This is a genomic window from Aciduricibacillus chroicocephali, from assembly GCF_030762805.1.
In the GTDB taxonomy this organism is placed as follows: domain Bacteria; phylum Bacillota; class Bacilli; order Bacillales; family Amphibacillaceae; genus Aciduricibacillus; species Aciduricibacillus chroicocephali.
In genome coordinates, this window is record NZ_CP129113.1 from 400,686 (window position 1) to 505,000 (window position 104,315).

Annotated in this window: 108 protein-coding genes, 10 tRNA genes, 1 rRNA gene and 2 other annotated features (2 of these 121 cut by a window edge); of the genes, 74 read left to right on the plus strand and 45 right to left on the minus strand. The window is 43.0% G+C overall.

Annotated elements, in window-relative coordinates; genetic code table 11:
* The 8 genes in view from ilvB to ilvA are tightly spaced (at most 27 nt apart) and all read left to right on the plus strand, a layout consistent with a single transcriptional unit that may run on beyond the window.
* A protein-coding gene (ilvB, locus tag QR721_RS02120; RefSeq protein WP_431189528.1) for a biosynthetic-type acetolactate synthase large subunit crosses the window boundary here: on the plus strand, nt 1-270 show its 3' portion. 1,449 nt of this gene lie to the left of the window's left edge; only the last 270 of its 1,719 coding nucleotides appear in the window; its start codon lies beyond the left edge, outside the window; the stop codon is at nt 268-270.
* The gene (gene ilvN / locus QR721_RS02125; RefSeq protein WP_348028715.1) at nt 267-785 is read left to right on the plus strand and encodes an acetolactate synthase small subunit; all 519 of its coding nucleotides are present in this window, start codon (nt 267-269) and stop codon (nt 783-785) included. Before ilvB ends, ilvN begins: the two co-directional genes overlap by 4 nt.
* A 27-nt stretch (nt 786-812) precedes the next feature.
* Nucleotides 813-1,847: a ketol-acid reductoisomerase gene (gene ilvC / locus QR721_RS02130; RefSeq protein ID WP_348028717.1), complete on the plus strand. Its 1,035-nt coding sequence runs from the start codon at nt 813-815 to the stop codon at nt 1,845-1,847.
* Nucleotides 1,834-3,372, plus strand: a complete 1,539-nt coding sequence (locus QR721_RS02135) for a 2-isopropylmalate synthase (protein WP_348028719.1) — start codon at nt 1,834-1,836, stop codon at nt 3,370-3,372. Before ilvC ends, QR721_RS02135 begins: the two co-directional genes overlap by 14 nt.
* Nucleotides 3,373-3,394: 22 nt before the next feature.
* Nucleotides 3,395-4,474, plus strand: a complete 1,080-nt coding sequence (gene leuB, locus QR721_RS02140; RefSeq protein WP_348028721.1) for a 3-isopropylmalate dehydrogenase — start codon at nt 3,395-3,397, stop codon at nt 4,472-4,474.
* Between the two features lie 19 nt (nt 4,475-4,493).
* The gene (gene leuC / locus QR721_RS02145) at nt 4,494-5,903 is read left to right on the plus strand and encodes a 3-isopropylmalate dehydratase large subunit (RefSeq protein WP_348028723.1); all 1,410 of its coding nucleotides are present in this window, start codon (nt 4,494-4,496) and stop codon (nt 5,901-5,903) included.
* Nucleotides 5,904-5,916: 13 nt separating this feature from the next.
* Nucleotides 5,917-6,507, plus strand: a complete 591-nt coding sequence (gene leuD, locus QR721_RS02150; protein WP_348028727.1) for a 3-isopropylmalate dehydratase small subunit — start codon at nt 5,917-5,919, stop codon at nt 6,505-6,507.
* On the plus strand, nt 6,504-7,535 hold the full coding sequence (gene ilvA / locus QR721_RS02155) for a threonine ammonia-lyase (protein WP_348028730.1): 1,032 nt from the start codon (nt 6,504-6,506) through the stop codon (nt 7,533-7,535). The genes leuD and ilvA overlap by 4 nt, the downstream gene beginning before the upstream one ends.
* Before the next feature lie 449 nt (nt 7,536-7,984).
* Here the strand turns inward: ilvA and ltaS are convergent, their stop codons facing one another.
* The 3 genes from ltaS to QR721_RS02170 form a co-directional block, all read right to left on the minus strand.
* The gene (gene ltaS, locus QR721_RS02160) at nt 7,985-9,925 is read right to left on the minus strand and encodes a lipoteichoic acid synthase (RefSeq protein ID WP_348028732.1); all 1,941 of its coding nucleotides are present in this window, start codon (nt 9,923-9,925) and stop codon (nt 7,985-7,987) included.
* 217 nt (nt 9,926-10,142) lie between these two features.
* A complete protein-coding gene (locus tag QR721_RS02165; RefSeq protein WP_348028734.1) occupies nt 10,143-10,766 on the minus strand; it encodes a spore coat protein in 624 nt (207 codons plus the stop codon).
* A 79-nt stretch (nt 10,767-10,845) separates the two neighbouring features.
* On the minus strand, nt 10,846-11,244 hold the full coding sequence (locus QR721_RS02170; RefSeq protein WP_348028736.1) for a hypothetical protein: 399 nt from the start codon (nt 11,242-11,244) through the stop codon (nt 10,846-10,848).
* Nucleotides 11,245-11,438: 194 nt separating this feature from the next.
* On the opposite strand from QR721_RS02170, the gene ggt reads away from it, so the two are divergent.
* The 6 genes from ggt to QR721_RS02200 all read left to right on the plus strand — a co-directional run bounded on the left by ggt (nt 11,439) and on the right by QR721_RS02200 (nt 17,654).
* Nucleotides 11,439-13,079, plus strand: coding sequence for a gamma-glutamyltransferase (ggt, locus tag QR721_RS02175; RefSeq protein ID WP_348028738.1), 1,641 nt, complete (start codon nt 11,439-11,441; stop codon nt 13,077-13,079).
* A gap of 67 nt (nt 13,080-13,146) precedes the next feature.
* On the plus strand, nt 13,147-14,328 hold the full coding sequence (locus QR721_RS02180; RefSeq protein WP_348028740.1) for an oxalate decarboxylase family bicupin: 1,182 nt from the start codon (nt 13,147-13,149) through the stop codon (nt 14,326-14,328).
* Between the two features lie 195 nt (nt 14,329-14,523).
* Nucleotides 14,524-14,898, plus strand: a complete 375-nt coding sequence (locus QR721_RS02185) for a GntR family transcriptional regulator (RefSeq protein WP_348028745.1) — start codon at nt 14,524-14,526, stop codon at nt 14,896-14,898.
* Nucleotides 14,895-15,584, plus strand: a complete 690-nt coding sequence (locus QR721_RS02190) for an ABC transporter ATP-binding protein (protein ID WP_348028747.1) — start codon at nt 14,895-14,897, stop codon at nt 15,582-15,584. Before QR721_RS02185 ends, QR721_RS02190 begins: the two co-directional genes overlap by 4 nt.
* Entirely contained in the window at nt 15,581-16,402 is an 822-nt protein-coding gene (locus QR721_RS02195; RefSeq protein ID WP_348028749.1) for a hypothetical protein, read from the plus strand. Before QR721_RS02190 ends, QR721_RS02195 begins: the two co-directional genes overlap by 4 nt.
* Before the next feature lie 10 nt (nt 16,403-16,412).
* Nucleotides 16,413-17,654, plus strand: coding sequence for a hypothetical protein (locus QR721_RS02200; RefSeq protein ID WP_348028751.1), 1,242 nt, complete (start codon nt 16,413-16,415; stop codon nt 17,652-17,654).
* Between the two features lie 46 nt (nt 17,655-17,700).
* On the opposite strand, the gene QR721_RS02205 is transcribed toward QR721_RS02200, so the two are convergent.
* The 11 genes from QR721_RS02205 to QR721_RS02255 all read right to left on the minus strand — a co-directional run bounded on the left by QR721_RS02205 (nt 17,701) and on the right by QR721_RS02255 (nt 28,161).
* Nucleotides 17,701-18,036, minus strand: coding sequence for a thioredoxin family protein (locus QR721_RS02205; RefSeq protein WP_348028753.1), 336 nt, complete (start codon nt 18,034-18,036; stop codon nt 17,701-17,703).
* Between the two features lie 261 nt (nt 18,037-18,297).
* Nucleotides 18,298-19,269, minus strand: coding sequence for a lipoyl synthase (gene lipA / locus QR721_RS02210; RefSeq protein WP_348028755.1), 972 nt, complete (start codon nt 19,267-19,269; stop codon nt 18,298-18,300).
* Complete coding sequence (locus QR721_RS02215) at nt 19,262-20,107, minus strand: lipoate--protein ligase family protein (RefSeq protein WP_348028757.1); 846 nt, start codon at nt 20,105-20,107, stop codon at nt 19,262-19,264. The genes lipA and QR721_RS02215 overlap by 8 nt, the downstream gene beginning before the upstream one ends.
* Before the next feature lie 384 nt (nt 20,108-20,491).
* Nucleotides 20,492-21,289, minus strand: coding sequence for a tryptophan synthase subunit alpha (gene trpA / locus QR721_RS02220; RefSeq protein ID WP_348028759.1), 798 nt, complete (start codon nt 21,287-21,289; stop codon nt 20,492-20,494).
* Between the two features lies 1 nt (nt 21,290).
* Nucleotides 21,291-22,487, minus strand: coding sequence for a tryptophan synthase subunit beta (gene trpB / locus QR721_RS02225; RefSeq protein WP_348028761.1), 1,197 nt, complete (start codon nt 22,485-22,487; stop codon nt 21,291-21,293).
* Nucleotides 22,488-22,500: 13 nt separating this feature from the next.
* A complete protein-coding gene (locus QR721_RS02230) occupies nt 22,501-23,103 on the minus strand; it encodes a phosphoribosylanthranilate isomerase (RefSeq protein ID WP_348028763.1) in 603 nt (200 codons plus the stop codon).
* Complete coding sequence (trpC, locus tag QR721_RS02235; protein ID WP_348028765.1) at nt 23,094-23,885, minus strand: indole-3-glycerol phosphate synthase TrpC; 792 nt, start codon at nt 23,883-23,885, stop codon at nt 23,094-23,096. Before trpC ends, QR721_RS02230 begins: the two co-directional genes overlap by 10 nt.
* 19 nt (nt 23,886-23,904) lie before the next feature.
* Entirely contained in the window at nt 23,905-24,939 is a 1,035-nt protein-coding gene (gene trpD / locus QR721_RS02240) for an anthranilate phosphoribosyltransferase (protein ID WP_348028767.1), read from the minus strand.
* On the minus strand, nt 24,923-25,522 hold the full coding sequence (locus QR721_RS02245; RefSeq protein WP_348028769.1) for an anthranilate synthase component II: 600 nt from the start codon (nt 25,520-25,522) through the stop codon (nt 24,923-24,925). Before QR721_RS02245 ends, trpD begins: the two co-directional genes overlap by 17 nt.
* Nucleotides 25,506-26,891: an anthranilate synthase component I gene (gene trpE / locus QR721_RS02250; protein WP_348028771.1), complete on the minus strand. Its 1,386-nt coding sequence runs from the start codon at nt 26,889-26,891 to the stop codon at nt 25,506-25,508. Before trpE ends, QR721_RS02245 begins: the two co-directional genes overlap by 17 nt.
* A gap of 57 nt (nt 26,892-26,948) precedes the next feature.
* Nucleotides 26,949-27,205 (minus strand) — a binding site (T-box leader).
* Between the two features lie 43 nt (nt 27,206-27,248).
* Nucleotides 27,249-27,506 (minus strand) — a binding site (T-box leader).
* A gap of 97 nt (nt 27,507-27,603) precedes the next feature.
* Nucleotides 27,604-28,161, minus strand: coding sequence for a nitroreductase family protein (locus tag QR721_RS02255; protein ID WP_348028773.1), 558 nt, complete (start codon nt 28,159-28,161; stop codon nt 27,604-27,606).
* 202 nt (nt 28,162-28,363) lie between these two features.
* On the opposite strand from QR721_RS02255, the gene QR721_RS02260 reads away from it, so the two are divergent.
* The 3 genes from QR721_RS02260 to QR721_RS02270 all read left to right on the plus strand — a co-directional run bounded on the left by QR721_RS02260 (nt 28,364) and on the right by QR721_RS02270 (nt 30,954).
* Nucleotides 28,364-29,398 (plus strand): PTS sugar transporter subunit IIC, encoded by a 1,035-nt coding sequence (locus QR721_RS02260; protein ID WP_348028775.1) that lies wholly within the window; start codon nt 28,364-28,366, stop codon nt 29,396-29,398.
* Between the two features lie 85 nt (nt 29,399-29,483).
* Complete coding sequence (locus QR721_RS02265) at nt 29,484-30,248, plus strand: divergent polysaccharide deacetylase family protein (protein ID WP_348028777.1); 765 nt, start codon at nt 29,484-29,486, stop codon at nt 30,246-30,248.
* 172 nt (nt 30,249-30,420) lie between these two features.
* Nucleotides 30,421-30,954, plus strand: coding sequence for an HD domain-containing protein (locus tag QR721_RS02270; RefSeq protein WP_348029767.1), 534 nt, complete (start codon nt 30,421-30,423; stop codon nt 30,952-30,954).
* Nucleotides 30,955-30,974: 20 nt separating this feature from the next.
* Here QR721_RS02270 and QR721_RS02275 read toward each other — a convergent pair whose 3' ends face one another.
* The 4 genes from QR721_RS02275 to QR721_RS02290 all read right to left on the minus strand — a co-directional run bounded on the left by QR721_RS02275 (nt 30,975) and on the right by QR721_RS02290 (nt 35,175).
* Entirely contained in the window at nt 30,975-31,973 is a 999-nt protein-coding gene (locus QR721_RS02275) for a D-alanyl-D-alanine carboxypeptidase family protein (RefSeq protein ID WP_348028779.1), read from the minus strand.
* A 27-nt stretch (nt 31,974-32,000) separates the two neighbouring features.
* Nucleotides 32,001-33,233, minus strand: coding sequence for a peptidase T (pepT, locus tag QR721_RS02280; RefSeq protein ID WP_348028781.1), 1,233 nt, complete (start codon nt 33,231-33,233; stop codon nt 32,001-32,003).
* Between the two features lie 314 nt (nt 33,234-33,547).
* On the minus strand, nt 33,548-34,555 hold the full coding sequence (gene bioB, locus QR721_RS02285; protein WP_348028783.1) for a biotin synthase BioB: 1,008 nt from the start codon (nt 34,553-34,555) through the stop codon (nt 33,548-33,550).
* Between the two features lie 17 nt (nt 34,556-34,572).
* Nucleotides 34,573-35,175 carry a biotin transporter BioY gene (locus tag QR721_RS02290; protein ID WP_348028785.1) on the minus strand — a complete coding sequence of 201 codons (603 nt, stop codon included), beginning with the start codon at nt 35,173-35,175 and terminating at the stop codon, nt 34,573-34,575.
* 143 nt (nt 35,176-35,318) lie between these two features.
* On the opposite strand from QR721_RS02290, the gene QR721_RS02295 reads away from it, so the two are divergent.
* The 11 genes from QR721_RS02295 (at nt 35,319) to QR721_RS02345 (ending at nt 45,547) form a co-directional block, all read left to right on the plus strand.
* Nucleotides 35,319-36,161 (plus strand): aldo/keto reductase, encoded by an 843-nt coding sequence (locus QR721_RS02295; RefSeq protein WP_348028787.1) that lies wholly within the window; start codon nt 35,319-35,321, stop codon nt 36,159-36,161.
* Nucleotides 36,162-36,188: 27 nt separating this feature from the next.
* Nucleotides 36,189-37,253 (plus strand): type 2 isopentenyl-diphosphate Delta-isomerase, encoded by a 1,065-nt coding sequence (fni, locus tag QR721_RS02300; RefSeq protein WP_348028789.1) that lies wholly within the window; start codon nt 36,189-36,191, stop codon nt 37,251-37,253.
* A gap of 138 nt (nt 37,254-37,391) precedes the next feature.
* Nucleotides 37,392-38,375 (plus strand): response regulator transcription factor, encoded by a 984-nt coding sequence (locus QR721_RS02305; protein WP_348028791.1) that lies wholly within the window; start codon nt 37,392-37,394, stop codon nt 38,373-38,375.
* A gap of 164 nt (nt 38,376-38,539) precedes the next feature.
* Complete coding sequence (locus QR721_RS02310; RefSeq protein WP_348028793.1) at nt 38,540-39,391, plus strand: ABC transporter ATP-binding protein; 852 nt, start codon at nt 38,540-38,542, stop codon at nt 39,389-39,391.
* Nucleotides 39,388-40,083 (plus strand): ABC transporter permease family protein, encoded by a 696-nt coding sequence (locus QR721_RS02315; protein WP_348028795.1) that lies wholly within the window; start codon nt 39,388-39,390, stop codon nt 40,081-40,083. The genes QR721_RS02310 and QR721_RS02315 overlap by 4 nt, the downstream gene beginning before the upstream one ends.
* A 95-nt stretch (nt 40,084-40,178) precedes the next feature.
* A complete protein-coding gene (locus QR721_RS02320; RefSeq protein ID WP_348028797.1) occupies nt 40,179-40,631 on the plus strand; it encodes a DUF2188 domain-containing protein in 453 nt (150 codons plus the stop codon).
* Nucleotides 40,632-40,680: 49 nt separating this feature from the next.
* The gene (locus QR721_RS02325) at nt 40,681-41,544 is read left to right on the plus strand and encodes an MBL fold metallo-hydrolase (RefSeq protein ID WP_348028799.1); all 864 of its coding nucleotides are present in this window, start codon (nt 40,681-40,683) and stop codon (nt 41,542-41,544) included.
* A 217-nt stretch (nt 41,545-41,761) separates the two neighbouring features.
* Nucleotides 41,762-42,715, plus strand: coding sequence for an ABC transporter permease (locus QR721_RS02330; protein WP_348028801.1), 954 nt, complete (start codon nt 41,762-41,764; stop codon nt 42,713-42,715).
* Nucleotides 42,705-43,655 (plus strand): iron chelate uptake ABC transporter family permease subunit, encoded by a 951-nt coding sequence (locus QR721_RS02335; RefSeq protein ID WP_348028803.1) that lies wholly within the window; start codon nt 42,705-42,707, stop codon nt 43,653-43,655. The genes QR721_RS02330 and QR721_RS02335 overlap by 11 nt, the downstream gene beginning before the upstream one ends.
* Nucleotides 43,649-44,404 (plus strand): iron ABC transporter ATP-binding protein, encoded by a 756-nt coding sequence (locus tag QR721_RS02340; RefSeq protein ID WP_348028805.1) that lies wholly within the window; start codon nt 43,649-43,651, stop codon nt 44,402-44,404. Before QR721_RS02335 ends, QR721_RS02340 begins: the two co-directional genes overlap by 7 nt.
* Before the next feature lie 180 nt (nt 44,405-44,584).
* Complete coding sequence (locus QR721_RS02345; RefSeq protein ID WP_348028807.1) at nt 44,585-45,547, plus strand: siderophore ABC transporter substrate-binding protein; 963 nt, start codon at nt 44,585-44,587, stop codon at nt 45,545-45,547.
* A 65-nt stretch (nt 45,548-45,612) separates the two neighbouring features.
* Here QR721_RS02345 and QR721_RS02350 read toward each other — a convergent pair whose 3' ends face one another.
* The 12 genes from QR721_RS02350 to hisZ all read right to left on the minus strand — a co-directional run bounded on the left by QR721_RS02350 (nt 45,613) and on the right by hisZ (nt 55,019).
* On the minus strand, nt 45,613-46,470 hold the full coding sequence (locus QR721_RS02350) for a DUF4097 family beta strand repeat-containing protein (protein ID WP_348028809.1): 858 nt from the start codon (nt 46,468-46,470) through the stop codon (nt 45,613-45,615).
* Nucleotides 46,457-47,017 (minus strand): DUF1700 domain-containing protein, encoded by a 561-nt coding sequence (locus tag QR721_RS02355; RefSeq protein ID WP_348028811.1) that lies wholly within the window; start codon nt 47,015-47,017, stop codon nt 46,457-46,459. Before QR721_RS02355 ends, QR721_RS02350 begins: the two co-directional genes overlap by 14 nt.
* Entirely contained in the window at nt 47,004-47,333 is a 330-nt protein-coding gene (locus tag QR721_RS02360; RefSeq protein WP_348028813.1) for a PadR family transcriptional regulator, read from the minus strand. The genes QR721_RS02355 and QR721_RS02360 overlap by 14 nt, the downstream gene beginning before the upstream one ends.
* 147 nt (nt 47,334-47,480) lie before the next feature.
* Nucleotides 47,481-48,536 carry a histidinol-phosphate transaminase gene (gene hisC / locus QR721_RS02365; protein ID WP_348028815.1) on the minus strand — a complete coding sequence of 352 codons (1,056 nt, stop codon included), beginning with the start codon at nt 48,534-48,536 and terminating at the stop codon, nt 47,481-47,483.
* Nucleotides 48,529-49,170, minus strand: coding sequence for a bifunctional phosphoribosyl-AMP cyclohydrolase/phosphoribosyl-ATP diphosphatase HisIE (gene hisIE, locus QR721_RS02370; protein WP_348028817.1), 642 nt, complete (start codon nt 49,168-49,170; stop codon nt 48,529-48,531). Before hisIE ends, hisC begins: the two co-directional genes overlap by 8 nt.
* On the minus strand, nt 49,167-49,940 hold the full coding sequence (gene hisF, locus QR721_RS02375; RefSeq protein WP_348028819.1) for an imidazole glycerol phosphate synthase subunit HisF: 774 nt from the start codon (nt 49,938-49,940) through the stop codon (nt 49,167-49,169). The genes hisIE and hisF overlap by 4 nt, the downstream gene beginning before the upstream one ends.
* Nucleotides 49,937-50,650 carry a 1-(5-phosphoribosyl)-5-[(5-phosphoribosylamino)methylideneamino]imidazole-4-carboxamide isomerase gene (gene hisA / locus QR721_RS02380; RefSeq protein ID WP_348028821.1) on the minus strand — a complete coding sequence of 238 codons (714 nt, stop codon included), beginning with the start codon at nt 50,648-50,650 and terminating at the stop codon, nt 49,937-49,939. The genes hisF and hisA overlap by 4 nt, the downstream gene beginning before the upstream one ends.
* Nucleotides 50,647-51,252 (minus strand): imidazole glycerol phosphate synthase subunit HisH, encoded by a 606-nt coding sequence (gene hisH / locus QR721_RS02385; protein WP_348028823.1) that lies wholly within the window; start codon nt 51,250-51,252, stop codon nt 50,647-50,649. Before hisH ends, hisA begins: the two co-directional genes overlap by 4 nt.
* Nucleotides 51,253-51,274: 22 nt before the next feature.
* Nucleotides 51,275-51,862, minus strand: coding sequence for an imidazoleglycerol-phosphate dehydratase HisB (gene hisB, locus QR721_RS02390; RefSeq protein WP_348028825.1), 588 nt, complete (start codon nt 51,860-51,862; stop codon nt 51,275-51,277).
* Nucleotides 51,859-53,142 (minus strand): histidinol dehydrogenase, encoded by a 1,284-nt coding sequence (hisD, locus tag QR721_RS02395; protein WP_348028827.1) that lies wholly within the window; start codon nt 53,140-53,142, stop codon nt 51,859-51,861. The genes hisB and hisD overlap by 4 nt, the downstream gene beginning before the upstream one ends.
* A 5-nt stretch (nt 53,143-53,147) precedes the next feature.
* Nucleotides 53,148-53,777: an ATP phosphoribosyltransferase gene (gene hisG / locus QR721_RS02400; protein ID WP_348028829.1), complete on the minus strand. Its 630-nt coding sequence runs from the start codon at nt 53,775-53,777 to the stop codon at nt 53,148-53,150.
* A gap of 30 nt (nt 53,778-53,807) precedes the next feature.
* Complete coding sequence (gene hisZ, locus QR721_RS02405; RefSeq protein ID WP_348028832.1) at nt 53,808-55,019, minus strand: ATP phosphoribosyltransferase regulatory subunit; 1,212 nt, start codon at nt 55,017-55,019, stop codon at nt 53,808-53,810.
* A gap of 115 nt (nt 55,020-55,134) precedes the next feature.
* Between hisZ and QR721_RS02410 the strand changes: the two genes are divergently transcribed.
* The 3 genes from QR721_RS02410 to QR721_RS02420 all read left to right on the plus strand — a co-directional run bounded on the left by QR721_RS02410 (nt 55,135) and on the right by QR721_RS02420 (nt 58,211).
* On the plus strand, nt 55,135-55,932 hold the full coding sequence (locus QR721_RS02410; protein ID WP_348028834.1) for a histidinol-phosphatase HisJ family protein: 798 nt from the start codon (nt 55,135-55,137) through the stop codon (nt 55,930-55,932).
* A 394-nt stretch (nt 55,933-56,326) separates the two neighbouring features.
* Complete coding sequence (murB, locus tag QR721_RS02415; protein ID WP_348028836.1) at nt 56,327-57,235, plus strand: UDP-N-acetylmuramate dehydrogenase; 909 nt, start codon at nt 56,327-56,329, stop codon at nt 57,233-57,235.
* 97 nt (nt 57,236-57,332) lie between these two features.
* On the plus strand, nt 57,333-58,211 hold the full coding sequence (locus QR721_RS02420; protein ID WP_348028838.1) for an SH3 domain-containing protein: 879 nt from the start codon (nt 57,333-57,335) through the stop codon (nt 58,209-58,211).
* A gap of 39 nt (nt 58,212-58,250) precedes the next feature.
* Here the strand turns inward: QR721_RS02420 and QR721_RS02425 are convergent, their stop codons facing one another.
* The 6 genes from QR721_RS02425 to ehuB all read right to left on the minus strand — a co-directional run bounded on the left by QR721_RS02425 (nt 58,251) and on the right by ehuB (nt 66,322).
* Nucleotides 58,251-58,982, minus strand: coding sequence for a hypothetical protein (locus tag QR721_RS02425; RefSeq protein ID WP_348028840.1), 732 nt, complete (start codon nt 58,980-58,982; stop codon nt 58,251-58,253).
* On the minus strand, nt 58,975-62,811 hold the full coding sequence (locus tag QR721_RS02430) for an AAA domain-containing protein (RefSeq protein WP_348028842.1): 3,837 nt from the start codon (nt 62,809-62,811) through the stop codon (nt 58,975-58,977). The genes QR721_RS02425 and QR721_RS02430 overlap by 8 nt, the downstream gene beginning before the upstream one ends.
* A gap of 362 nt (nt 62,812-63,173) precedes the next feature.
* The gene (ehuA, locus tag QR721_RS02435) at nt 63,174-63,950 is read right to left on the minus strand and encodes an ectoine/hydroxyectoine ABC transporter ATP-binding protein EhuA (protein WP_348028844.1); all 777 of its coding nucleotides are present in this window, start codon (nt 63,948-63,950) and stop codon (nt 63,174-63,176) included.
* 31 nt (nt 63,951-63,981) lie between these two features.
* A complete protein-coding gene (gene ehuD / locus QR721_RS02440; protein ID WP_348028846.1) occupies nt 63,982-64,674 on the minus strand; it encodes an ectoine/hydroxyectoine ABC transporter permease subunit EhuD in 693 nt (230 codons plus the stop codon).
* Nucleotides 64,671-65,333, minus strand: a complete 663-nt coding sequence (locus tag QR721_RS02445) for an amino acid ABC transporter permease (RefSeq protein WP_348028848.1) — start codon at nt 65,331-65,333, stop codon at nt 64,671-64,673. The genes ehuD and QR721_RS02445 overlap by 4 nt, the downstream gene beginning before the upstream one ends.
* Before the next feature lie 104 nt (nt 65,334-65,437).
* Nucleotides 65,438-66,322, minus strand: coding sequence for an ectoine/hydroxyectoine ABC transporter substrate-binding protein EhuB (gene ehuB, locus QR721_RS02450; RefSeq protein WP_348028850.1), 885 nt, complete (start codon nt 66,320-66,322; stop codon nt 65,438-65,440).
* A 318-nt stretch (nt 66,323-66,640) separates the two neighbouring features.
* Between ehuB and ytzI the strand changes: the two genes are divergently transcribed.
* A complete protein-coding gene (ytzI, locus tag QR721_RS02455) occupies nt 66,641-66,784 on the plus strand; it encodes a YtzI protein (RefSeq protein WP_348028852.1) in 144 nt (47 codons plus the stop codon).
* Between the two features lie 39 nt (nt 66,785-66,823).
* Here ytzI and QR721_RS02460 read toward each other — a convergent pair whose 3' ends face one another.
* Nucleotides 66,824-67,384: a M15 family metallopeptidase gene (locus tag QR721_RS02460; RefSeq protein ID WP_348028854.1), complete on the minus strand. Its 561-nt coding sequence runs from the start codon at nt 67,382-67,384 to the stop codon at nt 66,824-66,826.
* 656 nt (nt 67,385-68,040) lie between these two features.
* On the opposite strand from QR721_RS02460, the gene proS reads away from it, so the two are divergent.
* Nucleotides 68,041-69,480, plus strand: coding sequence for a proline--tRNA ligase (gene proS, locus QR721_RS02465; RefSeq protein WP_348028856.1), 1,440 nt, complete (start codon nt 68,041-68,043; stop codon nt 69,478-69,480).
* Nucleotides 69,481-69,539: 59 nt separating this feature from the next.
* Here the strand turns inward: proS and QR721_RS02470 are convergent, their stop codons facing one another.
* The gene (locus QR721_RS02470; protein ID WP_348028858.1) at nt 69,540-70,013 is read right to left on the minus strand and encodes a glutathione peroxidase; all 474 of its coding nucleotides are present in this window, start codon (nt 70,011-70,013) and stop codon (nt 69,540-69,542) included.
* Nucleotides 70,014-70,123: 110 nt separating this feature from the next.
* Nucleotides 70,124-71,089: an oxygen-dependent tRNA uridine(34) hydroxylase TrhO gene (trhO, locus tag QR721_RS02475; protein ID WP_348028860.1), complete on the minus strand. Its 966-nt coding sequence runs from the start codon at nt 71,087-71,089 to the stop codon at nt 70,124-70,126.
* 285 nt (nt 71,090-71,374) lie between these two features.
* On the opposite strand from trhO, the gene QR721_RS02480 reads away from it, so the two are divergent.
* The 4 genes from QR721_RS02480 to QR721_RS02495 all read left to right on the plus strand — a co-directional run bounded on the left by QR721_RS02480 (nt 71,375) and on the right by QR721_RS02495 (nt 73,823).
* On the plus strand, nt 71,375-72,508 hold the full coding sequence (locus tag QR721_RS02480) for an NAD(P)/FAD-dependent oxidoreductase (RefSeq protein ID WP_348028862.1): 1,134 nt from the start codon (nt 71,375-71,377) through the stop codon (nt 72,506-72,508).
* Nucleotides 72,509-72,587: 79 nt separating this feature from the next.
* A complete protein-coding gene (locus QR721_RS02485) occupies nt 72,588-73,010 on the plus strand; it encodes a pyridoxamine 5'-phosphate oxidase family protein (protein WP_348028864.1) in 423 nt (140 codons plus the stop codon).
* A gap of 227 nt (nt 73,011-73,237) precedes the next feature.
* A complete protein-coding gene (locus tag QR721_RS02490; protein WP_348028866.1) occupies nt 73,238-73,435 on the plus strand; it encodes a cold shock domain-containing protein in 198 nt (65 codons plus the stop codon).
* Nucleotides 73,436-73,520: 85 nt separating this feature from the next.
* Nucleotides 73,521-73,823, plus strand: a complete 303-nt coding sequence (locus QR721_RS02495) for a hypothetical protein (protein ID WP_348028868.1) — start codon at nt 73,521-73,523, stop codon at nt 73,821-73,823.
* A 60-nt stretch (nt 73,824-73,883) separates the two neighbouring features.
* On the opposite strand, the gene QR721_RS02500 is transcribed toward QR721_RS02495, so the two are convergent.
* Entirely contained in the window at nt 73,884-74,762 is an 879-nt protein-coding gene (locus QR721_RS02500) for an NAD(P)-dependent oxidoreductase (protein WP_348028870.1), read from the minus strand.
* A gap of 92 nt (nt 74,763-74,854) precedes the next feature.
* Between QR721_RS02500 and QR721_RS02505 the strand changes: the two genes are divergently transcribed.
* The 4 genes from QR721_RS02505 (at nt 74,855) to QR721_RS02520 (ending at nt 78,892) form a co-directional block, all read left to right on the plus strand.
* Nucleotides 74,855-75,301, plus strand: a complete 447-nt coding sequence (locus tag QR721_RS02505; protein ID WP_348028871.1) for a GNAT family N-acetyltransferase — start codon at nt 74,855-74,857, stop codon at nt 75,299-75,301.
* Between the two features lie 64 nt (nt 75,302-75,365).
* The gene (locus QR721_RS02510) at nt 75,366-76,055 is read left to right on the plus strand and encodes a TraR/DksA C4-type zinc finger protein (RefSeq protein ID WP_348028873.1); all 690 of its coding nucleotides are present in this window, start codon (nt 75,366-75,368) and stop codon (nt 76,053-76,055) included.
* A gap of 155 nt (nt 76,056-76,210) precedes the next feature.
* Complete coding sequence (gene typA, locus QR721_RS02515; RefSeq protein WP_348028875.1) at nt 76,211-78,037, plus strand: translational GTPase TypA; 1,827 nt, start codon at nt 76,211-76,213, stop codon at nt 78,035-78,037.
* A gap of 129 nt (nt 78,038-78,166) precedes the next feature.
* Nucleotides 78,167-78,892 carry a YqcI/YcgG family protein gene (locus QR721_RS02520; RefSeq protein WP_348028877.1) on the plus strand — a complete coding sequence of 242 codons (726 nt, stop codon included), beginning with the start codon at nt 78,167-78,169 and terminating at the stop codon, nt 78,890-78,892.
* A 40-nt stretch (nt 78,893-78,932) separates the two neighbouring features.
* Here the strand turns inward: QR721_RS02520 and QR721_RS02525 are convergent, their stop codons facing one another.
* A complete protein-coding gene (locus tag QR721_RS02525) occupies nt 78,933-79,064 on the minus strand; it encodes a YfhE family protein (RefSeq protein ID WP_348028879.1) in 132 nt (43 codons plus the stop codon).
* Between the two features lie 125 nt (nt 79,065-79,189).
* On the opposite strand from QR721_RS02525, the gene QR721_RS02530 reads away from it, so the two are divergent.
* Nucleotides 79,190-80,494, plus strand: coding sequence for a DUF2254 domain-containing protein (locus tag QR721_RS02530; RefSeq protein ID WP_348028881.1), 1,305 nt, complete (start codon nt 79,190-79,192; stop codon nt 80,492-80,494).
* Nucleotides 80,495-80,622: 128 nt separating this feature from the next.
* Nucleotides 80,623-80,943: a thioredoxin family protein gene (locus QR721_RS02535; protein ID WP_348028883.1), complete on the plus strand. Its 321-nt coding sequence runs from the start codon at nt 80,623-80,625 to the stop codon at nt 80,941-80,943.
* 38 nt (nt 80,944-80,981) lie between these two features.
* Here the strand turns inward: QR721_RS02535 and QR721_RS02540 are convergent, their stop codons facing one another.
* Nucleotides 80,982-81,593, minus strand: coding sequence for a VOC family protein (locus QR721_RS02540; RefSeq protein WP_348028885.1), 612 nt, complete (start codon nt 81,591-81,593; stop codon nt 80,982-80,984).
* 150 nt (nt 81,594-81,743) lie between these two features.
* Here QR721_RS02540 and QR721_RS02545 point away from each other — a divergent pair, with 150 nt between their 5' ends.
* From QR721_RS02545 to QR721_RS02555, 3 genes are all read left to right on the plus strand, one after another.
* Nucleotides 81,744-82,034, plus strand: a complete 291-nt coding sequence (locus QR721_RS02545) for a glutaredoxin family protein (protein WP_348028887.1) — start codon at nt 81,744-81,746, stop codon at nt 82,032-82,034.
* 66 nt (nt 82,035-82,100) lie between these two features.
* Nucleotides 82,101-82,439: a YppG family protein gene (locus tag QR721_RS02550; protein ID WP_348028889.1), complete on the plus strand. Its 339-nt coding sequence runs from the start codon at nt 82,101-82,103 to the stop codon at nt 82,437-82,439.
* Between the two features lie 138 nt (nt 82,440-82,577).
* Nucleotides 82,578-83,267, plus strand: coding sequence for an alpha/beta hydrolase (locus QR721_RS02555; RefSeq protein WP_348028891.1), 690 nt, complete (start codon nt 82,578-82,580; stop codon nt 83,265-83,267).
* A 46-nt stretch (nt 83,268-83,313) separates the two neighbouring features.
* Here the strand turns inward: QR721_RS02555 and QR721_RS02560 are convergent, their stop codons facing one another.
* Nucleotides 83,314-84,216 carry a DMT family transporter gene (locus QR721_RS02560; RefSeq protein WP_348028893.1) on the minus strand — a complete coding sequence of 301 codons (903 nt, stop codon included), beginning with the start codon at nt 84,214-84,216 and terminating at the stop codon, nt 83,314-83,316.
* A 444-nt stretch (nt 84,217-84,660) separates the two neighbouring features.
* Between QR721_RS02560 and cshA the strand changes: the two genes are divergently transcribed.
* On the plus strand, nt 84,661-86,142 hold the full coding sequence (gene cshA, locus QR721_RS02565; protein ID WP_348028895.1) for a degradosome RNA helicase CshA: 1,482 nt from the start codon (nt 84,661-84,663) through the stop codon (nt 86,140-86,142).
* 60 nt (nt 86,143-86,202) lie between these two features.
* Here the strand turns inward: cshA and QR721_RS02570 are convergent, their stop codons facing one another.
* On the minus strand, nt 86,203-86,961 hold the full coding sequence (locus QR721_RS02570; protein ID WP_348028897.1) for a rhomboid family intramembrane serine protease: 759 nt from the start codon (nt 86,959-86,961) through the stop codon (nt 86,203-86,205).
* A 144-nt stretch (nt 86,962-87,105) separates the two neighbouring features.
* Here QR721_RS02570 and acpS point away from each other — a divergent pair, with 144 nt between their 5' ends.
* The 15 genes from acpS to QR721_RS02645 all read left to right on the plus strand — a co-directional run bounded on the left by acpS (nt 87,106) and on the right by QR721_RS02645 (nt 99,840).
* Nucleotides 87,106-87,468 carry a holo-ACP synthase gene (gene acpS, locus QR721_RS02575; protein WP_348028899.1) on the plus strand — a complete coding sequence of 121 codons (363 nt, stop codon included), beginning with the start codon at nt 87,106-87,108 and terminating at the stop codon, nt 87,466-87,468.
* A 62-nt stretch (nt 87,469-87,530) separates the two neighbouring features.
* On the plus strand, nt 87,531-89,027 hold the full coding sequence (locus tag QR721_RS02580) for an NAD(P)H-hydrate dehydratase (RefSeq protein WP_348028901.1): 1,497 nt from the start codon (nt 87,531-87,533) through the stop codon (nt 89,025-89,027).
* 116 nt (nt 89,028-89,143) lie between these two features.
* Nucleotides 89,144-90,157, plus strand: coding sequence for a LolA family protein (locus tag QR721_RS02585; protein ID WP_348028903.1), 1,014 nt, complete (start codon nt 89,144-89,146; stop codon nt 90,155-90,157).
* Nucleotides 90,158-90,299: 142 nt separating this feature from the next.
* Entirely contained in the window at nt 90,300-91,427 is a 1,128-nt protein-coding gene (gene alr / locus QR721_RS02590) for an alanine racemase (RefSeq protein ID WP_348028908.1), read from the plus strand.
* Nucleotides 91,428-91,592: 165 nt separating this feature from the next.
* A complete protein-coding gene (locus QR721_RS02595; RefSeq protein ID WP_348028910.1) occupies nt 91,593-91,877 on the plus strand; it encodes a CopG family ribbon-helix-helix protein in 285 nt (94 codons plus the stop codon).
* Nucleotides 91,878-91,881: 4 nt separating this feature from the next.
* Nucleotides 91,882-92,244, plus strand: a complete 363-nt coding sequence (locus tag QR721_RS02600; RefSeq protein ID WP_348028912.1) for a type II toxin-antitoxin system PemK/MazF family toxin — start codon at nt 91,882-91,884, stop codon at nt 92,242-92,244.
* 275 nt (nt 92,245-92,519) lie between these two features.
* Nucleotides 92,520-93,386, plus strand: coding sequence for an STAS domain-containing protein (locus tag QR721_RS02605; protein ID WP_348028914.1), 867 nt, complete (start codon nt 92,520-92,522; stop codon nt 93,384-93,386).
* 5 nt (nt 93,387-93,391) lie between these two features.
* Nucleotides 93,392-93,748: an STAS domain-containing protein gene (locus QR721_RS02610; protein WP_348028916.1), complete on the plus strand. Its 357-nt coding sequence runs from the start codon at nt 93,392-93,394 to the stop codon at nt 93,746-93,748.
* 3 nt (nt 93,749-93,751) lie between these two features.
* Nucleotides 93,752-94,153 (plus strand): anti-sigma regulatory factor, encoded by a 402-nt coding sequence (locus tag QR721_RS02615; protein ID WP_348028918.1) that lies wholly within the window; start codon nt 93,752-93,754, stop codon nt 94,151-94,153.
* A gap of 116 nt (nt 94,154-94,269) precedes the next feature.
* Nucleotides 94,270-95,283, plus strand: a complete 1,014-nt coding sequence (locus QR721_RS02620) for a PP2C family protein-serine/threonine phosphatase (protein WP_348028920.1) — start codon at nt 94,270-94,272, stop codon at nt 95,281-95,283.
* Nucleotides 95,284-95,395: 112 nt separating this feature from the next.
* Nucleotides 95,396-95,728, plus strand: coding sequence for an STAS domain-containing protein (locus QR721_RS02625; protein ID WP_348028922.1), 333 nt, complete (start codon nt 95,396-95,398; stop codon nt 95,726-95,728).
* Nucleotides 95,728-96,201, plus strand: coding sequence for an anti-sigma B factor RsbW (gene rsbW, locus QR721_RS02630; RefSeq protein ID WP_348028924.1), 474 nt, complete (start codon nt 95,728-95,730; stop codon nt 96,199-96,201). The genes QR721_RS02625 and rsbW overlap by 1 nt, the downstream gene beginning before the upstream one ends.
* Nucleotides 96,173-96,964, plus strand: a complete 792-nt coding sequence (gene sigB / locus QR721_RS02635; RefSeq protein WP_348028926.1) for an RNA polymerase sigma factor SigB — start codon at nt 96,173-96,175, stop codon at nt 96,962-96,964. Before rsbW ends, sigB begins: the two co-directional genes overlap by 29 nt.
* A gap of 5 nt (nt 96,965-96,969) precedes the next feature.
* Nucleotides 96,970-97,554, plus strand: a complete 585-nt coding sequence (locus tag QR721_RS02640) for a SpoIIE family protein phosphatase (RefSeq protein WP_348029768.1) — start codon at nt 96,970-96,972, stop codon at nt 97,552-97,554.
* Between the two features lie 108 nt (nt 97,555-97,662).
* The gene (locus QR721_RS02645; protein WP_431189511.1) at nt 97,663-99,840 is read left to right on the plus strand and encodes a Tex family protein; all 2,178 of its coding nucleotides are present in this window, start codon (nt 97,663-97,665) and stop codon (nt 99,838-99,840) included.
* A 125-nt stretch (nt 99,841-99,965) separates the two neighbouring features.
* On the opposite strand, the gene QR721_RS02650 is transcribed toward QR721_RS02645, so the two are convergent.
* The gene (locus QR721_RS02650) at nt 99,966-101,450 is read right to left on the minus strand and encodes a catalase (RefSeq protein ID WP_348028928.1); all 1,485 of its coding nucleotides are present in this window, start codon (nt 101,448-101,450) and stop codon (nt 99,966-99,968) included.
* 169 nt (nt 101,451-101,619) lie between these two features.
* Here QR721_RS02650 and QR721_RS02655 point away from each other — a divergent pair, with 169 nt between their 5' ends.
* The 12 genes from QR721_RS02655 to QR721_RS02710 all read left to right on the plus strand — a co-directional run.
* On the plus strand, nt 101,620-102,087 hold the full coding sequence (locus QR721_RS02655) for a SprT family protein (RefSeq protein ID WP_348028930.1): 468 nt from the start codon (nt 101,620-101,622) through the stop codon (nt 102,085-102,087).
* Nucleotides 102,088-102,423: 336 nt separating this feature from the next.
* Nucleotides 102,424-102,498 (plus strand) — tRNA-Asn (locus tag QR721_RS02660).
* A 3-nt stretch (nt 102,499-102,501) separates the two neighbouring features.
* Nucleotides 102,502-102,592, plus strand: a tRNA-Ser gene (locus tag QR721_RS02665).
* A gap of 9 nt (nt 102,593-102,601) precedes the next feature.
* Nucleotides 102,602-102,673, plus strand: a tRNA-Glu gene (locus QR721_RS02670).
* Between the two features lie 26 nt (nt 102,674-102,699).
* Nucleotides 102,700-102,776 (plus strand) — tRNA-Asp (locus QR721_RS02675).
* Between the two features lie 6 nt (nt 102,777-102,782).
* Nucleotides 102,783-102,857 (plus strand) — tRNA-Gln (locus tag QR721_RS02680).
* 45 nt (nt 102,858-102,902) lie between these two features.
* Nucleotides 102,903-102,986, plus strand: a tRNA-Leu gene (locus QR721_RS02685).
* A gap of 25 nt (nt 102,987-103,011) precedes the next feature.
* Nucleotides 103,012-103,085 (plus strand) — tRNA-Arg (locus QR721_RS02690).
* A gap of 8 nt (nt 103,086-103,093) precedes the next feature.
* Nucleotides 103,094-103,167, plus strand: a tRNA-Pro gene (locus QR721_RS02695).
* 16 nt (nt 103,168-103,183) lie between these two features.
* Nucleotides 103,184-103,257 (plus strand) — tRNA-Gly (locus tag QR721_RS02700).
* 14 nt (nt 103,258-103,271) lie between these two features.
* Nucleotides 103,272-103,345, plus strand: a tRNA-Ile gene (locus QR721_RS02705).
* A gap of 183 nt (nt 103,346-103,528) precedes the next feature.
* Nucleotides 103,529-104,315: ribosomal RNA gene (locus tag QR721_RS02710) — 16S ribosomal RNA — on the plus strand; it runs 776 nt beyond the window's last position.

Genomic DNA, 104,315 nt, shown 5'->3' on the forward strand with positions numbered 1-104,315 from the left:
GTTCGCCAATGGCAGGAAAGTTTCTATGATGAACGTTATTCAGAGTCCCTGCTCACTGTAAATCCCGACTTCGTCAAGCTTGCTGAGAGCTATGGAGTTCGCGGAGTAAGAGTAGAGAAGGAATCTGAAGTCCCTGCGCTCCTTGAAGATATCTTTGCTTATGATGGTCCGGTCGTCGTTGATGCTCGAGTTGTTCAAAAGGAATGTGTCTACCCTATGATCGCTCCAGGTAAGGGAATTCATGAAATGATTGGAGTGAAGCAGCCGTGAAGCGCATCATAACAGCTACTGTACAGGATCGTGCCGGTGTTCTGAACCGAATTACCGGCATGCTGTACAAGCGCCAATTCAACATTGAAAGCATTTCTGTTGGAAGTTCTGAAACTGAAGGCGTTTCTAAAATGACATTCGTCGTTGATGTCGGTGACCATCAGAAGCTGGAACAGCTGACGAAGCAGCTTAACAAACAAATTGATGTCCTAAAAGTTTCAGATATTACGGATAAAGCCATGGTTGCAAGAGAGTTGGCACTTGTCAAAGTGAACAGCAGCAGCCAGGCACGTACTGAAATTCAGGGAGTCATTGCTCCGTTCCGAGCTTCCGTCATTGATGTAAGCAAAGACAGCATGACAATTCAGATTACCGGGAAACCGGACAAGGTCGAAGCGATGATTACACTCCTCCGTCCTTATGGTATTAAAGAGCTTACGAGAACAGGTGTGACTGCTTTCTTGAGAGGACAGCAGCCTGGCAATGTTACTGAGATAAATTCTTTATCTATATAAAAAACACATTCTGAGAGGAAGATTAAAATGGCTAAATTGCTATATGAAAATGAAATCAACACGCAGGTATTGGAAGGTAAGAAAATTGCAGTAATCGGTTATGGTTCACAGGGTCACGCTCATTCATTGAACCTTCGTGAAAGTGGTTTTGATGTTGTCATCGGAAACCGTGAAGGAAAATCTTTCAATCAGGCAAAGGAAGATGGCTTTGCTGTTTATCCAGTTGCAGAAGCAGTTAAACAGGCAGATCTCGTTATGATTCTTCTTCCGGACGAGTTGCAGCAGTCTGTATTCGAAGAAAGCATCAGACCGAACCTTAAGGATGGAGCTGCACTTGCTTTCGCACACGGCTTTAACGTTCATTATGGACAAATCCAGCCACCATCAAACGTTGATGTGTTCCTTGCAGCACCAAAAGGACCAGGTCACCTTGTTCGCCGTACTTATCAGGAAGGCGCTGGCGTACCTGGACTTTATGGCATCTACCAGGACTACACTGGAAAAGCTCGTGAAATTGCACTTGCTTATACAGCTGGTATCGGTTCAGCTCGTGGCGGTGTACTCGAAACTTCATTCCAAGAAGAAACAGAAACAGATTTGTTCGGTGAGCAAGCAGTACTTTGCGGTGGCGCAACTGCTCTCGTAAAAGCAGGATTTGAAACATTGGTTGAAGCTGGATACCAGCCGGAACTTGCATATTTCGAGTGCTTGCATGAGCTTAAGCTGATCGTTGACTTGATGTATGAAGGCGGACTTGAGAACATGCGTTACTCAATCTCTGATACAGCTGAGTGGGGAGATTTCGTATCTGGTCCACGTGTTGTTAACGACGAAACAAAAGCTCGCATGAAAGAAGTGCTTAAAGATATTCAGACTGGTGAATTCGCAAAAGGCTGGATTCTTGAAAACCAGGCTAACCGTCCGAAGTACACAGCAATCAAGAATGCTGAGAACAACCACCTGATTGAAAAAGTCGGAAGGGAGCTCCGTTCACTAATGCCTTTTGTAAAGAACCCAATCCAATCTGAACAAAAGGACGTGAAGGTTAATGTCACGAATTAAGATCTTTGATACGACTTTGAGAGATGGAGAACAGTCTCCTGGAGTCAATTTGAACCAGCTTGAAAAGCTGGAAATCGCCAGACAGCTCGAACGTTTTGGAGCTGACCGGATTGAGGCGGGTTTTCCCGCCTCATCCAAAGGCGATTTCAATGCTGTTAAGGCAATTGCTGATACAGTAAGAGGAACTTCTGTAACAGGACTTGCACGTTCAGTCAAATCTGATATTGATACGTCCTGGGAAGCTTTGAAAGGTGCTGAAGAACCTTGCTTGCACGTGTTCATTGCCACTTCTCCAATCCATATGAAATACAAGCTTAAGAAGACGGCACAAGAAGTTGTCGATACTGCGGTAAGCATGGTTTCATATGCCAAGCAACGTTTTCCTCAAATAGAATGGTCAGCAGAGGATGCTTCACGCTCAGACCGTGAATTCCTTGCCTATATTATCGAGAAGGTAATTGATGCCGGAGCAACTGTCATCAATTTGCCGGACACTGTGGGCTATTCGACACCTCAGGAATTTGGCTCTCTATTCAAATATATTAAAGAGACGGTTCCGAATATTGATCGTGTTGATCTTTCATGCCACTGTCATAACGACCTTGGAATGGCTGTTGCCAACTCTCTTGCAGCAGTTGAGAATGGTGCTACACAGGTTGAGGGAACAATCAATGGAATAGGCGAGCGTGCGGGGAATGCTGCACTGGAAGAAGTTGCAGTAGCTCTCAAAATCCGGTCCGATTTCTACCCTTACGAAACTGGTATCAAACTCGATGAAATCAAACGCACGAGTGACCTCGTTTCCAAGCTTACAGGTATGTATGTTCAGGCCAACAAAGCAATCATTGGACGCAATGCATTTGCGCATGAATCCGGTATTCACCAGGATGGCGTGCTCAAACATGCAGAAACATACGAAATCATTACGCCGGCAATGGTCGGGGTAACATCGAATACACTTTTCCTTGGAAAGCATTCCGGACGCCATGCGTTCAAAGATAAGGTGAAGGACCTTGGCTATGATCTTTCTGAAGAAAAATTGAAGGAAGCGTTTGATCTATTCAAACAGCTTACAGATCGTAAAAAAGAAGTTACAGATGAGGATCTCTTCTCAATCCTTACAGAAGTTCAGACAGAAACAACAACTGTTGGAAAGTATAAACTTGAAGTATTCCAAGTTCATTACGACACAGAGAATACACCTTCAGCAACTGTCAGAATATGTGATCCGAATGGCGTTAGCCATGAAGCTACAGCTTCTGCGAAAGGCAGTGTTGAAGCAGTCTATCAGACGTTGGAGAATCTGATTTCTGAAGATGTCAAACTAGTAGACTACCAGTTGAACTCTGTTGGGAGAGGCAAGGATGCTCTAGCAGAATCCCATGTTCAGCTAATTGTTAACGATGAACAAGTAAATGGCAGGGGCTCTGCCCAGGATGTACTGGCAGCTTCAGCTAATGCTTATCTGAATGCTGTCAACCGTTATATCGTTCAACAAACAGCAAAGAAACAATCCGCCAAATAATATGAAAAAGGAGGGGAGTATAATGACAAAGAAAATTGTATTGCTCCCAGGAGATGGAATCGGTCGGGAAATTATGGGGTCGGCCAAAGCTGTACTGGAAACAGTCGCAGAAAAGTTCGGTCATGAGTTTGAATTTGAGACACATGCAATCGGAGGCGATGCTTACGACAGATTGGGTGAACCGCTGCCGGAAGAAACGGTCCAGGCCTGCGAAGGTGCGGACGCAATTCTGCTCGGTGCCGTCGGAGGACATAAATGGGACTCCCTTCCAAAACATTTGCGACCGGAACAAGGATTGCTTGGAATTCGTAAAAAACTTGGCCTGTTTGCCAATTTACGCCCGATTAAAGGATTCAAACCACTGCTCCATGCTTCACCTTTGAAAGAGGAAATCGTAGCAGGCAGTGATATTTTAATCATTAGGGAGCTGACTGGCGGTCTTTATTTCGGTAAACCGAGCGAACGCCGTGACAATGGCAACGTTGTTGTTGATACTCTGTATTATGAGCGTCACGAGATTGAACGCATCGTGGAACAGGCATTCAATTCCGCAATGCTTCGCAACAAGCATCTTGTTTCCGTTGATAAAGCAAATGTTCTTGAATCAAGCAGAATGTGGCGAGAGATTGTTGATGAGAAGAGCAAAGACTACCCAGAAGTGACTGTTGAGCATTTACTTGTTGATGCGGTAGCAATGAAGCTGATAACTGAACCGAAAAAATTCGATTGCATCGTTACAGAGAACCTCTTTGGTGACATCCTTAGTGATGAAGCATCAGTCCTCACTGGTTCATTGGGTATGCTTCCATCAGCTAGCTTGTCTGATAAAGTAGGCCTTTACGAGCCGGTACACGGATCAGCTCCTGACATAGCCGGTAAAGGAATTGCCAATCCAATGGGGATGATTCTCTCTGCGGCGATGATGCTGCGCTACTCTTTTGAACTTAAAGAAGAAGCGGAAGCTATTGAACAGGCAGTAAATGCTACTTTGGAACAGGGTTATCATACAGCAGACTTGCAGATTAAGGATGGCAAGAAAGTAGGAACAGAGGAAGTTACACAGGTGATTATTGATCAACTGAATGTAAAAATTACTTCATGAAAAGCGGAGGTGTCATGAAATGGTAAAACCAAAAACAGTCATTGAGAAGATTTGGGAAAAACATGTCGTGCATAAAGAAGGCGATCAGAATCTATTGTATATTGATTTGCATTTGGTTCATGAAGTGACGTCGCCGCAGGCTTTTGAAGGTTTGCGCCTGAATAATCGCAAAGTACGTCGTACAGATTTGACCTTTGCGACGATGGATCATAATGTGCCGACTTATAAGAGACATGAAGTAAGAGATGCGACATCAAAAAAACAGATGGATACATTGCAGCAAAACTGTCAGGAATTTGGTGTTTCTCTTGCTGATATGTACCATCCGGACCAGGGAATTGTACACGTAATCGGACCTGAGCTTGGATTGACACAACCGGGCAAAACAATTGTTTGTGGTGATAGTCATACTTCTACTCACGGTGCTTTCGGGGCTCTTGGTTTTGGGATTGGTACTTCCGAAGTGGAACATGTTTTGGCGACGCAGACTGTATGGCAAGGTACTCCAAAAACATTGAACTTGAAGGTTGTTGGTGATCTGCGCCCTGGTATTACGGCAAAAGATTTGATGCTAGCAATCATCGCTAAATTCGGTGTTGGTTTTGGAACAGGATATATTGTTGAATATACAGGAAAGGCAATCCATGATTTGCCGATGGAAGGCCGAATGACAATTTGTAATATGTCCATTGAAGCAGGTGCACGTGCGGGCTTGATTAGCCCGGATGAGACAACTGTGGAATTCCTTCGCGGACGCCGCCACGTTCCTCAAAAAACAGCTGACTTTGAAAAGGCAGCAGCTGAGTGGCTTTCCCTTGCCACTGATGAAGGGGCAGAATATGATGAGACTCTTGTCATTAATGCAGCAGAAGTTGAACCACAAGTTACATGGGGTACAAACCCGGCTATGTGTGTTCCCGTAAGTGGATGCACACCTCGTCTTGAGGATGTAAATTACGATCCAAACGTTAAACGTGCCTTGGAATATATGGGTCTTGAAGAAGGTCAGCCTATTGAGTCTATCGAAGTTGATCATATTTTCATTGGATCATGCACGAACTCACGTGTACGCGATTTGAGAAATGCAGCTGAAATTGTAAAGGGTAAGAAACTTCACTCAAACATCAAGAAGGCAATCGTTGTACCAGGCTCGTTCACAGTTAAGATGCAGGCTGAAAAAGAAGGACTTGACCAAATTTTCATCGATGCAGGTTTTGAATGGCGCAATTCTGGATGCAGTGCTTGCCTTGGAATGAATGATGACGTTATTCCGTCAGGCGGACGCTGTGCTTCCACTTCCAACCGTAACTTCGAAGGCAGACAGGGAAATGGAGCACGTACACACTTGGTTAGTCCAGAAATGGCTGCTGCAGCAGCAATTCATGGTCATTTCATCGATGTACGCCAGTTAACAGGCATTCTTAACTAAAGGAGGACCAGACATGGAAGCCATACAGAAACATGAGGGGCTTGTTTACCCACTTAATCGGACGAATATTGACACGGACCAGATCATCCCTAAGCAGTTTTTGAAACGGATTGAACGTACTGGGTTTGGGGAATTCGTTTTCTACAATTGGCGATTCGATGATGACGGTAATATCCGAGAAGACTTTGATATGAATCACGAGAAGTATAAAGGTGCTTCCGTTCTCATTACAGGTGAGAACTTTGGTTGCGGTTCTTCTCGTGAACACGCACCATGGGCATTGCTTGATTACGGATTTAAAGTAATCATCGCGCCAAGCTTTGCAGATATTTTCTATAATAATGCAATGAAGAACGGCATCATTCTTATCAAGATGGATGAAGGTTTCTTGAAAGACTGGATGGATCGCGCTGAAGAAGGTGAACTCCGTCTCTTCGTTGATTTGGAAAAACAGATCATTGTTGATGAATCTGAGAACAAACGCATTTCCTTTGATATTCCTGCTCACCATAAAGAAAAGCTTCTGAATGGCTGGGATGATATCGCAATTACCATGCAGCTAGATGATAAAATTGCTGCTTATGAAAAAGCGACCGGCAAATGATAAATACAACTGGAGCAACACTACTTGAGGAGCGTGAAACCATTGGGGATTGCCTGACTGGAGAAAAAGTCCATGTGGCATTGGAGCGTTTGACACCAATAGTGCACAGGACACCATTAATTACGTCGACTACTACAAATAACATAGTCGGCAAACATGTTTATTTTAAAATGGAAAATCAGCAAAAGACGGGTGCTTTTAAGTTCAGAGGCGCCAGCTTCAAGTTAATGCAGCTGACACCAGAGCAATTAAAAAGAGGCGTTATTACTGCTTCTGCGGGCAACCATGCTCAAGGTGTTGCACATGCAGCAGCAAAGCTCGGCGTAAATGCAACGATTTTTATGTCAGAGAGTACACCGATTGCTAAGATAGAAGCAACTCGTAACTATGGCGCAAATGTAGTCCTAACAGGGGAAACCTTCCAAGAAGCACTGGAAGCTTCATTGCAACGCCAGAAGGAAACAGGAGCTGTCTATGTCCATCCATTTGATGACTATGATATTATGGCCGGTCAAGGTACAATCGCGATGGAAATGCTAAAGCAGGAAGATCGCATTGATACAATTCTTGTTCCAATCGGTGGTGGCGGACTGATTAGCGGCATCGCTGTTGCAGCGAAGTATGTAAACCGGAACATTCGCATCATTGGTGTGCAATCAGCGAATGCGAATGCAATTTATAAAAGTTTTCATAGTAATATCGTCCAATCGACTGATACATGTCAGACGATTGCTGAAGGAATTGCTGTAAAAACACCGGGAACACTGACATTGCCTGTCATTCGCAAATATGTCGATGATATCATCACCGTAACAGATGAGGAGATTGCTTCTGCAATCCTTTATATGCTAGAACGGAACAAGACACTTATGGAAGGTGCGGGAGCCGCAACACTTGCTGCACTCTTTGCTTATAGCAAAGAGATCAAATCGCGCCATTGTGGATTGGTCGTAAGTGGTGGTAACATGGATATCGGAGCGATGCCGATGATCCAGCAACTCGCTCAGAAGAAAAACTTTCCCGCTTGATTAAAAGCAAAGAGAATATTGTATCAAATTTAAACAAGCATAATGGAGTTAAGATAAACTCCATTATGCTTGTTTTTTGGCTTTAAAGATAGAAGGGAGAGTGGTTGAGAATCTGGTTGTGTATTGCTCTGCATAAAGCCTGACAAGGCCCATGACTCATTATATGTCATTAACTCGTTATTCATTTATAAAAGGGATATATAAGACAAGCGGTGGCGCTAAGAGAAATCCATCTGGTAGGTCGCCAAGCAGGTATGTTTAATTTTAAGCTGATTCACAGAAATTCAAGGTTACGGCACTTCTTTCGAATATACTATAACCGTTTTGTTCGTTAATGGTTTCAACCTTAAAGTAGCAGGCACTCTCATACGTACAGGAAACTCTTGGATAAAAAAGAGCCGCAAGTCTAACATGTAATCGTTAGACTTGCGGCTCTTAAACTTTGTTTCTTATTCGCGATTCTCTACAGCCTGTTTCCCATAAATATATTTCGTATGGTCGATCGGTTTCCAATCGTTATTTGGCTTGTAGAAACGCAGCAAATCACCATAAAGTACTTTGTCTGAAAGATCAAGTTCATGGTGAGCTGTTTCTTTCATTTTAAGCATTTCTTCAGTCGGCTCACTGATTTTCTCGCCAGTTTGGTTGTCATAGAAGACATCTTTTACATAGCTGTATTTAGGCGTATAGAAGTTTCCATTACGCATTGGTACGAAGTCTTTATGGTCCTTGGAGAAGAGATCTGTACCGAATTGAATATAGTCTTTTGCTTTAATTCCTTGCAAGTGGAGCAATGTTGGTACTACGTCCATTTGTCCACTGTACTCATGTACAGTACCTTTGCCTTTAACACCAGGAACCTTAATCATGAGTGGTACACGCTGTAACTGAGCTTGTTTGAAGTTCGTAATTTCTTCTCCAAGAAGCTCTGACATTGCACGCTTATGATTGTCGGAGATGCCATAATGGTCACCGTACAACATAATAACTGAGTCATCATACAATCCGGCTTCTTTTAGATCTTTGAAGAACTGTTCTAACGATTCATCCATGTAACGTGCAGTCTGGAAGTAGCGGTCAACAGAAGGGTCGCCAGTTTCAGCCGGGTCAATTGTTGCTTCCTTCTCATCAATGAGATAAGGATGGTGGTTTGTCAAGGTGATCAAGTGAGAATAGAATGGTTTCTTCATTGACTTCAGTAAAGGAACGGATTCTTCGAAAAATGGCTTATCTTTCAAACCATAGTTGATTACCTTGTCTTCACTCATGTCATAGTAGGAAGAATCATAGAATTCGTCAATACCTAGACGTTTGTAGACTTCATCACGATTCCAGAATGATTTGTTGTCACCATGGAAGACGGCACTTGTGTAATTGCCTTTTTCATGAAGAATTGCAGGCAATGATTGGTACGTGTTATTACCTTTTGTTACAAAAGCTGCCCCTTGCGGAAGACCATAAAGCGAGTTATCCATAATGAATTCCGCATCAGCTGTTTTACCTTGCTCGGTTTGGTGGAAGAAGTTATCAAAGTATGTGAAATTCTGCTTTTTGTCATGAACAAGAGAGTTCAGGAACGGTGTTACTTCTTCACCATGGAGTTTGTAGTCGATCAGGAACGTTTGGAAGGACTCCAAATGAATCTTGATGATGTTTTTACCCTTAGCTTTCCCGAAGTATTCGGCGGTTGGTTCGGCGTACTTATTCTTTGTATAGTTTTCAACTTCAGTAATGTCGCTTGAATCGGCAAGAACACGCTGTGTTGAAGTTTTTAGGTTTTGAATGCCATCATAAATGGCAAAGTTATAAGCACCAAGATATTTCACGATATAGTTACGGTCGAAAGTTCTTTTAAGCAATTGCGGACGATCAATCTCAGCCAAGCTCAAGTTGACGGTAAAGGCGATAGCACCAGTTGTCAAGAGCAAGAGCGGCTTGCGGAACTGAACACGGTCTGGAGACCATGCTTTATGTGTGCGTACAAACAATGTAATTAAAATTACAAGGTCCAGCACATACAATAGATCGTGCCATTGAAGCAAGTCTGCGATACTGCCCCCAAGACTTCCGAAGTTGCTTGTCTGTGTCAATGTTGGCAATGTGATGAAATCGGAGTTGAACCGATAGAAGACAACGTTGGCATAGAGCAAGAAGCCCATGAACGCTTCGATGACAATAATCCAGATTCCCGCGCGTTTTCCTTTTGCAAAAAAGGCAAGGCCCAGGAAAATTAGCGCAGAACTCAGCGGGTTAAAGAATAGCAGAAATTGCTGCATGCCATTCTTAATGTCGAGATTAAACTCGAACAAATAGATGAAGTACGATTTAAGCCAAAGCAAAACGACTGCTACAGCAAAGAACCCCATCTTGGAAGAAAGCATTTTCTTCATGTTATTCACCTCGTTATATTACTAAAACAATTCGTACGCTAAGAACTGATTTTACCTAATTTCGTGAAGTTATGCAAGTAGTATAGGTAATAGTTGTAAAAATATGGCATGTACAATTTCTTTTATCAACAGGGACATAACATAAATCTATGCACGAGGTGGAAGGTTCATTCTAAAAAAACAGCTGCCGGTATTTTCTCCGGCAGCTGTTTTGTTTTTAATGAGTAGTTGTTTGAATCGGAGCGAAACCGCTCATCATGTTCTGCATGTCTTCATCCTTGAGTTGCGGAACTTGGTAATAGCCTTTTTTGTTGGAGTAGAGGAAGACTTCATAAGCTTCTTCAATAAGGTTCGGAACACTGTCTGCGAATACGCGTCGCATTACAGGGTTTGTCGCTTCTAGAGCAGCCATTGTACAGCATGAAGCAGCTGTTTTCAGGTTGCCAAGTACGAACCCAGCAATGCATTTATCGCTAATATCCTGTACAGAAGCAGCAGGAGGTTTCGGCTGTGCTGGTTTAGTGCCATAAATTGTCAAGTTATTTGTGCCTTGATCCATATTATATACCTGTGTGGATACGGATGGCTTCTGACCAGTTTTTAGTGTTTCAATCATCGTGTTGTACAATTGCGAGTTAAACGCTTTTTGGCGCTGCATGATCCCTTTCAATTCAGGGTCTTGTACATGCTGTTCATACATCAAGCACTGTTCTAAACCGCCTGCAATCGTTCTTATCGCTTCATGGGCATCAAACATCTCATGGCCTGCATGCATGAATTGGTTTGGAACTTGATGAGAAGTTGTCATGTTTTGCTGTTGGTTCTGGTTTTGGTTAAGCATATGGGCACATCCTCCTTGGAATTGTTCATCACTATTGTGGACAAAGGAAAGGTGAATATGCGATTTGTTTTGCTGGTAATTATTTTCTTATTTTATTTGAAGGCAAAAATACGACGATTGAGAAGAGAAGAAAACTTAGCAACATAATAGAACCGCCGACAATGAATATGACGGTTACAACCCCTTTTGTCATCTCAAAGGGATTTAAATAATACATCCACATGCCTGCAGTAAGTCCGATAGCACCTATGATGGCAGTTAAAGTATGTAGAAGTGCAAGAAAATTTGTCCTTGTGAAGAAAACTTTGTAGTAAACGGACCAAGCGAATAATGAAAGCCAGCCAACAACGAGTATATGAGCATGTATTGTTTTGAATTGGTAACCACCAGATCCAGCCATATGCGATCCAATGAACGCACCAATAAGCGCAAAAAGTGCAGAGAAACGGACTAAGTATAGAGAATAGCGATTTTCCATTATAATTCCTCCAATTATTTTATTTATATCGTATGTAAGATATATGAACAGAAGATGAATGATTTGTAACATATTTGAAATGGATTTATTCCGATTGGTAAAACTGGTTTTATTTTGATGGGAGCGGGAAGACACGAATAGTAGCTCGCTGCAAGATATTGAAAAAAATTACATCTATTTGGAGGGAGAATGGTATGGCAACAGAGCAAACTGGAAGCAGAAGACGTAACAAACCTGAAGACCCTAGGTACGGAAGCCCTTTCACCGCTCGAAAGGCTGCTGTCGCATCTCCTAACGGCATGGCGTCCATGGCCGGTTATAACGTTTTGCGAAAAGGAGGCAATGCAATAGATGCAATGGTTGCTGTCAATGCGGCGCTGGGTGTTGTATTTCCTCATATGACCGGAGCGGGTGGTGATGCATTCTGGCTTGTTTATGATGCAAAGACGAAAAAACGCTATGCCCTCAATGCGAGTGGGCACTCTGCAGCAAATGTGAGCGTAGATGATTACAAAGGACAAGACAGTATTGATTCAAGAGGAGCAAGAGCGGCTATAACTGTGCCAGGAGCAATAGATGGCTGGTGTCAGGCAAATAAGCGTTTTGGTAAGATTTCTCTTAAAGAATGCCTGGAGCCGGCGATTGAACTTGCTAATAAAGGCTTTCCAGTCAGTCGATCACTTGCTAAGTTCTCCGAAAACAGACTGAACTTGCTACGTCAATATGAAACAACTGCAGAAACGTTTCTAAAAGATGGCATTGCACCTTATATGGAAAACGAATTTATGAAAAATGAAAAGCTCGGAAAAACACTTGAAGACATTGCAAATGGTGGAAGGGATGCTTTTTATAAAGGTCCGATCGCTGATAAGATTTGCGAATTCCTAAAGAGTCAGGGAGGTTTTCTTGATAAGAAAGACTTTGAAAGTCATGAATCAAATTGGGTCGACCCTGTAGAAGTCGAATATAGAGGACGGACAGTGATTGCACCCCCACCAAACTCCGATGGAATGGCGACATTGCAAATACTCGGAATGCTTGAGAACTTCGATCCTTCAGATTGGAGCGACAATCAAGCCTCATTTATTGATATTTTTACTCGGGCTACTGATTTCGCATTTCAGGACCGTAATCATTACCTGGACGATCCGAAATTTAACACAGTACCTACGGATGAGTTGCTCAGTAAAGAGTATTTGGCACAACGGGCAAAAAGGATTGCTGATAAGACTGTAGGGGCTCCGGAAGTTGGAATGGCGAAAAAGGGGGACACGACATTCAGTTGTGCAGTCGATGAAGAAGGAAATGCTGTAGCGGTTATTCAGAGCCTTTATTGGGAATGGGGATCAGGCCTTGTTGCTGGTGACACTGGACTTCTTCTGCAAAATCGTGGAGCCTATTTTTCTTTGAATCCAGAAAGTCGTGATGAATTGAAGCCGAATAAGCGCCCAGCTCATACATTGACTTGTTCAATGGTGTTCAAGGATGACAAGCCTGAGCTCATTGTGGGAGCAATGGGCGGTGATGGCGAACCGCAGACTCAGGCAACAATCATTTCGCGTGTGGTTGATCAGGGATATAATGTACAGCTGGCAATGGACGAACCGCGCTGGCTTCTAGGCCGATCATGGGGTTCGCCTTATAAAGGATTAAGACTTGAAGGCAGGTACAGTGAAGAACTTGTCCAAGAACTTGAGAATCTTGGTCATATCAACGTTAGCCTTGTTGAAAATTACTCGGACCTCTGTGGTCACGCACAAGCAATCCAGATTTTTGATGACCGTCTTGAAGCTGCAGCAGATCCACGAGCAGGCGGCCTTGCTATTGGCTATTAAGTTTATACAGATAGGACTTGTGGAACGGGTTATTAGATTATTCATTTAATTGGGAGGAGATTAGTTCATGACAAATAGAGAAGATTTTAACCAACATGCAAAACCTCAACCAATTCGCGGTGATAAAGGAGCTACAATGCTTGGGCCTCGTAACCTGCAGCGTGAATTGCAAAACCCAGACATGATTATCCCCCCTGAGACAGATTCGGGGACGGTTACGAATCTGAAGTTCTCATTTGCGGATACACATGTACGTATTCAAGAAGGAGGCTGGTCACGTGAAGTTACACAGCGTGAACTTCCAGTCTCCGATACACTCGCTGCAGTTAATATGAGGCTGAAACCGGGCGGTATTCGTGAACTTCATTGGCATAAGGAAGCTGAATGGGCTTATATGCTTGAAGGACGGGCCCGTATTACAGCGATTGATGGACAAGGACGGAGTTTTATTGATGATGTGGAGAAAGGAGACCTATGGTACTTCCCTTCAGGTATCCCACATTCCATTGTTGGTCTGGAAGAAGGATGCGAGTTTGTACTGATTTTTGATGATGGACAGTTCTCTGAGAACAGTACATTCTCCATTGCGGATTGGATTGCTCATACACCAAAAGATGTTCTAGCAGACAACTTTGGAGTTTCAGAAAGTGCATTCGACAACATGCCGGATGGAGAACTTTATATGTTCCAAGGTAAAGTACCAGGATCCATTGACCAGGAGAAACCGAAAAATTTGAATGAACCAGTTCCGAATCCTTTCAGTTTCCGGTTGAAAGACATGGATCCGATTGAATCTCAGGGCGGAAAGGTTCGAATTGCAGACTCTACGAACTTTAAAGCTTCAAAAACAATTGCAGCTGCGCTTGTTGAGGTGGAGCCTGGAGGAATTCGTGAACTGCATTGGCACCCAAACCAGGCAGAGTGGCAATATTATATTTCAGGAAAAGCACGTATGAGTGTATTCGGAGCGGAAGGCCATGCACGTACATTTGATTATCAAGCTGGTGACGTCGGCTATGTACCATTTGCATTTGGCCACTATATCCAAAACACAGGCGATACGCCACTCGTATTCTTGGAAATGTTCAAAAGCGATCACTTTGAAGATATTTCACTTAACCAATGGATGTCTCAGACGCCACCTGAGTTCCTCAAAGAGCATTTGCATATTAGTGATGAATTCATTGAAAAAGCATTACATGCAGACAAACAGCCAATTGTTAATTTTAATAAAAAAGAAGAACAGTAATAGAAGAAACAGGACCACTGAAAAGTTGGTCCTGTTTTTTTACTGGAAAATATTGTTGACATACTATGTGTATTAAGCATACAATACACATAGAGATGTATCACCTTGTTAATACACTTAGTTAAGGCGTTTAGTTAAAAAAATTTGCCCTGAGTGTATTAACTGCTTGATACAAGAAAAGAAGGTGAGCAAATTTTGAAGATTGTTTTTAACAAACGGGATGCTGTCTATATCCAGGTAATCCGGCATTTTAAGCAACTCATTGCCAAGGGAGAACTCGGACCTGGTCAGCAAATTCCATCAAGACGGGAACTTGCCAATGATTTGAAAATCAACCCGAATACTGCACAGCGAGCTTACAAGGAAATGGAGGAGGAAGGATTGATATATACAGAGAGCAATCAACCGAGCCGAGTAACAAAGGATAAAGCGTTAATTGGTACATTGCGTAATGAAATCATTACAGAAGCAGTTCAAGCGTTCGTAAATTCAATGCAGGAAATCAATGTGCCGCTTAATGAGTGCGTAAAACTGATTCAATCGAATTATGAGGGAGGGGATGAACAATGATAGAAGTGCGTGACTTAAAGAAACGCTACGGATTCAAGAAAGTATTGAACGGTGTTTCTTTCACAGCCAAAAAGGGAGAAATCACTTGTCTAATCGGAATTAACGGTACAGGCAAGACGACGATCCTAAAGTCGATTATGAATCTGACTCCACTGCATAGCGGAGAGGTGCTTATCGATGGAGCAACTCTCAATAAACATAGTTATGAAAAAATTGCTTATATACCAGATGCGATTACGATGCTTCCTTCTATGCGGATTGCCGATGCAATGGAGTTCATGAGTGATTTCTATAAGAACTGGAATCAGGAGCGGGCTAATGAACTGCTTGGTTTTTTCAAATTAAAAGCAGAGGATCGGATTAGCCAGTTGTCAAAAGGAAATACGATGAAAGCGAACATGCTGCTCGGTCTGGCGATGGATGTGGATTATCTGCTGATGGATGAGCCATTTTCGGGGATTGATATTTTTAGCAGGGAACAAATTGCAAATGTCTTCACAAGTCATCTTGTAGAAGATCGAGGCGTCATTATTACGACACACGAGCTGAACGAAATCGAACACCTCATTGATAAGGCTGTTTTATTGGATGAAGGAAGAGTGATTAAGGAGTTCAATACAGAGGATATGCGTGAACAGGAAGGCATGTCTGTCGTTGATGTTATGCGGGAGGTGTACAATAAGTGATTAATTATATGAAACTTGTTCATTTTGAAGTGAAACGTTTTTGGAAGCTATATGCAGGACTTGCATTGCTAATCGTGCTGGGACAGTTGGCCATCGTATTCTTTGGGGCAAAACAGTATAAAAACATGCTGAAAAATACAGTGGTAGATACAATAGATGGGCGTACCGGCGGTGAAATTCCTTCTCTTAGTATTACGAATATAATAGACAGTCCGATTTTTCTACTGACTATAATGCTGGGAGCGGCTGTACTGATCATTTATATGTTCTTCATATGGTGTCGAGACTGGTTTGGAAAGAATACATTTGCATACAGGCTGCTTATGCTGCCTACGAATCGAATGAACTTATTCTTTGCGAAGGGGACTGCCATTTTCTTGTTTGTTTTTGGGCTTGTAGCAATGCAGGTAATACTGGTTATTATTGAGCAAGGGATTATTAATAGTATTGTTCCAAAGGATTTCATAGATGATTTAGGATTCATAAATAGTCTGAATCAATCCATGCTTGGAGTCCTAATTCCAGCAACGATAACAGGATTTTTAATAAACTACGGCCTTGGGCTCGTTGTGCTAATTACAGTTTTCACAGTAGTATTGCTTGAGCGGAGTTATAGAGTACGAGGCATTATTATGGCCGTTATATACTGCATTGCTACTGGGTTTATTATTTTGCTGCCATTGCTCATTCAGGATTGGTCCAGGAATTACTTCTATTCAGGAGAACTTCTTTTAATGGAGATTATCTTCTGTGCCTTGCTCGTTCTCTGCGGGTTGCTAATTAGCAGGTATCTGCTTAATAGGAAGATTACAGTATAGGAGGATACTCATGAAAAAATACTTTGGAACAATCAGTTTTATCATAGTGACAGTGCTCATACTTATTATATTTTATGCGAATACCACTAAAGCGGATCAAAATTTACCGAAATTTGTAATGAAGCAGATTGCTGGGGATACGGCGATGAACCCAAAAGCAGATGGTAGACTTTATTATGATTCCAGTTCAAGAATGGGAATGGACTGGAAATTCACTACTGATGCCAAAGGAACAAATTATGAGAAAGATGGCTTGCTATCGAATTCCTACGAAGATCCGCAGCTAATTAAGTGGCGTGAACAGAACTCTGAGTTCATGCGTCGCAAAGTCCATTCAAACCCGCAGAACTTCTATGAGGATGACAAAAGGATTGGTTATGTAGAGTACACATTTGGAGAATCGAGTGTAACAGTAGCTGTTCTTAATAAAAAGACCGGCAAAATCAATGAATTCGAAACCGGGATTATTGGTTTGAATAATAACTCAAACTTTTTCAATGTAGATTATGTTGGACTGTATGGAAATGAAATGAAAATTGTAGGTCGGGAAAATTACGCTGATGGCGGCGTTAATGACAAAGAAGTATTGCATTTGGTCACAATTAATCTTAAAGAGAAGAAAATGACGAATTCCAAGAAGCTGCTTGTTAATGATGACGATAAAATGGTTACAGAATATGCTTTTTCACAATCAGATGAGGTTGCCTCTCCTGACAACCCTTTAGTTATCTCAATTTCAAAAATGCTGTATAAGAATACAGAGCAATTGGAGAACGGGGAGAGTTCTTCTCCAATTGAAAAGGAACGCAAATATTATAAACTTGATGTGAAAACGAGCGAGCTGCAAGAAATCCAGTCTGCAATTTCAAAAGATAAAATGGATATCGGGTTAGTAAAAAACAACATCTTGTATGGACAGAAACGAGGAAAAGAAAAACTCGTTGTTCAGCCATATGATCTGAATAAGAAAAAAGATCTCAAGTCTATACATCTGGACATTCCTACTCAGTCTAATAATGATGAAAGTTTTCAGATGAAGGAAGAAAAGGGCAAGCTGCTATTTTTCACAAGTAGTGGCCAGATTAGTAAAGGAAGAGTCTATGAGGGTGTACAAACATACTTCCCTCAAGTCTTTGTTGTCGACGAGAAAAGCAGAAAGTTGGAATATGGAGGAACCCTCATACCGAAAGATTCTGAATCAATCGGTAAAAGTGGATTCCAGATCAATATCAATAATATTCATTTAAAATAGATTAGAAAGAACCTGCGCTCGTTTGGAAACGGAGCAGGTTCTTTTTTTATGCTTCATAGGCATCCAGAATACGGGAGATTTCTTGATTGAGCTCATCCAAATGTACAATACGTGCCTTGCGTATATACTCTTTTCTTTCAATAAACAATAGAAGTACCGGAACAGTGAAAACAGAAAAGCGTCCAGCAACCTCTTCTACATCGCTCGTGTCAATGTGGGCAAGCTTGATCTGCGGGTATTTGCCAAGCAGATTTTGTATTTGAGGCCAAAGCCCATGGCACACACTGCAGCCAGGACTGCTTATATATAGGAAGGAAAGCGGATTTTTGCTGATAAAAGCATCAATTTCCTCCATAGAATGCAGGTTTGTATATTCGTTCATCTTATAAAACCTCCTTGCTGTTATTCTACCCGAATGTTAAGCAAAGGAGACAGAGACATGCTTGCAGTATGATTGTTAACGATGATAGCAGCAGCTTTGTCCATTATCCAACTAATTGTAGTGATATCCGACCGTTTTCCGACTTTATTCTATTCATATTACGGAATTCTAATACATTTAATCTTGTTTCAAATTCGCGCCACTAGAAGCGAAAAAACCCCGCAAATCCTTTAAAGGACTTGCGGGGTTTTCTATTAAATATCAAGTAGTGCTTTGCAGCATATCAACAAGTGAGAAGTCGACTTCTTTTTGTTCCTGCTCCTCCATGCCTTTCATATACTTAATACGGCGTTGAGCAGAAGCAGCATTTACTTGTTCATCCGCATGGTATGACGAACGGACGAGTGGTCCTGCTTCACAATGTTTAAAGCCTTTCTGAAGGGCTATTTGCTTCAGTTCAGCGAATTCATCCGGGTGGTAGTATTTTTCCACGTTCAAATGTTTCTTTGTCGGCTGCAAGTACTGTCCGATTGCCATGATGTCGACATTATTCGCGAGAAGGTCATCCATAGTTTCTAGAATTTCTTCTTTTGTTTCACCCAAACCGAGCATCATGCTTGATTTCGTCGGTACATCCGGTGCGATTTCTTTAACGCGACGAAGCAATTCCAAAGAACGGTCGTACATGGCAATGGCACGAACACGCTTTGTCAGGCGACGAACAGTTTCGATGTTATGGTTGAAAATGTCCGGTTTGCCGCTCATCAGTGTGTGCAAACTCTGATAGTCACCTTTCATATCGGAAGGGAGGATTTCAACTGTAGTGCCAGGGTTCTTACGACGAATGGCGCGTACTGTCTCAGCAAATACAGAAGCTCCGCCATCAGCAAGATCGTCACGAGCAACAGATGTTACGACCGCGTGGCGCAATCCCATGATTTCGACAGAGTCAGCAACACGTTCTGGCTCTCCCCAATCGAGTTCGTTTGGCATGCCTGTTGCAACCGCACAGAAGCGGCAGCCACGTGTACAGACGCTACCAAGTATCATAAATGTTGCAGTCTGACGTTCAGACCAACATTCGTGTATGTTCGGGCAGCGTGCTTCCTCACATACTGTGTTCAGTTTCTTTTCCCGCATCAGCTTCTTGAGGCCTGTGAAGGATTTTGTCGTATTGATTTTTATTTTAAGCCATTCGGGCTTGCGTACGTATTCGTCTTTTTTATTAGCCATGGTGCACACGCTCCTTAAAACGTCTTAAGTTCCATTCGTCACTGCGGTATTTGGTATCGGCGAGTTCATGGACTTCCGCCCACTGTTCAGCCGAGAGAGTAAAAGGTTCCACTTCTATATTTAGGCCTTTCTTGAAGCCATCAAGAAAAGCGGCTTTCAGCATGTCATATGTATGCGGCTTTTGTGTAATCTGCTCGATACTGACGGCCTTATTGGAGAAATTGTTGCGCTGACGTTCTCTTGCTCGCTCTGTCTTGAACTTGAACAGATCGAAGAGCATGTCCTCGTCCATGGTGATTGGGATGGAGCCATGCTGCAGCAAAACGCCTTTCTTGCGTGTCTGGGCATTTCCAGAAATTTTCTTGCCATCAACAATCATTTCATAAACAGCTGTTTTCTCGAAGCAGACTGCAGTTTTGTCAAGCATTGCTTCACGTTCAGGGATGGCATAGTCAGCATTGATGCCGAGATTATGATATCCTTCCAGAACCCCTTTTGACAAAATGTAATAAGCCTTTTGAACGGACTGAGGGATATTTGGGTGATCCTCCGAAACGATAATACTGTATGTTAGTTCATCATCATGAAGTACCGCACTTCCTCCGGTCAATCGGCGGACAAACTCACAACCGTGTTTCGCAATACCATCAAAATCAATGGACTTCTCAGCTTTTTGAAATTGTCCGATTGAAAGACTCGGTTTCTCCCAACCATACAAACGCAATACAGGTGGAATAAAACCTTCGCTGTGCCAGTTGAGCAAAGACTCATCTATGGCCATGTTCGTCGCAGCATCAAGAATGCCGCTATCGAGATACTTCCATGTTTCGCGCACCAATGTCACCTCCATCAAACAAGCCGCGGATGCTCAATCCCCGGCCAGACAAGGGTTTTGAAGCTTTTAGCCCTCTAATAGATTGATAATAGCAACAATATTCTGTTAAGTAAAGATTCGATAATACCAGTGAATTCCAGATGTAGTAATAGTGTTTTATGACTAAAAATCACAACAGTAATAGTCAATAGTGATTGGATGTTTTGTAAAATTTTACAAAAGGAGAAGAGCTTGATTGTATTTGATGGTGGAAGCCTTGTAAACCGGGTCATTTTTCAGTATTACTCGTTTTTTCCTTATTCGACAAGAATCAGCATATAGGCTCACAAACATGAAGAATAAAAAAGACCCGGAGAAAATTTCCCCGGGTAATTTTTCTTTGTTCTATCAAACGGATGTTTCGCAGATCACGCTGTTCTGAATAAGCTGCTTGATTTCATCTTCTTTTTCTTCGTTAAAGAGGCGTACAATTGTGCTGCCTACAATTACGCCATCACAGAAGGAACCAAGATGTTTTGCCTGATCGGCATCTGATACACCGAAGCCTGCCAGAACAGGTACTGTGCTTATTTCTTTCAGTTCTTGCAAATAGTCTCCGATATTGCTGGCATGTTCTGCGCGAGCTCCAGTTGTGCCAGTAACAGAAACGGCATAAAGGAATCCTTCCGAGCGCTTTGCTAGTTCGGAAATACGCTCCTTAGTGCTTGTCATGGCAGCGAGGCGGACTAGCGCAATGCTGTTCCTTTTGCATGCTGGATGGACGAGTTGTTCTTCTTCCATTGGCAAATCAGGAATAATTATTCCGCTTACACCCGATGTTGCACATTCTTCAAAGAAAGCATCAATGCCATATTTGAAAATTGGATTGATGTAAGTCATGAAGATAATCGGGATTGGACTTTTTTCCTTGAATTGCTGCAAGGCATCAAAAACACTTTGAAGCTTAGTGCCATTGGCAAGGGAGCGGAGTCCCGCTTCCTGTATTGTCGGTCCATCAGCGACAGGATCGGAAAAAGGAATTCCAAGCTCTACTGCAGATGCGCCTGCTTCAGCAAGAAAGCGAATCCGGTTCTCGAGGTTGGAGACACCACCTTCGCCATCACCTGCCATAATATATGGGATAAATAGTTTCGTTCCGCGGTTCAAGGTATTGCGCAGGGCTTGTTCCAGTTCTTTGCTGCTCATCTTATTTACCCTCCAATCGTGCTTTTACTTGTTCAACATCTTTATCGCCGCGACCAGAGAGACAGACGACAATCGTTTCACCTTTTTTCATCTTTTTTGCAAGTTTAAGTGTAAAGGCCACTGCGTGAGAACTTTCAAGGGCAGGAATGATTCCTTCTGTTTGGGATAGGAGTTGGAAAGCTTCCAATGCTTCTTCGTCTGTAATTGAATCGTACTGCACACGTCCGATTTCCTGAAGATGACTATGTTCAGGTCCAATTCCAGGATAGTCAAGTCCTGCGGAAATGGATACAGCCTCTCTAATTTGACCATCGTCATCTTGAAGCAGACGAGTGAGTGTTCCGTGCAGAATACCGGTTTCACCTGCAACCAATGTAGCAGCATGTTCATTCGTCTCAATTCCATGACCGCCAGCTTCAACGCCGTATATTTTAACGGATGAATCATCTATAAATGGATAGAACATTCCGATTGCGTTGCTGCCTCCTCCAAGACAAGCGACGACAGCATCAGGAAGTTTGCCAGTTTGCTCAATGATCTGCTTCTTTGCCTCAGTACCAATAACAGCTTGCAATTCCCGGACAATGTAAGGGAAGGGATGCGGACCGGCAGCTGTACCAAGTATATAATGGGTGTCTTCAACATTACTCACCCAGTAGCGCATAGCTTCATTTACAGCGTCTTTCAATGTAGCACTGCCAGATGAGACGCCATGTACTTTGGCTCCGAGTAATTCCATACGGAAAACATTCAATTTCTGTCGGCGAATATCCTCATCGCCCATAAAGATGACACACTCAAGACCGAGCAATGCACATGCCGTAGCTGTTGCGACACCGTGCTGACCGGCACCAGTTTCAGCGACGACTTTCTTTTTGCCCATTCTCAAGGTGAGCAGTGCCTGGCCAAGCGCATTATTTATTTTGTGAGCGCCAGTATGATTTAAATCTTCACGTTTTAAATATATATCAGGTCCGCCTAGTTGTTCGGAAAGGTTTTTGGCGTGGAAGAGTGGGGTTTCACGACCGACATATTCTGCTAAATATTTATTGAGCTCCTCTTTAAAAGCAGGATCTGCTACGGCATCTTCGTATGCCTTCTCCAATTCGATCAACGCAGGCATAAGAAGTTCTGGAACGAACCTGCCGCCAAATGTGCCGTATCTTCCTGTCTTATCAGGGTTTGTATAAGTAGTCATGAATGTTCATCCTTTACTTTGTTTTTGCAGTTTTGATGAATTGGCGGATTTTATTCGAGTCTTTTACACCCGCTGTTTCAACACCGCTGGAAACGTCAACACCGATAGGAGAGAGGCGCTTAATCGCTTCTTGAACATTGTTGTGATCAAGACCTCCGGCAAGTATGATTTTATTCCGATCAATTGGCAAGTCTTTAGCGAGGTCCCAATCGAATACAGTTCCATTTCCTCCGCGTGCTCCACCTATTGGACTGTCAAGAATATAATAGTCCGCCGGATAATCCTGGATAGTTGGCAGAGTCTCCTCAGTTACAGGGAAAGCTTTGATGATTTTATAGGGTAGCGATTCAGCAATTGAGGTATCTTCATCACCGTGCAGCTGGATATAGTCAAGACCTGCCTCTTCAGCAATCGTGGACATCCGGCTTTTACTTTCATTTACAAAGACACCTACTGTTTGTACTGAATCGGGGAGTGTTGAGATGATTACTTTTGCACGCGCCGGCTCAATTTGCCGTTTACTAGGAGCGAATACAAAACCGAGCAGGTCGGCACCAGCTCCAACTGCTGCCTCTGCATGTTCAATTGTCTGAATGCCACAAATTTTTACGAGCATGATGAGTGGTCCTTTGTAAATGGTACCTGCAGTGTATGGAATGTTGTCTCCAGATCGTCTGCACGCATTAGTGTTTCACCTGCGAGTATGCAAGACGCACCAAGTTTCTCGACTGTAGCGACATCGGCACGTGTCTTGATCCCACTTTCGCTGATAAATATAATATCTTTACCAGCAGCAAGGGAGGCGAGTTTCCCCGTATTCTCCAAGTCTACTTCAAATGTTTTAAGATTCCGATTGTTGACGCCGACAATTTCGGGATTGAGCTTAAGAGCCCGCTCCATTTCTTCAGCATCATGAACCTCAACGAGCACTTCCAAGTCAAGGCTCTTCGCATGACTGTATAGACTGCTGAGCTTGTTGTCATCAAGGGCAGCGACGATGAGCAAGATGATGCTTGCGCCATTCGCGTATGCTTCATCTATTTGCAATTCATCAATCATGAAATCTTTGCAGAGTATTGGCAGTTCGACAGCGTCTGCTACAGCCTGCAAATCTTCCATTGACCCTTTAAAAAACTGTTCGTCTGTAAGGACAGAAATTGCAGATGCTCCAAGTCTTGCATACTCTTTCGCCTGAGCAACCGGATCGACATCGCCGTTAATCAACCCTTTGGAAGGGGAGGCACGTTTTATTTCCGAAATGATATTCATCTGTTTATCATTGAGTTGCTTCTTGAAAGAGCGAACGGGAATTTTTCTTTCTGCTGTGATGCCAAGCTCTTTCAGTGCAGCGACTTCGATTCTTTTCTGATCAATGATTTTATCAAGAATGGTGGACAATTTGCACGTTCCTTTCTATTCAGCCTTTAATTGCGGATGTTTCGGCGACTACTTTGCTTCTATCAACTAGACCTTGGAGGCGGGCTAATGCGCTGCCTTCCTGAATACTCTTGCGTGCGAGCTCAACGCCTTCTTTGATGGATTCCGCCGTACCGCTTGCGTAAAGACCAATCCCAGCGTTTAGCAAAACTGTATCAAGGTAAGGTCCTGGTTTTCCGTTCAGTACGTCAAGGAGGATCTGTGCATTTTCTGCTGCTGTACCACCTTTAATTGCTTCGTTGTCATAAACAGGAAGACCAACCTCGTCCGGGTGTAAAGTGAACGGTGTGATTTTTCCACCTTCGAGAAGTACAAGGTGATTCTCCCCAGCGAGGGATGCTTCGTCCATGAAGCCAGCTCCGTTGACGACAATGGCGCGACGGCGTCCGAGTTTGTTCAATGATTCGGCGAGTACTTCCAACATGTCCCTGCGATAGACTCCGAGGAGTTGAGTCTCCAACTCTACTGGATTTGTAAGTGGACCGATTAGATTCATAATTGTCGGAAGTCCAAGTTCCTTGCGTACTTTCATGAAGTGGGCGAGACGAGCGTGCACATGTGGTGCGAATAAGAAGACAATACCGTTCTCACGTAATGTCTCCTCAGCCTGCTCATCAGAGAAAGTAAGTGATACGCCAAGGTGTTCGAGGACGTCTGCGCTTCCAGTCTTGGATGAAACGCTGCGATTGCCATGCTTTGCGACAGGGACACCCGCGCCTGCAATTACGAACGCCGCTGTCGTACTAATATTGAAGCTATTCGACTGGTCGCCGCCTGTTCCGCAATTATCTATGACATTAGGTAAATATCCGGTCTTCAAAGTGGCTTTTTCACGGATAACTTCTACAAGTCCGGCGATTTCATCCGCTGTTTCACCTTTCATTTTCAGAGCAGTGAGAAAGGCGGAAATTTCTGTATCTGTCGTCTCCGGAGAGAAGCAGCGATTTGTTGCTGCAATCATCTCTTCAGTCGTCAAACTTTCGCCACGCATCAATTGATCAAGATACTGTCTCATTTTGCGACCCCTTTCTGATTTCGCCAAGGAAGTTGCTGATCATTCTTTTCCCTGTATCGGTGCCGATCGACTCCGGATGGAATTGGATTCCGTAAACAGGATAATCACGATATTGCATTGCCATAATCTCTTTGTCATCAAGTGCAGTCGCCATTACTTTGAATGAAAGTGGGAGGGAGATTTTATCAACGACATAAGAGTGATAGCGCATAACTTCAAGCGGTTGTTCCAAATAGCTGAAAGGACCGTGGCCATTATGAGTGATTGAAGACGTCTTGCCGTGTTTAATTGCACCTGCTTTGACTACTTTTCCGCCAAGTGCTTCACCAATAACCTGGTGCCCTAGGCAAATACCGAGAATCGGAGTTTCCTTGTGAAGCTTTGTCACGAGTTCATTACAGATACCTGCTTCTGAAGGAAGTCCAGGTCCAGGTGAGATGATAATTGCCTCAGGGGCAAGTTCCTTAATTTCCTGAACTGTTATTTCGTCATTTCTAACAACTCTTACTTCCTCGGCAAGTTCAGAAACATATTGGAAAATGTTATATGTGAATGAATCATAGTTATCAATTAACAAGATCAATCTTGCTCACCTCCATAAGTGATCGTGCTTTGTGAAGTGTCTCTTCGTATTCCTTCTGCGGTTGGGAATCAAAAACAATTCCTGCACCAGCCTGCAAGTATGCTGTTGCATCTTTGACGACGAGGGAGCGGATGGCAAGTGCCATGTTCAAGTCGCCATTAAATCCAATGTAGCCGATGCCGCCTGCGTAGACACCGCGTCGTTTGCTCTCAAGCTCATTAATGATCTGCATGGCGCGAATTTTTGGAGCTCCTGAAACAGTACCTGCTGGGAGGCAAGAAATAAGGGCATCAATGCTTGAGAAATCTTTTCTCAATTTGCCACTTACTTCGGATACAATGTGCATGACATGCTCATAACGTTCAATCTTCATATACGTCGGTACTTTTACAGAACCGATTTCACAAACGCGTCCAAGATCATTACGTCCAAGGTCAATCAGCATTTTGTGTTCGGCGATTTCTTTTTCATCGGCTAGAAGTTCTGCTTCAAGTCTTGCATCTTCTTGAGGATCCTTGCTGCGCGGTCTTGTGCCGGCGATCGGGTTTGTAATAATTTCGGATCCTTTCGTCTGAAGAAGACTTTCCGGTGACGCCCCTAGAACGAGATAGTCAGCGAAGTCGACATAGAACATGTACGGTGATGGGTTCGATCTGCGCAGCTTGCGATAGAAGGAGAAGGGTTCACCTTTGAACTCAGCTTGCAGCCGTTGCGAGAGAACAACTTGGAAAATGTCTCCCTGATGAATATATTCTTTCGCTTTCTCGACATTCGCTTTAAACAGTTCGGCACTGATTTCAGGAGTGAATTCTGTGCTTTCCAGATCACCTGTATGCTCAGGCTTTCGGTCGAGCATGCTTGCGAGCTCTTCTAGCCTGCTGTCGAGCTCGGCTTCATTTGAAGTGCCCGTATTGATTGCGACAAGGTGGACTGTTTCATCTTTATGATCGAAGATAAAAATGTTCTCATAGAGCATGAGGTGGACGTCCGGCATTTTTAGATCATCTGCAGGAACCTCACCTATATTTTCAAACTGTCTGATCTCGTCATAGCCGATATAACCGATTGCACCGCCGAAGAAGGGGAGAGGCAAGTCAATTTCAAGTGCTGGAAGGCGATCTTTCAATACTTCAAGGACATCCTTCTCAAACTCCTGAGAATCACCGGTTTTTAAGTTACGTACAATCGTCTGACCTCTATCACCAATCAGCTCTTCATATGGATTCGTTCCGATAAAAGAGAATTTTCCTTTTACCTCATGTGGAAGCGTACTTTCAAGCAAAAATTTCTTTTTGCCAGCTAGTCGTTGGAATATTCCGACAGGTGTCCATACATCGGCGTTCAGTTTCATGGTTTTATAGTTTGCCATATGATCAATCCTCCAATTTGAATATAAAAAAACCTCCATAGACAGGAATACCTGACTATGGAGGACGAGCAGAAGCCCGCGGTGCCACCTCGGTTGAAGGAGAAAATCCTTCCAACTTGATCAGATACGGGAATCTTTGGACAGATTCCGATATCTTTTTCCGGATAACGGGGGAAGGCCCGGATTTTCCTACTGTTAGGTTCAGAAAACCTCTCGCAAGTCCATTCACTGTATATCCGCTTGCCGGAATTCCACCATCACCGGCTCTCTGTAAAGCATCATGTGCAGTTACTACTCTTGCTCAACAAGTTCAGCTCATATTTAATTTCCGTAAAAATATACAAAAGGGCCCCTCATCCAAAGGACGAGGAACCCGTGGTGCCACCTTCATTGACTAAAAAACAGTCCGCTTGAACAACATGGAAGATAATCCATGCAGATCCCAGATAACGTTGGGACTGACGCTGGAGCCTACTGATGCACCTTTCTTAAGAAAGAGCTGTTCGGTCCGGAAGCTCGGAAGTCCATTCGTCCATGATTGCAACCGGTTCACACCAACCACCGGCTCTCTTCTATGCAAGAACATGAATTACTAATCTTCGTCAACGCTGTTATCTTAAGTTGTACATATCATAAAACAAGTTAGGAACATAAGTCAAGAGAATTTTCGGAATATACCGGAAAAACATTAAGATGCAGTTTTTAAAACAGATCATTCCCCGAATCGCTTGAATTTATCTCTTACTGGGAGACGTTCTCTTTCATCTTCGTTTTGATCAAAGTAGCCAAGATGGATGAAGCCGATAATTTTCTCGTCTTCACTTACTCCAAGAATGCTGCGGACCTGATCATTATAAATATGCGGATTCGTTTTCCAGCAAACACCGAGCTTCTCTTCCCAGGCAAGAAGGGAGAAGTTCTGAATCATACTTGCAACAGCTCCGAAGTTCTCGTCCCACTGTTTTTGCTTTTCTGGAGCTGCCATAATAATGACAAGAATTGCGTTCGGTTCATTTAAGTAGGCTTCGCGATTCTCCTGAATCTCCTCTGGATATGTGGACGCTATTTTTTTTGCAAATGTAGGCAGTTGATCAGCTCCGACATAAATGAAACGCCAAGGTTGTCGCATTCCATGCGTTGGAGCCCAGACGGCTTCTTCAAGCAGTGCAATGACAGTATCTTCTTTTACTTCTTTATTTGTATAACCGCCCTTGATAGATCGGCGTTCCCGAATGACTTTTTTCAATGCGGTTTTTTCACCTGTATTCATAATGTGGAAACCTCCATCAGTATATTTGATAATCATTCTCATTATATCTGAGTATGTAAGATCTGCAATATATCCAACCTTGAGTTTTTTAAAATAATAATTGCAAAAGGTGTAAAGACAGGTCAATATATATGTATAGTTATATGCGCTCTTAAAACCTATGCAGGGGGAACGCAACAATAGAACCGGAGGAGATGGCTACATGAAGAGTTTCTTGCATAAGAAGGGAATCTCGCTTTCACCACGTGAATATTTTATTACAGCGCTCAGCTATATGGCGCTTGGACTTTTTTCTTCTTTAATTATTGGACTGATTATCAAGACGGCGGGAGAACAGCTTGGTAAGGCGGGTGTCTCTGGTCTTGGTTTTATGGTGGAAATGGGCGCATTTGCAATGGATCCGAAAATTATGGGCGGGGCAATTGGCGTGGCAATTGCCTACGGGTTGAAAGCGCCGCCTTTGGTGCTGTTTTCGGCATTGTTTGCAGGTGCATTCGGTGCTGATCTTGGAGGACCGGCAGGCAGTTATGTAACTGCTGTTATTGCGACGGAAGTCGGGAAGTTGTTCTATCAGCTTACGCGTGTTGATATTATTGTCACACCGTTCATGACCATATTGGCTGGATTTTCGGTAGGGAAATTTATTGGGCCATATATTCATGCATTTATGACCGGCTTCGGCGATATCATCAACTGGTCTACTGAACAGCGACCATTTATTATGGGCATTCTTGTTGCAGTGCTCATGGGTTGGGCACTTACCGCTCCGATATCAAGCGCAGCGATTGCCCTTATGCTCGGTCTTGATGGAATTGCGGCAGGCGCTGCAGCAATTGGTTGTTCTGCGCAAATGATTGGATTTGCTATATCAAGTTGGCGAGAAAATGGCTTTGGCGGGTTCCTTGCACAAGGAGTCGGTACTTCAATGCTGCAGGTACCGAATATTTTGCGTCATCCTCTTATACTTATACCACCTACAGTAGCAGGAATTGTACTTGCCCCAATCGCTACTGTCTGGCTCGGTATGACGAATAATGCTTCTGGAGCTGGAATGGGTACAGCTGGATTCGTTGGGCAGATTATGGCTTTTGAATCAATGGGCTTTACTGTGCCTGTTCTTATGCAAGTGTTAATGTTGCATATCATTGCTCCTGCTGTCATCAGTCTAGCCGTTTCAGAGTTAATGCGTAAGAAGGGCTGGATTAAAGAAGGACAAATGAAGCTGAAGACGGAGTAGAGCGATTTTTCCATTATATAAAAGGCATTTTTCTCATTGTTTTTTCTAAACCTATCCATACATTCGATTGAATGGAGGGTCGCTGATGAGAGTCAAACTGTGTTTGCTGCTACTTATTTTGACTTTCCTTATGCCAGCATCAATATATGCTGAAGAGATTCAGAAGAAAAAGCTGGCCATCGTCATTGATGATTTCGGCAATAATATGAAAGGCACCGATGAAATTTTAGGACTGCCGGTTAATTTGACTATTGCTGTCATGCCTTTCATGCCGTCTACAAAAGAAGATGCTGAAAAGGCATATGATAATGGTCATGAGGTAATCGTCCACATGCCGATGGAGCCAAAGGCTGGAAAGCGAAGTTGGCTTGGCCCAGGGGCAATTACTTCAGACTTGAGTAATGCAGAAATCCGCAAACGGACAGAAGAGGCAATTCGCAATGTACCGCATGCTGTCGGAATGAACAATCATATGGGATCCAAGATTACTGAAGATGAACGAGCAATGCGAATCATATTAAATGTATGCAAGGAACAAGGACTGTATTATCTGGATAGTAAGACATCAGGAAAAAGTGTCATCGGCAAATTGGCAAATGAGATTGGTGTGCCGGTATTGGAGAATAATATATTCTTCGACGATATGTATACGATGAGCCATGTGACGAAGCAGGCTAACCTAGTTGCAAAAAATCTGCTTAATAATGAGCAGTTTATTGCAATCGGTCATGTCGGTGTCCCAGGGCCGACAACTTCCACAGTGTTGAAAAAGTACATTCCTGTCTATAAAGAACGAGCTAATATTGTTTCACTGTCAAAGTTAATTCCCGGGTTTGAATGGGTGGACTAAATATAAAGAGCACTTGCGCATTTTCTTGAATGTCCAAGTGCTTTTTCAAATGGTTTTATGACTCTTATATAGCCCTTGTTATCTTTCTGTAAATTGGGGAATTACGTATTGAAATTGCCTTATTCCGGTGGTATGATACATGGCAATACCTTGAAAGGGAGCTGATTTATTGATGAGAGAAGTAACCCTGGAACGTATTTTTACCAACCCAATTGTACAGAAGTATCTAAAGAGGTCGGGAATGGCTCATGCGGTCAAAGTGGCGAATTATGCTTATGATTATGCCGTGTCGCTTGGAGCAGATATTGATTTAGCAACTAAAGCAGCCCTATTGCACGATGTCGGACATTACACTTGGTATCGTGATGGTGTTTGGGACTATGATTTGTACCGTGAGAATGACATCCATGCAATCAAAGGTGCAGCCCGAGCACATAAACTCCTTATCCATCTTGGCGAGGACAGGCAGAAGGCGAAAGAAATCTCAGTTGCAGTGCTATTGCATACAGATTCCTATCTTCCAGAAGGGATGCTGGAGCTGACTCCACTGCAAAAGGCAGTAAAATTTGCTGATGAAGCGGATGAAGAGCAGGGTGGCAAACATCATTATAAACAGATGGACTATGAACAGGCACTATCAATGATCCGTCATTTGGATAATAAAATAGACAGAAACGCATATGCCGGCGAATCTCATTTGGCATGATGCGTCTCTGTCTTTTTTGTTTATTCTACAGCGCCGAGATATTCTTCTAGCGTTAGATTTTGATCATGTATCGTTTTGGCGGCAGTTTTGCCTATGTAGCGCAGATGCCAAGGTTCGTACTCATATTTTGTAATAGCTTCTTTTCCTTTAGGGTATCGGATTATAAAACCGTACTCATAGGCATGATCCTTCACCCATTTACCTTCTTTTGTTTCTCCAAAGTCCTGATCGAGGCGAAAATCAACTGCAGCACTTGTTACATCCATCGTAAGGCCAGTCTGATGCTCACTTTGTCCAGGACGTGCACTGACCTGATTCGCTTCTTTTTCGCCCATGGTTTTTACATTGTTGCCGAAGACTGCAACTTGACGCTCGTATGATCTGTAGCCAGACTGACCGAATAGTTCGACCCCATCTTTGTCAGCTGCTTTAAACATTTCTTCCAGCGCTTTCGCGGCGGGTTTCTGCATGTAGCGTTTCGGCAGATCTTCGGTGAATGGGAAGCGTACATTTGGCGCTACAAGGTTTTTAGGCTCATAGCCATCCGGAAGAGCGTGATTTTTGTTCACAAGAACATGCAAATCGGCAGGGTTATGGACAGTGATTGTTTTGTCTTCTGACTTTGAAATATTTTGAGAGAGTAGACCTTTGCCTGGCTTTACTTCAAAATTATCGTTAAGTGCTTTTTTGAGCCACTTTCTTGTTACAGAATCATATTCTCCTGTGGCTGCCATTTCGTCATTTTGTGTTTGAAAGTCTTTTACAGCTTGTTTCGTATTATCATCATATTTTCCTGTTTCTTCTATCTTATAGCCGATTTCGTGCAAGTCTTTTTGCAGCTGCTTTACCTGTTTGCTCTTGTCATTTGGGACAAGCTTTCTGTCAGGAGCAGCGAGTGTTGTTTTCATATTGTCTTTATCTGTATCATTTGTTGCTGGCGTACCCTGATCGGAGCAGGCTGTCATGCCTGCAGCAACGAGAGCGCCCAGTATAACGGAGCGGCTAATTCTCGTAATCATGCGTAATCCTCCCTTTGCCTAATAACGTTAGACTCTTGCGGCAAATCTCTTTGCAATCTCTATGATGACTTGTGAACTCTTTTCCATATCATCGGCTGAAGCGAATTCATATTTTCCATGGAAATTCTCGCCGCCAGTGAAAATATTTGGTGTCGGCAATCCCATGAAGCTAAGTTGGGAACCGTCAGTGCCACCCCGAATTGGTTCGATAATAGGTTTGATATTAAGGCTTTCCATTGATTCACGGGCGATATCAACAATGTACTTCACAGGTTCAATCTTTTCACCCATATTGTAGTATTGATCTGCCATATCAAGCTCTAGTATCTCTGAACCATATTTTGTTTTCAATTCATCTGTGAAGGTACGGATCAGCTCTTTTCTAGCTTCGAAGTTGGAGCGGTCATGATCGCGAATAATTAGATAGACCTTTGCTTCTTCAACATCGCCAGCAATTGAGATGAGATGGAAAAACCCTTCATAACCAGAAGTCATCTCTGGAACTTCATGTTCTGGAAGCTTTGAGACAAACTCAGCAGCGATGCGACCGGCATTGATCATTTTGCCTTTCGCAGTTCCAGGATGGACATTTTTTCCTCGTACAGTAAGTCGGGCGCCACAAGCATTGAAGCTTTCATACTGCAGCTCTCCAAGCGGGCCACCATCAATCGTATAAGCGAACTCGGCTCCAAAACGCTCAACATCAAATTTATGCGGACCGCGGCCAATTTCCTCGTCTGGAGTGAAAGCCACTCGGATTGTGCCGTGTTCAATTTCGGGATGGTTGGCCAAGTACTCCATTGCTGTCATGATCTCTGCAATGCCGGCCTTATTGTCGGCACCTAGCAGTGTAGTGCCATCCGTTGTAATGAGAGTGTGTCCTTTATAGTTGGTCAGCTCTGGGAAATCCTTGGTTGTCATTACAATTCCTTTTTCGGCGTTCAAGATGATATCTTCGCCACTATAGTTATCAATCCGTTGTGGATTAACGTTCTTGCCAGTAAAATCTGTAGCTGTATCTACATGGGCGAGAAAGCCGATAGTGGGTACATCTTTTTCAGTTGTAGCAGGCAGGGTTGCCATGACATATCCATTGCCATCCATTTCGGCATCGGTAAGGCCAATAGTTTTTAGTTCCTCAACGAGTATTCGGCCAAGTTCCAGCTGGCCAGGCGTAGTTGGTGTAATTGTTTTCTCTTCATTTGATTGTGTGTCCACTTTTGCATAGCGGATCAGTCTTTCTATTATGAGTTCTTTCAAGATGAACACTCCTTCTTTCTACTATTATATTCTAGCATAACCAAGTGTTCTGTTTGAAATAAGAAGCGGATTAAATATAAAGGTTAGAATGAGGAGGATAAGTTCATTTATTGAAGAAACAAGTTAGGAGAAGGGGTGGTTTTTATTAGAAAGAAGAGAAAGAAGGAAAGATTTATAGCTGGTCATAGATTTGGTTGTTGAGCTTTTTCTATTTCTCCCAAGGCTCTTGGTTCGCTTCATTTCAGGACTGTTCTCTTAACGAAAAGAAAGGCCATCACCTTATGTAAAGGGAATGGCCTAAATCTTAATGAAATTTAAACAAGTGCTTCTTCACGATCTTCTGCATTGTCATAGTCAATCTCGAAGCCCATATCTTCAAGCATTTCAATATCTTTGTTGCCTTCTTGACCACAAGTTGTCAAATAGTCACCAATGAAAATTGAATTAGCTGCATAAAGGCCAAGCGGCTGAAGGCTGCGCAAGTTCACTTCACGTCCGCCAGAGATACGGATTTCCTTTGTTGGATTCATGAAGCGGAAGAGGCATAGCACTTTCAGACAGTAGACTGGAGTCAACTCATTTGTACCTTCGAGCAATGTTCCATCCATAGCGTGAAGGAAGTTGACAGGAATGGAATCAGCATCAAGTTCACGCAAAGCTTGTCCCATATGATAAACATCCTGTTTTGTCTCTTTCATTCCGACAATCACACCTGAACAAGGAGAAATGCCTGCATCTTTTACTTTTTCAACTGTGGAAACGCGATCATCGTATGTATGGCTCGTCGTAATGTTTTCATGATGGTTTTTGGAAGTGTTTAGATTATGGTTGTAACGGTCAACCCCGGCTTCTTTCAGTTTCTCTGCTTGTCCAGGTTTCAAAATTCCAAGACAGGCGCATACACGCATGTTATCATACTCAGCTTTGATCTTTTTAACAGCTCCAGCCACCGTATCCAATTCACGGTTTGTCGGTCCACGTCCACTTGCTACAATGCAGTATGTGCCCGAGTTCATTTCATGGGCACGCTCAGCGCCAGCGAGGATTTGCTCTTCAGACATCATACGATACTTCTGAATAGGCACTTTAGCATCGATGGATTGGGCACAGTAGCCACAGTTTTCCGGGCAGAAACCCGTTTTTGTATTAATGATCATATTCAGCTTTACTTTGTTGCCGAAGTGTTTGCTGCGTACTTTGTATGCTGCATCTAGAAGGGAAAGTAATTCCGCATCAGGCGCATTAAGAACAGATAAAGCTTCTTCTTCCGTCAAATTATGTCCTGCAAGTGCTTTGTCAGCAAACTCATGCCAGTTAGTCATTAAAATCTCCTCCTGAATTAAGCGATATGGTTTCGGTTTATTGAGAGTTTATTCTTATTAAATAGTCCGTATTTCTGAAGCCTGTATGCAAAGATCCCAGCGAGTACAGAAAGTATAATATCTTTAGGAAGGGGAACTGCCATCCATGACCATAGTAATTTATAGGAAAGGCCAGCTGGCGCCTCAAACCAAGTCAAGTAGGCGAGATACATCCAATTAGTTCCGGCCAAATAGTTAATCGTCATTCCAGCGAGACTGGCTGCTATATAAGCGGGGATCCCTTTTGCCCGCTCAGCGATAGCGCCTGCTACATATGCTACAAGAATGAATGATAGAACGAAGCCGAACGTCGGTGCTAGAATGAATGCAGCACCACCTTTAAATTGAGCGAAAATAGGAGCTCCGGCCAAACCGAGCATCATATAAGCGAACATTGAGAATGCGCCGAGCTTTCTGCCAAGAACAAGTCCAGCCAATACTGCGAAGAAAGTCTGCAATGTAATGGGCACGCCACCGATGATGAGGAAGGGTGCAATTGATGTCAGATTTGCTCCGATTGCAGTAAGTGCGACAAAAAGACCACCTAGTGTTAAACTATAAGCATTAAAAGTTTTTTTCATGGACATGCCTCCTTTAATGTAAACCAATTAATTATTAGGTTAACATAAAAATAGATTAACATAACGTTCCAATATTTTGGAAGCGTTTTTTAGTAAATTTGTGTAAAAACGTGTTTTTTCGACTTAATGAAAGGATGAACAGGATGGAAATGATTACTTTGAACGACGGTAGAAAAATGCCGCAGCTCGGTCTAGGTGTTTTTAAAGTGAGCGATGAAGAGGTACATACAGCGGCCAGTCAAGCTTTGGAAAGCGGTTACCGCGCGTTCGACACAGCTGCTTATTATTGCAACGAGCAATCTCTAGGTGAAGTGCTTCGTGAGAGCGGAGTACCGAGAGATGAATTATTCATAACATCTAAGGTGTGGAATGGCGATCAGGGGTATGACAAAACGATCAAGGCATTTGAGCGGAGTTTGAGCAACCTTGGACTCGATTATATCGACTTGTATCTTGTTCACTGGCCATGTCCGGATTTCGATCTCTACGTTGAAACATACAAAGCTCTTGAAGAAATGCAACGTCAAGGAAAAGTGAAATCAATTGGTGTTTCGAATTTCCAAATCGAACATTTAGAGCGCCTAATGAAGGAATGTGATGTGAAGCCAGTTGTGAATCAGGTGGAATGTCATCCATATTTCCAACAGAAGGAATTAAAAGCTTTTTGCGAGAAACACGAAATTTTTGTTGAAGCATGGGCGCCGCTTATGCAAGGCGGTGAGGCTTTGCGAGATGAGACAATTCAAAAAATCGCTAAGACACATAGCAAGTCAGCAGCACAGATCATTTTGCGTTGGCACTTGCAGGAAGGTACGATTGTCATTCCAAAGTCTGTGACACCAGACCGCATTGAAGAAAATATCAATGTATTTGACTTTGAGTTGAGTGAAGATGAGATGAAGCAAATTGCGGCCCTTGATCGTGGAGAGCGCAAGGGTGCCAATCCAAATGATATGCATCGTACGGAAATTCCTGGTTTGAAATAAGAAAGAATGTCGGAGAGGGTGGCCCGCATGGAAGATGGGATCAATAAGCGGAAGACAGAGCATATAAGGCTCTGTCTGACTGATGAAGTGGAGGGTGTTGGTAAGACAACAGGGATGGAAGGTGTTGATTTCATTCATAATGCCCTTCCTGAAATTGACTTTGATCAGATTGAGACGGCACAGAAGTTTCTCGGAAAGAAGCTAAATGTACCTTTTCTCGTCAGCTCAATGACTGGTGGTTCTGAACTCGCTGGAGCAATTAACCGAAATTTAGCTGCGGCTGCTGAGAAACGAGGCTGGGCTGTTGCACTTGGTTCGACTCGTGCACTGCTTGAGAGTGATGCATATCATGGTTCCTTCCTAATCCGCGATATTGCACCGACTGTGCCAATCATTGCGAATCTCGGCGCTGTCCAGTTGAATTATGGGTATGGAGCGGATGAATGCCGTGAGATTGTCGAACGCACAGGGGCCGATTCTCTTGTACTTCATCTGAATAGCTTGCAAGAAGTCGTCCAGGATGGCGGTGACCTTAACTTCCGCGACCTTCTGCCAAAGATTGAAAAGCTCGTAACTGAGCTTGATGTTCCTGTTGGTGCCAAGGAAGTTGGGTTTGGGATTGATGGTGAGACGGCGCGACGCCTACATAATGTCGGAGTTTCCTATATAGATGTTGCAGGAGCTGGCGGTACGTCCTGGAGCCAAGTGGAGAAGCTCCGCTCTCAAGATCCGCTGCGGAGAGCTGCCGCAGAAGCATTCAACAGCTGGGGATTGCCTACAAAGGAATGCATCGTTTCGGTGAGAGACGAGCTTCCTAATATCCCGGTTATTGCAAGTGGCGGAATGAAGACAGGTCTTGATGCTGCCAAGGCAATCGCACTTGGAGCAGATATGACCGGTTTTGCTCGTCAGTTACTGCAAGCTGCGACGGAATCTCAGCTGGCAGCTGAAAAAATGATGGAGCAGCTTGAGTTCGAGATGAAGATGGCAATGTTCGGTATCGGGGCAAGCACAATTTCGGAGCTGCAGAACACAAACAGAATGACCATTGGCGGGAAATCGCTTATGAATAAAAACAGCAGAATCAATTGATTCTGCTGTTTTTTCGTTTCTTTGTGTAACAACAAATATAGTATGAGTTTTTACAACATGCTACAATATTACAGGAATTAGACAAGACGGGAACTTTTGGAGAATGTAATATCGGTTTGGGGAGAGGAGGGATTCATCTTGGAATTTAATACGATCGAAAATATAGATAAAGACAGTCAATTGCCTGCGTTTTCCCTTCAGTTGAATAAGGGTGAAACGGTTGCAATTTATAGCAATGCTGAAATGCAGGAACAGTTGCTTAAATTCATTAAAGGGAAAAGAAGTACTGCTGTTTTTGAAGATTGGGATGCATTATATGAACGGCTCACAGTTGCTCAGAACATTAAATTCTATCGTAAATGGTTTAAGTGTGAGTGGACATTCGAGGAGCTGCTCGTCCGTTTTCAGCTCCACCATTGCGCCAATAGGAGAATAGTAAAGTGCACTGCTTCTGAAAAACGCCGTGTCTCTTTCGCTAAATGTTGGATGGCGAAGGAGCAGCTTAACATTTTCACAGAACCAGTCCATGGAATGGATGTTGTGACGACAAATGTTTTAATGGAAATGCTTAGCTGGATTGTCGAGGAAGAGAGGTCAGCGATTGTTCTTGTTGCGAATATGGAACATGCCGTACTGTTATGTGAGAAAATACATCATTTAAAAAACAGCGGCCTTCATGAAGTGGAAATGGAGGAACCTGTAGAGGAGGAAATCGAGGCTCTCTCTGAAGCGTCAGCGACAACTGATCTTGAGAAAACAAGCTCAGCAAATCCTTACATAGCCGGACTGTATAAAATCCCCGCGAAGACAGGGGATAAAGTTATTTTGTTTGATCCAACTGAGATAGATTACATTGAATCTCAAGATGGAAGAGTACAACTTGTCCTGAATGATGAATATTTTATGATGGATTTGACTTTGGTTGAAGCTGAGAAGAAATTGAGCATGTATGGTTTCTATCGCTGTCATCGTTCCTATATCGTTAACTTGCAGAAAGTAAGAGAAATCATCACTTGGTCTAAAAATACATATTCATTGCGTCTTCACAATCGCCCTCAGTCGACTATTCCATTGTCACGGACGAAAGTACAGGAGATTCAGCAAATTTTCAACCTCAAATAAGTACAGTTCAGCGTATATCCTTGTTACCCAGCCTTTAAATGATGCTTTCCTGATGTGTCTATTGGTACATTTCGAGAGTTAAATGGTACAGTTCACTGAAAAATTACAGTACAGCATCACGTTCTGTCATATGATGGTGTCAGAACAAAGGAGGGGGATAAACATTGGAATCGATCATCCATGTGGAACAGATAAAAAAGAAATTTAAAAGTGAAACAGCAATTAAAGATGTGAGCTTTGAAGTTAAAAAAGGAGAAATCTTCGGTTTGCTTGGTCCGAGCGGAGCGGGTAAAACGACGATGATCAAGATTATGACTGGTGAACTTACTGCGACATCGGGCAGCTGCAAAGTGCTCGGAATGCAACAAAGCGAGTTCAGATCAGCACGTTTCAAATCACAGATCGGTATTCTTTCTGATAATAGTGCGTTGTATGAACGGATTACGGTACAGGATAATCTGAAGCTCTTTTGCAAGCTATACGGAGCACCTCTTTCAGCCATTGATGAAGTATTGGGGCTTGTTAATCTGAAAGGTGAAGAGAAGAAAACGATATCCAAACTTTCAAAAGGAATGAAGCAGCGTGTTCTATTAGCTAAAGCACTTATACATAAGCCTGCCCTGCTCTTCCTTGATGAACCAACATCTGCACTAGATCCGGGGAACACGGCCCATATTCATAAAGGACTACAAAAATTGAATGAGAGTGGAACGACCATTTTCCTCAATACGCATGACATGGAGGAAGCAGATAAGCTCTGTCATCGAGTGGCTTTCCTAAACGAAGGAGTTCTCCGGGAAATTGGAGAACCGAAAGAATTGCGATATAAATACTCATCTCACGCATTTCACATCGAGACATTTGGCGGGCAGAAGCTCGTTCTCGATCATAGCCCGGATAGTGCAGCTCGCATCGCGGAACTGATCAGTAACAATGAAGTGAAGGAAATGCATACTGATAATCCAACGTTGGGAGAAATCTTCCTAAAAGTGACAGGAAAGGAGCTCGTTAAATGAATATTTCCAGAATTGGAGCCATTTTTGAAAAAGACTTGAAAGATTTTTCGAAGAATATGATGCTCATCTTCATGCCCGTACTACCAATTCTTCTTGCTGCGATGTACAGCAGAATGGGCGGAGATGAAAAAATGCCGCTCGTCATGATTTATATTGTGCTTGGTACGGCGTTCGCTGGGGTGACTTATTGCTGCTTGGCATTTATGATGGCGGAGGAGAAAGAGAAAAATACATTGAGAGGTCTGGTCATTTCTCCGGCAACGATGCTTGATGTAGTCATTGGAAAGAGCTTAGTTGTTATTTTGCTTACTCTGATCTCGGTCATTGTTTCTCTATGGCTAATGGGATTTGAACAGTTCACTAATTTCCAGGCGATCGCTGGGCTTAGTGTTGCGCTTCTATTCTTTACGATGCTCGGTGCCGGAGTAGGTATGTTCGTTAAAAATGTCGCTTCAACGCAGATTTACTTGATGCCCGTACTATTTCTTTTTGGAATGACTCCATTAATTGATGGCTTGGGGCTCAGCAAGGGGAGCATTGTTCTGAAAATCCTCCATGCATTTCCCTTGCCGCAGCTTATGAAAATGAATGAGACTGGTTCATGGAAACATTTTGGAGTCGTTGCCTTTTGGCTAATTGCTTCCATAATTTTTGCAGCCATTTGTTTCGTCAAAAATCAAAAAGATGATTGAGAAGTATCCGCCTTCGTGAATGAAGGCGGATTTTTTGTTTGCATGGATGGCGAGCGGGAATGTAGAAGTAAAGAAGAAAACAGGAGGACAATGTAATGCCTTGGGATATGAATGACTATCCGGCCTCAATGAAAAATCTTGAGAAGCCGGTTAAAAAGAAAGCAATAAACATTGCAAATGCCATGCTTGATGAAGGCTATGAAGAAGGACGGGTAATCCCAATCGCAATTGAGCAAGCGAAGGAATGGAGTGAAAATCATTCCGTCAAAGAAGTGAAATCCTACGAAAAACATGGGAACCCGACGAAGCGCGATAAAGAACATGACAAATATGAAAGTCATCCGGAACGTATGGAAGAGTCGGAAGTTGTTGAGTCGCATAAGGATGGCTGGCAAGTTAAATCGGAAAAAGCAAAAAAGGCGAGCAATGTATACGGGAAGAAATCGGACGCAATAAGACGAGCAGAAGAGATTGCTGAGAATAAAGGGACTGAGCTGAAAGTGGAGGATGAAGACGGCAATGTCAATAAGAAGGAATCCTTTGATTGACTTCTTCTCATACTAAGCGTGAATGGAGAATTTGAAAGGAGTGGAGCAGATGGATCAGGAAATGCATCAGGGAAAAGATACTAAATTCATTCCAATGGCTGCAATTACAAGTGGTGACGGTCGGGAAGTAGCTCCAGATGTTTATTACTATACGGATCAGATGGTAAATATTATCTTCATCGGTGATCCGAACTCGGATAGATTTGTTCTTGTTGACGCTGGCTTACCAGGAGCAGCACCCGAAATTCGCAATGTAGTTACACATCGTTTTGGGCGGGATGCAGTTCCCGAAGCGATCATTCTGACCCATGGTCATTTTGATCATGTTGGAGGCATTGTAGAACTTGTAGAACAGTGGAAAGTACCTGTTTATGCACATGAACTTGAGCTTCCATATTTGACCGGAAAGAAGAGCTATCCAAAGCCGGACCCGACTGTAGAAGGCGGTATGCTTGCAACGATTTCGCCAATGTATCCTATTGAGCCAACTCAACTGGGAGACAATGTTCACGCATTACCACCCGATCACTCGGTTCCTGGACTTACAGGCTGGAAATGGATTCATACGCCTGGCCATGCACCAGGACACGTATCGCTTTTCCGTGAAAGTGACCGTATGCTTATCGCAGGAGATGCTTTTACGACTGTAAGGCAGGATTCTCTTCAAAAAGTGCTTATACAGAAAGAAGAAGTACATGGGCCTCCACGTTATTTGACTACAGACTGGCAAGCGTCATGGGATTCTGTAAGGAAATTGCAGGAGCTTCAACCTGAAACCGCAGTTACTGGTCATGGAGTTGCAATGACAGGTGAGAAACTTGAGAATGGATTGAAGGAACTGGCAGCTGAATTTGATAAATTAGCTATCCCCGATTATGGCAAATATGTGGACGACAAACAAAAGTATGAGTAATTGCTTTAAGCCTGAAACCCTTGTAGTAGAAGGGTTCAGGCTTTATTTTTTGTGTCGTAAATTTTCTGAACAATTTCCAGGAGGGCATTGATTCGCTATTTTTTGTGTGTTATACTCAATTTATCAAGTAAATGATAATGAATCTCATTCTTATTTAGAGTGGTTTGCTGATGAGAATCATTATAAACAATAAAAATACTCGGAAAAGGATTCATTCATGAAACTACGTTATCTTGTTGTAGCACTCATCATCTTTTCCGTGGTATCCATCTTCCTGGGCGTTTCGGATATTTCCATTCTAGATGTATTCCATCTGAATGCGGATCAGAGAAAAGTTCTGATAATTAGCCGATTGCCAAGACTTGCGAGCATTCTAATTGCGGGCATGAGCATGAGTATCTGCGGTTTGATCATGCAGCAGCTGAGCCGGAATAAATTCGTATCTCCGACAACAGCAGGTACGCTTGATTCAGCTAAGCTGGGCATTCTCGTTTCAATGATGATTTTCACATCGGCAAGTCCGATTCAGAAAATGGCTTTCTCATTTTTGTTTGCGCTTGCAGGTACGTTTGCTTTCATGAAGATTCTGGACCACGTCAAATTTAAAGATGCCGTATTCATTCCGCTCGTCGGATTGATGTTCGGTAATATTATTGGATCAATTTCTTCTTTTATTGGCTATCGTTATGATTTGATTCAGAACATGGCTTCCTGGATGCTTGGAGATTTTTCCATGGTACTCAGCGGGCGGTACGAGCTTATGTATATCAGTATCCCTTTACTCATCCTTGCTTTCATATATGCCAATAAGTTCACGATTGCCGGCATGGGTGAAGACTTCTCCAAAAATCTCGGACTTAATTACAGGCAGATTGTGAACCTCGGACTCATTATCGTCGCATTGATTACAGCTTCTGTCGTGTTGAGTGTTGGGGTCATTCCATTCCTTGGATTAATCATTCCGAATATCGTTACAATTTATCAAGGGGACAATTTGAAGAAGAGTCTGGCCCATACAGCTTTGCTTGGTGCCAATTTCGTACTTGTCTGTGACATTATAGGCAGGATAGTGATCTATCCATATGAAGTTCCAATCAGTCTGACCGTCGGGGTAATTGGCAGCGGAATCTTCATTTATCTGTTGCTAAGGAGAAAGAAATATGGGCTATAAACAAAAAATCTTGATCCTGGCAATCATAGCATTTGCATTCATTGGTCTTTTCATTTTCTATGATTTACATGGAAACATTGGTTACATTTTGCCAAGACGAATATTGAAGCTGGTGGCAATTATCCTAACTGGTGGTGGAATTGCTTTTGCCACAGTTATTTTTATGACCATTACAAACAATCGGATACTCACTCCGAGTGTTATGGGACTGGATTCGCTCTATTTGCTTATTCAGACACTGATGATATTCCTGTTCGGTTCCAAGTCATTGATCATGATGGACAGCAATATCAATTATCTTATTTCCCTTGCTGCGATGGTACTGTTCGCACTTATTCTGTTCAGACTCCTGTTCAAGGGAGAGAAGAACAATATTTATTTCCTGCTTCTAATCGGCATGATCATGGGAACGTTTTTCTCGAGTTTCACATCCTTCATGCAAGTGCTTATAGATCCCAATGAATTCATGATCGCACAGGATAAGATGTTTGCCAGTATTAATAATGTCAATTCGAATCTGGTTTACTTGTCGCTTATCATTATTGCTGTTGTAATTGTTTACTTCATCCGATTGTACAAGTATTTGGATGTCATTGGGCTCGGTCGGGACGAGGCAATTAACTTAGGCGTTCCATATGAGTATGTTGTGAAAAGGCTTCTCGTTATTGTTACAGTAATCATATCAGTGGCGACTGCACTTATTGGTCCAATTACTTTTCTTGGACTGCTCGTAGTCAATCTTGCATACGAGCTCATGAAGACATTCCGTCATTCATATATCATTATTTGTTCGGTGTTGATCAGTATTATTGCACTTGTCGGTGGACAGTTCATTATTGAGAAAGTATTCGTATTCCAGGCGACAGTCGGTACAATCATCAACTTTGCCGGAGGAATCTACTTCCTATTTCTATTGTTAAAGGAGAATCAGTCATGGTAGATATCAAAGGTTTGTTCAAATCGTACAATAAGAAAAAAGTGATTAAAGACGTTTCCCTCTCAGTTGAAAAAGGGACACTCACTTCTTTCATCGGGCCAAACGGTGCCGGCAAAAGTACATTGATTTCAATGATTAGCCGACTGATCGTAAAGGATGAAGGAGAAATTTCAATCGACGGTAAGGATATCACTACTGTAAAGAGTGGTGAGATGGCGAAAAAGATTTCCATCTTAAAACAGACAAATGCAGTCAACTTGAAACTGACCGTGAGAGAGCTTGTATCTTTTGGCCGCTTTCCATATTCTCAGGGGAGATTGAAGGCAGAAGATTGGGCGAAAGTGGATGAAGCAATCGCCTACATGGAGCTTGAGGATATGCAGGACAAGTTTCTTGATGAATTATCCGGTGGTCAGCGTCAGCGAGCTCACATTGCTATGGTAATCGCTCAGGACACAGAATATATCCTGCTTGATGAACCGCTGAACAACTTGGATATGCGCCATTCAGTGCAAATCATGAAAACGTTGCGCCGTCTATGTGATGAAATGGGCAAGACGATTATACTTGTTATCCATGATATTAACTTCGCATCATGCTATTCTGATCAGATTGTCGCCATGAAAAACGGCGAAATCGTCAAGCAAGGTCGTTGCTGTGATGTTATCAATGAATGTGTTCTCAAAGACATTTACGATATGGATATCAAAATCAATGACATTGATGATCAGCGCATTTGCGTTTACTTTTAATCTTCAAGGAATCGGACTGAGGCTGCTCGACAGTCCAGTCCGGTGTCTGCTTTGACGTTTGTTTGCCTGGGCGTCTGGCAGTATGTGAACAGTTATTTGAATATTCAGTCCAATTAATTCGTTTAGTAAACTTTGGCCAAGTTTCTAATATATAAAATACATAACAGAAGGAGAATAGCAATGAAGAAAAAGTTATTGATTGCAGTAATTCTAACAATCTTCGCTCTTGTTGCAGCAGCTTGTGGCAACAGCGATTCAAAAGATAAGGATGATAAATCATCATCAGGCTCCAAGTCAGAAGAGTCAAAGGAAGTTACAATCCAGCATGAGCTTGGAAAAACAAAAGTTAAACAAAATCCTAAAAAAGTTGTCGTATTTGATTTTGGTGCCCTAGATACATTGGATAAGCTTGGTGTAGACGTTGCAGGTGTACCGCAGAAGGTTGTTCCACCTTACCTTAAAAAGTACGAAGATAAAAAGTACGAAAATGTTGGTTCTTTGAAAGAGCCTGATTTTGAGAAGCTTGCGAATATGGATCCAGATCTCATCCTTATCTCTGCTCGCCAAGCTGACTTGTACAAACAGTTTGAAGAAATTGCGCCAACTGTCTATGTTGGAACAGATACAAATGATTATCTTGGTTCGTTCAAAAAGAACATGAAAACGATTGGTGAAATTTTCGGCAAAGAAGATGAAGTTAATCAGCAGCTTAAAGATATCGACAGCAAAGTTGCAGATGTAAAAGAAAAAGCAGAGAAGTCCAAGAAAAATGGTCTTGTTATCCTTGCAAATGACAGCAAAATTAGCGCCTATGGACCAAAGTCACGTTACGGCTTTGTTCATGACGTGCTTGGTGTAAAACCTGCAGATAATAAAATTGAAGCTTCTACACATGGTATGAACATTTCATTTGAGTACATCAAAGAGAAAAATCCGGACATCCTTTACGTTGTTGACCGCAGTACAGCAATAGGGGAAGGTAAACCGGCAAAAGACTTCCTTGAGAATGACCTAGTGAAGCAGACAAATGCTTATAAAGACGGCAAAATTATCTATCTCGATCCATATATGTGGTATCTCTCTGGTGGCGGCCTTGAATCAGTCAACAGCCAGATTGATGATATTGCAAAAAGCTTGGATTAATACGAAAGGAGGTCCTCGGTCTGTATAGACCGAGGACCTCCTTTTTGATTGTACAGATTGGAAACCTAATCTGTACTGACGTCAATTCTACCGTTATCGGTCTGGAGATTGACATGCGGGCCTGCACCAAAGATGGCAGCACTATTTTTGTATTCCTTGCCAAAGATACTGATACCGCCATTATCGGTACGTGCCTCAAGCTGCAAGTTCTTCGGCTCTGTTTGAAGTTCTAATTGTATCTTACCATTATCGGTTGTGAAATCTAAGCTGTCAGTAATGGTTGGATTAGTGAAATCTATCTTTCCATTTTCAGTACGGGCTACTATTTTTCCTTTTGTGTCTTTAAATGATATCAATCCATTATCGGCACGTGCTTCAATTTTCCCCTGTGTGTCATTCAATATAATTCTTCCATTAGCTGTTTCAGCTTTAATTGAGTTTGCATTTAAATGGGCAATTTCAATTTTGCCATTGTCTGATTGCGCTTCTATGGATTTGCTATTAATTCGATTGATTGAGATTTTTCCGTTGTCAGTTAGAGCATAAAGCTTCTCATATTCTTTCTTAGGTAGATAAATTTTTAGTTGGCGTCTACCTTGGAAGAAGTCGATATTAAAAAATATGGATGGACGTTCTTTAGCAACAATATGCCACTGATTATCTTTTATAAATGATTTCAATTTGACTGTTCTATTTTCTTTTTTAGTGCCAGTAAGGACTGCTTTAGCTTTATCGTCCGAGGCCGGTTTGATCGTTACATACGCATTATCTGCAGTAGCGCGAATGGAAGAAAAATGCGCAGGAGCTTCCTCTTTCATTTCAAATGGCTCGGCTTTTTCACCTTTATAGGTAACAATGCTTGCGACTGTACCAATGGCAATGAGCATTACAGCAGCAATGCCTACTTTGCTAGATCTTTTCATGCTTCATACCGCCTTTCACTAAGGACATATTGAATTGGAGATAACGAGTAAAGCCAATCGTGAACCATCTGGTCAGTCTGATCATTAGCATCCAAAGCAGCAAACCTATTCCGCAAAGTGCGATGGAAACAGAGAAATCGAATAAATTGGATCCGCCTGCCAATATTCCAAGGATGGCAAGCAAAGGCGCTATAATGAATGCTCCACTTGTGATCCAGCCGCTTAAAATGATGCCGACAATTGCAACAAATGGACCGAGTACTACGATAATATTGAAAAAACTAAGTCCGATTACAGCCCAAGTGGCTCGGACCATGTTACCAAATGATGCATTTTTATTAGCGGTACTAATGTGACGATTTGCATTCATCTCGCGGGCAATCTGGTCGGGAGAGCCGAGAGCGTCAGCAATTTCTTCTTCTCTTTTTCCTTCTGCAAGTCCAATGGCAAAGTGCTCCTCAAAATCTTGCAGAATTTCATTTCGTTCTTCTGAAGGCAGAGCATTCAGGCTGCGTTCCATTTCTTTCATGAATTCATGCTTCGTCATTGTTTGCACCTCCTTCAATTAACTTGTTGACCCCTTGAGAAAACTCTCTCCACTCAGCAAGCAGTTTTTGCAAGTAATCATGGCCAAGATCCGTCAGCTTGTAATACTTACGGGAAGGACCTTCAGTAGATTCTTGTAAATACGTAGTGAAAAAACCTTCCTTGGTTAGGCGGCGGAGCAGGGGATAAACCGAACCCTCAGAAATCTCAATTTGGTTGGAGATCTCCTGAACAAGTTCATAGCCATAGCGATCCTTTTGTTCAAGCAGAACAAGAACACAAAGCTCGAGTACACCTTTCTTGAACTGTACATTCATGATTGTCATCCTCTAATTCATAATATGGTACTGTTCATTGATTAGTACCTGTTAAAGATAATATACAATAAGCTACTGTTTTATGCAAGGTACTGTTACAAAAAAAGCCGGAAGATGAAATTTCATCTTCCGGCAAAGACAATAGCCTTATATTATTTTCTTTAAAGTATCAATGAGTCTGTCCATTTCAGCATCGGTTCCAACTGTAATCCGCAAGTAGTTGTCAATTGGCTGCTTTCCAAAGTGACGAACGAGTACATTGCGTTCCTTTAGACTCAGATAAATCTCTTCAGCCTTTTTAGACTCGTGTTTTGCAAACAGGAAGTTGGCACTTGATGGTATGACGCTAAAGCCGAGGGCATGCAACTGTTCCGCAGTTTTCTCGCGGGTAGCAATGATTTTGGCTGTATGTTCCTTGAAATATGCTTTATCTCTGAAGGATGCAAGTGCTCCAGCAAGTGCAAGACGGTCTATTGTATAGGAGTTGAAGGAATCCTTGATGCGGATAAGCGCATCGATCAAATGTTTTTGCCCTAAAGCATAACCGACTCGCAAGCCTGCCAGTGAACGTGATTTCGATGTTGTCTGGATGACGAGCAGATTATCATATTCTGAAATGAGTGTTGCAGCCGATTCACCGGCAAAGTCGATATAAGCTTCATCGACAATGACCACTTTATCAGGATTGTTCTTGAGCACTTCTTGAACTGATTGAAGTGGCAAGTAAATGCTTGTCGGTGCATTCGGATTCGGGAAAATGACTCCGCCTTGAGCATTGAAAAGTGCTTCAGGCTTTATAGAGAAGTCCTCATTCAGCTCTGTTTCCACATATGGAATATCAAAGATTTTCGCATAGACAGGGTAGAAGCTATAGGTCACCGCTGGAAAGCGGATTGCTTCACTTGGCTCAAAGAAAGCCATAAAGCTGAATGCAAGCACTTCGTCGGAGCCATTACCAATAAAGATGTTTTCCTTCCCGGCAAGATTGAAATGACTGGCAATTTCCGTACGCAGATCATCTGCAGTAGGGGAAGGATAGAGTTTGAGATTCTCTGTTTCCTTCTGAATTGCTTCAAATACTTTTGGAGAAGGCGGGTAGGGATTTTCGTTTGTATTCAGTTTCAAGAGATCCGGCTCGTTTAGCTGTTCGCCCGGTACGTACGGGTCAGTGCGCTTAACCATGGAACTCCAGAATTTATTCATTGCTTTCACCTTGCTTTTCGATATGGCGGCGATGCAATTCTTCTTTCAAATCTTCAAGAGAGACACCGAGCAATTCCATAAGCACAAGTGTGTGATAAATGAGATCGGATACTTCCCAAGTCACTTCCTGCTTATCATTGTTTTTCGCACCGATAATGACCTCGGCTGATTCTTCTCCGATTTTTTTCAAGATTTTATCGATGCCTTTCTCGAACAAGTATGTCGTATAGGCACCTTCAACCGGATTTTCCTTGCGGTCCTTGATATTAGCAACAAGCTGATGGATGACATTGCGTGTGTCTGTTTTCTCTTCAATGATTGTTTCATTGAAGCAAGTTTCAGCACCTGTATGGCAGGCAGGACCAGCAGGAGTCACTTGAACGAGAAGGGTATCACCATCACAGTCATATGAAATACGGACAACTTGTTGTGTGTTGCCGGAAGTTGCGCCTTTATTCCAAAGTTCCTGACGACTGCGGCTATAGAACCATGTTTGTTTCGTCTCAATTGTTTTATTAAGAGATTCTTCATTCATATAGGCGAGCATGAGTACCTTGCCTGTTTTTTCGTCTTGAACGACGGTTGGGATTAGTCCGTTGACGTCATACTTTAATTTGCTTTTGTCAAAAGTCATTTTGCTGCAGCCTCCCTGACTGGTATATCAAGTTTTTTCAAGTAGTCTTTAAGTTCGGGAATTGGTATCTCACCGTAATGGAATACAGAAGCGGCAAGTGCAGCATCTGCTTTTCCTTCTTGTAAGGCTTCGGCGAAATGCTTCAGCTCCCCGGCACCGCCGCTGGCGACGATCGGAACATTAACGACTTCGGCGATGCGACGATTAAGCTCAAGATTGTAACCTTTCTTTTCACCGTCTGCATCAATCGCATTAATGACGATTTCCCCGGCACCGAGCTTTTCGCCTTCGATTGCCCATTCGATTGCATCTTTGCCTGTATCAAGCCGGCCGCCGTTAATGAAGACGCTCCATTTCTCGGGGGCGATTTCTTTGGCGTCGATGGCAAGCACGACACATTGCTTGCCGAATTTGTCGGCTGCGTCTTTAAGAAGCTGTGGGTTTTTTACAGCCGCGCTATTAATGGAAACTTTATCAGCCCCGGCACGAAGCACTTTTTGGATATCATCAACTGTGCGCAGACCACCACCCACAGTGAAAGGGATAGAGATTTCGGCCGCGACGCGCTCGACGATATCTGAAAAAATATTACGTTCTTCATTTGAAGCGGTAATATCGTAGAACACGAGTTCGTCTGCACCTTCTGCATTGTAGCGTTTAGCCAGTTCAACAGGGTCTGCGACATCTTGAATATCTTTGAACTTTTTGCCTTTTACAACACGTCCTTTGTCAACATCAAGACATGGAACAATTCGTTTTGTCAAAGTCATTTTGCCGCCTCCAATAGCTCTTCAAGAGTGACAGTGCCGTCATAGAGTGCTTTTCCAACAATTGCGCCATACATGTTTTTGCCGGCAAGCTTCTTCACATCTTCAGTAGTTGAAACACCGCCAGAAGCAATGACATCGATACTTGAAGCGTTATTCATCGCTTCCAATTCTTCGAAATTCGGACCTTGAAGCATGCCGTCTTTGGCAATGTCTGTGTAAACGATTGTCTTCACGCCGATTTTTTCAAGATCTTTCACAAGGTCGAGAGCTTTTACACTGCTCGTATCAGTCCAGCCGTCTGTAGCGATATAGCCATTTTTCGCATCGAGGGAAACGGCGATTTTATCTCCGTATTCGTTAACAGCTTCTTTAAGAAAATCAGGATTTTGAATAGCTGCAGTTCCAATAATGACTCGTGCTACACCACTATCAATATGGCTCTTAACAGCCTCCATCGTACGTACACCGCCGCCAACCTGGATTGGAATAGGCGATTTTTCGGCAATCTCTCGAATGACAGCCGCATTTGTGGAAACACCGGTTTTAGCACCGTCTAGGTCTACAATATGTATGTATTCAGCACCTTTATCGGCCCATTCTTTTGCCATCGAGACGGGCGAGTCGCTGTACACTTTTTCCTTATTATAGTCACCTTGAATGAGGCGGACACAATTGCCGCCGCGAATATCAATTGCAGGAAATAAAATCATGTGAACATTCCTCCAAAGTTTTTTAGAATCTGCAAACCGGTTTCTCCGCTTTTCTCTGGGTGGAACTGAATGCCGATCGTATTGCCTTTCTGTACAACAGCCGGAACTGACACTTCATAGTCTGCGTCCGCCACGATATCATTGTTGTCCGTATCTGCTGCATAGTAAGAGTGGACGAAGTATACATAGTCTCCGTTAGTTACATCTTTCAAAATTGGTTTGTCCTGCTGCACGGTCAGTGAATTCCAGCCCATATGCGGAACCTTTACCGTATCGGGGATAAGTGTAATATTGCCTTTGAGCAAACCGAGGCCATCGCTGCGTCCGCCTTCTTCACTCGTTTCAAATAGCATTTGCATGCCGAGGCAGATTCCGAGAAGCGGCTTGCCTTTGGCTACTTCTGCTTTGACAACTTCATCAAGGCCGGTCGCTTTCAACTGTTTCATTGCATCTCCGAATGCGCCTACTCCTGGAAGGATAAGGGCATCAGCCTGTTCAAGTCTTGTTCTATCGCTTGTCAATTCGGAAGGAATATCGAGTCTTTCAAGTGCGAACTGCAAGCTTTTGATGTTACCTGCACCGTAATCAATGATGGCGATCATAACAGCATGTTCCCTTCTTGTTTTAGAGTAGACCTTTGGTGGATGGAACCCCTTTGAAGCGTCCGTTTTTCTCACTTGCGGCGGCGAGGGCACGACCGAAGCCTTTGAAGATCGATTCAATCATATGATGTGTGTTCTTTCCATAGAAAAGGTTGATATGCAAAGCTAGCTTCGCATGATTGACAAAGCCTGTGAAAAATTCTTCAACGAGCTCTGTATCAAAATTGCCGACTTTGTCTTTCAAGCCCTCCACATTATAGACGAGGCATGGACGACCGCTAATATCGATTGAAACATTGGATAAAGCTTCGTCCATCGGTGTAGTGATAGTCGCATAGCGTGCAATGCCTTCTTTTGTTCCAAGTGCTTCATTGAATGCTTGGCCAAGTGCAATGCCGATATCTTCTGTCGTATGGTGCTGGTCGACTTCAAGATCACCATTACAGTTAATCTTCAAGTCAAAGCCGCCATGCTTACCAGTGAGTAGGAGCATATGGTCCAAGAAGCCAACTCCTGTACGAATATCCGTCTGACCTGAACCGTCAATGAGCAGATCAAGCTCAATTTCTGTTTCTGCTGTCTGACGGGAAATCTGATAGCTGCGCGTCACTTCGTATCATCCTTTCTGATTGTGATTGATTTCGCGTGTGCAGTGAGCCCCTCCATATTGGCAATCGTTGCGATGCTGTCAGCTGCTTGGAGCAGGGCGTCACGCGAGTAGCTGATAATGCTCGACTTCTTAATGAAATCATAAACACCGAGAGGGGAGGCGAAGGCCGCTGTCCCGTTTGTTGGCAATGTGTGATTTGGTCCGGCGAAATAGTCACCAAGTGGTTCAGGTGAGTAATTGCCAAGGAAAATGGCACCAGCATTGTGTACACGATTCATTGCCTCCATCGGATTGGCGACCATTAGCTGCAGGTGTTCTGGTGCGAGCAGATTAACAATCTCGTAAGCTTCTTCAAAGTCTGATGCGATAACGATACGACCATTATCAGCAATTGATTTGCCAGCGATTTCAGAGCGTTCGAGCTGCTTAAGTTGTTTTAAAGTTTCTGCTTGGATTTCCTGGCCAATCTGCTCATTCATCACGACACAGATTGCGGATGCCTGTTCATCATGTTCTGCCTGAGATAGCAGGTCAGCTGCAGCATAACTTGTATTGCAAGTATCATCAGCAACGACACAGATTTCACTTGGGCCAGCGATCATATCAATTGCGACATCTCCGTAGACCCATTTTTTTGCACGGGCAACGAAGGCATTTCCAGGACCGACAATTTTATATACTTTCTCTATTGTTTCTGTACCGTAAGCTAGTGCAGCAATTGCTTGTGCGCCACCAATTTTGTAGACTTTGTCTACACCAGCAAGCTCTGCTGCAACAAGAACGTGCGGGTTTACTTTTCCATTTTGCTGAGGTGGTGTTGTCATTGTGATAGAAGGGACTCCAGCAATCTTTGCAGGTAGGGCATCCATAAGCACAGTGGAAGGGTAGGCTGCTTTTCCACCTGGCACATAGATTCCTACACGTTCGAGTGGAGTCACTTTCTGACCGAGGAGTACACCGTTCTCTTTGTTCACAAACCAGGAGCGTTCCTTTTGCTCTGAGTGGAAGCTGGTAATATTTTCTTTAGCCTGTTCCATTGCCGTAAGAAATTCTTTGCTCACGAGCCCGCGTGCTTCTGCGAACTCTGCTTCGCTCACTAGCAATGACTGCAGCTTTACTTTATCGAATTGCTCAGTATATGAAAAAAGTGCTTTATCGCCGTTTTTACGGACTTCCGCAATGATGGAGAGTACGGATTCATCAAGTTTTTCATTTCTTTCCTCGACTGCTTTTGGATTGAGAAGTTCTTCTCTATAGTCGGCTGCGCTGATGATTTTCATCAAAATCACTCCAAACCGGATTTTAGTTGTTCAATGACTTGGCGGATACTCTCAGTCTTTGTTGCAAAACTTGATTTGTTTACGATCAAGCGTGTGCTGATATCGTCAATATCAGCCATAATCTTCAGCCCGTTCTCGCGGATCGTGTTGCCTGTTTCTACGATATCGACGATGCAGTCTGCCATGCCGATGAGCGGTGCAAGCTCAACGGAGCCGTTCAGTTTGATTGTCGTAATCGGAATGCCTCTTTGGTTAAAATAATTCTCCGCAACACGCGGATATTTCGAGGCGACTACCAATTTTTTTGCTTCTTCAAGTGGGGGCGTATCTTGTGTTCCTGCAACTGAAAATTTGCACTTGCCGAGCTTCAAATCCAGAAGCTCGTATATATCGGCCCCGGATTCGAGAATATTGTCCTTGCCGACGACGCCAACATCCGCAGCTCCTGTCTCAACGTATGTGCAAACGTCGACTGCTTTCACGAAGATGAGTCGAAGTGTTCCTTCGGGATTACTGAATACGAGCTTGCGGCTTTTTTCATGGAAGTCAGGGAATTCAATCCCTGCTTTATTCAATAGTTCAATTGTACTCTCTGCCGTCCGTCCTTTAGCGAGAGCGAGTGTTAGCTGTTCCACAGATGTATCCCCCCTGAGAGTGTGTTTGTTTTATAGAATTTCTTTCAAATCGTCAATGTTATTGAACGCCTTCGCTTCATCGCCTGATAGAAGTATTTGTTTATTTTCAGTGAGCTGAATAATGCTCTGGCTGTTTGCTTTGACGACAGCTTTTGCAGGGACAACAATTGTGCTCAAGCCTTGATCACGTAGCTCGCCTGCAATGAAGAATGCTTCCTGACGGCGCGATGCTTCATAAATGATTGTCATGTCCACTGCTGCGGGTGCCTCATATGACTCTTTCGTTCCTTCAAGTAGTGCCTCAACATCAAAAGCGAAGCCGATTGCAGGAATTCTAGCATTGAATTGTTCTGACAAATGATCATAGCGACCGCCCATGAGGACAGGCTTTGCAACATTGTCTATGAATCCCTGGAAAATGATATCGGAATAGTAATCCATATGATTAATCAGGCCGAAATCCAATACAACATAGTCTGCAAGCCCGTAATCTTCAATTACTCCATACACTTCTGAGAGATTTTGAAGAGCTGCTTTCATTGTGTCATTCAAGGCATATTTTTCAGCATCTGCAATCACAGATTTTGGATTGCCATATAGGAGCGGAATAGCATTGGCCGCCTCAGCAACTTCAGGTCTAACATCATGCTGCTCTAAAAATGGGCCAATCTCTGTCATGTTTTTGGCTTGAATATATTTTTCCAGCTGTTCAAACTCCTGTGGGTCGAGATTCATTTCGTTGGCGACTTGCTTGAAAAAGTCAGCATGACCAATCTCTAATTTGAAATTGGCGACATCCAGATCTTTTAAAGTCTGGATAGCAAGGACGATAGCTTCCGCATCAATTTCGGGTGATTTTTCACCGAAACATTCAATGCCTGCCTGTGTTTTCTCCTTTGAACCGTTGCCGTCAAATGAATTGCGGAAGACATCGGAAACATAGAAATAACGAGTATGGTCAGCTGCAGTGAAATTCTGGGCAGCAAGCTCACGTGTTATTGGAATGGTAATATCGGGACGGAGGACGAGTACTTTACCATCCTGGTCGATCATTTTAATCATTTCATCTGTATGAATCGTTCCAGTAGCATTTATATAAAGTTCATAAGGTTCAAATGTGGATGTGCGAATCTGATTGTAGCCATGGAGCGAGAATCGCTGCTTCATTGTTTGAATAAGCTGTTCCCTTGTCTTATATGCTCGGATATTCGGGTCCTGTGGGTCGTGAATCTGGACTTCCATTAAATTGCTCCTTTCAAAACTGGCACAGCAGTGCTTTACCACTTTATTTAATTAAAGTTATATAGTATTATAGAGTTATCAGAACTTAAAGTCAATTAAAAGGAGCGGAATTTTCATGTTTGACTACCATATGCACAGCACATTCTCGGCGGATTGCGAAGAGCCAATGGAGAAAACGATAGAAAGCGCGATAAAAAAGGGACTGACAGAAATCTGCTTTACGGAGCATGTTGATTATGATTATCCGGACCCGACAATTTCGTTTGATCTGGATTACCAGGCCTATGATCGGAAAATAAAAGAGATGCAGCAGAAGTACGCAGACTCCATCGGAATTAAGAAAGGTGTGGAAGTTGGGATTGAGCCTTGTTATGTTGGACGCTTCGGGAAAATGCTAGATGAGGAGACATTCGACTTTATTATTTGCTCAATGCATGTGTCAGAGCGAAAAGATCTGCACTCCGGTGACTTTTTTAAAGGGAAGACGGTTGATGAAGCATACGAAATATATTACAGAGAGCTTCTCGATTGCGTTCGTCGCTTTGATCGATTCAGCATCCTTGGGCATGTTGATCTCGTCAAGCGCTACACAAAGGAGAAGGCGAAGAACAATTTTCATGAACTGATTGGAGAGATTTTTAACGTAATCATCCCACGAGGGCAGGGAATTGAACTGAACACATCCGGTTATCGCTATGGACTAGGTGGCGGGATGCCGAGTACGGATATCCTTAGACTTTATAAAGAGTGTGGTGGGGAAGTGCTCACACTCGGATCAGATTCACATGTCGCAGAAACCGTTGCTTATAAGTTCAAAGAATCACTAAAGCTATTCCAGGATATTGGGTTCAAATATGTGACAACCTTTAATGATATGAAACCGACATTCCATCCAATTAGTAAGCTGATCTAAATTTGTTAACGACGCCTTAATTAGGCGCCTTTTTTGTTTTCTTAAGAGCATGACAGCCAACTGGCAAGGAATATTAAATGGAAATCGGCCGCTCTACCCTGATACACGTGAACAGCTGGCAACTATTTTGAAAGGTTTTTTAAAGTATACGATGCTGAATTAATAAGGAAAGCAGTAGAATTCTTTCGACATTCTTTAGAATAACCTAAAGAGATATTAGAATTACACTAGATTAAATAGTTCTGCAAACACTAAATTTAAAGCAAAAGCCAAAATGCCTTCGCATCAAAATTTCCGCTCAAAAATGCTATAATGGATACGAATATAATATAATGAAGCAAGTATCCCCACCCATTGGAATGTGGGTGGAATAAGTATAGAGGATGAGTGGTTGATGGATGCAATCCTGAAACAGTTGAGGGAAATTTTAAAAGAAGGCAATGTTGAAAAAGATCTTGAACTGAAGACACATACGTATACACATCTTGGCGGAAAAGCGGACTATTTTGTCATGCCGGGTTCATATGAAGAAGTACAGCAAGTTATCCAATTTGCTAACAAAAACAATTTACCGTTTACGATGCTTGGAAATGGCTCCAACTTGATTATCAAAGATGGCGGTATCCGTGGCATTGTAATGAATCTGCATAACTTTAATAAGGTCATGACTGACGGCACAAAGCTCATTGCACAGAGTGGGGCTCGTATTATTGACGCATCCCGCAAGGCGCTTGAAGCAGAACTGACTGGTCTTGAATTTGCTTGTGGTATCCCGGGTTCAGTCGGAGGCGCATTGTTCATGAATGCCGGTGCCTATGGTGGGGAAATCAAGGACTGTCTAGAAAGTACAATAGTCGCTACAAAAGATGGAGAGCTGCTGGAATTGCAGGCAGCTGACCTGGATCTTGATTATCGCACGAGCAATATACCAGACAATGGCTATATTGTCCTTGAAGCGACTTTTGCTTTAAAACAGGGGGATCCTGCAGGAATCAAGGCTGTCATGGATGACCTGACAGAAAAGCGTGAAACGAAACAGCCGCTTGAATATCCTTCATGCGGGAGTGTGTTTAAGCGCCCGCCAGGCTATTTTGCAGGTAAGCTTATTCAGGATAGTGAACTGCAAGGCAAATCGATTGGTGGAGCGGAAGTATCGACAAAGCATGCTGGCTTTATCGTCAATAAGAATGATGCTACTGCAGCAGAGTATATCGCCCTAATTGAATTTGTTCAGAAAACGGTAAAAGAAAAGTTCGGTGTCCAGCTGGAACGTGAAGTGCGCATCATTGGGGAAGACAAATAAGAAGGTTAAAGCAGCATGGCTATTCGGCCATGCTGCTTTGTTTATGTTGTGCTATGATGTGAGGAAACGGGTTGCACTGAAGAGAGGAGAGCGTTTAATGAAAAAAATGATAATTTTTGCTTTAAGTTGTACCTTTGCACTTCTTGGCTTTTTAGTAATAGCCGACAATGGAGCAGCAGCTTCTAGCAAAACAATGTACGTCACAGCCGACTCCCTGAATGTTAGACAAGCTCCTTCTATAAAAGCGAAGATTGAAACGAAAGTGAAGAAACATACAGCCCTTATAGTGCAAGAAGTGGACGGTTCATGGAGCAAAGTAACTGTGAATCAGCAAACCGGATGGGTCTCCAGTAAATATCTTACCTTAAAGAAACCGCAAAATTATGCCAATCGGCTTAAGACAATTGATAAGAATAGCCAGCTCATTCTTGTTACTTCCAATGGTGGGAAATCGAGTAAAGCGGATATCATGACATATGATAGAAACAAAAAGGGGAAATGGGTTCTCCGCATGAAAGTGAAAGGACATATCGGAAAGTATGGATTTACTACTAATAAAACAGAAGGTAACAGTGAGACACCAGTTGGCAAGTACACAATTGGGACAGCCTTCGGACAAAAAGGTAACCCGGGTACAAAGCTTCCTTTCCGTAATATAACAAATGATGATGTGTGGGTAGATGATCCATCGTCCAAGCTCTACAATACATGGCAATCGAGAGAAAAGACAGAACACATGTGGAAAAGTGCCGAAAATATGAATCATAAATTGTATAAATATGGGTTTGTGATTAACTACAACACGAAGCGTATCCCGAACAAGGGGAGTGCGATATTCTTCCATATCGGTAACAGCTATACTTTGGGATGCACAGCGACTAGCGAAACGAATGTAATCAGAATCCTTAAATGGCTCGATCCAAAGAAGGAGCCGGTCATCATCCAGACACCTTTGAACGCATTAAATAAATATTAAAAAAAGCGCCTGATGCGATATTCGCATCAGGCGCTTGCCTTATAATTCTAGCATTCCTTGCTCCTCAATCTGTTTCTCCAGTTGTATATCCCATCGGTCAAGAAATGTGTTCCAAACCCGTGTATACCGGCGTTCTTCCAACTTATTAATAAGAAGAAACTCAATGCATGGAACCGCGTAATCTGCTAATTTGTTTGGTTTTTCCACCGATTTGATTACAACTTGAGTATTGTCTGCATCCAATTCAGATTCTGTTTGCAGAGTCGTAATCAGTTGTGTTTCTTCCAATTCTTCTCCATCAGTCTTAAATACCCCAGCCCAACGATAGATACTTGTCTGTTCGACTGAATCAAGCTCACGTTCTCCACCGATATATTCGCCGTGACAAGGGCTGTAGAAAAGTTTTTTCTCTTCTTGCTCAGGGGGATGTTCGTAGATACCGGATTCTAGCCGTGATTTCCCCAATTCGGTTAATTGATATACGTCCTCATCCTTATTGATCATCTCGGCAATCTGCATCCTCCGAATCAAGTCCTCAGCAAAAATAGGTTCAACGCTTAAAAACGAAGCGAGTTCTTTGGCTGAATTTATATCCATCTTTTGAACTGTGATGAGAATCATCTTCATAAGCACATCCATTGTCGTTCTCTTGACTGTGTTGAAGGAGAGCTGATGGAGTTCGATAGGCAATGACCAAGATGCATTAGCCAAAATTTCAACATCAGATTGTTTCTGCAACTCTGCTTGCAGTTTACTCACCAGTTTATCCATGCATTTGTTGCTCCTTCACAGTGCGAATTTTACCTTGGTGTTGAACTGTTTCGTAAAGTCTCTGGTACATATCCCGCGCTTTCTCGTTCTTCGTTCTGGAAGCAAACATTTCAGAGCTGCCAATGATGATGAGTAACTCCCGTGAGCGAGAGAGGGCAACATTGAGACGACGGTAATCTTTGGCAAAGCCGATATCTCCGCTTGATTCGTCGTGATTGCGAACGAAGCTCAAGATGATGATATCCATTTCCATGCCTTGGAATTTATCGACGGATCCGGTACGGCAATGAAGATGCTTTGGTCTGATTTCCTGATCAATCAAATGGTTGATCCGCTTTACTTGTTCACCATAAAAGCTAATGATACCGACGCTTTTCTTTTCATTATCTGAGATGCGTCCAGCCGCTTTTGCTAGTTCAGTTGCACTTTCCAAATCTAGGAGTGATTCACGGATCAATTGGAGCTCTGCTTTATTGAACCGGCTTGTCCCACCTTTTGGTTTCTCTTCAAAATAGGCATGTTCATTCGGTGTATCGATCCAGAGAAGATGTTCTTCTCGTTGGATTAACGGGCTCTCAAGCAGATGATCGCGTGCAAGATCCGAATCGGGAAGACCACATTGCAGTTCGTAATTCCCTTCCTTATAAAAAGGAGATATCGTTGACATTATCCGTTCATGCATGCGGTACTGAATGCTGAGCATCGTTTTATTCTGCTTTGGAAGAGTACGGAAGAGTCTTTCAAACAATGATTCATTAAGGAGCTTGCGTAATCCCTGCTGCTCATTGGATTCTTGTGTATGGATGAATTCATCCATCGTTTCCTGGCCGATTAGTGGAGGCAATTGATGGTGGTCGCCGACAAGAATAATTTTCTTTCCTTTTAGCATTGGTAACAGAAGTTCTGGTGGTGTTGCTTTGGAAACTTCGTCAATGATGACAACGTCAAATTCCGGATAGTCTTCCATGAACGCTTTGGAAGCAGAAGCGACACAGGTTGTTCCGATCACATTCGCATGTTGGACATACAACTTGCGAATTTCATCGAGGTCATATTCACTCGCTTCTTCAAGCAGCAATTCCCATTGTCGCTGCAACTCGATACGGATTGGAAGCTTGTTCTGTTCCTTCTTCAATTGATCAAGTTCTTCTTCTCCTTCAGCAATGCTGTCTGTCAATCCCTTAAGTTCATTTTTAATTTCAGGATTTAGCCGGTCTTTTTTATCGGCAATCTGCTCACTTATATGATCGAGTTGCATTTCCATCTCGTCTTTCTCTTTTTGGGAAAGTGCCAAAACATCTTCGGCTTCCTGAACTGATACCTTTAAAACAGCTTGCTGATTCTGGGTAACATCCAATCTAGTAACTGCTTCTTTAATATTCGCAAGTTGTTCCTCGCATTCGAGTATGCCTGAGTGAACATTTTCAAGACCGGTTGCAAGCTCTGCCTCTGTCATATTGAATTCATTCAAATTCTTTTCAGCCAATTGGACAGCGAGAGAATTCCTCTCTTCGGTTAAAGTATGCAAACGCTGCTGGAAAGCTTGTTTTTCCTCGTTAAGTTCTGACAATCGTCTCATGAAATATGAGCGTGTACCTTTCTTAATGACGGTAAAAAGACGTTTTACTTCTTGACGAATTTGCATTTGCTGTTGAATGGCATGTCCCATTTCCAATACTTCATCGAGCTTTCCGTAGAGGTGGGAAAGATTGTTTGCCAGTTTTTGAAGGACTAAAGTCTTTTGCTCTGGATGGCCAGGCATAGCGAGCAGTTTTTTTGTTTCCGGTCTGATCAGAAAACGGCCAATCTGGTCGACCATGTCATGCATCTCAGGAATGGTTCCAAATGTATTGGTAACCCGCTTCGGAATCTGACCGAGAGGGAAAGCTTGTCTATGCAATGTTTCTTCGATTTTTGAAATGGCATTGCGAAGTCTTTCATGCAACTGTTTCACTTCATCAATCTGATAGGGAAGAGAAGTGATGCCATGACCAATCCGGTTCATTTCTCCAATATCAAGTGTCAGATCGAGGGGGAGTTCCATCCCATTTTCCTCGAACAGCTGTTGCAATTTATCAATCTTTTGAACTCCGGGCAGACACCCACTCATTTTTTCATAAACGGTCTGCTCTTTATCAATTTCTGGAATGCGGGTAGTCGCAGTTGCAAGAGAGCTCTCTGCATTTTGCAATTGTTTATTCAACTTGAATACCTTTTCGATCTCTTCCAGTCTTCCAAGTTCTTTTAGTAGTTTTGCGTTATTAGCTTCCAAAGTTTCTGCTGCAGGTTCTTTTTCAAGTAATCCCTGCAACTCGTCGATTTCGTTAATAATTGAATTGAGTTCCTGTTTACGCTGCTTCAAAATGTTCTCTGAATCTAACAGCTTTTCTTGAACTTTGCTTAAAACCTTATCTTTCTCAATTCTGTCTCTTTGTAAATGTTCCAATTCCTGCTCTAGCTTATGTTGAATTGCGAGCTCTTCCTTAAGAGCTTCCTGACGGGTGTTCATTTGATTAATGGTTTTCTCCAACTCAGTGATCTCATTTTGCAATTCAGTCTGACGGGCAACAGTCTTTTGCAAATCTTGCCGCACATTTTCAAGTGTTCCGTCACGCCAATGAAGAGCGACATTTTCCTCGATAAATTTCCTGCCTTCTTCCTCAATGCTCTCTGTTCTTCCATAACGCAATATACGGATGGCGGGATCGGAAAGCAGACGGCCAAGTGCGTTATCGACTGCAAGATTGGATTGCGAAGCGACAAGCGTCCGCAGTCCTGCTTTTACATTCTGATAGCAGATTTCTGAGATTACCGTCGTCTTTCCAGTTCCAGGAGGACCCTGGATCACATATAGATCGTTCGCCTTCATTGCACCGGTAACAGCTTCTCTTTGAAATTCATTAAGGTTATTGTGAAAATCCAAATCAAATTTTTTATTATTTATTTTAACGAGCGGTCGTTCTGCGAAAAGGATTTTCTCTAAGTTGGCATTGGCTGCGAGGCCATCCTCAAGATCTTTAAATCCTTTGCGCAATCTGCGTATTTGAGTTAAAGAGGCAAAATTGGAAAGGGTAATTTTCCCATTTGGAGCAGGAAGCTTATTTGTCTCACGGGCAGCCTTTTGCAAAGGTCTTTTTAGCTCAACTTCGACAATCTGCTTGCCTTTGTTGGCATTAACTACTTGTCCGAGGTCAACTGAAGGACTTTCCAATTTGACACTAAAGCCTTGCAATTGTCTCCAATTCTTTGCTTTAAGACCATTACAATGCAGACGAACCTTTGTGAAGTCTCCGGAAAAAGAATAAGTGGAGAATGTGCAGTGTATATCCTCAACATCCGCTTGGCTTTCCGCAATCTGCAAATAACCTTCCCAGCTCTCAATTTGTTTCTTTACATATTCGGAACGCTCCTCGGCAACAGGCAACCCTTGTAATGTCATATGGATGTCAGCAGCAAGCGGGAGGCCTGGACGGTTCAATTGAAAATCAAAAAGCCCTTGATAACGCCGGTTCGTCTTTACTGACTCTCTAGTCCCACGGACATGGAAACCGGTCGCAAGAAGTCCGTCTGATTTTAATACACACTGCATGACAGCGACACGCGCATCTAGTTTCTTACCGAGCCGAGGATTTGTCTCCGGGTCGAAATAAAAAGCATAAGAATGATTTCCTTGCCGGTTGAGGGGTTGTTTCTCCACATGGACATCAAAAGCAGATTCAAGTGCAAAGAAAGTCTGCTCATTTGCAAGCCATTTTCGTATACCATCTCGTGCGTTATTCGTCATGGCAAGGCTGCAGCGAATCGTCTGCTGTATCTTTTTAGTCATCATTATTCTGCAAATCCTTCTAATATATAGGAAGCCGGATCGTTCGGCATTTCAATGAATTTTGTAATCAAGGCAATCACCTCTAATGCTCTATTATAGCGGAAAACCGACTCAAGGCAATTTACGAAAATGTCGGACCATTCACTAAGATTGTAGTGAGAAAGAAGGTAGTGAATCGTTTTGCATTGGTTATAGAAATCAGACTGATAGAAGGGAAGAAATATCCTTTCATGATCATCAAGTGTTATCAGGTTTTGTAGTTTTTCAATTTAACTGTAGTTAGTAGAGCAGTTTTCATAAATAAAGAAGCACCACTTTGGCTACGTTTTTCCAAAATGGTGCTTCTAAAATATTGTTAAGAGTGCTCAACTCATACTTCTGAATCTGTGAAGGAAGCTTTGCAATCGTTCATTATTTGAGTGCTGCAAAACGTCCTCTGGTTTGCCGTCTTCGGCAATGACGCCTTCGTCTAGGAAGATGACACGGTCGGCAACATCTAGAGCGAAGTCCATTTCATGAGTGACGAGAACCATGGCCATTTCACCTTCATATGCAATATCGCGTATTACTTCGAGCACTTCACCGACAAGCTCAGGGTCCAGAGCGGATGTGACTTCGTCGAATAGCATAATTTTTGGCCGCATGACAAGTGCTCGTGCCATAGCAACGCGTTGTTTCTGCCCGCCGGATAGTTGGCTCGGATAGTTGTCAAGCTTGTCTCCAAGGCCCACTTTCTCAAGCATTTCGATTGAGCGCTTACGGGCAGAGGCCTTGTTTTCTTTTTGTACATGAATTGGAGCTGTCATGCAGTTTTCCAGAATGGTCATATGCGGGAACAGATTGAAGTGCTGGAAGACCATTCCGATTTCCCCGCGGACGGAGCGAAGGTGCTTTTCATTGGCGCGGACAAGTTTTCCGCCTTTCTCCATTTGCCACAAATTATCGCCTTCAACGATAATTTGGCCGGAAGTTGGTTCTTCAAGAGTCATGAGCATGCGGATGATCGTCGTTTTACCAGAACCGCTCGGTCCGATAAGCGCAATCTTTTCAGCTGGTCGGATGTCCAGATTAATTCCCTTTAACACATCAACATCGCCAAATGATTTGTGAACATCTTTGAACTGAACGATGGGGTCTGTCATAACGGTTCACTCCTTTTTATCTATTATACAATCAGGCAATCGCTTTCTTCTTGTCAAATTTGAAATTCATTCGTCTCTCGAGCCAGCTGGTCAGCAGGGAAGAGATATAGCTAAGTGCGAGGAAGAGCAGAGCGACAATCGTCAAGGGCTCTAGGTAGTTCCAGTATTGATCGCCATAGTCTTGTGCGAGCCGCATGATGCCGACAACTCCGATTGTGGCTGCCAGAGGCACTTCTTTAAATAGGATGATCAAATAGTTACCGAGCATTGGAATCATCGGAGGCAAAGCCTGTGGCAAAATAATTTTTATCCATTTTAATCTTGTAGGGAAGTTGAGTGCCTTAGCAGCTTCCCACTGTCCTTTGTCTACGTGATTTATGCCGGAGCGATAAACTTCGCTGATGTATGTACTGAAGTGGAGCCCAAGTGCAATAACTGCGCAAGCAAAAGGCGAGATTGTCGCGCCGACATAGGGTACGGTAGGCCAGCCATAATAAATGAAGAACAGTTGTACGAGTGGTGGTGTCGAACGAATGAATTCCATAATCCAGGTGAACAGCCAACTAAACGGTTTAACAGGAATGCGGCGCAGGAATAGCCATACAAAACCGAAGAGCAGTGCAAATATGTAGCAGGTGACAGTAAGACCGAGTGTAATGCCAATTCCTTTTACAACGAACGGAAAAGCATCAGAGAATGTTTCCCAACTCCATCCATCAGTCATTCACTAGCAACTCCTTTCTTTGAGAATCCTTCCATCTTGCGTACGAGCCAGATGAGTGGCAGTGCAAGGATGAAATAGGCGATAAGTATTAACAGGTAGACGTTTGATGATTCAGCGAGATGTGTGCTGCGGTATAGGTTTCCGTAATAAAGCATATCGGAGAGCCCAATTAGTGATACGAGAGAAGTTGCTTTCAGCATTTGAATCAAGTAGTTTCCGAATTCCGGCAGCATCATTCGTGTGGCCTGAGGCAATATGATGAGGCGCATACGTTGGAACCCGGTCATATTAAGTGCAATGCCTGCTTCCGTCTGTCCTTTTGAAACTGCGAGTATCGATCCGCGAACAATCTCCGACATATAAGCCCCATAGTTGAGTGAAATCGCAATAATGCCAGCCCAGATGTCCGAACCAATATCAAAATTGAATAGGATTGGAAGTGCGTAGTATAGCCAGAAGAGCTGCACAATAAGAGAAGTCCCGCGGAACACTTCAATATAGAATCCAACGAATTTACGAATGAAGATGTTTTTGGAAAGGCGTCCAAGACCGGAAATGAAGGCAATTATATAGCTAAAGAATGCCGAACCAATTAGAACAAGGATCGTAATGCGCAGACCTTTTAATAAAATAGGAAATATTTCAGTAAGAGTATCCATATCACTGCTCCTTTGCTAGTTAATTAGAATAATCCATGGAATCATGAATTCCGCGTACCGGAAGAGATTCCATGGATTACCGTTAATTAAATATCGAGAAAGACTTAAAAATTACCACTGCATACTTTCTCTGTTGTAATATCATCGGCGACCATGTTGGACTTCTCACTGAATCCGTTTTGTTCGAGCAGTTTGGCAACTGTGCCGTTGTCTTTTAATTCCTGCAACTTTTCATTGTAGGCTTTACGCAAGTCATCGCTGCCTTTTTTAAAAGCAGCAGCACCATAGCTTGGATTACCTTCCACTTTAGGTTGTTTAAAGTCTTCAACGAATTCAAGCTTGTCCGAATTTGCTGATTCAAGTGCCATTTTAATTGTCATCTCTGTACCTGTTGTGGCATCAGCACGTCCTGATTCAACAGCAGAGAACGTGGCGGGAATATCAGAAGCAGCTTGAATTTGTTTAGCATCTACGCCGATTTCTTTCAAGAATCCATTCTCTGTGGCACCGGACATGACAGATACCTTGATATCTTTGTTATTTGCTATATCTTCATAGCTGTGTAGTTTTTTCGGATTGCCTCTTTTGACAATCAGACCCTCACCGTAGGTCATTTCTGGCTCGCCAAATGCAACGCTTCTGCAGCGATCGGGCGTAATTGCCATACCAGCCGTTATAACATCGAATTTACCTGCTTTCAGTCCGGGAATAAGCTGGCTAAAGTCGGCAAGTTTTCCTTCGACTTCATCAACTCCAAGCTCTTGGAAAACAGCTTTTGCGATGTCAACTGCAGCTCCTTTAAGCTCGTCTCCTTCCTGATAGGCATAGGGTTTTTCGTTGGCAAAACCGATGACAACTTTCCCTTTATTTTTAATTGTTTCAAGCTGGTTCTTTTCACTTGCTTTGCTGTCTTTGCTATCGGATGAGCCGCAAGCTGCAAGCATGAGCGTGACTGAGAGCAATACAATCGCAGTAAGAATTTTTTTCACTTTTTTATGTACCCCCTGTTTTAATCTGTTTGGAAAAGGCCATTTTCAATTTGTGAATAAACTGTCGAAAAAGTACCTGTTATTAATCTTAGATATAATACAGAGCTACTTCAAACAGAGGAAAATGAGAAAAATCAGTATATTTAACCATATACCTAGGTTAAGAGTTAAAAATCTCCACTTTGCCAAAACATACTCCTAAATAGTTGGATTTGCTGTAAAATACAGGATTAAATTATTGTTTTGTGGAAGTTCTGGTATTGCCGGATAAAGAGAGGGCGGTTATACTGATTAAAATGACTGGAGGAGGTGCGTGGCATGCTCGTAGCAAGTATTGTCAGTGTCGTCTTGACATTGCTCGTGCTCGTACTGTCATTCGTGACAATCCAGAAAGGCTATGCGTTTAAACATACGGTTGATCCGTTGGAAACAGCCCGGAAAAAACGGGAAGAGAATACTTAAATACAGGAAACCCGCTTCACAGAAAATGTGAGCGGGTTTCTATTTTGGCATATATCCTTCTTTCAGCTGGCTGATTGTAAGTCCGAAGTCCATTTGTAAATGAGGGTAGTCTTTGAAGCCAGGCCAGTCGCCGCCCCACTCAAATCCAAGTTCTTTTGCTAGGTCAACAACTTCCATCCAATCTGCTTTTCCATTGCCATTTCCATCATAATTCATGTCCCAAATGGCTTCACCTTGGGAATTTTTCAATGCGAAGTCTACCGCCAGTCCGTAGTTATGGTATGATTCACCACCACGCGCATTCGTTACAATACTTCCTCCGGATGTTCTGCCTTGGGCATACAGCTCATCCTGGTCTGCGCTGCTACGGAAGTCATCGGTGATGAACATCGTGATCCCTCTATTTTCAGCTCTTTGAATTAGCTCATTTGTCTTATCTTCCACAGCAGGATAGAGTCCGGTTGGTACTTTTCCGTCTGAAGTATAGGCATAAGCTTCTCCGTCTGGAGTCTCTTGAGGCGAGCTTAAGAAATGATAAATCGTCAAAACGGCCGCCAATAGGATGAGCCAGCCAATCACATCTCTTATAAAACGTTTCATGTGTTCTCCTTTCTAAAACATCAAGATCCGCACTGTCTATTTAGCTTTTATTATACAGGAAAAGCATTTCCCGTGCTTATGCAATCAATGGCAAACTAGGAAATCTGTCTTCATAAAGAAATTTACCGTACGGAGAACTTTGATAAATTGAATAATAGCGTTAAGGATAGAGTTGGGGAGTGTGACAATACAGAGGTCATTTTAAACGATATAGTATCTTTGCCATAACAGAAGAGTGACTTAACTTAACTAGTTAGACAAAGAAGTCCCTGAACATTTTCGAGTGTCTATTTATATTTGAGCTAAGCAGCTTGCAGCTAGTCCGTGCACTCTTATATCATCTTGACTTTGCAGCGTGCTGGATATATATTTAAGGAAGTATATTGATGCAATGAAGCGGATTAGTACATTCCTGTTTTTCCGATATCAGAGAGGGGAGCATATGCTGGGAACTCCCTATTGGAACGGATTGGAACCTGCCGTTGAGCACGCCACGATAAGCTGGCGCGGTGCATGGCCGTTATCCATTCAAGTGTGCAGAGTTTCCTTTTCTGAGGATGTTTGCAAACAAGGGTGGTACCACCATGCTCGGTCCCTTATTTTGAGGACGGAGCTTTTTTTGTGTTTAAAAATATTACATAAAGCGGGTGCAATCAATGGGCAAGAAAAACAAGCAGTTTGTCGAGAAAGTCACTGCAATGGAAGATGATTTCGCACAATGGTATACGGATGTAGTCAAGCAGGCCGAACTTGTGGATTATGGTCCGGTACGAGGCACGATGATCATCAAGCCTTATGGTTATGCAATTTGGGAAAATATTCGGGACGAGATTGACCATCGTATTAAGGAAACAGGTCATCAGAACGTGAGCTTCCCAATGTTTATTCCAGAAAGTCTCTTGCAGAAAGAAAAGGATCATATTGAAGGTTTCGCTCCCGAAGTAGCTTGGGTTACACATGGAGGAGAAGAGGAGCTACAGGAACGTCTTGTAGTCCGACCAACTTCTGAAGTACTTTTCTGTGAATACTACTCTAAAAATATCCACTCTTACCGTGACTTGCCTATGCTCTATAACCAGTGGGCAAACGTTGTGCGTTGGGAAAAGACGACACGTCCATTCCTTCGTTCACTTGAATTCCACTGGCAGGAAGGCCATACAGCACATGCGACACAGGAGGATGCAGAGCAGGAAACGAACAGAATGCTTGATATGTATGCTTCTGTATGTGAAGAGATACTCGCAATTCCTGTACTTAAAGGGCGCAAGACAGATAAAGAAAAATTCGCTGGAGCGGAATATACATTAACAATCGAAAGTCTGATGCATGATGGGAAAGCCCTTCAATCCGGTACTTCGCATTACTTCGGTACAGGCTTTGCGGATGCATTCGATATCCGTTATTTGGATAAAGAAGGCAAGCAGCAACTCGTCCATCAGACTTCATGGGGAATTACAACACGCATTATCGGTGCATTGATCATGGTTCATGGTGACAACCGAGGCCTTGTCGTACCACCACGCATGGCACCAACTCAAGCGATGATCGTACCGATTGCCCAACATAAAGAAGGCGTACTTGATAAAGCTTATGAACTTCGTGATCGACTTAAGAAAATTGCCCGCGTTGACATCGATGCAAGTGACAAGATGCCTGGCTGGAAGTTCAACGAGTACGAAATGAAGGGTATTCCGATCCGTATTGAAATGGGTCCGAAAGATATCGAGAACAATCAAGTTGTCCTTGCTCGCCGTGATACAGGGGAGAAGGAATTTGTTGCTCTTGAAGACTTGGAACTTCGTCTGCCAGCGCTCTTGGAAGAAATCCAAAAAGATCTCTTCGATAAAGCACTTGCACATCGTGAGGAAATGACATCTGTAGCTAAGACAATGGATGAGTTCGGTGAAATCCTTGAATCCAAAGGTGGTTTCATCAAAGCGATGTGGTGTGGCGATGAAGCTTGCGAGGATAAAATCAAGGAAGAATTCTCTGCTACTTCCCGATGCATTCCGTTTGAACAGGAAAAGGTTTCTGAGACTTGTGTTTGCTGTGGCAAGCCGGCTAAGGAACTCGTTTACTGGGGTAAAGCTTATTAATATAAGAAAAAAGACCGAGCGTCCGTATGGGAGCTCGGTTTCTTTGTGTTGCTAAGATATTAAAGCAAACGTTCAATTTCCGGCCCAATCTTCTCAGGTTTTGTTACTGGAGCAAAGCGTTTAACGACATTTCCATTTCTATCAACCAGAAATTTTGTGAAATTCCATTTGATTTTCTCACCAAGAAGTCCCGATGTTTTCTCGGTCAAATATTTAAAGAGGGGATGGACATCTGGACCTTTCACATTCACTTTCTTATAGAAGGGGAAGGTTGTACCATAGTTTAAATTGCATTGGGTGGAAATGTCACGATCGCTAAGCGGTTCTTGATTCATGAATTGATTACACGGAAAGCCGAGTACATGGAATCCTCTGCTCTTATACTTCTGATAGAGAGCCTCAAGTGCCTCAAGTTGAGGGGCAAAACCACAACCAGTTGCTGTATTGACGATCAGGAGAACATCACCTTGAAAAGTATCCATTGAAGCAACAGTTCCGTCAGGGGATTCAATGCTGTACTTGTAAACGGACAAGTTCAATCACTCCAATCCTTATTGGTTGCAGACAACATATCATAGGCTGGATGAAAGTGCCAAGAACAATGAAAAAGCAGATTCGCGCAATGACGAGTCTGCTTTTTGTATTATGCGTGTGTTGGAAGGCTTTCGCCAATCGCTTCAAGTCGTGCTTGTACTTCATCTTCTGAAAGCTCATGTTCTTTAACGTACATGTTGCGTGGGCTCACACGGCACTCATGTGTACACCCTCGCAAGTACTTATGTTCATTCTCCTCAGAGCAGAGGAACTGGCGATTGCACTCAGGGTTTGCGCAGTTAATATAGCGCTCGCATGGTTCGCCATCAAAGTATTCACGGCCAACAACAACATGTTCTTTCTGGTTAACTGGAACTGCAATGCGCTCATCGAATACGTAGCACTGTCCATCCCAAAGTTCGCCTTGAACTTCAGGGTCTTTTCCATAAGTTACAATACCACCATGCAGCTGGCTAACATCTTCAAAACCTTCACGCTTAAGCCAGCCGGAGAATTTCTCACAACGAATTCCGCCAGTGCAGTATGTGAGGATGCGTTTGCCTTCAAGCATTTCTTTATTATCACGGACCCATTCCGGCAATTCACGGAACGTCTCGATATCCGGGCGTATCGCACCGCGGAAATGTCCGAGGTCGTATTCATAATCATTGCGGGCATCGAGCACGATAGTGTCTTCAGCCTGCATTGCTTCAAACCACTCTTTTGGTGACAAATACTTTCCTGTCAATTCTTTTGGCTTAATATCGTCTTCCAGGCTCAAGTTGACAAGCTCCGGACGCGGACGGCAGTGCATTTTCTTGAATGCATGGCCATCGTGGTCGTCAATCTTGAAAATTGTATCATGGAAGAGTGGGCTATTTTTCATCATGTCCATATACTGTTCAGTCTGCTCATAAGTACCTGAAACAGTGCCATTAATACCTTCTTTGGCAATAAGGATGCGTCCTTTTAGACCGAGATCCTTACAGAACTTCAAATGTTCATCTGCAGTCTGTTCAGGGTCTTCAATCTCTACATAGTTGTAGTAAAGTAAAACGCGATATTGTTCTGTCATCAGTTGGAACCACCTGTCATTTATATTTGCAAGATACAAATGTCGGTTCGGATATTTGATTTTTCATCTTGCACAAACGGTATTATATCAACGTTTTTTGCAATTTTCAATGGGGGTTGCAGGGATAATTGCATGAAACTATTGAATTGGAAAGGGCATGCAAAACTAAAAGTACAATAAAACTCTTGTATCCCTATTGTGTATAAATATGCGAACAGACGCAGAAGTAAAAACTGTTATATAATAAATTTATAAATAAAATAGGTGCGGAAAGGATTTTGGGAAATGGCAAGAATTATTATAGTTGGCGGTGGCATTCTTGGTGCAGCGACAGCATATCGACTCGCAAAAGCAGGAGCGGATGTAACTCTCATTGACTCAAAAGATCCGGGACAGGCTACAGATGCTGGAGCTGGCATTGTTTGTCCTTGGGTATCCAAAAGGCGTAATCCGGATTGGTATGCATTGGCAAAAGGCGGAGCACGTATTTATCAAGATTTGGTTAAAGAGCTAGAAGATGATGGCATTACAGAGACAGGTTATGCGAAAGTCGGTTCCCTCAGCTTGCAGGAAGAAGGCCATAAGCTTCAGGAATTGTACGATATTATTTTGCAAAGAAGAGAGGGTGCTCCGGAAATCGGTGAAGTCGAGCTAATTGGTGAGCATGAAGTTCGAAGTCGCTTCCCTCTATTGAGGAGCGGATTTGGAGCTGTCTATGTATCAGGAGGAGCACGAGTAGATGGCAGGCTGCTAAGAGATGCCTTGCTGGATGGGGCTCGTCTATATGGGCTTAAACAAGTGGAAGGAAAAGCATTCCTTCTTCGGGAAGGGAATCGAATCCATGGTGTTAAAGTAGGAGATAAGGAACTTGCAGCCGATCAAGTCATTGCTGTTAATGGAGCATGGATGCAAGAGCTTCTCGAACCTCTGTTTACTGACAGCGGACTTTATTTCGATGTCAGGCCACAGCGGGCGCAGATTATCCATCTCGAAATGACAGGTATGGATGGCAGCGAGTGGCCGGTTGTAAAATCACCCTTTAATCAATATATGCTCGTATCAGGCAACCGGCTTATTGTCGGAGCGACCCAGGAGAACAATACCGGATTTGATCGTCGTATGACTGTGGGTGGGATTCATGAAATTCTCCACAAGGCTTTGGATCTAGCTCCTTCTTTAAGGGAAGCTACCGTGGTGGAGACTCGGGTTGGCTTCAGACCGATGACCCCGGAGTCTGTGCCAGTAATGGGACTGATCCCAGGGTATGAGAATCTGTATGTCGCAAACGGGCTTGGATCGTCAGGATTGACAATGGCGCCTTACATGGCAAAGCAGCTTGCTAGCCTCGCGCTTGGAGAGCAGCTGGATGTCGAGATTGAAAATTACAAGCCGAGCAGAATTATAAAGAAGAAACGATAAATTCATTCGTATTCCATGTTTAGTTTATCTGTTGGAAGGAATACTTCAGATAAACGAATGAAACAAGGAGTGTGAACTAATGGATAAAAAAGAAGTGAAAAAAGCAGTTGAGAACATCCTGGAAAACAGTTATGTTGGAACGATGTCTACAATAAGCAATGACAAGCCTAATGCTCGTTATATGACGTTTTTCCATGATGATCTGAAACTTTATACAATTACAAGCAAGGAAACACATAAAGTTGACGAGCTCGAGAAAAATCCGTATACGCATGTGTTGCTCGGATACGATGGCGAAGGATTCGGAGACGATTATGTAGAATATGAGGGCAAGGTAAAGCAGAGCGATAATCAGAAGCTGATTGACAAGCTGTGGAATGATAAAATGGGCTACTGGTTTAATGGTCCGGATGACGAGAGAATTCTAATTCTCGAAATTGAACCGCTGCACGTCCGCCTTCTGAATAAAAAAGGCCAGCCTTCACAGGAAATCGATCTTTAAATTGATGGAGTAGCTTGACTTTTTTGAATCATTTCAAAAAAAAATGCAGTTTTTAAAAATATTTATCTAATTCGCTTGCATTTTCCAATTGAAAAGGGTAAAGTAATAAGAGCAAAAGGAAATTGAAATTGGAATAATACTTTACGATCTCTTTGAACAAAGCGGTGTAAAAGTATTTATCATCATTCAATTACTTTGCACGATATTTGTCTAAGGAGGTCATTTAAATGACTGGTAAAGTAAAATGGTTTAACGCAGAAAAAGGTTTTGGTTTCATCGAACGCGAAGACGGTGACGATGTATTCGTACACTTCTCTGCTATTCAAACTGAAGGATTCAAAACGCTTGAAGAAGGCGAAGATGTAGAATTCGAAATCGTTGAAGGCAACCGTGGCCCACAGGCTGCTAACGTAACTCGCCTCTAATTTGACGATTACTATACAGCGAGAAAAAGGCTTATCTTTCGAGATAAGCCTTTTATTTTTTATTTTTTCTTCGGAGGAATAGCGAATGGAACGGAAAGATATTGAATCCCAAGTAATTGAAAGCTATAAAAAAGATGAACAGATGATGATTCTTGTCTTCGCTCAGTGGTGCATTAATCATGAGCTTGATCCTGAGGAACTTTACATAAAAGCTTATCCTGAGCAGGTGAAGAACCCGGCTCTTCATCATGCACTGGAGTTAACTGTACCGAAAACCGAGGCTGGAGAAATTGCAGACGAGACACTGTTTAATGTGCTTGACCTGTTTGGTAATCATGACCTTGCCTTCATCGTCCAGGAAGAAATAGAAAAACGGAAGCAATCCTGATAGGTAGGAGAGCTTCCGTTTTTTTTGCATGATATCTTATCTTTTAGAAAGAAGAGTGCTTTATCTTTCCAAATACTTGATTAAAGCCTGTGTTCCGCTGTCTTCTTCGCCCATTTCAGCCAATTGTTTATAAAGATCAAGTGCGAGTGTAAGACTTGGAAGTTGAATGCCCATCTCAACAGCGCTTTCCAAAGCAATTGTCATATCTTTAATGAAATGTTTTACATAAAATCCTGGTGCATAATCGCCCTTCAGCATACGTGGACCGAGATTCTGAAGAGCCCAGCTGTTCGCTGCTCCGGATGAAACAGTTTCTATCATTTGGGCAGGATTGAGTCCTGCTGCCTTAGCATATACGATTGCTTCACAGACACCCATCATGTTTGATGCATTCGTAATCTGATTGCACATTTTTGCATGTTGGCCTGAGCCAGCAGGACCATGAAGCATCAAATTCGTTCCCATTGTTTCGAAAATGGGACGCAAATAGTCGAAAGCTTCAGGGACGCCGCCTGCCATAATGGCGAGCGTAGCATTCTTGGCGCCGATATCTCCGCCTGACACCGGAGCGTCTACTGCATGAATTCCTTTTTTAGCTGCTGCTTCAGCGATTTTCTGGGCGAGCAAAGGCTTCGAAGTTGTCATATCTACAAGATAGCTTCCTTCTTTAGCATTATTGAGCAAGCCTTCTTCTCCAAAATAGACTTCCTCTACATCTTTTGGGTAGCCGATCATTGTGATAATGATATCTGATTCACGGGCAAGTTCAGCGACAGTTTCTTTCCAGAAGGCTCCCGCGGCGATCAAGTCAAGCGCCTTTTCCTGCGTTCTTGTATATACGTTCAATGGGTAGCCTGCATTCTGAATATGACCTGCCATGCTTTTCCCCATGACGCCCGTTCCGATAAAGCCGACAATCGGTTTTTTCTGGCTTGTCATTATGTACATCTCCTTTTCCAGACAATTTTCCTTTTCCTTCATTGTAATTCAATTTAGAATAATAATACAGAAAAGAAAGATGGTGCAGAATTATGAAATGGAACATCAAGAAATTCGAGGAATTCACGATTGATGAATTGTATGAGGTCATGAAACAGCGTTGTGATGTATTCGTAGTAGAACAGCATTGCATGGATCTTGATCTGGATGGATTGGACAGGGTTGCAGAACATTGTTTCTTAAGAAACGAAGACGGAACAGTCATCGCTTATTGCCGGCTGCTTCCTGCAGGTACAAAATATTCATTGCCTTCAATAGGACGAGTCCTCGTTGCTAAGGAGTACCGTCGCCAAGGTTATGCGACAAAGCTTATGGAAAAGGCAATTAGCCATATTGAAAGAGAATGGAAAGAAGAGGAAATTAAAGTACAGGCGCAAGCTCATTTGCAGGACTTCTATGGTTCTCTTGGCTTCAACGCTGTATCAGAAGTTTATGAAGATGTTGGCATCCCACATATTGACATGATTCGCAAAGGCTGAACAGGAATCAAAGCAACCGCCTCCGCGCATAGTAAGACAAAACAGTTGCGGGGAGGCGAAAGATTTGATCTCAGATTCACAACGCGAAAGCTTAAAGCAGGAACTTCAGCAGAGACAAAATTTGCTAATTGAACAAGTCCAAGATCATTACGGACAGACATTAGAGCTCGTTAAGGAATCGATGAGTGAGCTGTCCAATTATGATAATCATCCTGCAGATATGGGGACAGAACTGTTTGAAAGGCAGAAGGACATCGCGCTTAATGAACATACTGAGAAGGAGCTCGAAGACATCAATTCAGCACTTCATTCTCTAGAGGCGGGCACGTATGGTCTATGCAGCGCATGCGGCCGCGATATTCCTTTTGAAAGGCTTGAAGCTGTACCGACAACGGATCGCTGTATTGAACATGCCGATCATCAGCCGGTTTATGAAAACAGACGACCGCTGGAAGAAGGGATTTACAGTCCGAATATAAATCCTGATGAGCTAACAGAAGAGACACAAGTTGGCTATGATGCCGAGGATACTTGGCAGGATGTAGCACGCTATGGAACTTCAGAAAGTCCTTCTGATTTTTATGAACCTAAAGCAGATTACGATGAGATGTATCCGAACAGTGACGAATTTGTCGGAGAAGCTGAGGCGATTGAGGGAATTGCGGCAGCCGATATAACAGGTAATTATGATGGCATCGCGAACAATTTCACTGGTTATGCCGATCTTGTCGACATTGAGAAAGAAACGGATTAACCGCAAGCGGGGAAGAGCAATCGTCTGCTTTTCCCGCTTTTCTTTTATGCTTGAGAAGAATTTTGTCGATTTAAGCAAAAAACGTTTTTCATTTAATTGAACACATGCTATAATATGTAAGTTACAGATCCTGTTAGAAAAGAGGAACTACACTTATGAACTTGCGAGAAGATATTCGTAATATCGCGATTATTGCTCACGTTGACCACGGTAAAACGACATTGGTTGACCAGCTTCTTAAATATTCTGGAACATTCCGAGATAATGAACAAGTTGACGAAAGAGCTATGGACTCTGGCGATATCGAGAGAGAACGCGGCATTACAATTTTAGCTAAAAATACAGCAATTAAATATAAAGATCATACAATTAACATCCTTGATACACCTGGTCACGCTGACTTCGGTGGTGAAGTAGAACGTATTATGAAAATGGTGGACGGCGTACTACTCGTCGTTGACGCATACGAAGGTTGCATGCCTCAGACACGCTTCGTATTGAAAAAGGCATTGGAGCAGCGTTTGACACCAATCGTTGTTCTTAACAAGATTGACCGTCCGAACGCTCGTCCGTCAGAAGTTATTGATGAAGTACTCGACCTCTTCATCGAACTTGGTGCAGATGATGACCAGCTTGAATTCCCTGTTATGTACGCTTCAGCCCTTAACGGGACATCTGGTGAAGAACCAGAAGATCAGCAGGAAACAATGGATCCGATCTTTGAAACAATTCTTGAACATATTCCTGCTCCTGTTGATAACGCTGATGAGCCGCTTCAATTCCAGGTTACACTTCTTGACTATAACGAATATGTTGGCCGTATCGGTGTTGGTCGTGTATTCCGCGGATCAATCAAAGTTGGTCAGCAAGTTGTCGTCATGAAAGAAGACGGTACGAAGAAATCATTCCGTGTTTCAAAACTATTCGGCTTCATTGGCTTGAAGCGAATTGAGATTGAAGAAGCGAAAACTGGTGATATCGTTGCAGTAGCCGGTATGGAAGATTTGAACGTTGGTGAAACAATCTGTCCAGAAAGCCATCCGGAGGCTTTGCCAGTTCTTCGTATTGATGAGCCTACTTTGCAGATGACTTTCCTTGTGAACAACAGCCCGTTCGCTGGTAAAGAAGGTAAGTACATCACATCTCGCAAAATTGACGAGCGTCTTATGACACAGCTTGAAACAGATGTTTCTTTGCGTGTAGACCCAACTGACTCTCCAGATGCGTGGACTGTTTCCGGACGTGGAGAGCTTCACCTATCAATTCTTATCGAAAACATGCGCCGAGAAGGCTACGAATTGCAGCTTTCTAAGCCGCAAGTAATCCTTAAGGAAATTGACGGTGTTACATGCGAACCGATTGAGCGTGTCCAAATTGATGTCCCTGAAGAATACACTGGACCAGTTATGGAATCACTTGGAGCTCGTAAAGGTGAAATGCTCGATATGGTGAACCACGGAAACGGACAAGTTCGTCTTGAGTTCAAAGTGCCATCACGCGGCTTGCTTGGTTACTCAACTGAATTCATGACTCAAACACATGGTTATGGTATCCTGAACCACACGTTTGAAGAGTACGGTCCGGTTATCAAGGGTAATGTCGGTGGACGCCGTGAAGGTGTTCTCGTAGCACTTGAAAACGGTAAAGCATCCACTTACGGTATTATGGGTCTTGAAGACCGTGGTATCATCTTCGTTAACCCAGGTACAGAAGTATACGCAGGTATGATTGTCGGTGAACACAACCGTGAGAACGACCTTACAGTTAACATTACGAAAGAAAAGCATCTGACAAACGTCCGCTCAGCGACGAAAGATCAGACTTCAACAATTCGTAAAACACGTCAGATGTCTCTTGAAGAAGCACTAGAGTATCTTGATGATGATGAATATTGCGAAGTTACACCGCAATCTATCCGTCTTCGCAAGAAAATCCTTAACAAAAACGAACGTGAAAAAGCATCGAAACGCAAAAAAATCTAACTTTCTGATTGGGACGTATGCACCTCTGTGTGCATGCGTCTTTTTGCTTTGCACAAAGAGGTATCCTGTTTCAAAAAGCGGTTGCAGGGTAGATAGAGAGGAGGAAAAGATTTAACGGAGGATGATGAAATGCAGAAAACGGCAAGTATGCTTTTGACAAAGGAGAATTTCTATGAAGATTCATTGCCAGAGTGGGTCCGCAATGAATTCAGTACATTTGATTCAATAATAACGCAGTCGGATTTCCCCTGTACGTTTGGAATGTCTGGACATAAAAGGGGAGAACTGCGCTATTCCTATATTACACATGATGACTGGTCTCATCTCCCTGAAACAATGAAGGAATTTAATGAGCTGTTTGAAAATCAGGAACGCTTGATTCGCCATGGCTTTTTCTTGTTTGTCGAACCCGAAGGAGAAGTACGTACGCTGGAGTATTATCGAAAATATTTTTGGGATGTGTTGCAATACTTGCATAATCAGGATGAAGAGGCATGGCCGGAAGCCTATCCGAAAGATCCTGATCATCATCTATGGTCTTTTTCATTTGCTGGAGAGCCTTATTTCGCCTTTGGGAATGCCCCATGTTATAAACAGCGTAAAACGCGTGATCTCGGCAATTCGCTTATTATCGGTTTTCAGCCACGCCGTATTTTTGAAGGTTTAGACGGTTCAACCAAAGTAGGAGCCAAATCTCGAGAAAGTGTACGTAAACGTGTTGAAAAATGGGATCAGTTGCCGAAGCATCCAAACATCAGTCACTATGGAGATGTAAACCATAGAGAATGGAAGCAATATTTTATAGGGGATGATATTGAACCAATCAAAGGGAAATGTCCATTCAGTCCGAAGTAATAAAAAAGAAGCGAGGATTGCTCCTCGCTTCTTTTATGCTTTATTGACTTTTATGCTTTTTGTGGAAGCCACCTGCAATATCGGCTTTTTTGAATTCCCTTGCATAGCGAACTTCCTGGCAACTGGACAATTGCTGATTTTCTACTGGCTGGTATTTCGTGTTTCCACGCATAAATAAAAACCCTCCTCAGAAAAGTTAAATTGTCTTTATTAGTTTACCCGTTCTTTAATTGTTGAAACGTTATAAGTTGATTTGTATTTAGTTTCGGGTAGAAGTTAAAACAGGAGGTGAGGATAATGGAAAGTGTTAAAAGATTTTTCTTTCGTATGCGGGAAAGTTTTTGGTTTCTTCCTGTTATATATGGTCTGGCAGCTATCTTTTCAATTATCTTTATAAAATTACTTGATACGGCCATCATACACAACTGGGAAAAATCGATTCCAGCAGTTTTTTTGACAAGTGCTGATATTTCGAAAGAGCTCTACTCTGCGTTGACAACAGCAATTCTTACAATGACAACAATAAGCTTTTCGACAATCATGGTAGTCCTGACAACGTATTCGACGCAATTTTCTCCACGTACATTACAGGATTTTATGAGGTCCAAATCAACCCACCATGTACTGGGTGTCTATACATTCGGCTTCTTGTTCGCACTATTTAATCTGTTGTTAGTCGGAAAGGAAGACCAGTTTTTAAGGCCGGTCTTTATGGTAATTACAGCAATTTGCGGATTGGCTTTATTTATATATTTCATTCATATGACTTCGAAACAAATCCGAGTCAATTCATTGATTGAAGAAATTCGCAAAGATGGGACTAGGCTGATTTGTGGTACGTATAAGGAAAAGAACTATATTGAGGCAAGCAGCTGGAAGCAATCTGAATTGGAGAGAATAACTCGGGAAAAACGGGAAACAATCTATGCTGAGGAAGCGGGCTATGTGCAGAATATAGATTGGAAAGAGTTGTTCCGTTGGGCTGAAAAGGAAGATGTTATTCTTGAATCTCATGTTCAGGCCGGCGGTTATATCCTACAACAAGCTCCTCTCATCAGTATTATTGGTCTTGGTGAGCCGACTGATAAGAAAAAACGGCTCGATAAATTGCTCCGTTTCATAACAATTGGTTCGGAACGTAGCGATGTCCAGGATATTGAGTTCATGATTGAGAAGATTGTAGAGATCGCTCTACGTGCAATTTCACCTGCAGTGAATGACCCACATACTGCGATTAATTGTATTAATCGGCTTGGTTCCTTGCTCGTTGAGTTAGGAAAGCATAATAAAGAAACACGTTACTTGGCAAATAAAGAAGATAAATTACGTGTCATCCGGCCTACAATCACATTTCCAAAATACTTGTATCGCTGTTTCTATCAGATCAAACATTATGGACGTGAAGATGTGTCTGTTCTCTATGGCCTTCTTGACACACTTGCCAAGGTTGCCTTTGTAAGCGAAAGTGATATTAGGCGTCATATATGGAATTACCATTATGAAGTGCTTGACGTATTTGACTGGCAGACGTTGTCTAATCAGGACTACCTTCATATGCAGGAGGCATATGAGCGTCTCGTTGAACATTGCGAAAAAAGATGAAGCTGGAGCCTTATCCAGACTGATTGTTATGTAGAAGTAATGAATTTGCTTATAATAGTAATAGCGGTATAATCCTTAAGGACAAGCCCTGCTTTTGACAAGCAAGATTCCACAACGAGGTGAGAATAATGGAAACAATTCAAACAAGAGAACAGTTTGAAGAAGTGATTAAATCGGATACACCGGTTATTGTGAAAGTATTTGCAGACTGGTGCCCGGATTGCAAACGTCTCGATATGTTCATTCCAGAAATTATTGAGGAATATGGGAATTATAAATGGTATCAGGCGAATAGCGATGAGATTGCCGGCCTTGCGGAAGACTATGAAGTGATGGGAATACCAAGTATTCTTATTTTCCAGGACGGTGAGAAGAAGGCACACCAGCACAGCGCCTTTACAAAAACACCAGAATCAGTTCGGGAATTCCTTCAGCAGCAGCTCGGTTAATACGGGAAAGCAGCGGATCAAATTCGATCCGCTGCTTTTTAATTAACAATATTATATTTGAAACTGGTACCGAAATTCAGTTTCGTATTTGCGAGAGGATTGTCTTTTCCGAGCAATTGTTCATAATATTGCCGGTCAATTTCGGGAACGGTAATATGAGAGATTCTTTGTTGATTCAAATCTATATCTGAGCCTGGTAGCTTTTCACCCCATTCTATGAAGAAGGGGAGCGGATGATTAGAATCGGATACAGTAAATAGCATCTGCCACTCCAGGGTGCTTCCGTCAGACAGGGATCGGCTTCCGGGGACAGGGCCTATTACCGAATGTCCGAATTGAATAAGATCAGATTTCAGTACATCTATTTGGTCTGTTCGGAACGCTAGTTGTACTATATTTTCCAAACCGGCGTTGAGTGCTTTTACAACGTTTTGGATTAGTGGATTTTCGGATTCTTGGGCAATGGAATTATCGAAGATGCCAATCCATTCTAAATAGCAATCATTGTTAAAGTGGCACAACCAATTCCATGTTCCCCAGTTTTGGTGTTTACCGCCTTGAACAGCAACGACTTGATGTTTCTTAGCAAATTCTTGTGCTGCTTTTTTGGGGTTGGCGGAGGTAATCACGATATGATCAAGTGCAATCATCGCTATTCTCCTTATGTTTTTTAGGAGCAGTATATCACAATGATGAAATTTTGAACTAAATTTTGGTATTGTTGAAATTTGTCGTTTACTATATTGTAAATAGGGTAAAAACCTATATTGAAAATATAGCTTTTATGAGGGGTCAGCGAGATGAACAGAGAAAAAGTAACAATTTATGTGAGTGATAAAAGCCAAACATGTAAAAAAGTGATTGATCAGCTAAAAAGCTGGGATATTCCTTTTCAATTGAAAAATATAACGCAGGAACCGGGATACCGTAAAGAACTTCAACGTAAGGGTATTTACAGTACACCGGCAACATTCATTGACGGTATTGAAAAAGGTATTCTTGGCTTCCAAAAACGAAAAATGCAAGTCGCATTGGAAGTACAAAAGTTGAAGCGCCGTGGTGAGATTTCATTTCTGCTTGGGAACCAGTAAGTGCGGCACCGACCATTCCTTCTCTGCATAAGTTGCAGTAAAGAGGATTAGGGAGGAGGTCAGGCCATGCTCAATCGCAGAAGCTTTCGACAGCAGCCTTTTTATAAAAATGGGCAAATGCCTTTGGGATACGGGGATGCTAGCCAGATGCCAACCGAGATGTCACCAGTTGCGAGACAAACGCCTTACGATTATTTCAGAAAGCCGGCTCAGCCGGAGAACCTGCTTGGCAGAGCACCTGTACAAAACCCCAATCAACAGACGTCCGGTCTTATGTCCTACTTTCAGAATGAAGACGGTGAATTCGACATGGACAAATTCTTTGCGACTACAGGTCAGGTAACGAATCTTTTTCAACGTGTAGCTCCTCTTGTTATGCGTCTTACGTCTGTTCTCAAAGGTTGAACTATATGGAAAACATAATTAGGGCATTGGACGGACAACAGCCAGACTGGCTGTTGTCTTTTGTTATGGCTATGCATAAATAGATCAATAAATGCACAAATAATCTTTATGTAATGTTGAATTTGGGGAGGTGATGAGATGCCGGGCTGCCTGCTGATTCACGGATATACCGGAAGTCCTGCTGAGCTTGAACCGCTAATTATTCATTTGCAAAAGAATACAGATTGGGAGCTGCTCGTGCCGGTGCTGCCAGGTCATGGAGAAGAAATAAATTTGCGGTATGCGGATGGTAAGGAATGGATAGATACCGCCGAGAAAGCACTTCAGTCTCTTAAAGAAAGGCATCAGACGGTACACATTATCGGTTTCTCGATGGGGGGGCTGATCGCTGCAATTCTCGCTGCTCGTCATAAGATTGGGAAGCTTGTACTTCTTGCGGCAGCGGGAAAATTTCTTCCTCCGCGCCGACTGACTGCTGATTTGTTTGGTTTTTTCAGGGCCTATATGAAAGGCCGTTTGAAAGAAGATCGCTACTACAATGTGCTGTTGAAAAAAACTAAGGCGCTGACATGGCGCGCCAATATGGAGTTTCTGCAACTTGTTCAATATGGTCGCAAAAGTCTTGCTGAAATTAAAGTTCCAGTCCTTATTATGCAAGGAATGCGAGATGGTCTTGTACCGTACAAGACAGCTCATTTTCTTGAAAAGATGATCGGTGCTAGTGAGAAGGAAACAATCCTGTTCGAACGTTCACGTCATTTCATATGTCTTGGAGAGGAACGAGAGGCCGTAAACAGGATTGTACTTGAATTTCTCCAGAGAGAATGAATAAGCCATGCAGAAAATTCCGGAGAACCGAGAATATCTGTATGGCTTATTTTTTTGATATGGTAACTTTCGGTTTGCGTGCTGTACTCATTATGAACAGGAAGAGACCAAACAGAATGATTGCTCCACCCAAGAGCTGGGTGCCTGGAACTCGTTCATGCAAAATAATGAAGGCCAGGATGACAGATCCAGCGGGCTCGAATATAAGGCTCGTCTGAACAGACGAAGCTTGCAGCCACTTTAATGCCCAGTTGAATAGCGTATAACCAAGGAAAGTCGGCAGAAGTGCAAGCGTGATCATTGAAAGCCAGTCCGCTCCCTGATAGCCGGTAAATGCAGTGCCTGTTGCCATATTGGCCGCTGCCAAAACAACTGCTCCTCCTGCATAAACGTAAAATGTATACGATGTCAGGCTGAGATACATGCGGACTTTTTGACCAATCATAAAGTAAAAAGCGAGCGAAAGCATGCTGCCGAGTGCAAGACAATCACCGTAGAAGTCTGAGCCGCCGAGCCGATAGTCGCCGACAAGGATGATAAGTATGCCAATAAAAGCGATAATCATACTAATCCCCGCGCCTGCTGAAAATTTCTCGCGAGATAGAATCCCACCCATCAGCAGAATGGCAATTGGCTGCAGCGCAACGAGGACGGCAGAACTGGCAACAGTCGTGTGATGCAATGATTCATAAAACAATGTCAGATGGAGCGCGAGCAGGATGCTGCTTGTGGCGAGCAGGAGCCAGCTGGCCAAATTAAGGCGCTTCCATTCATTCCTTTTTGCAATCAAAATGAAAGGGAGAAGAATAATGGCTGCAAATAAAAGACGATAATTGGCAATAATAGATGCAGGGACTCCATCCGCCAATTTTACAAGAACAGCTGTGAACGAAACGGCTATTACACCAATTGCAACAGCGAGCTTTGGATTAAAAGGCGGAAAACGCATAGGACACCTCCATGAGAGCATACAAATACAGTACTCATTTAACTCAATATTACCATGCTATTAGAAATAATACACGGCAGGAACAAGTGCAGGGACAAATAAATACACATTACTGGTAATAACTACTGCAACTGTGTTATGATGTTATAGTTATCATACTGTATGCGGGATCTCTTTTTGAGGCACCCTTCAGAGAGTTGGAGGAAGCCCTGGCATGCTTTAAGAGACATGACAGCGAAAGTAAATCGTCCAGAGGAAGTTTCACTGGGCTGATTAAACATGTGCCCACAGGCAGATTTCAGTAAGCATGACCGGACTTGACGGTACATGACTTGATGTTGAACATATAATATTCCCTCTTAAAGTATCATCCTGATAACTTTCTCCATATTGATTGAACAAATCTGAACATAGGATTCAGATAAAAAAGGAGTAGAAAATTCATTGGCTAAATTTAATGAACTTGGTATTTCGGATTCCGTCATGCAAGCGTTGGAAAAAATGGGCTTTGAAGAAGCAACACCAATCCAGACGGAAACAATTCCCTATGCACTTGAAGGTAACGATGTAATTGGACAAGCACAGACAGGTACTGGTAAGACTGCAGCATTCGGTATCCCGATGATTGAAAAACTCGAGGCCGGTTTCCGCAAAATCCAGGCAATTGTTGTTGCCCCTACACGTGAACTTGCAATTCAGGTTGCAGAAGAGCTTAACAGACTTGGCCGCTTCAAAGGTATACGTGCCCTTTCTGTTTATGGCGGTGCGAACATGGACCGTCAGATTCGTTCTCTAAAAGACGGCCCACAGATCGTAGTTGCCACACCTGGACGACTTCTCGATCACTTGCGTCGTAAAACGATTCGTACTGACAATGTTAAATTTGCAGTCCTTGATGAAGCAGATGAAATGCTGAACATGGGCTTCATTGATGATATCCGTGATATCTTGAAGGCGATTCCTGAAGAGCGCCAAACTTTGCTCTTCTCAGCAACAATGCCTAAAGAAATTCGCGAAATTGCAACTACTTTGATGAACAACCCGAAAGAAGTCAAAGTAAAAGCGAAAGAAGTTACAGTTGAGAACATCGACCAGTCCTTCATTGAAATCCCTGAGAAGTTCAAGTTCGATACGCTTACGAACCACATTGATATTAATTCACCAGATCTAGCAATTATCTTCAGTCGTACGAAGCGACGTGTTGATGAAATTACTGAAGGATTGCAAGCACGCGGTTTCCGTGCTGAAGGTATCCACGGTGACTTGACACAGGGCAAGCGTATGAGCGTTCTTAACAAGTTCAAAAGCGGCCGTGTGGATGTACTTGTTGCGACAGACGTTGCTGCACGCGGTCTTGATATCTCTGGTGTTACACATGTATACAACTTTGATATTCCACAGGATCCAGAAAGCTATGTACACCGCATCGGACGTACGGGCCGTGCTGGACGTACAGGTGAAGCGATTTCCTTCGTTACACCACGTGAAATCCCGCATCTTCGTCTAATCGAAAAGGTGACGAAGAGCAAGATGAAGCGTCTTGCTCCACCAACGAACAAAGATGCACAAAAAGGACAACAGCAAGTGACAATTTCTAAATTGGAAAGAATCATTGCTGAGCAGGATCTTACTGCATACCATGAAGTTGCTAATGAATTGCTTGAAGAGCATGATTCTTTGACAGTTCTTTCTGCAGCACTTAAGATGCTGACAAAAGAGCGCAAAGATATTCCAGTCCGTATTTCTTCCATTCAGCCAATTAGTGTCAAAGGTCCACGTAATAATGACCGCAGACGCAGTGGCGGCGGACGCCAAGGCGGCTATAGTGGTGGTGGAGGTAAACGCTTCTACGGCCAGCGCAGTGGTGGCGGTCAAGGTTCCCGCAACCGTAAAGGCGGATACCAGAGCCGACGTAATAACGACTAATACCAATGTAAAAAAGCCCGGAAAGCTGACTAAGTCAGTTCCGGGCTTTTTTGTACATAATTACATCCAGCTGAACAAAATAATGACGAGCAAAACTGCGATGACAATCCATAGGATGCGGTTATTATCCTGCTTACCATGTCTATATGCATTATGTTCTTTTTCCGCATATTGTACTTCCACTACATCGCCATAACGATTTGACTGGCGGTGCTGATAGAACGGACGAATTCGTTGTAGAAATAATGGCGAAAGGGCAAATCCGCCAATTGCACCAAAAAGATGAGCTTGCATATGAATGCCAGTCTGTATAAATGTCATGGCGACACCAAGTATGAAAAATACCCAAACAATTTGAGCGCTGCCATGATCAATCATTTGCTTTCGGAAAAGGATCATATAAATATAAACTCCGAACAATCCATAAATTGCACCGGAAGCACCAAGATGCAGGAAAGTCGCTTCAGGAGCAAGCAAATAGCTGCCGAGGTTGCCAATAATGCCAGCTCCGAGATAGATAAGAAGGAATTTTGTCCGACCAATCATTCGCTCCAATGCTGGGCCGAATAGGACAAGTGAGAAGCTATTGAATGCGACATGAGATAATCCGGCATGAAGGAAGGTAGAGGTGAACAGGCGCCAGTAATTACCTTCATGAATTGCTAAGTTCTGACCAACTCCCCAATAATAAATCTGGTTATAAATTGGAAGGTGGAGCACACTCATAAGCCATAATATAAGATAGATGCCAACGAGCGCAGATACAGCTGGATACAGCCGGACAAATTCCTTAATGCTTCTTTCATTTCGTATGAACATGGACAAAGCTCCTATCTTAATTGAAAATCGATTATATAGGGAAATGGAAAATCAAAAGATGAATTTTGGACTATCAATATATAATAATCAATTTGTTGTCTGATGACCAATCTTTTACCGACGGCAGAAAGGAGAAATAACAGAATGATCAAAGGAATCGGGATGGACCTTACAGAAATATCCAGAATTGAACGAAGCATTTCGAAAAGCGAACGGCTTGCAGAACGTGTACTGACCGCTAAGGAACTGCAGCTTTACAGAGAAATGGAGCCGAAGCGCAGACTGGAATTTCTTGCTGGGCGATTTGCGGCTAAAGAAGCTTTCGCAAAAGCAGCTGGGACAGGTATTGGCAAAGCAGTCGGTTTTCAAGATATCGAAATTCTTCCGGAAGATTTCGGAGCACCAAAAATTTATGCAGCAGGTTATGAACGGGAACGTATCTTTGTTTCTATCACACATACAGAGCACTATGCAGCTGCTCAAGTCGTTATCGAAGAACCTGTCTAGGAAGGACGGGCATATTGAATAAGGTTGTCTCATATATTTTAATGCGGTCAGGAGGGAACGACATGTATATTGTCACCGCACAGGAGATGTACGATATTGAAAGACATGCAATTGGAGAAGTCGGGATTCCATCGGTAGTACTGATGGAAACGGCTGGCAGGAGCATCGCTAGTGAAATTGTCCCTCAATTAAAGGGACCAGAGCAGATCATGGTAGCGATTGGAGCCGGGAATAATGGTGGAGATGGTTGGGTCATTGCCCGAGTATTGTTGGAAAAGGGATATCAAGCTATAGCGGTTCAGACAGTTCCCGATGCCAAAATAAAAGGGGATGCGCTTCTTAATAAGCAGATCTTCGAGAAAGTTGGCGGGCATGTCGAGTATGCGACGACTCAAGGGGATTTTAAGGCGAAGATGCGAAAGGCAGACATCATTATTGATGCAATCCTAGGCATTGGTACCCGAGGGGATGTACGTGAACCATACAAAGGCTTCATCAATTCGATAAATGAATCTTGTGCAACAGTCATTTCGGTAGATATACCGTCCGGGATTGAAGCATCAGAAGGAGCGACTGGCAAAGATGCTGTACAGGCTGACCAGACATATATGCTTGGAGCAGCTAAGCTAAGTGCCTTTCTCCCGAAAACAGCTCCGTATTTTGGAGAATGGCAGTTGCTTGATATCGGATTGCCCCGAATCTCTTTTGAAAGTCGTGTGAATCGCAAACTGACAACAATAGCTGATGTAAGGAAGACTTTACAGAAGCGCAATCCTTTTGCGCATAAAGGCACATACGGCAAAGGGCTAATTGTTGGAGGCAGCGAGTTCATGCCAGGTTCTGTAACGATGACTGTCATGGCGGCACTCAGGACAGGAGCAGGTTTATGTACTGTTGCAACAGAAAAAGCTGCTATTCCGTCCATCGCAGCGAATTGCCTTGAAGCGATGTATAAAGATCGCGCTGGAATCCCTGAAATGGATCTGTCTGACTTTGATGGCATTGCAATGGGGCCTGGGATGGGACAGGATAAAACGGCTGGTGAACTTGTAAACAATCTGTTCCGCGGTGCTGAATGTCCGCTTGTCATTGACGCAGATGCACTTCAACATGCCAAGGAAATGCTCCATGCCGGTGTGCGAAAAGGCAGAGCAACTTTGCTGACTCCTCATCCTGGAGAAATGGCAAGACTGCTTGATATCGAGATTGGTGAACTTCTCGCAAATCCCTTTTCATACAGTGCAAGATTTGCCGAACAGACCGGTTCCTATGTCCTCTTAAAAGGTAAGCATACAATCGTTACAGCGCCAGATGGCAGACAGTCTGTAAATAATACAGGCAATGCTGGACTTGCTAAAGGGGGCACAGGCGATGTACTGACAGGCATTGTACTTGCTCTTGCAATGCAACAGGACGATCCGTTTGAAGCTCTGCGTTGCGCTTGCCATATCCATGGACTCTCTGCAGATATTCAAGTTGAATCTGCACATTCCGAGCATGACCTGCTTGCGACCGATGTCGTGAAAGGCATCGGAGCGGTTTATCGAAAGCTCCTGTAGCGGTTTTCCCAGACGATTCTAAGTTCCCTTTGTCCGGATTTTGGAAATGGATCATGCAGTGAATTGGATAATTGCAGCACAATTCATTCCTGAAAATGAGGAAGAGGGGATTTGTGATGAGAAAAAAACATATGCTTTCATTTGCTATTTTGTTAGGTATGCTCGTACTTTTTCTTGCTGGTTGCGGCGAGAAATCTAAGGAAGATGTCGTCAAGAAGCTGGACAGTCAAGTGTCTGGTCTGAAGGGATATAAATCCAAAGCCGAAATGAAGATGAATACTGGAGAATCCCCGCAGAAATATGATTTAGACGTATGGTATAAAGAAAAAGAACATTACCGAGTTTCGCTTGCTAATGTAGATGACGAAAAAGGCAATCAGATTATCTTGAAAAACGCAGATGGTGTTTTTGTCGTCACACCTGCTCTTAACAAAAGCTTCAAGTTCCAGTCTGACTGGCCTGAATCAAGCAGTCAGCCATACCTGTACCAGTCACTTGTCCAAGATGTGAAAAAGGACAAGGACGCGGAATTCAAGACGACTGAAAAACACTATATTTTTATAACAAAAACCAATTATCAGAGCAACAGCAACTTGCCTTATCAGGAAATTCGCTTTAACAAGAAGAACTTCACTCCTGAACTTGTCCGTGTTCTGGACAAAGACAAAAAGGCACTAGTGGAAGTCAGCTTCAGTGAATTCAAGCTGGATCCTAGCTTTAAAGCTGAAGACTTTGCACTCGATCAGCAGAAGAAAAGCGGTTCATCTGCCAAGACGGCTTCAGCTGAAGTGAAAACACTCTCAGTCGCCTACCCTGTAGAGACTTCAGGGGCGGCTCTTTCTGAGAAGAAAGAAATTGAACTAGAAAATGGCAAACGTGTCATTTTGACATACAGTGGCGATAAAGAATTCACGCTTGTCCAGGAGAACGCCGGAGCTGTATCTGCAATGACAGAACCGAAGGAACTCAAAGGCGATATTGTCAATCTGGGCCATACGCTGGCCGCTCTTAATGGCAGTACGATTGAATGGAGTCAGGGAGGCGTCGACTACAAACTAGCCAGTGATGCATTGACAAAAGAAGAACTCATCAATGTTGCAAAATCTGTGCACGGTACAAACTCTAAATAAGCTTCAATCAGGACGGCCTTTCGCTATAAGCGGGGCCTGCTTTTTTTTGCCCTAACTTGACAGTGTAATTCCAAGCGTTCAAAATTAATAGAAAAAGATAACTGTTAAAATCGCTGCATCAGGCATCGGGGAGGAAGTAACATTGAATAGCGGCCAATATAGACCAAGTTGGGCAGAAATCGATCTCGCAAGCATCAAGTATAATATCCACCAGATTAAGGAAACATTAAAGGAAGAGAATAAAATCATGGCAGTCGTAAAGGCGAATGGCTATGGGCACGGAGCGGTTCAAGTAGCGAAAGCGGCAATTGAGGCAGGAGCGGAAGCAATTGCTGTTGCCCTATTGGAAGAAGCTATGCAGCTTCGCAAGGCAGGTATTGAAGTGCCGGTTCTCGTGCTTGGAAGGGTCATGCCTGAGTTTGCCCCTATAGCGTCAGAGAATAACATCGCATTGACAGTTTTCCAGATAGACTGGATTGCGGAAGCTGAACGTTATTTGGATAAGGCGAGTGATACGCGACTGGATATTCATCTCGAACTCGATACAGGAATGAATCGGACAGGAATCAAAAATGAAACAGATCTCAATGCTTTTTTGCAGGCATTAACAGATTGCAGACGCATATATTTATCAGGAGTGTATACGCACTTTGCCACAGCGGATGAGGAGCAGACCGATTATTATATGAGACAGATTGATGATTTTCGCAAGTTTGCGGACATCATCAAAAAAGTGTGGCCTTCAACCGTTTCTTGGCATACGAGCAACAGTGCCGCGTCCATGCATTATCCTCATGATGCAGCGGATTATGTAAGATTTGGAGTCTCCATGTATGGCCTGTATCCATCTCCTTATCTTGCTGAACAGGCGCCAATCGAGCTTAAACCTGCTTTTTCACTGCACAGCCGTCTTGTTGAAGTGAAACAGATTAACAAGGGTGATGCAGTAAGCTATGGAAGAACTTATGAAGCTGAGGGCGAAGAATGGATCGGTACAGTTCCAATCGGATATGCAGATGGCTGGCTCCGCAGGCTGCAAGGTGCAGAAGTACTCATCAATGGAAAAAGAATGCCAATTGTCGGCCGGATTTGTATGGATCAGTTCATGGTCAAACTTGATAGGGAATATCAAGTCGGTGAAAAGGTGACTTTAATCGGCAAACAGGGGCAGGATGAGATTACGATGCAGGAGACGGCGGATCTCCTCGAAACCATCGTTTATGAGGTTCCATGTATCATCAGCAGCAGAGTACCAAGATTGTATATTTAGAAAAAGAGGCGTCAGCGCGACAAAAAAAGTGGTATTTTGCTAAAAAAGCCAAGAAGCCTTTGCAATGGCCTCCATTCAATGATATTATGAACTTGGAATAATTCGATACCGGATCATTTAATTAAAGTAATATCATATGAAGTGTGAATTGCGGAGGTGTTCGGTTTGTCAGAAGGCTTGCAGGAAGTACGAGTCAAATTGCCAAAAAACTTGTTGAACGAGGTGGATGGATTGATGAGACAAGAAAACAGTGACCTAAGTGAATTCATCTATCAGGCTGCTAAGAGCTACTTGCAGCATAAAAGAGACGAGCATATTCAGCAATTCCGCGAATCCATGCGACTTGGCTACCTGGAGATGGCTCGTATCAATCTGACAATTGCTTCAGAAGCTTTTCAAGCAGAAGAAGAAGCTGAAAACACTTCGGAGCGCGCCGTGATCGGGGTGTAATGATTTGATTGTCCAACGAGGCGAAGTTTATTTCGCTGACCTGTCCCCTGTAGTTGGATCGGAACAGGGAGGCGTGCGTCCAGTACTGATTTTACAAAACGACATTGGCAACCGTTTCAGCCCTACTGTCATTGTGGCGGCGATTACGGCCCAAATCCAGAAGGCGAAGCTCCCTACACATGTGGAGATAGATGCCAAGCGTTACGGCTTTGATCGCGATTCCGTTATTTTGCTTGAACAGATCCGTACTCTTGACAAGCAAAGACTTACAGATCGTATTACAAAGCTTGATGGCGAGATGATGAAGAAAATAGAACGTGCACTGGAAATCAGTCTTGGACTGAAAGATATGTATGACAATCATTAAGGGACTTCTGTTGAGTACAGGGGTTCCTTTTTCGTTCTTCTCCTCTATACCCGTTGCACATGCATACAAACATGAAGAAGCGGGCTATTATATTCATTAATAATAAACAATGTCATTGAAAATATATGAAGTATAGTTAAATTGTTTTTTGGTGTATGTTTTTGTTGCTAATGCATTGTATGCTACAATCAACTTATGGAGATTTTGATTTTGCAATTATCTTAAGGTCATGCAACAATATATATATTAATGTCAGGAATGTAACGGAGGAAATTATGAACCAGAGAATTAGAGACGTTCTAATTGAGCACAGCGATTCGATTGTCGAAACCTGGCTTAATGTGATGGGCCAAAATAGAGAGGATCATTATACTGCCATTTCCGAAGATTTGTATGAACTGACAAACCGGGAATTTGCCAATGTTATTTTTGCGAATATAAACGGAGATAAAACGACTCGTATCTTTGAAGAGTTTTCCGAGAGAGTCATTAATCTGGGGTGGCCACTCGGATATATAACCGATGGCTTAAGCGCTTACAGACGTGTTTCAATTGACTACATCATTAGCTTGGAGACTTCACAGAATGCAAAGGTGAATTCTAATATTGCAGCTGAGATTGATGAATGGGTTACACCTATTATCCGTCATCTTGTAAACAGTTATACAGGGAACTGGGAGAATATTGTATCGTTACAGAGAGTCGCTCTTCAGGAGCTTTCAGCGCCACTTATTCCAGTCATCGATCAGATCACTGTTATGCCTCTAATTGGCACGATAGACACGGAGCGGGCGAAGCTGATCATGGAGAATCTCCTTGACGGTGTGATTCGTCACAATGCTGAAGTGGTGCTCATTGATATTACAGGTGTGCCTGTTGTAGATACGATGGTGGCACATCATATTATTCAGGCTGCAGAAGCAGTGCGATTGATCGGTTCAACTTGCATTCTTGTAGGCATTCGTCCGGAAATTGCCCAGACTATCGTCAATCTCGGTATTGATCTTGGCAAGTTTTCAACTAAGAGTTCATTGCGTAAAGGCTTCCTTGCTGCGCTTGAGCTTACAGACCGAAAAATCACTGATCTCAAAGAAACAGAAGAAAGTATTGGAAAAATTATTGATTCCATAGGCAAGGAGTGAACGAGATGCGAATTCCAATTTTGAAACTGCACAACTATTTGCTTGTTTCCATCCAGACAGAAATCGACGACAACACGGCGATTCAGTTTCAGGAAGATTTGTTGAACAAAATTCACAAAAGCGGATCCTCAGGTGTCGTCATTGATCTGACCTCAGTTGAGATTATTGACTCCTATATTGCCAAAGTACTTGGAGATGTCGTCACTATGTCCGATCTAATGGGAGCAAAGGTTGTCCTTACAGGCATCCAGCCTGCTGTTGCGATGACACTGATCGATTTGGGCATTCATTTGAGAAATGTACCGACAGCACTTGATCTGGAGCAGGGGCTTATTAAATTGCAACAGGAATTGGGGGAATAACCTATGTCCCTCCAATCCTGCATCAATATTATGAAAGAGCTGGATATCGTCGGAGCTCGCCAATTAGGCCGGGATATGACGAAGGAAATCGGATTCGGCATTGTCGACCAGGCAAGAGTGACGACAGCCATTTCCGAACTGGCTCGCAATATCTACCTATACGCAGATCAAGGACGAATCTGCTGTGAAGCAATTGAGAATATGGGGAAATGTGGTATTAAGCTGACGGCTGTGGATCAAGGCCCAGGCATTGAAGATATTGGGAAAGTGATGCAAGATGGCTACTCAACATCTGGAGGACTTGGCGCAGGATTGCCAGGCGTTAAACGCCTTATGGATGAATTCGATCTAGTATCAGAGAGAGGTAAAGGCACCTCTATTACAGCAATTAAATGGCTTAGATAATACGCATTGTGTAGGCAGTACATAATGTAGCGAAAGGTGTGCATGCTGACAGTCCCGCGTGTGCACCTTTTCCATTTATAAGGGAAGTAAGTTAAATCTTTGGGGGTGTCCAGGACATGAATGAATCGGCAATTGAAGCAGTTGAGGCTTATAAAAACCTGCTGCAAAATTATATACGTACAAAAGACGAAAAATATCTGTATAGAGCCGAACAGGTAAGTAAGAAGTTCATTAAAAATCAAATTCTTCCGGAAGAAATTGTGAACTTTCATAATCAGGCCCTGGACGAGATCTTTCCTGAAATTCCTGAGGAATTCAAAGATTCCATGTCGTTTTTGCTGGAAACGATGATTGGCTATGGGCTGGCTCATCAGGAATTCCAGGCGTTACGGGATGAACAGCTTACACTGAAATCCGAGATTTCAGTAGCGGCCAGTATGCAGGAGACTTTGCTTGCAACAGTGAAGCCAGAAGCAGAAGGGCTTGATATAGGCGTTATCTCAGTTCCTGCACATCAAATGAATGGTGACTATCACCATTTCATAAAAGGCAAGGACGGATCACTTGGGATTGCCGTTGCGGATGTGGTTGGAAAGGGTGTGCCGGCAGCGCTGAGTATGTCCATGATCAAATACGCTGTTGACAGTTTCCCTGAGACGATGATGAAACCTAAAGATATTCTTGCCAACCTGAACAGGGTTGTAGAGCGTAACGTAGACCCGAGTATGTTTATTACAATGTGCTATGCCCTTTATGAACCTAAAAGAAGTTCTTTCTGTTACTCTTCAGCTGGCCATGAGCCAGGTCTCTATTACAATGCAAAGACTGATTCATTTAGAGAATTGGAAACTAAAGGAATTGTTTTGGGGGTTGCTCCAGAAGTTAGCTATGAACAGTATGAATTGCAACTGGATAAAGGGGACATGCTAATTTTGCTCACTGACGGTGTCACAGAATGCAGGCAAGGTGAGCATTTCCTTGAGATAGATGAAGTTCTTGATGTAATTAGGAAATATAAGCATCTGCCAGCACAGGAGACAGTCAATCAAGTGTTCAAACACTTTGAACGTTTGCAGAGTTTCCAATTAAGGGATGATTTCACTCTAATTATTTTACGTAAAGATGTTTAGTATTTGTATGGCGGGGAATAAGACGATGTAGCAATAAATCGTCAACTTGCAGTACATACAAATACTTGCATAATATAGATGAAAAACAAGATCGAGAATAGGAGGAACAATTATGAATTTGCAAATAGATATTGAAAAAGAAACTGATTTGACAACTGTATATCTCTCCGGTGAGATTGATATTTATACTGCACCACAGTTAAAGGAACAAATGGTTCGCCTTTTGGAAGAGCCGGGAGTGACAGTAGAAGTCGACCTTGAAGATGTTGGTTATATGGACAGTACAGGCATTGGTACATTTGTCAACGCTTTGAAAGTATCGAATATGAACGGCAGCCATTTGCGACTTGTGAACATGCAAGATAGAGTATTGAGACTCTTCAGTATTACAGGACTTGATGAAATTATGGATATTAATGCAGCGATAAGAGGTGGACAGGAATAATGGAAAATTTCGATTTTATTGAAATGAAGTTCCCGGCGAAAGCCGAATATGTTGGCGTAGCACGCCTTAGTATCTCAGGGGTTGCAAGCCGCATGGGTTTTTCTTTCGAAGATATTGAAGATTTAAAAGTTGCAATGTCCGAAGCGGTAACGAATGTGGTGGAACACGCATATGAAGGAGATCATCCGGGAGAATTCACTATCGGATTTGGTGTATATGAAGACAGACTCGAAATCATGGTGGCAGACCATGGCGGCAGCTTCGATCTTCAGAATATCAAGGGTGCAATCGGGCCATATAAGGCAACAGAATCTGTAGACAAGATGCGCGAGGGTGGTTTTGGTCTCTTCTTGATTAATGCTTTGATGGACAAGGTCGAAATTAATAATAATTACGGGGTTATCGTTTTGATGACCAAGTATTTGAACGAGTCTGAGGTGGGGTTTGATGACCAATTCTCAAAGACCCAATAAAGGTAAAGATCAGGTATATGAATGGATTGAATACTTGCATGAAGATCCGAAGAATGAGGAATATCAAGAAAAAGTAGTCCTTGCCTATAAAGACCTTGTTGACTCTCTTGCCAGAAAATATTCAAAGAACTCAAGCATACATGAGGATCTCGTTCAAATCGGAATGATCGGGCTACTTGCTGCAGTCCGCCGATACGATGCCTCCTATGGAAAATCTTTTGAGTCATTCGCCATACCTACAATCATTGGAGAAATTAAACGATTTATTCGGGACAAAACTTGGAGCGTTCATGTACCGCGACGCATTAAGGAACTTGGCCCAAAAATTAAAAAAGCAGTGGATGAGTTGACAACTGAAAATCAAAAGTCTCCATCCGTTCAGGAAATAGCTGATTATCTTGACGTTTCCGAAGAGGAAATACTTGAAACGATGGAAATGAGCAAGAGCTATAAGGCATTGTCTGTTGACCGCAAGATTGAAGCAGATTCAGATGGCAGTACTGTGGCCATTCTTGATTTGATCGGCAATCAGGACAAAGGTTATGAAAACATTGATCAGAAGATGATTCTCGAAAATATAATGCATGTGCTTACAGAGCGAGAGCAAAAGATTTTGCAATGTACATATTTTGAGAATATGAGCCAAAAAGAAACTGGAGATTTACTTGGGATATCGCAAATGCATGTATCAAGACTGCAACGCCGTTCCTTGAGAAAGTTGCGTGAAGCGATTCAGTCGGAAAGTTCGGAGGTTCTGGATTGAGCAAAGTGCAGACAGCTGTTTTCCAAAAACCAAAAAAGGGCAATTATATTTGTGGTGACAGCTATTTCTTTGAGGAAACAGATGATGGTTATATCTGTGCTATTGCTGATGGACTTGGCAGTGGGGAGATGGCCAAAGAATCATCACAAGTGGCGATTAATGTCATAAAGGATGCAGCCAATGATCCTCCAGAAAAGATCCTCCGGGATATCAATTTGGCGCTCGCTGGTAAAAGAGGAGTAGTCATCGGTGTGCTGAAGCTTGATTATACGAATGGCATTTTTTCTTTTCTATCCGTAGGGAATATAGGCCTTGTCGCAATTAACGCAGAACATCGCAAAATACGCCATATCAGCAATGCCGGTTACTTGGCTGGCTACCAGCGAACGTTCAAGTTTGAAGAGAAGAAGCTTGAACCGGAAATGAATTTTCTCCTTTTCTCAGATGGAGTTTCCGAGAGGGAATTATCTAAGGACTATATGGTAACGACCGATGTCCAGGATCTAATTACATTATATTCACATCTGAGCAGTGAAATTAAAACCGATGATACAACACTTATAGCTATACGCTATGAGGACGATGACTAGACAGACCGCAACCAATTTTGGATAAGCGTTCTGTCTAGTTTTTTGTTTTAGGCAGGAAAGAGAGTCTTTTGATAGAATATTAATTAGAGCAAAGAGGAGGAAGAAATAGTGCCCGATATTAATGAAAAAGTACTTACATGGACAGCAAAAGAGGCTGGCGTGTCTGATAAGATCGCGGAAAAAGTAATCAATCTTCTAGATGAAGGAAATACAGTTCCGTTTATCGCCCGTTATCGTAAAGAAATGACCGGCGGGTTGGATGAAGTCCAAATCAAGCTCATCCAGGATAAATGGATGTATGCTGTCAATCTATCGGAACGCAAGGAAGAAGTCATCCGGCTTATTGAAGAGCAGGGCAAACTAACGGCAGAACTAAAAAAGGACATCACATCAGCAGAACAGCTGCAGCGTGTTGAAGACTTATATAGGCCTTACAAACAGAAACGAAGAACGAGAGCGACTATCGCTAAAGAAAAAGGACTCGAACCGTTTGCAGAGCGTCTATGGGGACAAAAAGCGGAACTGAATTTATTGGAGGAAGCGAGAGATTACATCTCTGAAGAGAAAGAATTGCCGACAATTGAAGAAGTTCTTGCAGGTGTCAATGACATTATTGCGGAATGGATTGCTGACCATGCTGAATATAGAGAACTTTGCCGTGAAGAAACGTTCAAACAAGGCGTTATCATGACGAAAGCAAAAGACGAAGAGAAAGATGAAAAGCAAGTTTTTCAAATGTATTATGATTACAGTGAAGCTGTTCGTTCTATGGCATCTCATCGTGTCCTCGCTGTAAATCGTGGGGAAAAGGAAGGTATCCTGAAAGTAAGTATTGAGCCGCCTACTGAAAGGCTCATTGAAAAGCTTGCTCGTAAAGCAATCAAAAGGCATACAAGTGGGAAGGTACGTGAAATACTTGAACAGGCTATAGAGGATAGTTTTAAGCGTCTTTTACAGCCATCGGTCGAGCGAGAAATACGCCATACTTTGACGGAAAAGGCAGAACAGCAGGCAATTGAGGTTTTCTCAAAGAACTTGAACAGCCTTCTGCTTCAACCACCGCTTAAGGAGAGAAAGATACTTGGGGTGGATCCTGCATTTCGTACTGGCTGCAAGCTCGCTGTAATAGATGAAACAGGAAAAATGCTTGATATTAGCGTCATGTACCCAACTGCTCCGCGTAATGACATAAAGGGAGCTGAACAGGCAGTACTGAACTATGTGAAAAAGTACGACATTGAACTGATTGCTATTGGTAATGGAACGGCTTCACGGGAAACAGAACAGTTTATAGTAGAAGTGATTCAGCGTAATGAACTGAACATCCCATATATCATTGTAAATGAGGCAGGAGCAAGTGTATACTCAGCCTCTGCTCTAGCACGTGAAGAATTCCCGGATTTGCAAACCGAAGAACGGAGTGCGGTTTCTATTGCAAGACGTGTACAGGATCCGCTTGCCGAACTTGTAAAAATTGACCCGAAATCAATTGGAGTTGGCCAATATCAACATGATGTGAGTCAAAAATATCTTAACGAATCACTAGGGTTTGTTGTTGAAACAGCTGTAAATCAGGTTGGTGTTAACGTAAACACCGCTTCTGTTTCTTTACTGCAATATGTATCAGGACTAAGCAAAACAGTCGCAAAAAATATTATTATGAGAAGAGAAGAACTCGGAAAGCTGAGAAAGCGTAGTGAACTTAAGGATGTACCTCGACTCGGTGCAAAAACGTATGAACAGAGTATTGGTTTCCTAAGAATTATAGATGGAGACAATCCACTTGATCGTACGCCAATCCACCCAGAGACATATAAGCAGGCTGAAAAGCTTTTATCCTATGTAGACTGTGATTTAAAAGATATAGGGACGGCAAATCTTCGTGAACAGCTGCAAAGTATTAATGTTAATGAAATGGCTGAGAAGTTGGACATTGGTATTCCAACATTGAATGACATGATTTCAGCGTTAAGCAGACCTGAACGTGACCCTCGTGAAGATTATCCGCAACCGCTGCTTAAAACAAATGTTTTATCATTGGAAGATTTACAAAAAGGGATGGAACTGCAAGGAACTGTCCGTAATGTCGTTGACTTTGGTGTATTTGTCGATATCGGTGTGAAACAAGATGGGCTTGTACATATATCGAAACTTACAAATAAGTATGTAAAGCATCCTCTTGATGTTGTCTCAGTAGGAGACATTGTCACAGTCTGGGTTGAGGATTGTGATATAAAAAGGGGTAGAATCGCGTTATCGATGTTAGGACAGAAAGTAGAAGCATAGTTGGGAAAATAAATAAACCACTTCCATGGAGACGGAAGTGGTTTATTTATATTTAAAAGGGATATAACAAATAAGAGTATAAAAAAACAGATCCAGCTAAATGCTGGATCTGTTGTCATCATGTATTAGTAAGTAGCAGTTGCAGGAGCTTCTTGGATTGCTTCAGTCAAATCAATACCAAGTGCTTTTGCAACACCTTCACCGTATGCTGGATCTGCCTGGTGGCAGTGCAATACGTGACGCTGCATAATGTGCTTGTCCACACCAGCCATAGCGCGACCAGTGTTTTCGAACAATACTTGTTTCTGTTCATCGCTCATGAGGCGGAACAATTTACCAGGCTGTTCGAAGTAAAGATCGTCGTCTTCGCGAGCGTTCCAACGACCAGCATCGCCGAACAATTCCTGTTTTGGTTCCTCGTGCTGAGGAGTTGTCTGCCAGTTGCCGTAGCTGTTTGGAGAGTATCCAAGCTGGCTTCCGTTGTTGCCGTCAACACGCATTGCACCATCGCGGTGGAATACATGGTAAGGGCATTTAGGCTGGTTAACCGGGATTTGGTGATGGTTAACACCAAGACGGTAACGTGCAGCATCGCCATAAGCGAACAAACGGCCTTGAAGCATCTTGTCAGGAGAGAAACTTACACCTGGAACAAGGTTTGCAGGTGTGAAAGCAGCCTGCTCAACTTCAGCAAAGTAGTTTTCAGGGTTGCGGTTCAATTCGAATTCACCAACTTCGATAAGTGGGAACTGATCTTTGTACCAAACTTTAGTAAGATCGAACGGGTTGTAAGGCATGTTGTTCGCTTCTTCTTCAGTCATTACCTGAATGTACATCTTCCATTTAGGGAAGTTGCCGTTTTCGATATTATCGTAAAGGTCACGCTGATGGCTCTCGCGATCTGCGCCTACTACTTCAGCTGCATCAGCATCAGTAAGGTTTTCGATACCTTGCTGGGAACGGAAGTGGTATTTAACCCATACGCGTTCGTTGTCAGAATTGATCATGCTGAATGTATGGCTTCCGAAACCGTGCATGTGACGGTAAGTCTTAGGAAGACCACGGTCAGACATAACGATTGTTACCTGGTGCAAAGCTTCAGGAAGCTGAGTCCAGAAATCCCAGTTAGCGTTTGCATCACGCATGTTTGTGCGTGGGTTACGCTTAACAACGTGGTTCAAGTCTGGGAACAATAGTGGATCGCGGAAGAAGAATACAGGTGTGTTGTTACCAACGACATCCCAGTTACCTTCCTCAGTGTAGAAACGCAATGCGAAACCGCGGATATCGCGCTCAGCATCTGCTGCTCCACGTTCGCCAGCTACTGTGGAGAAACGAAGGAAGATATCAGTTTTCTTACCAATTTCAGAGAATAGTTTTGCTTTTGTATATTTAGTAATGTCATGAGTGACAGTGAATGTACCGTAAGCTCCTGAACCTTTAGCGTGCATACGACGCTCAGGGATTACTTCTCTGTCGAAATGTGCAAGCTTCTCCATGAACCAGAGATCTTGCAAAAGCATAGGGCCACGTGGACCTGCTGTCATGGAATCAGTGTTGTTTGTTACTGGGGCACCATTGGCCAAAGTGAAATTTCTTTCGTTACTCACGTATAAAACACCTCTCCTAGATAGAATTTTTACCGTGTGACTATCAGTATAATACATTATTAGAAAATTGCAATGGCTTATTTATAATTATTTTAAATTATGAATTGGGGAAAAGGATGTGGGTATGGTAAAATTATTCAATATATTTTTTGAGATAGAGGGACTATAAATGGAAATTCTGAGTGAAACTGAACTTCATGAACTAGTGAACAAGATTTCTTTGAAATATTTCTTTAAGCCTTATATAGATAGTGTCTGTTTCAATTCTCGTTTAAGAACAACAGGAGGGAGATACATTCCGGCCAGGAGACTTATAGAATTGAACCCAAAGTATCTTATTGAAGCTGACCGAGAGGAATTCATAGGAATTATTAAACACGAGTTGTGTCATTATCATCTACATATAGAAGGAAAAAAATTTGGACATGCCGACAAGTCTTTTAAAGAGTTGTTGAAGGCAACGGGTTCACCGAGATTTTGCAACCCGCTGCCTTCTCAATCAAGGAAAACATATATATACCTTTGTACAAAGTGCAACATGGAATATAAGAGGAAGCGAAGAGTAGATATCAATAGATTTTCTTGTGGGAGATGCCGAGGGAAACTAGAATTGATAAAAGATCTGAGGGACTCTTAATATCCATTGGAAATAGTGGAGGAGTTCCTGGCAGGGTATTAACAATTAACTTCAACCCAAGCCTTTATAAGCTGAAGGGTTCCAAGTATGAGACTATACCATATCCAAATTGAGTCGACATTCTCTATATATTATAGGAAGAGATTGATCAAAAATAAGGTTTCGAAGATTTATTTCGAAAAGTTGTTGACTTACTTTATGCTTGTATGATAAATTATTTATTGTCGCTGAGGCAAACAGCTTTGACAGATGCAAAAAAGTTGAAAAAGTTATTGACATTAAGTTTTGAATGCTGTATAGTTAATAACGTTGCTGATGACAACAAATTAAAAACATTCCACAGTAGCTCAGTGGTAGAGCAATCGGCTGTTAACCGATCGGTCGTAGGTTCGAATCCTACCTGTGGAGCCATTCGGGGAAGTACTCAAGAGGCTGAAGAGGCGCCCCTGCTAAGGGTGTAGGTCGCGTAAGCGGCGCGAGGGTTCAAATCCCTCCTTCTCCGCCATTATATAATGGCCCGTTGGTCAAGCGGTTAAGACACCGCCCTTTCACGGCGGTAACACGGGTTCGAATCCCGTACGGGTCACTTTTATCTTACTTTAAAGTTCATACGGTCCGGTAGTTCAGTTGGTTAGAATGCCTGCCTGTCACGCAGGAGGTCGCGGGTTCGAGTCCCGTCCGGACCGCCATTTTATTGGGCTATAGCCAAGCGGTAAGGCAACGGGTTTTGGTCCCGTCATTCCTAGGTTCGAATCCTAGTAGCCCAGCCATTTTTCAAAAAATTTAATTGAATTGAAGGTAATCTTCAATAATATGCGGCCGTGGCGGAATCGGCAGACGCGCTAGGTTGAGGGCCTAGTGGTGGCAACACCGTGGAGGTTCAAGTCCTCTCGGCCGCATCGCTAATTAAATGAGAAAAAAGATGCGCCCGTAGCTCAATTGGATAGAGCGTCTGACTACGGATCAGAAGGTTAGGGGTTCGACTCCTCTCGGGCGCGCTTTATTGCGGGAAGTAGCTCAGCTTGGTAGAGCACATGGTTTGGGACCATGGGGTCGCAGGTTCAAATCCTGTCTTCCCGACTGCCGAAAGGCTTCCGCGGGTGTAGTTTAGTGGTAAAACCTCAGCCTTCCAAGCTGATGTCGAGGGTTCGATTCCCTTCACCCGCTCCATAATTAATTTCAAGGGGCCTGTAGCTCAGCTGGTTAGAGCGCACGCCTGATAAGCGTGAGGTCGGTGGTTCGAGTCCACTCAGGCCCATCTCAACCTCTTGAAAAAAGATGTTGACAATAGTTGTACAAAGTAATACACTTTTAAAGTCGCTAAAGCAACGTATTCGTTCTTTGAAAACTGAACAAACAACCATTTATGTCAGTAAGAAACGGTATAACCGTTTAAGTTTTACTAGCTAAGACATCATCTTCGGATGATGTGAAACAAACTTTTTTGGAGAGTTTGATCTTGGCTCAGGACGAACGCTGGCGGCGTGCCTAATACATGCAAGTCGAGCGCGGGAAGCAGGCAGATCCCTTCGGGGTGATGCCTGTGGAACGAGCGGCGGACGGGTGAGTAACACGTGGGCAACCTGCCTGCAGGATCGGGATAACTCCGGGAAACCGGAGCTAATACCGGATAATACTTTCTTCTTCATGGAGGAAAGATGAAAGACGGTTTCGGCTGTCACCTGCAGATGGGCCCGCGGCGCATTAGCTAGTTGGTGAGGTAACGGCTCACCAAGGCAACGATGCGTAGCCGACCTGAGAGGGTGATCGGCCACACTGGGACTGAGACACGGCCCAGACTCCTACGGGAGGCAGCAGTAGGGAATCTTCCGCAATGGACGAAAGTCTGACGGAGCAACGCCGCGTGAGTGATGAAGGTTTTCGGATCGTAAAACTCTGTTGTAAGGGAAGAACAAGTACGATAGTAACTGATCGTACCTTGACGGTACCTTACCAGAAAGCCACGGCTAACTACGTGCCAGCAGCCGCGGTAATACGTAGGTGGCAAGCGTTGTCCGGAATTATTGGGCGTAAAGCGCGCGCAGGCGGTCCTTTAAGTCTGATGTGAAATCTTGCGGCTCAACCGTAAGCGGTCATTGGAAACTGGAGGACTTGAGTGCAGAAGAGGAGAGTGGAATTCCACGTGTAGCGGTGAAATGCGTAGAGATGTGGAGGAACACCAGTGGCGAAGGCGACTCTCTGGTCTGTAACTGACGCTGAGGCGCGAA

Excerpts from the sequence above, each read along its gene's own strand:
- ilvC (WP_348028717.1), top strand. The coding sequence starts at position 813 with ATGGCTAAATTGCTATATGAAAATGAAATCAACACGCAGGTATTGGAA.
- QR721_RS02135 (WP_348028719.1), top strand. The coding sequence starts at position 1,834 with ATGTCACGAATTAAGATCTTTGATACGACTTTGAGAGATGGAGAACAG.
- leuB (WP_348028721.1), top strand. The coding sequence starts at position 3,395 with ATGACAAAGAAAATTGTATTGCTCCCAGGAGATGGAATCGGTCGGGAA.
- leuC (WP_348028723.1), top strand. The coding sequence starts at position 4,494 with ATGGTAAAACCAAAAACAGTCATTGAGAAGATTTGGGAAAAACATGTC.
- leuD (WP_348028727.1), top strand. The coding sequence starts at position 5,917 with ATGGAAGCCATACAGAAACATGAGGGGCTTGTTTACCCACTTAATCGG.
- ilvA (WP_348028730.1), top strand. The coding sequence starts at position 6,504 with ATGATAAATACAACTGGAGCAACACTACTTGAGGAGCGTGAAACCATT.
- ltaS (WP_348028732.1), bottom strand. The coding sequence starts at position 9,925 with ATGAAGAAAATGCTTTCTTCCAAGATGGGGTTCTTTGCTGTAGCAGTC.
- QR721_RS02165 (WP_348028734.1), bottom strand. The coding sequence starts at position 10,766 with ATGCTTAACCAAAACCAGAACCAACAGCAAAACATGACAACTTCTCAT.
- QR721_RS02170 (WP_348028736.1), bottom strand. The coding sequence starts at position 11,244 with ATGGAAAATCGCTATTCTCTATACTTAGTCCGTTTCTCTGCACTTTTT.
- ggt (WP_348028738.1), top strand. The coding sequence starts at position 11,439 with ATGGCAACAGAGCAAACTGGAAGCAGAAGACGTAACAAACCTGAAGAC.
- QR721_RS02180 (WP_348028740.1), top strand. The coding sequence starts at position 13,147 with ATGACAAATAGAGAAGATTTTAACCAACATGCAAAACCTCAACCAATT.
- QR721_RS02190 (WP_348028747.1), top strand. The coding sequence starts at position 14,895 with ATGATAGAAGTGCGTGACTTAAAGAAACGCTACGGATTCAAGAAAGTA.
- QR721_RS02200 (WP_348028751.1), top strand. The coding sequence starts at position 16,413 with ATGAAAAAATACTTTGGAACAATCAGTTTTATCATAGTGACAGTGCTC.
- QR721_RS02205 (WP_348028753.1), bottom strand. The coding sequence starts at position 18,036 with ATGAACGAATATACAAACCTGCATTCTATGGAGGAAATTGATGCTTTT.
- lipA (WP_348028755.1), bottom strand. The coding sequence starts at position 19,269 with ATGGCTAATAAAAAAGACGAATACGTACGCAAGCCCGAATGGCTTAAA.
- trpA (WP_348028759.1), bottom strand. The coding sequence starts at position 21,289 with ATGAGCAGCAAAGAACTGGAACAAGCCCTGCGCAATACCTTGAACCGC.
- trpB (WP_348028761.1), bottom strand. The coding sequence starts at position 22,487 with ATGACTACTTATACAAACCCTGATAAGACAGGAAGATACGGCACATTT.
- QR721_RS02230 (WP_348028763.1), bottom strand. The coding sequence starts at position 23,103 with ATGCTCGTAAAAATTTGTGGCATTCAGACAATTGAACATGCAGAGGCA.
- trpD (WP_348028767.1), bottom strand. The coding sequence starts at position 24,939 with ATGAGACAGTATCTTGATCAATTGATGCGTGGCGAAAGTTTGACGACT.
- trpE (WP_348028771.1), bottom strand. The coding sequence starts at position 26,891 with ATGGCAAACTATAAAACCATGAAACTGAACGCCGATGTATGGACACCT.
- QR721_RS02255 (WP_348028773.1), bottom strand. The coding sequence starts at position 28,161 with ATGAATACAGGTGAAAAAACCGCATTGAAAAAAGTCATTCGGGAACGC.
- QR721_RS02260 (WP_348028775.1), top strand. The coding sequence starts at position 28,364 with ATGAAGAGTTTCTTGCATAAGAAGGGAATCTCGCTTTCACCACGTGAA.
- QR721_RS02265 (WP_348028777.1), top strand. The coding sequence starts at position 29,484 with ATGAGAGTCAAACTGTGTTTGCTGCTACTTATTTTGACTTTCCTTATG.
- QR721_RS02270 (WP_348029767.1), top strand. The coding sequence starts at position 30,421 with ATGAGAGAAGTAACCCTGGAACGTATTTTTACCAACCCAATTGTACAG.
- QR721_RS02275 (WP_348028779.1), bottom strand. The coding sequence starts at position 31,973 with ATGATTACGAGAATTAGCCGCTCCGTTATACTGGGCGCTCTCGTTGCT.
- bioB (WP_348028783.1), bottom strand. The coding sequence starts at position 34,555 with ATGACTAACTGGCATGAGTTTGCTGACAAAGCACTTGCAGGACATAAT.
- QR721_RS02290 (WP_348028785.1), bottom strand. The coding sequence starts at position 35,175 with ATGAAAAAAACTTTTAATGCTTATAGTTTAACACTAGGTGGTCTTTTT.
- QR721_RS02295 (WP_348028787.1), top strand. The coding sequence starts at position 35,319 with ATGGAAATGATTACTTTGAACGACGGTAGAAAAATGCCGCAGCTCGGT.
- fni (WP_348028789.1), top strand. The coding sequence starts at position 36,189 with ATGGAAGATGGGATCAATAAGCGGAAGACAGAGCATATAAGGCTCTGT.
- QR721_RS02315 (WP_348028795.1), top strand. The coding sequence starts at position 39,388 with ATGAATATTTCCAGAATTGGAGCCATTTTTGAAAAAGACTTGAAAGAT.
- QR721_RS02320 (WP_348028797.1), top strand. The coding sequence starts at position 40,179 with ATGCCTTGGGATATGAATGACTATCCGGCCTCAATGAAAAATCTTGAG.
- QR721_RS02325 (WP_348028799.1), top strand. The coding sequence starts at position 40,681 with ATGGATCAGGAAATGCATCAGGGAAAAGATACTAAATTCATTCCAATG.
- QR721_RS02330 (WP_348028801.1), top strand. The coding sequence starts at position 41,762 with ATGAAACTACGTTATCTTGTTGTAGCACTCATCATCTTTTCCGTGGTA.
- QR721_RS02335 (WP_348028803.1), top strand. The coding sequence starts at position 42,705 with ATGGGCTATAAACAAAAAATCTTGATCCTGGCAATCATAGCATTTGCA.
- QR721_RS02340 (WP_348028805.1), top strand. The coding sequence starts at position 43,649 with ATGGTAGATATCAAAGGTTTGTTCAAATCGTACAATAAGAAAAAAGTG.
- QR721_RS02345 (WP_348028807.1), top strand. The coding sequence starts at position 44,585 with ATGAAGAAAAAGTTATTGATTGCAGTAATTCTAACAATCTTCGCTCTT.
- QR721_RS02350 (WP_348028809.1), bottom strand. The coding sequence starts at position 46,470 with ATGAAAAGATCTAGCAAAGTAGGCATTGCTGCTGTAATGCTCATTGCC.
- QR721_RS02355 (WP_348028811.1), bottom strand. The coding sequence starts at position 47,017 with ATGACGAAGCATGAATTCATGAAAGAAATGGAACGCAGCCTGAATGCT.
- QR721_RS02360 (WP_348028813.1), bottom strand. The coding sequence starts at position 47,333 with ATGAATGTACAGTTCAAGAAAGGTGTACTCGAGCTTTGTGTTCTTGTT.
- hisC (WP_348028815.1), bottom strand. The coding sequence starts at position 48,536 with ATGAATAAATTCTGGAGTTCCATGGTTAAGCGCACTGACCCGTACGTA.
- hisIE (WP_348028817.1), bottom strand. The coding sequence starts at position 49,170 with ATGACTTTTGACAAAAGCAAATTAAAGTATGACGTCAACGGACTAATC.
- hisF (WP_348028819.1), bottom strand. The coding sequence starts at position 49,940 with ATGACTTTGACAAAACGAATTGTTCCATGTCTTGATGTTGACAAAGGA.
- hisA (WP_348028821.1), bottom strand. The coding sequence starts at position 50,650 with ATGATTTTATTTCCTGCAATTGATATTCGCGGCGGCAATTGTGTCCGC.
- hisH (WP_348028823.1), bottom strand. The coding sequence starts at position 51,252 with ATGATCGCCATCATTGATTACGGTGCAGGTAACATCAAAAGCTTGCAG.
- hisD (WP_348028827.1), bottom strand. The coding sequence starts at position 53,142 with ATGAAAATCATCAGCGCAGCCGACTATAGAGAAGAACTTCTCAATCCA.
- hisZ (WP_348028832.1), bottom strand. The coding sequence starts at position 55,019 with ATGGAAGTCCAGATTCACGACCCACAGGACCCGAATATCCGAGCATAT.
- QR721_RS02410 (WP_348028834.1), top strand. The coding sequence starts at position 55,135 with ATGTTTGACTACCATATGCACAGCACATTCTCGGCGGATTGCGAAGAG.
- murB (WP_348028836.1), top strand. The coding sequence starts at position 56,327 with ATGGATGCAATCCTGAAACAGTTGAGGGAAATTTTAAAAGAAGGCAAT.
- QR721_RS02420 (WP_348028838.1), top strand. The coding sequence starts at position 57,333 with ATGAAAAAAATGATAATTTTTGCTTTAAGTTGTACCTTTGCACTTCTT.
- QR721_RS02425 (WP_348028840.1), bottom strand. The coding sequence starts at position 58,982 with ATGGATAAACTGGTGAGTAAACTGCAAGCAGAGTTGCAGAAACAATCT.
- QR721_RS02430 (WP_348028842.1), bottom strand. The coding sequence starts at position 62,811 with ATGATGACTAAAAAGATACAGCAGACGATTCGCTGCAGCCTTGCCATG.
- ehuA (WP_348028844.1), bottom strand. The coding sequence starts at position 63,950 with ATGACAGACCCCATCGTTCAGTTCAAAGATGTTCACAAATCATTTGGC.
- ehuD (WP_348028846.1), bottom strand. The coding sequence starts at position 64,674 with ATGACTGATGGATGGAGTTGGGAAACATTCTCTGATGCTTTTCCGTTC.
- QR721_RS02445 (WP_348028848.1), bottom strand. The coding sequence starts at position 65,333 with ATGGATACTCTTACTGAAATATTTCCTATTTTATTAAAAGGTCTGCGC.
- ytzI (WP_348028852.1), top strand. The coding sequence starts at position 66,641 with ATGCTCGTAGCAAGTATTGTCAGTGTCGTCTTGACATTGCTCGTGCTC.
- QR721_RS02460 (WP_348028854.1), bottom strand. The coding sequence starts at position 67,384 with ATGAAACGTTTTATAAGAGATGTGATTGGCTGGCTCATCCTATTGGCG.
- proS (WP_348028856.1), top strand. The coding sequence starts at position 68,041 with ATGGGCAAGAAAAACAAGCAGTTTGTCGAGAAAGTCACTGCAATGGAA.
- trhO (WP_348028860.1), bottom strand. The coding sequence starts at position 71,089 with ATGACAGAACAATATCGCGTTTTACTTTACTACAACTATGTAGAGATT.
- QR721_RS02480 (WP_348028862.1), top strand. The coding sequence starts at position 71,375 with ATGGCAAGAATTATTATAGTTGGCGGTGGCATTCTTGGTGCAGCGACA.
- QR721_RS02485 (WP_348028864.1), top strand. The coding sequence starts at position 72,588 with ATGGATAAAAAAGAAGTGAAAAAAGCAGTTGAGAACATCCTGGAAAAC.
- QR721_RS02490 (WP_348028866.1), top strand. The coding sequence starts at position 73,238 with ATGACTGGTAAAGTAAAATGGTTTAACGCAGAAAAAGGTTTTGGTTTC.
- QR721_RS02495 (WP_348028868.1), top strand. The coding sequence starts at position 73,521 with ATGGAACGGAAAGATATTGAATCCCAAGTAATTGAAAGCTATAAAAAA.
- QR721_RS02500 (WP_348028870.1), bottom strand. The coding sequence starts at position 74,762 with ATGACAAGCCAGAAAAAACCGATTGTCGGCTTTATCGGAACGGGCGTC.
- QR721_RS02505 (WP_348028871.1), top strand. The coding sequence starts at position 74,855 with ATGAAATGGAACATCAAGAAATTCGAGGAATTCACGATTGATGAATTG.
- typA (WP_348028875.1), top strand. The coding sequence starts at position 76,211 with ATGAACTTGCGAGAAGATATTCGTAATATCGCGATTATTGCTCACGTT.
- QR721_RS02520 (WP_348028877.1), top strand. The coding sequence starts at position 78,167 with ATGCAGAAAACGGCAAGTATGCTTTTGACAAAGGAGAATTTCTATGAA.
- QR721_RS02525 (WP_348028879.1), bottom strand. The coding sequence starts at position 79,064 with ATGCGTGGAAACACGAAATACCAGCCAGTAGAAAATCAGCAATTGTCC.
- QR721_RS02530 (WP_348028881.1), top strand. The coding sequence starts at position 79,190 with ATGGAAAGTGTTAAAAGATTTTTCTTTCGTATGCGGGAAAGTTTTTGG.
- QR721_RS02535 (WP_348028883.1), top strand. The coding sequence starts at position 80,623 with ATGGAAACAATTCAAACAAGAGAACAGTTTGAAGAAGTGATTAAATCG.
- QR721_RS02540 (WP_348028885.1), bottom strand. The coding sequence starts at position 81,593 with ATGATTGCACTTGATCATATCGTGATTACCTCCGCCAACCCCAAAAAA.
- QR721_RS02545 (WP_348028887.1), top strand. The coding sequence starts at position 81,744 with ATGAACAGAGAAAAAGTAACAATTTATGTGAGTGATAAAAGCCAAACA.
- QR721_RS02550 (WP_348028889.1), top strand. The coding sequence starts at position 82,101 with ATGCTCAATCGCAGAAGCTTTCGACAGCAGCCTTTTTATAAAAATGGG.
- QR721_RS02555 (WP_348028891.1), top strand. The coding sequence starts at position 82,578 with ATGCCGGGCTGCCTGCTGATTCACGGATATACCGGAAGTCCTGCTGAG.
- QR721_RS02560 (WP_348028893.1), bottom strand. The coding sequence starts at position 84,216 with ATGCGTTTTCCGCCTTTTAATCCAAAGCTCGCTGTTGCAATTGGTGTA.
- QR721_RS02570 (WP_348028897.1), bottom strand. The coding sequence starts at position 86,961 with ATGTTCATACGAAATGAAAGAAGCATTAAGGAATTTGTCCGGCTGTAT.
- acpS (WP_348028899.1), top strand. The coding sequence starts at position 87,106 with ATGATCAAAGGAATCGGGATGGACCTTACAGAAATATCCAGAATTGAA.
- QR721_RS02580 (WP_348028901.1), top strand. The coding sequence starts at position 87,531 with ATGTATATTGTCACCGCACAGGAGATGTACGATATTGAAAGACATGCA.
- QR721_RS02585 (WP_348028903.1), top strand. The coding sequence starts at position 89,144 with ATGAGAAAAAAACATATGCTTTCATTTGCTATTTTGTTAGGTATGCTC.
- QR721_RS02605 (WP_348028914.1), top strand. The coding sequence starts at position 92,520 with ATGAACCAGAGAATTAGAGACGTTCTAATTGAGCACAGCGATTCGATT.
- QR721_RS02610 (WP_348028916.1), top strand. The coding sequence starts at position 93,392 with ATGCGAATTCCAATTTTGAAACTGCACAACTATTTGCTTGTTTCCATC.
- QR721_RS02615 (WP_348028918.1), top strand. The coding sequence starts at position 93,752 with ATGTCCCTCCAATCCTGCATCAATATTATGAAAGAGCTGGATATCGTC.
- QR721_RS02620 (WP_348028920.1), top strand. The coding sequence starts at position 94,270 with ATGAATGAATCGGCAATTGAAGCAGTTGAGGCTTATAAAAACCTGCTG.
- QR721_RS02625 (WP_348028922.1), top strand. The coding sequence starts at position 95,396 with ATGAATTTGCAAATAGATATTGAAAAAGAAACTGATTTGACAACTGTA.
- rsbW (WP_348028924.1), top strand. The coding sequence starts at position 95,728 with ATGGAAAATTTCGATTTTATTGAAATGAAGTTCCCGGCGAAAGCCGAA.
- QR721_RS02655 (WP_348028930.1), top strand. The coding sequence starts at position 101,620 with ATGGAAATTCTGAGTGAAACTGAACTTCATGAACTAGTGAACAAGATT.